This window comes from Delftia sp. K82 (assembly GCF_002193035.1).
GTDB classification, from domain to species: Bacteria; Pseudomonadota; Gammaproteobacteria; order Burkholderiales; family Burkholderiaceae_C; genus Comamonas; species Comamonas acidovorans.
Genome location: NZ_MYFL01000001.1, coordinates 3,111,734 through 3,225,830, shown reverse-complemented (window position 1 = coordinate 3,225,830; position 114,097 = coordinate 3,111,734). Strand labels below are relative to the sequence as shown.

The following is a 114,097-nucleotide window of genomic DNA, read 5'->3' as shown; positions in this document are numbered from 1 at the left end:
CCACCCCCGGCGCACTCAACGGCGTGCGCGTGGTCGAGATGGGGCAATTGATCGCAGGGCCGTTCTGCGGCAAGACGCTGGGCGAGTTCGGCGCCGACGTGGTCAAGATCGAGGCGCCGGGCGCGGGCGATCCGCTGCGCAACTGGCGCCTGATCAAGAACGGCACCTCGGTCTGGTGGCAGGTGCAGTCGCGCAACAAGCGCTCGGTGGCGCTGGACCTGCGCCAGCAGGAGGGCCAGGACATCGCGCGGCGCCTGATCGCCGAGGCCGATGTGCTGGTCGAGAACTTCCGCCCCGGCACGCTGGAAGGCTGGGGCATGTCGCCCGAAGAGCTGCATGCGCTCAACCCCGGCCTGGTCATCCTGCGCATCTCGGGCTACGGCCAGACCGGCCCCTACCGCGACCTGCCGGGCTTTGGCGTGATCGGCGAGGCCATGGGCGGCCTGCGCCACCTGACGGCCGAGCCGGGCCGCGTACCGGTGCGCGTGGGCGTCTCGATTGGCGACACGCTGGCCGCGCTGCATGGCGTGATCGGCGTGATGATGGCCCTGTACCACCGCAAGGTGAACGGCGGTGCCGGCCAGGTCATCGACGTGGCGCTGCACGAGGCCGTGTTCAACGTCATGGAAAGCCTGCTGCCCGAATACAGCGCCTTTGGTGCCGTGCGCGAGGCGGCGGGCAGCGCGCTGCCGGGCATTGCGCCGTCCAATGCCTATCCCTGCCAGGACGGGTGGGTGCTGGTGGCCGGCAATGGCGACTCCATCTTCAAGCGCCTGATGGCCACCATCGGTCGCCAGGACCTGGCCGACGATCCGCAGCTGGCCGACAACGCGGGCCGCGTGGCGCGCATCGCCGAGATCGACGCCGTCATCGGCGGCTGGACGCGCTCGCAGAGCGTGCAGGCCGTGATGGACCAGTTGGCCGCCGCGCGCGTGCCGGCCGGCAAGGTCTACACGGCCAAGGACATTGCCGAGGACCCGCACTACCGCGCCCGCGACATGATCCTCAGCCAGCACACGCGCGACGGCGACGACATCGAGGTGCCGGGCATCGTCCCCAAGCTCTCGCTCACGCCCGGCACGGTGCGCAGCAGTGCGCCCCATGTGGGCGATGACACCGATGCCGTGCTGGCCGAGGCCGGCCTCACGGCCCAACAGATTGCGCTGCTGCGCAGCAAGGGAGTGATCCAATGAATGCCGTCCACCCCACGGATGTCTGGCAGGGCGCGGGCCGCCGCGTTTTCTTCAACGAGGTCGGCACGCGCGACGGGCTGCAGATGGAGCAGGCCTTTGTCCCCACCGAGGACAAGATCGCCCTGGTCAATGCGCTGTCGCAGGCCGGCCTGTCCAAGATCGAGGTCACGGCCTTTGTCTCGCCCACCGCCATTCCCGCGCTGCGCGATGGCGAGATCGTCATGCGTGAGATAGAGCGCCGCCCCGGCACGGTCTACACGGCCCTGGTGCCCAATGCCCGCGGCGCCGAGCGCGCCATCGAGGCGCGCACGAACGAGCTCAACCTCGTCATGTCGGTCAGCGAGACGCATAACCTGTGCAACCTGCGCATGCAGCGCAGCCAGTCGTTCGCGGCGCTGGCCCAGGTCGTTGCCACGGCGCAGCAGGCGGGCGTGCCCGTCAACGTCTCGCTGTCGTGCTGCTTTGGCTGCCCCATGGAGGGCGAGGTGCCGCAGCAGGAAGTCTTCGACTGGGTGCAGCGCTTTGCCGACCTGGGCGTGCAGGGCATCACGCTGTGCGACACCACGGGCATGGCCTTCCCGACCCAGGTGCGTGACATGGTGGCCGCCTTCCGGCAGCGCTGGCCGCAGCTGGGACTGACCCTGCACTTCCACAACACACGCGGCATGGCCCTGGGCAATGTGCTGGCCTCGATCGAGGCGGGCGGCGACCGCTTCGATGCCTCCATCGGCGGCCTGGGCGGCTGCCCCTACGCGCCCGGCGCATCGGGCAATGCCTGCACCGAGGACATCGTCCACGCGCTGCAGCTCATGGGCTACGACACCGGCGTGGACCTGGCGCAGATCGTCGCGGCCGCGCGCAGCCTTCCCGCGCTGATCGGCCATGACACGGCCAGCCAGATCGCCAAGGCCGGCGCGCGGCTGGACCTGCACCAGCCACCAGCCGACTTTGCAGCCATCCGCGAACGGGCCTTGGCCAAGGGCTGAGGTCGGCGCGCATTCTCATTCACAAGAACCGAGCAAACCAAGGAGACAAAGATGAAGAAGATTCAACGCAGACAGATCGCAGCCGTGGCCATGGCCATCGCAGGACTGGGCCTGGGCGGCACAGCCGCGCTGGCCCAGGGCGGCTACCCCGCCAAGACCATCACCATGATCGTGCCGGCCGCAGCCGGTGGCACCACCGACCTGGCCGCGCGCATGGCGGCCCAGGCGCTGGCGCCGGTGATCGGCCAATCGGTGGTGGTGGACAACAAGGGCGGCGGCAACGGCTCCATCGCAGCCAGCCTGGTCAAGCGTGCCGAGGCCGATGGCTACACCCTGCTCATGCAGTACTCGGGCTACCACGTCATCTCGCCCCACCTGACCAAGGCCCGCATCTGGGAGCAGGGCGACTTCCAGCCCGTGGCCAATGTGCTGTCGGCGCCGCAGATCATCGTGGTGCGCTCCGAGCTGCCCGTGAAGACGCTGGCCGAACTCGTGGCCTATGCCAAGGCCAACCCCGGCAAGCTGAACTACGCCTCATCGGGCAATGGCTCGCTGCAGCACGTGACGGGCGCCATGCTGGAGCAGCAGGCCGGCATCAAGATGGTCCACGTCCCCTACAAGGGCACCGGCCCCGCGCTGCAGGACCTGCTGGGCGGCCAGGTGGACCTGACCTTCGGCACGGCGCCGCCCTTCATGCCCCATGTGCAAAGCGGCAAGCTGCGCGTGCTGGCCGTCACCGGCACGCAGCGCCTGCCCAGCCTGCCTGATGCGCCCACCACGGCCGAGGCCGGCTATGCGGGCGTCAACGCCACCTCCTGGTTTGCCGTGTTCGCGCCTGCCGCCACGCCCAAGCCCGTGATCGACAAGCTCACGGCCGACCTCAAGAAGGTGGTGGAGAACCCGGCCTTCAAGCAAAAGGCACAGGAGCAGGGCGCCACGGCGGACTACATGAGCCCGCAGCAGCTGGGCGCCATGGTCAAGACCGAGTGGTCCAACTGGGCCCAGGTGGTCAAGTCCTCGAAGATCGAGGCCGAGTAAGAGCCCGGGGGCCCGCAGGCCCGCTGCGGCGGGCCCGGGCAGCGGCCACAATAGGCGCATGTCCGAATCCCATTCCGATGAACTGCTGGCCCAGGTGGCAGCGCTGCCGGGTCTGCCCGGCGTCTACCGCTATTTCGACGCGGCAGGCACGCTGCTGTACGTGGGCAAGGCCATCAACCTCAAGCGCCGCGTCTCCAGCTACTTCACCAAGAACCATGGCGGCACGCGCATAGGCCACATGGTGGGCAAGATCGCCCGCATGGAGACCACGGTGGTGCGCTCCGAGGCCGAGGCCCTGCTGCTCGAAAACAACCTCATCAAGACGCAGCACCCCAAGTACAACATCCTGTTCCGGGACGACAAGAGCTATCCCTACCTGAAGATCACCGGCGTGGCCGCGCGCGACGGCCAGGCTGGCGAGCCTGCCCACCAGCGCTTCGCGCGCATGGCCTACTACCGTGGTGCCGTGGACAAGCGCCACCGCTACTTCGGTCCCTATCCCAACGCCTGGGCCGTCAAGGAAAGCATCCAGCTGCTGCAGAAGGTCTTCCGGCTGCGCACCTGCGAGGACACGGTCTTTGCCAACCGCTCGCGCCCCTGCCTGCTCTACCAGATCAAGCGCTGCAGCGGCCCTTGCGTGGATCTGATCTCGCCCGAAGCCTATGCGCTGGATGTGCGCAATGCCGAGGCCATGCTGCGCGGCGAAACCCAGGAACTGCTGCGCCAGCTGGAGGCCCGCATGATGGAGCACGCCGGGCGCATGGAATACGAGCAGGCCGCCGAGGTGCGCAACCAGATGACGGCGCTGTCGCGCGTGCTGCACCAGCAGGTCATAGAAACCGCCGACGACCGCGACGTGGACATCCTCGCCGTGAAAGTGCAGGGCGGCCGCGCCTGCGTGAACCTGGCCATGGTGCGCGGCGGCCGTCACCTGGGCGACCGGCCGTACTTTCCCGCCAACCTGGGCGATGCCGCCTCGGTCTACGCCGGCGAGGAAGAGGCCAGTCTTGCCGAGTCCGCACGCCCGGTCGAGGACATCGTGCTGGAGGCCTTCATCGCCCAGCACTACACCGGCGTGGCCGTGCCGCCCGTGCTCATCGTCAGCCATCCGGTGGACAAGAAGCTGCTGGCCCTGCTGAGCGAGCAAGGCGGCGTGCGCATTACCGCCGTGCAGCAGCCGCGCGAGCAGCGGCGCATCTGGCTGGAGATGGCGCAAAAGAACGCCGACATCCAGATGGCCCGCCTGCTGGCCGAAGAAGGCTCGCAGCAGGCGCGCACGCGCGCGCTGGTCGAGGCGCTGGACCTGGCCTGCGAGAACCTGGACGAGCTCACCATCGAATGCTTCGACATCTCGCACACGGCGGGCGAGGCCACGCAGGCCTCCTGCGTGGTCTTCCATCACCACAAGATGCAAAGCAGCGAGTACCGGCGTTTCAACATCGAAGGCATCACGGGCGGCGACGACTATGCCGCCATGCGCCAGGTGCTGACGCGCCGCTACAGCCGCGTGGCCGAAGCGCAAAGAGAGGCGGGTGGTGCCGAGCTCACGGGCAAGCAGCCGCAACTGCCGGACCTGGTGCTGGTCGACGGCGGCAAGGGCCAGGTCAGCATGGCGCGCGAAGTCTTCGAGCAGCTGGGCCTCGATGTCTCGCGCATCGTGGGCGTGGAAAAGGGCGAGGGGCGCAAGGTCGGCCTGGAAGAGCTGGTCTTTGCCGACGGGCGCGAGAAGATCTACCTGGGCTACGACTCGGCCGCGCTGATGCTGGTGGCCCAGATCCGCGACGAGGCCCACCGCTTCGCCATCACCGGCATGCGCGCGGCGCGTGCCAAGGTGCGGGTGGGCGGCGGCAAGCTCGAGGAGATTCCGGGCGTCGGCCCCAAGAAGCGCGCGCGCCTGCTGCAGCGCTTTGGCGGCGTGCGCGGCGTGTCCGAAGCCACCGTCGAGGACCTGTGCAGCGTGGACGGCATCTCTGCCGCGCTGGCTGAAGATATCTACCGTGCATTGCATTGAAATGACCGTCCCGCAGGCTGCACCGCGGGCCTTGAAACAGAACCTCAAACACCAAGGTACGTGACACAATGGCGGCCATGTTTCTCACAATCCCCACCTTGATGACCTGTACGCGGATCGTCGCGATTCCGCTGATCGTCGGGGTGTTCTACGCGCCGTTCGATGTGGCGACCCGCAACCTGGTCGCCACGGTCATGTTCATCGTCTTCGCGGCCACCGACTGGCTCGACGGCTACCTGGCGCGCAAGCTCAACCAGACATCGGCCTTCGGCGCCTTCCTCGACCCGGTGGCCGACAAGTTCCTGGTCTGCGCGTCGCTGCTGGTGCTGGTGCACCTGCAGCGCACCGATGTGTTCGTGGCCCTGATCATCATCGGCCGCGAGATCGCCATCTCGGCTCTGCGCGAGTGGATGGCGCACCTGGGCGCGGGCAAGAGCGTGGCCGTCCACATGCTCGGCAAGCTCAAGACCACGGCGCAGATGGTGGCCATCCCCTTCCTGCTGTACGACGGCCGTGTGTTCGGCATGATCGACACCGGCGTCTGGGGCCAGGTGCTGATCTGGGTGGCGGCGGTGCTCACCGTCTGGTCGATGGTGTACTACCTGCAAAAAGCCCTGCCCGAGATCCGCGCGCGGGTCACGCACTGAGGGCCTTTCCGGCCGTTCCCGGGATCCTGCGCCAGACACGTCAAACTGTCTGGCGTTGCTATTTTTTTGGAAGCATGTGAATCAGGCAGGGCAGCAGCTGCGGCGTCGTGGATGCGAAGCGGTGAGGCGCATTGCAGCACTGGCAAGGCCTGCAGCGGACAAGTCCATTGTCAACCCTTGTCAATTCGTGAAGCCGCTAGCCTGCGCCGGGCGCAAAAAACCGGCCGCAAAGCCAAAGCTGGCGCCAAAACCGCATAGAATCGTCCCCTGTCGCTGCGATGCGCAGCGTGCATTGACACCTGGAAGGTCGATGGCTTTAATTCACCGATGTCTGCCCCGAGGCAGGCGTCGAACGGCAAGCCAGATTCCGTATCCGTCGCGCCGGGTTTCTGGTCGCGCCAAGTTGGTGGCCGCAGAGACATCCCATTCACTTATTTCTCCAGAGGCATCTTGTGAATAAAACCGAACTGATTGAGCACATCGCTAACAACGCCGACATCTCCAAGGCTGCGGCTGCTCGTGCACTGGATTCCACGATTGAGGCTGTGAAGAAAACCCTCAAAAAGGGTGGTACAGTGTCGCTCGTTGGTTTTGGCACATTCGCCGTTGGTAAGCGCGCTGCTCGTACGGGCCGCAACCCCCGCACCGGCGAAACCATCAAGATCAAGGCCGCCAAGGTTCCAAAGTTCCGTCCGGGCAAGGCATTGAAAGATGCCCTGAACTGACACCAGTCAAGGTGGGGTGCTTAGCTCAGTTGGTAGAGCGGCGCCCTTACAAGGCGTAGGTCGGCGGTTCGACCCCGTCAGCACCCACCAAGAACAAAAGGCGAACGAAAGTTCGCCTTTTCTATTTCTGCCATTGAAAGACGACAGACCATGTTCGAATCCATCCGCAAGCATTCCAAGTTCGTGATGATCTTGTTGTTCTTGCTGATCATTCCCTCGTTCATCTTCGTGGGTGTGAACCAGAACTACTTCACAGAGTCCAGCGTCATCGTCGCACGTGTCGATGGTCATGAGATCAAGCAGGCCGACTGGGAGAACGCGCACCGCATGGAGAGTGATCGCCTGCGCGCCGAGAACCCCAACATCGACCCCAAGCTGCTGGACTCGCCGCAGGCGCGCTACGCCACGCTGGAGAAGATGGTGCGTGACCAGGTGCTGGCCGCTGCCGTGCAGAAGATGCATCTGGCAGCGTCCGACGCCCAATTGGTGCGTACGCTGCAGGAGATTCCCGCGATTGCCGCGCTCAAGAAGCCTGATGGCTCGATGGATGCCGAGGCCTACCGCGCCCTGGTCGGATCGCAGGGCCTGACGCCCGAAGGCTTCGAGGCCAACCTGCGCCGCGAGCTGTCCATGAACCAGGTGATGGGTGGCGTGACGGGTACGGCCTTTGCGACCGACACCCAGGTCAAGCAGGCCATCGATGCGCTGTACCAGCGCCGCGAAGTGCAGGTGGCGCGCTTTGATGCCAGCGCCTACGCCAGCAAGGTCCAGCCCACCGAGGCCGACCTCAAGGCCTACTACGACGCTCACACCAGCCAGTTCCAGCAATCGGAGCAGGCCAAGGTGGAATACCTGCTGCTGGACGTTCCCAGCATCGAGGCCGGCATCACGCTGAGCGAAGACGATGTGCGTTCCTACTACAACCAGAACGCCGAGCGCCTGGCCGGCCCCGAAGAGCGCCGTGCCAGCCACATCCTGATCAATGCAAGCAAGGATGCGCCTGCTGCCGAGCAGGAAAAAGCCAAGGCCAAGGCCGAGGAACTGCTGGCCGAGCTGCGCAAGGACCCCAAGCGCTTCGCCGAACTGGCCAAGGCAAATTCGCAGGACGGTGGCTCCGCTGCATCGGGTGGCGATCTGGGCTACTTCGGCCGCGGTGCCATGGTCAAGCCCTTCGAGGACGCAGCCTTCGGCATGAAGGTGGGCGACATCAGCGACGTGGTGCACAGCGACTTCGGCTACCACATCATCTCGCTGGTGGACATCAAGAAGCCCAAGGCGCCGAGCTTCGAGCAGATGCGTCCCAAGCTGGAAGCCGAACTCAAGCAGCAGCAGGCCCAGCGCAAGTTCGCCGAACTGGCGGAAGGCTTCTCCAACGCGGTCTACGAGCAGTCGGACAGCCTGCAGCCCGTGGCCGAGAAGTTCAAGCTCACCGTGCAAAAGGCAGACCATGTGACGCGCCAGCCCGGCCCCAACGTCAAGGGTCCCCTGGCCAATCCCCGCTTCCTGGAAGCGCTGTTCTCCAGCGATTCGCTGAACAACAAGCGCAACACCGATGCGGTGGAGCTGGGTTCCAACCAGTTGGTGGCCGGCCGCGTGGTGGAGTACACGCCTGCCCGCACGCTGCCCATGGCCGAGGTCGGCGACAAGCTGCGCACCCTGTACGTGGCGCAAAAGTCCGCCGAACTGGCCAAGGCCGATGGCGAGGCCAAGCTTGCAGCATGGAAGGCCAAGCCTGATGCGGCGCAACTGCCTGCCGCCAAGGTGATCAGCCGTGACCAGCCCGAAGGCCTGTCGCGCGAAGTGGTGGATGCCGCCCTGCGCGCACCGACCGCTCAGCTGCCTGCCTGGACGGGTGTCGACATGGGTGCCCAAGGCTATGCCGTGGTCAAGATCAACCGCATCGTCGAGCGCCCGGCCGACGATGCACAGGCTGCTGCCGCGCAGAAGCAGGACTTCCTGCGAAGCTCTGCGGTCGCAGAAGCTATGGCATACTACGAGCTTCTCAAGAAACAGCTCAAGGTGCAGATCAAGGTCCCGCGCCCCTGATGAGAGAAATTTCTAGAAAGACAGAAATTTCAAAAATCAAGCAGTTTTTTAGAATAGAATAGCGTTCTTCTACGGTGGCTGTAGCTCAGTTGGTAGAGTCCAGGATTGTGATTCCTGTTGTCGTGGGTTCGAGCCCCATCAGCCACCCCAAATAAAAAAATCCCCAGAGCAGAAATGCTCTGGGGATTTTTGCTTTGGGCGGCAGGGGGACTGGTTGTCCCCGAAAGCTCCAGGGACGCCGGACAAGGTCCCTGCCGGCTGCGGCTGCATGGAGGATGGCGGCATCCTGCCCGTTGCCCGCATCCCCCGATGCGCCTTTGTTCCGGCTGCTCCCGATGCGTTACGCAACGCCTGTTCCAAAGCATTTGTCTGCTGGTTTTTGGCATATAATCGAATGCTTCAACGGTGGCTGTAGCTCAGTTGGTAGAGTCCAGGATTGTGATTCCTGTTGTCGTGGGTTCGAGCCCCATCAGCCACCCCAAACAAGAAAATCCCCAGTGCAGAAATGCACTGGGGATTTTTGCTTTGGGCGAAAACTTTTTCTTCCTCGGGCTGCAAGCAGACGGGATATTCGCATGGCCAATCGCGCTGCGGCTGGATTGCGGCCGCTCATGCTGCCGTGGATTTTCAGGTGCTTGATGCGAGGCCTGCCTGCCTGACTTCGGGATCTGTCGTATCGCCACCGTGGCCATGCCCGTCGCGCGGGCCGTTCCGCCGAGCTTGCGTGCGCCGACGGCGGGCCGGGCTTGCTGGATGGGGTGTTGCGCTCTGCGCAGGTTTTTATAAGACAAGTCCTATATTTGTCCCATGACCTGTGTCAATAGGTGTTTTGCATTGCTATTGAATTACGATTGTAAACATCAATCAAGAGCAATGGCGCAGGGCTTTCAGGCCTGTCGCATGGTCCCCCGCCAACGAGAAGCACGCTTGCATGAAAAATCCCGGTTACACACGCAACGGCTGTCCAGGTGGCAGGTGGCAACGGCCCCGTGGCTTCACCCTCATCGAGATGATGGTCGTGGTGGCGCTGGTCGCGATTCTGGCCGCTCTGGCCGCTCCTTCCTTCATCGCCCAAATAGCCAACCAGCGCGTCAGCTCGGCTGCGCTCGAGTTGCAGTCGTTGCTGCAGCTGGCTCGCTCCGAAGCGGTCTACAAACGGGTGGAAAGCAGCTTCGTGGGCACGGGGCAGACATGGTCCGCCAAGTCGGGGGGGCAACTGGTGCGCGAGGCCCGGGTGCCTGATGCCGTGACCGTGTCGCCCTCCGGTGATTCTTCCCAGGGCGTCCTGTTCGAAACCACGGGGACCGCCAAGCAGTTCTCCGGCGCCAGCACGCTGTACACGCTGACCGTCACGGCTCGCCATGCCACGCGCATGCACTGCCTGAGAGTGACTCGCGCCGGGCTTGTGCGCCAGCAGCGGCTGCCTGCCGGCGGCAGTTGCTGATGCGCGTGCAACGGGTCTGCAACATGTCCATTCCTTTTTCTTCTCGCAGGCAACGCGGCGCAGGCCTTATCGAGGTACTCGTCGCCGTGCTGCTGGTGGCCGTGGGGCTGCTGGGCGCCGTGCGCATCCATGTGCGTGCCATTGAATACACCGTGGATACCGAGCGGCGCCAGATGGCATCCATGCTGGCTTCCGAACTGCTGGAGACCCTGCGGGGGGATACAGCCACGGTCCTGGACGCGAAAGGGGCGCCCGTGGCGGAACTGGGCGGCTACCAGAAGCTGGAGGGGGCCGCGATGCCCGCGGCCCCTGCGGCCTGCCAGCCTTTGCCGCAGCCGCGGGCGCAGCGCCTGGCCTGCTGGGGCGAGCGGGCCCGCAAGCTGATGCCCGATCTCACCGCGGACCGCATCGACAGCTCCTTCGCCGTGAGCGCCGATGCCGATGGCCTGGTGTCCGTGACGGTGGCCTGGCCGGTCAAGAAAGGCCAATGTCTGGATGGAAGCGACAATGAATTTTGCACATTCACGCTGCGGTCGCGGCTTTGAGCGCGGGCCGGGCGCACGGGCGTGCCGCATGCGCATGCCGTCCCAAGAGGGCATGTCCCTGGTGGAGATTCTGGTGGCGCTAGCCATCGGCCTGTTCCTCGTGCTGATTGCCACCACCATCTACATGCAGGGGCTGTCGAGCTTCGGTTTTCGCGTGGGGCAGAGCGAGAACCTCGGCAACAGCCGGCTGGCACTGGCCGTGCTGGACTCCGAGTTCTCCAAGGCAGGCTACAGGAGAGACCCTTCGCAGGCGATGTTCGACGCATTTCCTGCCGATTCCTCGCCCCATCCCAACGGCTGCCAGTTCGCCCAGGGACAGGCGCTCTACGCGGCTGACACGCAGAGCATCTGCCTTCGCTTCCAGCCCCGGGACGCTGCGGAAACCGATTGTGCGGGCACGCCCGCGAACCTGGGAGCCGCCGGCCCCTATGACGCTCCGGCGCCGGCGACCGGCATGTTCGCGGAGAAATACACCGTTGAAAGTGGTGTGCTGGTGTGCCGGGCAGCGCAGGAGGTTGTGCCGCTCGCCGATGGCGTGCGGGCGGTGCATTTCGAGTTCGGCATCGATCGGCAGACAGCGCCCGGAGCGATACGCCGGGTCGATGCCTTCGCGGCCACGTTGCCCGGGCAGCAGGAAGCCATCCGTTCCCTGCGCCTTGCCCTCTTGCTGGAAAGCTCCGGCAAGGTGACGCAGGGCATGGCCTCCACCGTCTGCGAGCGTTGGGCGCAACTGGGCGGCGCCGCGGCCCGATGCGATGCGAATGCCGGCCCCCTGCTGCAACTGGCCACCGGCACGCTCACCCTGAGGAATCTGATGCCATGACCGCGCTGATCGGAGCCCGGAGCCGCCGCAGCATGTCCTGTGTCCTGCACGGGCGCCAGCGCGGCAATGCCTTGCTGGTGTCCATGATCATGCTGCTGCTGGTGTTGTTGCTGGCGGTGGTCGGCATGCGCGTGGCCACGCTGGAGGCGCGCATCGCTGCCAACATGGTGGATAGCCAGCGGCTGTATGAAACCGCGGATGGCACGCTGCGAGAAGGCGAGCGCAAGCTGCTGGAGCATGCCGTCGCACTCAAGCCCTGCAATGGCGCCGGCACTCCGGTGGCCGAGGGCAGCGGCATTCCCTGCTCGGTGTCCGACGTGCGTACGGACTCCATCGGGCTCGGTACGGATTTTCGTACGACCAAGGCCAAGGCGGCCGGGTTTCAGAAGCCCGATGGGTACTGGTATCCCCGATACATCACGACCGCCTGTCCCAAGTCGGGTAGTGCGACGTCCGCGCTGGATGCACCCGCCACCGGCTGCACGGACTTCTATGAGGTCAATGCCCAGGCCACGGAAAAGTCGCAGGCCCAGGCCTGCGGAGCGGATGCGCTGTGCCTGCGGTCCAGCGTCAACATGTTCATAAAGTAAGCAGGGGGAGGGAGCTTCAATGGCTCGCATTGCAAGTTGGAAAATCATGCATGGCCCGAGGGCGCGCCAGGGCCGGGCACGCGCGTGGCCGGCCCTGGCGCTGTGGACGTGCGCACTGGCACTGACCAGTACGCCGGCGCATGCCCAGGGGCGTGCGGACACCGTGCTGTCCCAGTTGCCGCTGTTCGTGAACCAGGCGTTGGCGCCCTTGAACATGCTGGTGATGGGGCGTGACCACAAGCTGTACTACGAGGCCTACAACGATGCCTCCGACCTCAACGGCGACGGTGTGATCGATGTCGGGTACAAGCCGGACCAGATCGACTACTACGGCTACTTCAACAACAACGTCTGCTATAGCTATTCCAAGGGTGTTTTCGTGCCCTCGCAGGCAGCGACCGGAAGCAACAGGAAAAAGTGCTCGAACAACTGGAGCGGCGACTTCCTGAACTATCTGGGCACATCGCGCATGGACGCCATACGCCGCGTGCTCTATGGCGGCATGCGTGCGGAGGACACGGCTTCGCGCACCGTTTTGCAGACCGCCTACATTCCCAGGGATGCGCACAGCTGGGGCAAGGCCTATGACCCTGCGCGGGATGCCAAGGTCTACAGCATTTCGGACTATGCGCCGCTGCGCCAGCCGGCGTCCGGTACGCGCCATCTGTTTGCCGTCACCACGCTGGGGGAGGCCGCTGGCGTCATCACCCAGTTGCGCGTGCTCAATGACTCCTCGTTCCAGATCTGGGATTGGGTGTCCCAGGAGGGCTTTGCAGGGCAGAGCAACTGTGCAGGCGGCAATTCGTGCGCGCGAGGCACCAGCAGGATCACCGACTACAACCTGCTTGTGGAGGCCTGCTCCAGCAGCAATGTCCAGTTGCTCGAGGCCAGCTGCAAGGCCTATCCCAACGGCGGCAAGACCATCTACAAGCCCACGGGGCTGCTGCACGACTTCGGAGAGAACGGGAAGATGTACTTCGGCCTGCTCACAGGCTCGTACGAGAAAAACATCGCTGGCGGCGTGCTGCGCCGCAATATCAGCAATTTCGCAGAGGAAGTCGACCCTCAGACGGGCCAGTTCAGGACGGGTGTCAATGGCGTGGTCGCCAACATAGACCGCCAGCGCCTGATCGGCTACACCGGCGGCAAATACGTGGAATGCGGCTGGATCACGTCCGGCCCCATCAGTTCGCTGGACAAGCCTTCGAAGTGCGCCATGTGGGGCAACCCCATCAGCGAGATGATGTTCGAGACCATGCGCTATTTCGGCGGCGCGTCCCAGGCCCTCGGCATCTATGACTACGCCGGCAGCTCCTCCAAGGATGCGTCCCTGGGCCTGTCCAAGCCCGCCTGGGAAACGCCCTACAGGGCCAAGGCCGAAGGCGGGGGCGGCTACCAGTACTGCTCCCGTCCCGTCATGACGGTGCTCAGCGACATCAATCCCTCCTACGACGGCAAGCTGCCCGGCAGCCGCTACGCGAGCGTCGGTGCCAGCGCCCTCAATGGCTTCAATGTCTCTGACGAGGCGGCGGCCATCGGCTCGGCCGAGCGCATAGACGGGAAGAACTTCTTCATCGGCCAGTCAACGTCGGCCAATGCCGACCAGGCTCCTTCGGTCAAGACCATTGCAGACCTGTCCTGGGCGCGCGGCCTGTCTCCCGAGGAGCCCAGCAAGGAAGGCACCTACTATGCCGCCGGTGTGGCCCGTTTCGGCGCCAGGAATGCCATCTTCGGCAACAGCCAGGGCAAGAATGCGTTGAGGACCTACTCCGTGGCCATTGCGTCACCGCTGCCGGAAATACGCTTTCCGATCGGCGGCAAACGCTTTGTGACCATTGCGCCGTTTGCCAAGACCGTCTCCGGCAGTGCCGGTGGCAGCACCGTGAACAATGCGGTCTTCACGCCGACCAACCAGATCGTCGACTACTACGTGGTCAACATTGCCAACACGGGCAAGGCGGACATCGATGCCTCGGTCAATGGCGGGCGGCCCTACGCGGAGTTCCGCATCAACTACGAGGACGTGGAGCAGGGCGCCGACCATGACATGGACGCCATCGCGCGCTACACGGTCGCGCTGCAGGCCGATGGCAAGGTGAAGATCGACATGGTGTCCGAATACGCCGCTGGCGGCCTGGGACAGCACATGGGCTATGTGATCTCGGGCACCACCAAGGACGGCATGTACCTGGAGGTGCGTGACAAGGACACGGCCTCGGCCTACTACGCCTACAACACGCCACCCAATCGCGATCCGGGCTACTGCCGGGGCAGCATCTCGGCCCAGCAGCGCACGGAATGCACGAACCTGGGACTCACGGCCACCCGCAGCTTCACTCCCGGCAATGCGACCGACGCGGGCAGCTTCCTGAAGGGACCGCTGTGGTATGCCGCCAAGTACGGTGTGCCGGACCGCGACCCCTCCAAGATCACGGGAGATCCGGACAACTATTTTCTGGTGACCAATGCCGGCACGCTCAAGGACCAATTGACCAAGGCGTTCAACGACATCCTGCAGAGCATCAGTTCCGTGACGGCGGTCAGCGTGGACATGCCCACTGCGACACTGGGCGAAGGCGCCGACCTGTACCGGACCACGTTCGAGGTCCAGTACTGGAGCGGCGACGTCATCCGCGAGAAGCTCACCACCAGCGACAGAACGCTGGTCTGGAGCGCGGCGGAACTCCTGTCGGCGCGGTCCGCCGATGACCGCAAGATCTACTATCCCAGCAGGACCGGCAGTGCCGTGTCGCTGAGCCCTTTCACGTACTCCAGTCTCAGCGGGCAGCGCTCCGATGCGTCCTGGCTGGCCGTGCTCAACACGGACCCTGCCACGAACTCCGCCGATGGCCAGGCAAAAAAGCGCATCGAGTTCCTGCGTGGCGAGGTGCGCGATGACTTGCGCGTGCGCAAGCCCCTGGACAGCGGAAAGCCCAATGTGCTGGGCGATATCGTCAATTCCTCGCTGGTGCGGGTCAAGGGCGGCCTGTACCGCGCCTCCGCTGCGGACAAGCTGGAGGGCAGCGCCACCTATGCCGCCTTTGCCGCGAAACAGGCGGCCAAGGAGATGCTGTATGTGGGCGCCAACGACGGCATGCTGCACGCCTTCGACGCGGCATCGGGCAAGGAGGAGTTCGCCTTCATTCCATCGGGGGTGAAGAATTCGCTCAATGTCCTGACGTCCCGGTATGGCGCGGGCGGCGCTCCCCACCGCTACTTCGTGGACGGGACGCCCGTGGTCTCGGATGTCTACTTCGGCAACGCCTGGCACAGGGTGCTGGTCGGCAGCCTGGGCGCGGGCGGGCGGCAGGTCTTCGCGCTGGACGTCACGGACCCCACCTCCCCCCGGTTGCTGTGGGAGTTCGGGGTTGAACAGGACGAACGCATGGGTTACTCGATGCCCGCGCCTGTCGTTGCGCGGCTCAACGACGCCGGCCGGTCCAAGGGCAGGTGGGTGGTGTTCCTGTCCAATGGCTACCAGGCGTCGAACAGCGCCTCCGGCGAGTCCAGCCTGTTTGTGCTGGATGTCTCCAGTGGCGAGGTCATCCGGCGCTTTGATTTCGCGGCAGGCATGACGGCCGCGGAGCTGAGCGCGCTGCCTGCGCCGAAGAACGGCCTGTCGCGCGCCGCCGTGGTGGACAACAACGGCGATGGCAAGGTGGACCTGGCCTATGCCGGTGATCTTGCGGGCAATGTATGGCGCGTGGACCTGGCCAGCGGTGCCAGCGGCTCATGGAATGCGCAACTGTTCTTTGTGGCACGCGAGTCCGAACGCAGCGGCGGCAAGCGGCTGTCCATCACCACCGCACCCTACGTGGTGCGGCACTCCAGCGGCAAGGGCGATGTGGTGGCCTTCGGTACGGGCCGCTTCATGACGGATGACGACAAGCTGGACATGCGCCGGCAATCGGTGTTCGGTATCTGGGATCGCTACGGCACACCCGCCACGACTGCGCCGCAGCCGCTGCCTACCGCCGGCAAGGGACGCGGGGATCTGCAGGCCCAGCAGTTCACCCAGGTGAGCGGCTTTCCGGGCAAGTTCGCCCTGTCGGCCAACCCGGTCACCTGGTACAAGGACGCCACCAGCACCGCCGACTCCAATGTGCACAGCTGGGGCTGGTACGTCGATCTGCCGCGCGACGGAGAAAGACTGGTCTACGACATGAGCCTGTACGGGCGGGGACTGGTGTTCACCTCCATCCGGCCGCCGCTGGGCGACCCCTGCTCCGCGGGCCTGGCCAGCACGATCTACGCCATCGATCCCGACACTGGGGGCAAGACCGACTATGTCGCCTTCGATGTGAACGGCGACGGCATCTTCAACGCCTCCGACAACCTGGCAGGCCAGCAGGTCAACGGCCGCGAGGTGGGGCCGGGCAGGCCCACCATCAGCGGCGCGAAGATCTTCGACTCCAGCGGAAAGCCAAGCGGGGCGGGAGACCCAGTCAAGACCGGGGGCGACGATATCAACAGCGGAGTGGACCGGGGGCGACAGAGCTGGCGCCGCCAGCCAGCGAACCCGTGACCGCCATCCCATCCACTACACACCCATCCACTACACACAGGGGCCTGCCGGCCCCGGCCGTCTGGCTGGCCCTGCGGGCCCCCAAGGAGAAATGCGTGCGCAGCAAGCTACATGGATTCACGCTGATCGAGCTGATGATCACGGTGGCGGTGATCGCCATTCTTTCGGCGATCGCCTACCCCTCCTACCAGGAATACGTGCTGCGATCGCGGCGCGTGGAGGCGCAAAGCCTGCTGGGCGAGGCCGCCGCCCGGCAGGAGCGCTGGCGGGCGCAGAACGGCGGCTACACAAGCTCCGTCGCCAACCTCAGGCTGCCCTGGGGGGACAAGTCCGAGAACGGCCACTACACCCTGACGATGGCCACGGCCGCCAATGACGGCGGCTACACGCTCAAGGCCACGCGCACCGGCCGCCAGGCAACGGACAGGCGCTGTGGCGACTACACCCTGAACGCCCTGGGCGTGAAGGGCATCTCGCCCTTGGGAACGGTGGGAGACTGCTGGCGCTGAGCGCCACCGGGGCCGGGGTCTCAGTCCTGCGCCTCATCCACAAATTCCACCATGGCCACCGACACCTCGAACTGCTGCTGCACAAAGCCCAGCATGCGGTAGTAGGTGCTGTCGGTTCGGCCGTAGGCAAGCGTCCCCAGCCGGATGGCGGCCGCCGCCATGTTCCAGTGTTGAGCGAAGGCCTCGCGCTCCATGGGCCCCGCTGCGCGCAGGCGCCTGATGTGCTCCAGCGCCAGTTCCACGGCCAGCTCCACATCGGCATCGGTGCCGTCGTCGTAGTTGGTGTTGTCGTGTTCGCCTGCCACGCGCACCAGGAATTCCAGGGATCGCTGCATGAAGGCCAGCGCGGTCCGCATGGTGCAGTGGGTCCTGCGGTGCCTGCGGCACGCCTTGGCTTTTCCCGCTTGGCGAGTGGTGAGGGAAGGGGGCGGACGGGAGGAGGGTGAAGATGCGGTCATGGTTCTTGCTCCGGGCTCATTGAGCACCACACGCTGCCTTACGAAGGGCGACGGGTGGACGAGATGTTCGTAACACGTCCGGAGCCGTGCGGCCATCCTCGCGGGTAGGCCCATCTCGCCCGAAACCATGCAGGCTGGCGCGCACGGGCGCACCAGCCTCTTAAATTTGGGCATGACAAAACCCCGCTTGAAGGTGGGGGCTGCAACCTCTCCAGATAGGTGTTACGACACACCGGGCCTTTCGGCTTGGCGACAAGTGTAATGACTTCTGCCCCTGGCCTGGGAGACGCTGCAAGCCTGCAGTCCGGCTGACACACTCGCGAGGTGCCGGCGCGCCATCCGGCCCTGGACATGCGGCTTCAAGCAGGAAGGCATCTCGCCCTCGCCCTTGGGAACGGTGGAGGACTGCTGGCGCTGAGCGCCACCGGGGCCGGGATCTCAGTCCTGCGCCTCATCCACAAATTCCACCATGGCTGCCGACACCTCGAACTGCTGCTGCACAAAGCCCAGCATGCGGTAGTAGGTGCTGTCGGTGCGGCCGTAGGCAAGCGTCCCCAGCCGGATGGCGGCCGCCGCCATGCTCCAGTGTTGGGCGAAGGCCTCGCGCTCCATGGGCCCCGCTGCGCGCAGGCGCCTGATGTGCTCCAGCGCCAGTTCCACGGCCAGTTCCACATCGGTATCGGTGCCGTCGTCGTCGTAGTTGGCGTTGTCGTGTTCGCCTGCCACGCGCACCAGGAATTCCAGGGATCGCTGCATGAAGGCCAGCGCGGTCTGCATGGTGCAGTGGGTCCTGCGATGCCTGCGGCAAGCCTTGGCTTTTCCCGCTTGGCGAGTGGTGAGGGAAGGGGGTGGTCGGGAAGCGGGTGAAGATGCGGTCATCGCTTGGCTCCTACTGGATTCAAGGAAGCCACCCGCACCGCTTCGACACGAGACGGGTGGACGGGATGTTCGAAGCACGTCAGTAGCCGTGCGGGCGTCCTCACGGAGAGCCCCATCCCGCCCAAAACCGTTGGAAGGGGCGTGCACAGGCACGTCCGCCTCAGGAATTCGGGCATGACAGAACCCCGCTTGACGTTGGGGGTCGCAAACGCTACTGGTAAGGTGCTTCGACACACCGGGCCTTTCGGCTTGGCGACAAGTGTAATGACTTCTGCCCCTGGCCTGGGAGACGCCGCAAGCCTGCAGTCCGGCTGACAAACTTGCGGGGTGCCGGCGCGCCATCCTGCCCTGGGCAAGCGGCCTCGTACCCGTGCCGTGCTACCGCAGTCAGGTGCGTTGCGAATCCAGCTGCTCACCGTTTCTGGCCACTTCCTGCGCCTTGGAGTAGCTTTCGATCAGCAATTGGTACGGCGGGAAGACGGCGCTGTAGGCCTGCGCCCACTGCAACGCGTCCTCACGGTTCCAGGTCTTTTGCACCTCCGAGCACACCGCCGCCGTGTCCATCGGCACGACACCAGCCTGCACGATGCGCGCCAGCGTGATTTCCTGCGCCATTTTCGAGTAGGTCCCCGAGGCGTCGATCACCGCGAAGACCTGGTAGCCCTCGTGCACCGCGGCGATGCTGGGGAAGGCCATGCAGACGCTGGTGATCGTCCCCGCGATGATGAGCTGCCTGCGCCCAGTGGCCTTGACGGCAGCGACGAACTCCGGATTGTCCCAGGCGTTGATCTCGCCCTTGCGCGCAACGTACCGGGCATGCGGTGCGTACTGGTGGATCTCGGGGATCAAGGGGCCGTTCGGACCCTGCGGCACCGATGCGGTGGTGATGACCGGGATCTTCGCCAGTGTCGCTACCTTGGCGAGTGTGGTGGCATTGGCACGCACCTCGGTGAAGGGCATGTCCTTGATGGTCTGGAACAGGCCGCTTTGATGGTCGATCAGCAGCATCGCGACATTGTCGGGATCGATGACCGGGCGGGCGCCGTTGAAGTTGGCGATGGTTTGGGGTGTGCTCACGGTCTTCTCCTCAATTGCCCTGGGTGAGCATGGTGTGGCTCGTGATCAGGTTGCGGTAGTCGGGGATGTGGTTGGAAAACAGAGTGCCCAGCCCCTGCACGTCGTTGCGCCAGTCGCGGTGCAGTTCGCAGGCAGCGCCGAACCAGCTCATCAGTTGCACGCCGGCCTGCGACATGCGATTCCACGCCGCATCGCGGGTGATCGGGTTGAAGGTGCCGGAGGCGTCAGTGATCACGAAGACGTCGAAGCCTTCCTCGATGGCCGACAGTGCCGGGAAGGCCACGCACACCTCGGTCACCACGCCGGCGATGATGAGTTGCTTCTTGCCCGTGGCCTTCACGGCCTTGACGAAGTCCTCGTTGTCCCAGGCGTTGATGTTGCCGGGCCGGGCGATGTAGGGCGCCTGGGGAAACTGGCTCTTGAGCTCTGGCACCAGCGGTCCGTTGGGGCCGTTCTCGAAGCTGGTCGTCAGGATGGTGGGCAGCTTGAAATAGCTGGCGATGTCGGCCAGCGCCAGCACGTTGTTCTTGAACTTGTCCGGGTCGATGTCGCGTACAAGGGATAGCAGGCCGGTCTGGTGGTCTACCAGCAGCACGGCGGCGTTGTCTTTGTCCAGGCGGACGTAGGGCTTGGTCATGGTGAATCTCCTTGGGTCGCCCAGACAAAGGTCTTGGCTGACGGATAGAGAATAGGATTTGAACAATGAGCGCGGTAGTCGTTAATAATTGCCATCAGAGTCCTATCTGAGGAACGATGGAGACGGTGTGCAATGAAAGACCTGAACGACCTCTACTACTACGTGCAGGTGGTGGACCACGGCGGCTTTGCGCCCGCGGGCCGCGCGCTGGGGATGCCCAAATCCAAGCTGAGCCGGCGCATCGCGCAGCTTGAGGAGCGTCTCGGCACGCGCCTGATCCAGCGCTCCACGCGGCGATTTGCCGTCACCGAGACCGGCCAGACCTACTACGGCCACTGCAAGGCGATGCTGGTGGAGGCCGACGCCGCCGACGAGGCCATCGCGCTGACCCACGCCGAGCCGCGCGGCATCGTGCGCATGACCTGCCCGGTGGCACTGCTTGATGCGCGCATCGCCGACATGCTGGCGGCCTTCATGGCCGCGTACCCGCGCGTGGAGATCCACCTCGAGGAAACCAACCGCCGCGTGGACGTGGTGGGCGAAGGAATCGACGTTGCCATCCGCGTGCGCCCGCCGCCGCTGGAGGACAGCGACCTGGTGATGCGCATGCTCGCCGAGCGCGGGCAATGCCTGGTGGCCTGCCCGCAGCTGTTGACAGGCGGCATCCCCCAGGTGCCCGCCGACCTGGCAGGCCTGCCGAGCATGGACCTGGGCCTGCCGCAGCACGAGCATGTGTGGCACCTGATCGGCCCGGACGGCACGCAGGCGGCCATCCGCCACCGGCCGCGCCTGGTCACGCGCGGCATGCTGGCGCTGCGCGCGGCGGCCTTGGCGGGGGTGGGCGTGGTGCAACTGCCCTCGATGATGGTGCGCGAGCAGATCGCGCGCGGTGAACTGGTCCACGTCATCCCGGGCTGGGCGCCACGGCGCGAGATCATCCATGCGGTGTTCGCCTCACGGCGCGGGCTGCTGCCGGCCGTGCGGGCGCTGCTGGATTTCCTGGCAGAGCGGTTTGAGGCGCTGGACGAAGACTGAGCTGCCGGCAAGCCCCATGGTGGCGATTGCAGCAGTTCATGGCTGCATCTCGACTTGTGGGGCACGGCTCCTGCCGCATGTCCGTTCAATGCGGGTGCTGGTGTCCGGATGGCATGCGCTTGGGTTGCTGCACCCAGACCTTGACCTTGTACTCGCCAGCCTTTTCGAACTGCAGCGTCAGGTCGAAGCGATCACCCTCGCGCAGGGGCTGCGTGAGTCCGATCAGCATGAGGTGGTGTGACTGGCCATGGCGCAACTGCACCTCCTGGCCTGCGGGCAGTTCGATGAAGGGCACTTCGCGCATGCGCATGATGTCGCCCTCCATCTTCATCTCATGCAGCTCCACGCGTGCGGCCGCTGGTGTGCTGGCCCCGATGAGCCGGTCGGCGTTCTTTCCCTTGTTCCTGATCCCCCGCAAATACGCCGCCCCGTTGCTGGAGCCGGCGATGGAGGGCGTGGCGTAGGGGTGGTCTATGACCAGGGCTCCCGCCCGGAAGTCATGGGCCCGTGCCGTCAGCGGCAGTGTCAGGGCACAGCCCATGCCCAGCAGCATTCCAAGCGCATGGCGGCGAAGCATCGTGGTCATTTCCAGTTCCTTTCAAACAGGGCATCGGGGGTCCAGATCAGCCGCAGGCCTGCCACCGTATGGCCTTTGCCAGCGATGTGCTCGCGCCCGGCTTCAAGCGCGATCAGAACGCTTTTGACGGGGCGCCAGCCGGCCATGGCCGTGAAGCGGCGCGATGGGTTGTTGGGCAGCAGGTTGGCGTCCGTGGCCACCAGCAGGGCGCCCGGCCCGCTGACGCGATTGGTGCTTCTGAGCCATTCCTGGCGGGCGCCGAATTGCCAGCGTGCGCGCGGCTGCCAGAGCACCTCCAGCCAGCCGCCCAGGGTGCGGCCCTGGTAGCTGGTGTCGCCGTTCTGGGAATAGAGGTTTCCGCTTTCGCGCCGCCAGATGCCTGCTGCGGTGAGCTTGACGCCCTGCAGCGGCGTGGTCCAGGTAGCGCTGGCCCCGGCCAGGTCCACGGTGCCGTCGAAGCAGGTGATGTCGCGCAGGCTGGCGTTGCACTGTGGCGCCGTGTGGATGTGGCCGCTGTTGGAGCGCTGTACATAGGCGCCGCGGCCCTTGGGCTGCATCCGGCTGTAGAAGACGTCTGCCTCCACCGAGGTCCAGGCGGCGCTGGCATGCACGACGGGTGCCCAGGCGGCGTTGTCGCTGCCGGGAAAGCGCCGGGCGCGCCACAGCCCCAGGTCAATGCCTTGCAGCCAGGACATGGCGCCTTGCAGGTGGGGACGCCAGGCGGCGTTGACGCCATCCTCGATCCAGTCGCCGTTGAAGGCCGCCCGCTTGGCCAGCGGCATCTGGCCGTAGCGGTCGAAGTGCCCGGCACGCGTGAGCACCTGCCCCATGGGCACGCGGTTGCGGCCTGCGCCCAGGGTCAGTTCTGCGTCTGAGCCGCTGCGCGCCTCTATCCAGGCGGCCTCCACGTGGGCTGGGTCGCTGTCGTGCCAGCCCATCACGATGTTGGCCCCCAGTTGGGGAGATACGCGCAGGCCGGCGCCCAGGGTGCCATGCTCCAGCCGCCAGCCGCGCTGGTCGTCAGGCGTGTCGCCCAGGCCCAGCGTGCCGGCCAGCCTGGGCGCCGGCAAGGTGGAATCGCCATGGAGATAGGCGGCCACCGCCGCCATGTCGATGCGCAGGCCGTTGATCTGCGGTATGCCGTCATCCAGGGTGTGCGCGGCGGCGCTGCCTGCCGCCAAGGCGATGGCGATGGCCGCTGCCAGCGGTGTGCATTGCGCGAGGAAGGTGCGTTGCATGCTATTGGCCTGCCTGCCGTGCAAAGGGATCGGCGAGCCTGGGGTTGGTGAGCAGCTCATGGTCCGTGAGGGTTTTGAGAAAGGCCAGCAGGTCGGCGCGGTCGTCGGCCGTCAGGGCGATCTGGTTGATGAAGTCGTTCTTGTTGGGGTTGGCGCGCCCGTCGCCGGCATGCGGGCCGGACGTGATGTTGCGGCCCCCGGCCGCATAGAACTGCAGCACTTCCTCCAGCGTCGCGATGCTGCCGTCATGCATGTAGGGGCCGGTGACCTCCACATTGCGCAGGCTGGGGGCGCGGAACTTGCCCATGTCCTTGAAGAGCTGGGTCAGTTCGTAGACGCCCCGGTTTGGCTCGGGGAAGGCGCCGGTGCCGCCGATGTTGTAGAGACCCGTGTTGTGGAACGGGGTCTCGACGATGCGGCTGCCCGCGTGCACGATCTGGTCGTTGAAGTTGAAGCTGCTGTGGCAGTGGAAGCATTCGGCCTTTTCGCCGAAGAACAGGTTCATGCCGCGCTGCTCGGCCGGGTTCAGTGCCGTGCTGCCCTTGAGGTACTGGTCATATTTGCTGTTGCCCGAAAGAATGGTGCGCTGGAATGCCGAGATGGCGTGGATCACATTGCCCCAGGTGATGGGCGCTGCCTGGCCCGGGTAGGCCCTGGCGAAGCGCGGGCCGTAGCCGGTGTCGGCAGCCAGCCGCGCGAGGATTTCCTCCTTGTTGTTGTCGTTGACGCCCATCTCCACCGGGTCCGTGCCGAACAGCGGTGTCTCCATCTGCTTTTCAAGCGTGACCAGCGAGGGGTTGGCCCAGGTCAGCGTGGCGTTGTAGACCACGTTGGCCAGACTCTGGGCGTTGCGCGGATGTGCGTGCCCCGTGGAGCCCAGTGATGTCGTCAGGCCATCGGTGAAGGCCTTGGACTGTATGTGGCAGCTCGCGCAGGCCTGCGTGCCATTGCCCGACAGGCGCCTGTCGTAGAACAGAAAGCGGCCGAGCTCGGCCTTCTCCGCCGTCATGGGGTTGGAGTCGGGCACCTTGGGCGTGGGGAAAAAGGAGGGCAGCACCCAGGACCAGCCCGTGCTGCTGCCGGAGTCATCGTGGACGGCGGTGTCGCCGCCCCCGCAGCCCGCCAGGGCGATGGCCCCGGCAAGGCCGCACAGGGCGGCGGTCCATGCCGCCACCCGCCGAAGCGAATGGGGCTTGTGCATTACTTGGCCTCGGTACGGAACACGGTCTGGCCGCTGCCTTCATTGATGGAGCGGCCCGTGGTCAGATCGATCTTGAGCGCGCTGAAGATGGGCACGCACTCCGGATCGGTGGCCCCGGACATGCAGCCGGCGGCGCCGCCCAGGTCTTCCTTGACGTTCGAGCCCTGCAGCAGCTGCGCAATGTCCAGCACCACCTTCTGGGTACCGGCATTGAAATCGCCGAACCCGAAATCCATGCGGTCCGGACGCGCGCAGCTGACCGTCTCGCCGGTCACGGGGTTGCCCGTGCAGCCGGTGGAGCCCAGGTGCACGTAGAACGTCTTGCCGGGGGCGGCCGGCGCGGGGCGGGCCACGCCGCCCACGGGGTTGACCTCGATCTGGGCGAACTTGCGGCCGGCCTGCCACGACCAGGCCAGGGCCTGCACATCGAGCGGCTTGGGCGCGACGGCATAGTCGGTATGGTTGACCGAGGAGGGTACGCCCACGGTCATCCTGATGCCCTTGTACGTGCCTGCGGGCACCGTGCCCCGGACCTGCGTGTTCTGCGACTGCGTGCCTGCGTCGGCGCATGCGCCAGTGCCGTCCTCCAGGTCGATCAGCGTCACCTCCTTGGTCTGCCAGTCGTTGACGTCCAGGGTGACGGCCACGGCCTCGCCCTTGTCATTGATCAGCGAGACGCCGCTGACGTAAAAGCGCAGGTCATGCAGGTCCACCGTGGCCTGGGTGGTTCCCATGCCGGCGATGGGCGTGCCGCATTTGGCGGGCAGGTTGCCGGCCTTGGCGGCGAACTCGATGGCCACGGGCTGGGGGCCTGTGGGCGTGGTGGGCTGGCTGTTGTCACCGCCTCCGCCGCCACCGCAGGCGGCCAGCAGCAGCGGCAGCGCGGTGGCGATCAGGGCGAGGGGAAAGCGGGAGTTGTCAAAGTAAGTGGTACGCATGGGTAAACGGTTTCTTGGTGCCTGCGCTGGGGCCATGGCGGCGCGCAGGCGTGGGTAACCCTGCAGGCTGCGACACGGGTCGCGGCTTGGCATGGGAAAGGAGTTCGGGAATGGGCGGCGGCATGCCGCCCGTGCGGCCCTTTCGGGCGTCAGGAAAGGGGAGGTGCCCTGGGGGGAGTGCTCAGCACCACGCGCAGCACGGTGTCCCGCGGGCGCAGGGCCTGGGGCGGCAGCGGGGTGGGAGGCGGCGGCGCGGCAAAGCGCAGGTCCGCGCGGGACAAATCAGGAGGGGCATCGCCCACGACCCGGCACAGGGGGCAATGCGCCTGGCCAGCGGCCGTGGTTTGACCATCGGCTTCGGGCTCGCCTGCAGCAGACACCGGTTGCGCCTGCTGCAGTCCCAGGGGTGTGCAGACTTCCATGGCCAGCCGCGCCAGCGGGTCGCCACTGCCCTGGCCCGATGCCAGCACCATCGCCAGGGCAGGGTGCACAAAGGCGAACAGCAGCGCCGCAGCCATCCAGGCGGCAAAGCGCCGTCCCTGGTCGCGCCGCTGTCGTGCGCCCGGCAACGCCCACGGCCAGGCGGGTGGCCCGAAGGCCACCAGGCGCTTGATGCGGAGGCTGGTGCAGCGCATGGGCCCCGTGTCAGTGCTTGTGATCGTGGCCCGAGGGCGCCGCCTTGGTGGCCAGCGGGCGTACGGGCGCCTGCACCTGCACGGATTCACGCTTGCCGTCCTTGCCTTCGATGATGAGGGTCAGCGGCACGGTCTGGCCTTCCTGCACCTGCTGCTTGAGGTCCAGCAGCATCACGTGGTAGCCGCCGGGCTTGAGTTCCACGGTCTTGCCTGCCGGCAGCGCGATGGACGGCACCTGGCGCATCTTCATCACGTTGTCCTGCATGGCCATCTCATGGACTTCGACGACCGGCGTCAGGGGCGAAGTCGCTGCGACGAGTTTGCTGTCCTGTGCGGCCTGCAGTTTCAGAAAGGCGCCGGTGGCCTTTTGCTGCGGCACGGTGGCGCGCACCCATGCATCACTGACGCTGACCTGGGCATTGGCGAATCCGCTGATCATGGCGGCGGCAAGGGCAAGCAAGTGGACGTGGCGTTTCATGGGGTTCTCCTTCATTGGTAAAAAATGTCGTGTGTGTCGGGTGCGTGCGCCGTGCTCAGGCTCAGTGGGCCGCTGTACTGTGGGGCGGGAAGGCCAGCCGGTCCAGCAGGGCCATGACCAGCAGGGATACCGCGACCAGCGGAAACAGGATCGCTCCCAGCAGCAGGATGGCGGACACCCCCTGCAGCACGCGGCGGTTTGCGGGCATGGGCGGCACGCCCAGGAGCCGGGCCGGCCTGCGTTTCCACCACATCACGGCGGCCGTGACGCACAGCAAGGCGATGCCCAGACAGGCCACTACCAATACGATTTGGTTGACGACGCCATATTCCTGCCCAAGGTGCACGTTGATGCCCCATTCCAGGGTCTTGCCGAGCGGTCCATAGTCCGCATACGACATGTCCAGCAGCGCTTTGCCGCTGTACTGGTCCAGATGGATCACACGCTGGTGGGACAGGTCCTCGGGATAGACGGAGGCGGTGTAGACCCCTTGCGGCCCCTTGGGCAGCTGGATGGCATAGCCGGCTGCGATACCCAGGCGCTCGACAGCGGCCACCGCCTGGTCTAGGGACAGGGAGGCAGGCTGAGACGGGGAGGCAGGCTGAGACGGGGAGGCAGAGTGCGACGATGAAGGCGTTTGGTCCGGCATGGCGTCGTGACCTGCATGCTCCTCATGGCCCTCATGGCCCTCATGGCCCTCATGGCCCTCATGGCCCGACTGTGGCAGCTGCGCCTGCTGCAGCGACCATGCCGTGTGCCCGTCCTCGGACAGCCGAAGGCCGGACATGGGAACCTGAACGCGCAGTCCGGCCGGGTAGCCGTAGTTGTGGCCATTGGCCCACTGGTTGGCCTTGGCGCCCCACAGCACTGACCAGGGCATCCCCGTCAGCGCGAGGAACAACAGCACGCCGCCCACGACCCATCCGGTGACTGCATGCAGATCCCGCCAGAACACCCGCTTGCTAGGCGTGCCGCGCACGGAGACCACACCGCCGCTGCGGCCGCGCGGCCACCACAGGTAAACGCCCGTGGCCACCAGCAGGATGGACCAGCCCGCAGCGATCTCGATGGCGCCACGTGCCACGGAGCCGAAATACTTCAGGCTGTGCAGCTTGCGTATCGTCCAGGCCACGCTGCCGCCCTCGGGCAAGGTGCCCACGACTTCTGCCCTATAGGGGTCCACAAAGACGGACAGCCGTTGCCCATCCACCGTTGCGATCAACGCCTCGGCCGTTCGCGTCGGCCCGGGCGCGGGCAGGTACTTGAGCAGCTTGCCCGGCTGCGCCGCCAGTGCTGCAGCGGCGATCTCCTGATGGGAGTGCGCCGCCCTGGGTGTCTGCGGTTGCGCCACATGCAGCAGGCGATCGTGGAAAAAACCATCGATCTGGTTCTTGAAGACATACAGGCCTCCCGTGACCGCCAGCCAGGCGAGAAACGGCAAGACCAGCAGGCCGGCATAGAAATGCCAGCGCCAGACCGCCCTGTAGAGGTCGGACGCACGGTCGCGTGCCTGGGGGCGCGCCCGGGCCGCGCCTGATGCGTCGGAAGGCTGGGGCGTGTCCATCAGAAGCGCAGGTTCATGCTGGCATAGACGCCGCGCCCGTCGGCGGGCGAGTAGCCCGAGGAGCCGCTGTCATACCAGGCGTAGACGTACTTGCGGTTGGTGACGTTCTTGACCTGCAGGCCCAGGTCCATCGTCTCCGAGAGGCGGTAGCTGGCACCCAGGTTCAGCACGGCGAACTTGCCTGCTCGGCCCTGGGTATTGGTGCGCTCCAGGTAGTAGTCGCCCTGGGCATTGCCCCAGGCCGACAGCTTCAGCCGGTCCGTGGCCTGCCAGTCCACGCCGGCCGAGACCAGGTAGTGCGGCACGTTCTCGATTTCCTTGCCCAGGGTAGCGGGTGCGCTGGGGTCGGGCGCGGTGATGCGCGCCACCTGGTGGGAGTAGGCGATCCACGCCGTGGTGCGGGCATGGGGCTTCATGTTGAGCTGGATGTCGTAGCCCTTGCGCAGCGTCTTGCCCACGTTGCCCAGGCCGCCCGGGTCGGGCAGGCCGTCCACGCCCAGCACCCGGGCCACCTCGCCCGAGGCGCGCTGCTCCCAGTAGGCCACACGGCCGTTGAGCCAGGGCAGGGGAGAGAACTTGACGCCCGCTTCCCAGCCATCATTGATGGAGGGCCTGAGGTTGCGATCCTGCGTGCGGTAGGCGTCGATGCCCGAGCCGATCTGGAAGGTCCGGCCCCAGTTCGCGTAGACGCTGGCCTGCTGGCTCAGGGTGTAGGCGATGCTGATCTTGGGCTGCTTGATCAGGCCGTAGTCATGCACGGGGGCGCGCGTGCCGGCCAGGCGGTCGATGAAGTGGCCATCGACATTGTCGACGCGCAGCGCCGGGATGATCCGCAGGGCTTCGATGGGGCGGATCACGGCCTGCACGTAGGCGCCCTGCGTATTGAGGTCGAAGTCCCAGTCGCGGAACTGCGAGGTCCGCACGCGCTCCGTGGTGCGGTAGCGCTGGCCCAGGTTGCTTTGCCGCTGAGCGTCCAGACCGCCTTCGAGCGTGAATTCATGCGCCCAGGCCACCTTGGGGCGCCAGGTCAGGGTGGTGATGGCGCCTTGCTGCTGCTCGTCGTTGTAGCGCTCCTGCTGCGAGCCCGCTGCCGAGAAGCGCACCCAGCGCTGGTTCTCGTACTGGTTGGCGTAGACCTTGGCAGACAGCGACAGCTCGGGCGTCAGTTCGCCATCCAGGTGGGCGCTGAGCTGGCCGGTTTCCCGCTCGCCACGGTCGGCCGCCGCATAGGCCGGGGAGCTGCGCGGCGCCCTGATGGCTTCCTCGTAGCTGAGGTAGCCCGACTCCAGCGCCTTGTTGCGGTAGTAGCGCGCGATCACGCCGGTGCGCCAGCGGCCATCGTCCGAGGTGTAGAACCATTTGCCGGACAGGGACAGCTTGCGGGCATCGGCATGGTCCCGGTAGCCGTCCGAATCGCGCCAGGCCAGGAAGTAGTTCTGGCTCCAGTTGCCGCTTTCGATGCCCTTGGACACCTGCCACTCCTTGGTGCCGAAGCTGCCCACGGTCACGCTGGCACGGCCCTCGTTGCCGCCCGTGCGGGTGATCACGTTGGCATTGCCGGCGATGTTGTTGAGGCCGTAGCGCGCGTCATTGGTGCCGCGCACGATCTCGATGGCCTCGATGTCCAGCGGGAAGACCGCGTCCAGAAAGGGCATCCCCCCGGCGTTGTCATTGCTGGGGATGCCATCGATCAGCAGCTTGACCGCATTGATGCGGCCTTCGCCGTTGAAGCCCCGGAAGGAGAAGCGCCCGGCATCCGTACCCTGCTTGAACTGCGTGACCTGCACGCCGGGCGCCTTGGACAGCAGCTCCCAGCTGTAGTCCACATGCTCGTTCTCGAGGATGTCCGCGCCCACGATGTCCACGGAGCTGAACACGCTGCGCGTGGACAGCGGGCCGGAGGCCTTGGAGGTGATGCTGATGGTGCCCAGCGTCAGGGCGGAGTCGTCCTGGCTCAACGGTTGGGGGGCGACCAGGCCCTGGGCATGTGCCGCCGAGGCCAGTGCCAGGGTGATGGACAGGGCCAGGGGGCTGCGCGAGAAGGAGAGGGAGACAGACATTACGTGAGGCGGACGGTGGATGGTGTGGAGGATGCGATCGGCTCAATGGGCCGGATGTGCGGATGGGGGATGCTGGCCCTGCGCGTCCATATGGACCATGCCGTCGAACAGGGACAGCAGGGCGCGGCGCGGGGCGGGCATGGCGGACTCGGCCTGTACGACCTTGCTGGCCAGGCTGCGCGCGGCCGATGCAGACAGGCCAGCCATTGCCAGCATCTTGGGGTCCTTGAGCCCATCGCCGCCACAGACGGCCACCAGCCATTGGCCGTGCGCGTCGCGCCGCAGCAGGGCCCGGCCACCGCGATCGCCTTGTATCCATCCGGCGACCGCATGGCCGCCTTCGATGGAAATGGGCGCTACCTCCAGCCTGGCCTCGGGCTTGTCCCAGGTGGCCATCATGACGCTGCGGATGGCCGCCGCGTCAGCCGATCCGGCCGTGGCGGGGGGCGTCGCGCCCGAGGCCGCCGCCATGGCGGGCAGGCCCAGGACCAGGGCCATCGACAGGGCGATGCTGCTCAAAGAAAGATGTCTCATGTGTGCTCCTTGTGCGGGCTGTGCGGGCTGTGCGGGCTGTGCGGGCGGGGGATCAGAAGCTGGCCGCCACGCCGATCTGTGCCGAGCGGCCGGGCATGGGGTAGCCGGGGCGATAGGCGTAGTTGCGGTCGAACAGGTTCTCCACGGCCAGGAAAACCTCTCCCTTGCTGCCCAGGGCAGGCACCGGATAGGCCACTCGCAGGTTGGCCACGGCAAAGCCGGCCACGCGCTCGGTGTTGGCGGCATCGGCGCCCCGCGCGCGGCTCAGCGCCCAGACTGCCGACTGGTACTGCGCATCGAAGGCGACCCGCACCGGGCCGGCCTTGCCATTGACGCCCAGCGTCAGCGCGCGGCGCGGGCTGTAGGGCAGGTTGTCCATGCTGGGGTCCAGCAGCGTCAGGCCGGCAAAGCCCGACCAGCCGCCGCCCAGCGCCTGGCGCAGCGACAGCTCCATGCCGCGCATGGTGTAGCCGCCCAGGTTGATGAACTGCGGCGGGGGCGGGACATTGGGCGGAAAGCCGAAGACATAGCGGTTCTTGACCTTGTCGTGGAAGATGCTTGCGTCAAGCTGTGTGGCCTGCGACAGCGTCCACTTGAAGCCCAGTTCGGCGTGGTCCATCTCCTCGGCAGACAACTGCTGCCACGTGGAGCCCAGGGCCGGAATCAGCGATGCCAGCAGCGGCGTCTCCAGTCCGGGGTAGTTGATGCCGCGCGACAGGTTGGCGTAGACGGTGAACTGCTCCGAGGCCAGCGACAGGCCCGCATGGGGGGCCGCCTTGGAGCTGAACTGGCTGTGGTCGTACATGCGCAGGCCTGCGGAGGGCACCAGGCTCCATGTCGCCGACAGCGGGATCTCCTGGCTGAGTCCCGCATAGGGAGAGGTGATCCTGAAGGTGGGCGCCTGGAAAAATCCCTGCGGCGCTGGTGCGACGCGGTTGAAAGCGGCATCGCCCGAAATGCGGTCATGGTCCAGGCCGGCAGTGACGGTGGCCCCCTTCCAGGGCGAGAACTGTTCCTTCCAGCGCAGGCCGCTCATGCGGAACTTGTTGATGCTGTCGCCGTCCGGCGCGGGCTGGTCCAGCCAGTCGCCCCGGCCGTGGTTGCTGTACAGCTTGAGCTCGCCCCGCCAGTCACCATGCACGTGGGACACGGAGCTGCTGAACATGCTGGCCTTGGTGTTGTACTGGGGGGCCAGCGCCGCAGCGGCAAGCCGTGCGTCGCCAGGGTCCCTGGCCTTGTTGTCCACCTGCAGGAAGCTGGCCGCCACCGACCAGTTCGCATCCAGCCTGTAGCCAATGCGCCCCATGAGGTTGCTGAGCCGGCCATCCGCATTGGCGCGGTGGCCGTCCGAGCGCGCAAAGCCCTGGGCCAGGCTCCAATCCAGGTTGCCGCTTCTGCCCAGCAGACTGGCCTGTTCGGTGAGGGTGCCGTAGGAGCCCGCCGAGATCCTGGCATCCCCGTGCACGCCGTCCTCGGTGGCGCGGCGCGTGAGCAAGTCGATGGAGGCGAAGTTGTTGCCATTGACCTGGGGCTGCGGGCTCTTGTAGACCGTGATGGACTGCATGCCGTTGACGGGCAGCAGGTCCAGCAGGGGATGGCTCCACAGTCCCATGTAGAACGGCACGCCGTCCACATAGGTCTTGATCTCGCTGCCGGGTCGGCTCACACCCATGCCGCGGATATAGACGGCGCCGCCCTGATCGCCGCCAAAGGCACCCACGGGGTTGTAGCGCGAGATCTGGACACCGGGCGTGCGGCGCAGGGCCGAGGCCAGGTCCACCGCGTTCTGGTCGCGTAGTTGGTCCTGGGTGATCACGGCCGAGTTGGAGGAAAACGCATCCAGCTCCATCTCTTCCACCACGGGGCGGGCATTGACGGTGACGGGGGCCATCTGAGGCTCCTGGGCATGCGCGCCGGCAGCCAGTGTGAGAAGCGCCGAGGCGATGGAGGACCTGTGGAAAACGGCCGGAATGCAGGTGAAGCGTTGGGCAAGCATGGGTGTGCACGCAGTCCGTCTGAACTGCGCAAATCATTGTTGGACGATCCAGGGCAGGCCGTTGCCCGTGCGCCGCACCGCCGGCCTGGTCACAGGCGGGCGCAATGGGGGCTTGGGGCAGGCCAGGAAATGACCTCGCAACTGGCGTGGCGCAAGGCCTTGCCATGGTGTCGCGGCCAAGGCAGCCGCGCTATCGATGCGAGGGAATCAGGCCTGTGCGGGAGGCCCGCGGGGCGGAAGCGGCGCGCCGACCAGGGCTGCGATATGGGCCGCTGCAAACGGATGCAGGGCTGCCGCCAGAGGATGGGGTTGTGCCACCGCCAGGCTGACGGGAGGCAGAGGCAATGCAGGGGCCAGGCACATCGAGCAGTCGAGCGTGTGCTGACCTGGCGCCTGGGCCTGGCCCTCGTCGTCAAGAACCACCATGGTGATGGCTCCGCCGCTGGAGCAGATGAGCTCCATGGTCTTGGGGTTCACGAAGGGCGAAGCGCCCGCAACACCCAGCGTCAGCAGGAACCACGCCAGGGCGAGGCGCTTCCAGAATGACGATGTGCGAAGGGTGTGCATAGCCCGCGATTATGGCGGCGATATCGGACCGACAGCAACCTTCTTGCGCAATGGCGGATGCAGATCCGGTCCGGTTGATCTTGATCAAGGCGCTCGCCGCCGCTTGAAGGCGACGGATGGCAAGGCAGTTTTGCAGGGAACTCACAACAGCTTGCCAGGCAGTTGCCTCGCTCAACAGGCGATGGCCCTCCATAATGCGCACCCATGCAAACCTTGCGCAATTGCCTGATGCTGCCCCGCCTTGCTTTGGCGTGGTTCATGCTGGCATTGGCGATGGCCGTGGTGTCGCCCATCGTGCACCCGCGCTCCCTGGAAGTGGTTTGCACGGGCAATGGCAGCATGCAGGTCGTCGTTCTGGATGACGAAGGACAGGCGAGTGCCGGCACGCACCACTCGCTCGACTGTCCTTTGTGCCTGGTGGTCACGCCTGCCTTGCTTCATCCTTCGCCGGAGTTTGAACAGCCGCAGCCGTTGGGATTGGCGGTGCAGCCCGTGGAGTCGGCGCGCATTGCTGCGCTGGTGGGGGCACCGCTTCCGCCCAGAGGTCCCCCGGCGCGCGTGTAAGTCTTGTGCGGCGGGCCCCGATGCCTGCCTCACCTTCGCCGCCGGGCCTTGTGGGGCACGGCAGGTCTCACTTGCACGCAAATCGCTCATGACCCGTTCCATTGGCCCCGCGATGCCCGAAGGCATCGTTCACACTTCTTCGTCCACCTTTTTGCAACGTTCTCGCCAGACCCGGGCCGTGGTGTTGCTCCCCATGGCGTTCGCTTGCTCGGCAAGCTGGGGACAGGCCTCCACAACCCTGGACACCGTCACCGTGCGCTCATCCGGCGACAGCGCCCTGGAGCGCCCGCTGGCCACCGGCAGCCGACTGGATCTCAGCGCACGCGATACGCCCGCCAGTGTCGAAGTGATCACGCGCGAGCAACTGCAGGCCAGGGGAGACACTTCGCTGGTCGATGCAATCACCCGCTCCACGGGTATCACCAGCCTGGGGCATCCGGGCAACAGCGGCAGTTCGCTGTCGGCACGGGGCTTCACCGACACCACGTCGGTCATGCGCTTGTATGACGGCACTCGCCAATATGGCGGTGTGGGCGTGAGTTTTCCCTTCGACACCTGGTCCGTAGACCGCATCGAAGTGCTGCGTGGACCGGCTTCCGTGATCTATGGCGATGGCGCCATTGGCGGGGTCATCAATGTGATTCCCAAGAAGCCCACGCGCAGTCCGATACGCAACGAGGTCCAGGCCACGGTGGGCACCGACGGAAAACGCGGCCTGGCCTTTGGCAGCGGCGGCGCAATCAATGAGCACTGGTCCTACCGTCTGGATGCCAGTGGCGACCGCTCCGACGGATGGGTTGACCGGGGTGATTCCAGCAACCGCACCCTCTCCGCAGCCTTGCGATGGGATCCGGTGCAGGACTTCAGCGTGCAGCTGTCCCACGCACTGGGCCGGCAAAAGCCCATGCGCTACTTCGGCACGCCGTTGATCAATGGAGTTCAGGATCCGGCGGTGCGCGAACGCAACTACAACGTGGCCGACAGCCGCATCCAGTACAAGGACCGCTGGACCGAATTGGCGGCGCAATGGACGCCCTCCAGCAACGTGATCGTGCGCAGCAAGCTCTATCACATAGCCAGCGACCGCTACTGGCGCAACGCCGAGACCTACCTGTACAACGCCTCCACCGGCCTGATCGACCGATCCGGAAACACCGAGATCGCCCATGACCAGACGCAGACCGGCAACACCACGGATGCGACCTTCAGCGGCAGTCTCTTCGGCCGCAAGAACCAGGTGTCCCTGGGCTTCGATGTCAACCGCGCGGCATTCCAGCATTCCAACAACACCTATGCGGGCAGCTCCGGTCCGGTGGACCCCTACAACCCCGATCCCGGTCAATTCACCAGCTCCATTCCCTTCATTCCCCGCTATCGCAACAAGGCCGAGCAATATGCGCTGTTCGCCGAGGACCGCCTGGAGATGACGGACCGCTGGTCATTGGTGGCCGGTGCGCGGTTTGACCATACAAATCTCTCGCGCCAGGACCTGGTGGCTGGGACGCAGGCCTTCAAGCGCAGCTACTCCAATGCGGGGTGGCGCTTGGGATCGGTCTACCAACTCCACCCCGGCCTGTCACTGTATGCCCAGGCTTCAAAGGCGGCGGATCCGGTGAGCGGCCTGCTGATGCTGTCTGCAGCCAACGCCGCTTTCGACGTGTCCACAGGGCGGCAGTTCGAAATCGGCCTCAAGCAATCGTTCTGGGAAGGCAAGGGCGACTGGACACTGGCGATGTACTCCATCACCAAGAACAATCTGCTCACGCGTGACCCTGCCAACCCCGCGCTGCGCATCCAGGTGGGGCAGCGGTCATCCAAAGGCATGGAGAGCACCCTGTCGATGCAGGTCGCCAAGACGGTTCGGCTGGATGCCAACGTGGCCTTGCTCAAGGCGCGGTACGACGACTTCAGCGAGTCGGTTGGCGGTGTCACCGTGTCCCGCAATGGCAACGTGCCCACCGATGTGCCTGAACGTGTCGCCAATGTCTGGGTGGGCTGGAACCTCGCTTCGAACTGGACACTGTCAGGAGGGCTGCGCCATGTCGGCAAACGCTACGCCGACAACGCCAATACCTTGAAGCTGGGGGCGTACACCACCTTCGATATGGCTCTGCAATGGAAGGCCACCGCAGATACCACGCTGACGCTGCGCGGGTTCAACGTTCTGGACAAGCGCTATTTCTCCACGGCCTACTACACCACGACGCAGTGGTTGGTGGGCGAGGGCCGGCGCGCGGAGATCACGTTGCACCATCGCTTCTGAAGGCATGGCTGGCGACGCGATCCAATGGAGCCTTCCGATCGCCCAGCCAGCACATCGCACCGAGCTGAAAAAGGCCGGTCTCCTTGAATGGCGCACAGGACTTCAGGAGCCGGCCGGTTGCGACGCTTCCAGCACCATCAACGCATCGCCCTCAGCTACAGCCTTTCCCGCTTTGCAATGCACGGCAGCAATCCTGCCTGCCTGGCTGGCTACTACCTGGAACTCCATCTTCATCGCTGGCCGATGGACGAGGTCGGAAGCTGGATGTACCTGAAGCCCGAGACCAGCGCGGGCTCCTGGACTTCTTTGGACTTGTTGGGATTTCTTGGGATGCCAGGATGGCCTGCCCGGAGGGACTCGAACCCCCGACCTATTGCTTAGAAGGCAATTGCTCTATCCGGTTGAGCTACGGGCAGGTATGGCCGCTGACGGGCCAGCGCGGATCATACCCGCAATGGGTGGGCGCTCAGGGCTTGGCGGCGTGCCTCGGCGCCCTTGCCGTCATTCGGCGTCGTCTTCTTCCTCGAAAACCACCGAAGGAGGCGCCATCACGCGCGCCATGTCGGTCATCGTGGGCACCAGGCCGCGTGCAAGGTAGCTGTAGGGTGTGTCCGGCTCCAGCGCTGCAGCGGCAAGATTGGCCATGGGCTGGTTCATCGTCAGGTAGTAGCTGCCCACTGGCGCCTCGACGGCGCCGCGCGTGAGCGCATAGGCGCCGCTGGCGGGCGTGGCCGAGCGGGCTTCGTTGTACGAGTCGGCCAGCAGCTGGCCGGGCTCGGCCACCTTGAGCACCTGCAGGCCAAGCAGGCGCAGCCTGTCCACGGCGGGCTGGGCGCTGGCGGACAGCCAATAGCCGCAGGAGCGCGGGCGCGACAGCGTGGTGCGCGGCTGCAGCGAAGCGTTCCAGTCCACGCGCACCTGCTGGTCGGCGCCCGTGTCGGGCTGGATCATGGTGAGGGTGCGCTGCTCGGGGGTCTGCTCGGCCAGTACGGCCAGTTGCTGGTGGCAGGCAAGGGAGGCGGTCTCGCGCGCCACGAAGGCCTGCACCTGGGTGAGGTCCTTGGCGCGCTCGGCGCTGGAATGCAGCATGCGTGTGGACGCGGTGACCAGGGTATGCACGCGCCGCTGGATGTGGGCGCGGCCCAGGTCCGAGCCACGGCTGCTGACCAGGTAGCCCACCGAGTTCTTGAGCCCGCTGACGTTGCGCAGCGAATCGGGCGCGAGGCTGCCCATGGAGATGGACTTGTCCTGCAGATCCTGGCTGGTGGTGTAGTACCAGTCGCTGCTCAGGCCGGCCTGCGACAGCGCGGTGCGCAGCGGCGCCGTGTACCACTCGCGCGCAGCCTTGGTCACGAATTCATTCTGGTTGGCCGTGGCCGAGTACTGCAGCAGGGCGTCGTAGCGCTGTATGGCCTGGTACTTCTGCAGGAAGATGCTGGCGGCGGGGAATTCCTGCAGGTCCACCACGGCGACGGGGCGGTAGTCGCGTGCCAGGGTGGCCAGGGCCTTGGCCTCCGGCGTGTTCAGCAGCAGGTGGTCATGGGCGATGTCGGTGCCATCGGCTGCATTGCGCGTGCCGGCTTCCACGGCGTCGGGGTTGGCGCGCGGCACGAGGATCACGTTGATCTGCTGCAGCAGCGGCTCCAGCAGGCCGCCGGGCGCGAGCTCGCGGGCGATGATGAGCAAGGCCTCCGTGCCCGCAGGTTCGTCGCCGTGCTGGCCGGCCACGAGCATGACCGTGGGGCGGCGGCTGTCATAGAGCGCCGACGGCTGAATGCCGGGTGCGCGCGTGGCCACCAGGGCCTGGATGGGGCTGCCGCGTTGCGAGCTGCCGGGCTGCACGATACCCAGGCGCGTGTCGCGGCCCAGGGATTTGCTGGCCTGGCTGTTCAGCCAGGAAGACAGTTCGCTGGCCGTGGTGAACTGGTTGCGCTGCGGCGCCAGGCCCGGTGTGTCGTAGCGGGTGGCTGGATCGGGAAAGCGCGCTGCCACGGCCGCGTTGTAGGGCAGGGGGACCAGGTTGTTGGCCGGCGCGATGGGCTGCGTGGTCGCCTGGGGCACCACCGGGGTGGCAGGGGCCGGCCGGGCGGGGGCGGGCGCCTGGGGCTTGGAGGTGGTGGGCCATGGCGGCAGCGGGGTGCTGGCGCAGGCGGAAAGCAGGGCTGCGCACGCCAGGGCCGACCACCGCAACCTGTCCTGTGGCAGCTCCGAATCGGGGCGCTGGCTGGATGGGGTGGCGTGTGGGGTCTGCAGTGTCATGGCGTGGCCTTGAGGAACCAGTCGGGGGAGTCTTTGAAATCCGGGAAAAGGGCGCGGCCTTCAATCGCCGCAGGCCGCAATGCTATCGGGATGATAGCCATGCAGGCTTGCGGCGCGCTGTCGGCTGAATGCGCAATCTGCGCCATGTGAAAAGGGCTGCAGCCCCGGAGAGATGCAGCCCTTTTTTGCTGGCGGATTCCTCGGCTTGCCGCAGGGCATGCCAAGGAGCCGTGGTGCAGGTCAGCGACCGTAGCCGCCGCGCGAGGGGCCGCCGCGGCCACCGCCGCCGAAGCCGCCACCACCACCGCCGCCACCATTGCCGCCGCGGTTGAAGCCGCCACGGCGGCCACGTTCGGCCATGGTGTCCACGCTGGTGCGCATCGGATCGGGCTGGCCGCCACCTGCGCTGCCACGGGGGCCGCTGCTGCGTGCATGGCCCAGCTGCGTGCCCAGGTGGGCATCAGCGCGCGGGGGTTGGTCATCGAAGCGACGGACACCGCCGCCGCCTTCGCCGTCAGGGCGCGGGCCGCGCCTGGGGGCGTTCTGGTGGGCTGCCTTGGGACGGTGGGCGGCGCCGGAGCCATTGCCCGGACCATCGAAGCGATCGCGGCGCGGCTTGTTGTTGGCGCTTGCACCGGCGTGGTTGCGGCCACGGCCCTGGCCGCCGGCGTTGCCTTCGGAGCGGCCTTCGTCCGAGCCGGCCTTGGGAGCCTGGCCACGGCCGCCTGCGCGACCGCCACGGTCGGGCTGGGTGGCCTTGGTGGTGCGGATGCGGTCCATCATTTCCTGGCGCGCAGCCTTGGCAGCGGCCTGCATGACGTCACGGCTGGGCGGCTTGCCTGCACCGCCCCAGATGGTCTGGCGGCCCATGGCGATGGGTTCGGCCACTTCGTCCTCTTCAGGGCCGAAGCCTTCGAGCACCTGCACAGGGATTTCCTGCTTGGTGAAGCGCTCGATGTCCATCATGAAGCCTTCCTCGTCCATGCAGACCAGGCTGACGGCGTGGCCTTCGCGACCGGCACGGCCCGTGCGGCCGATGCGGTGCACGTAGTCCTCGGACACGTTGGGGATCTCGTAGTTCACGACGTGCGGCAGCTCATCGATATCGATGCCGCGTGCAGCGATGTCGGTGGCGACCAGGGCGCGCAGCTCGCCGGTCTTGAAGCCGGCCAGGGCCTGGGTGCGGGCGCTCTGGCTCTTGTTGCCGTGCAGCGCCATGGCGCTGATGTTGTTCTTGGTCAGGAATTCGGCAACGTTGTTGGCGCCGAACTTGGTGCGCGTGAACACCAGAACCTGGCTCCAGTTGTTCTCGTTGATGATGTGCAGCAGCACCTGCTTTTTCTTGCCGCGGCCCACGGGGTGGATCACCTGGGTGATGCGCTGCACGGTGGTGTTGCTGGGCGTGACCTGGATGGACTGCGGGTTGCGCAGCAGGCCGTTGGCCAGGTCGCGGATCTCGTCGCTGAAGGTGGCCGAGAACAGCAGGCTTTGCTTGTCCTTGGGCACCAGGGCCAGCACCTTCTTGACGTCATGGATGAAGCCCATGTCCAGCATGCGGTCGGCCTCGTCGAGCACCAGGACTTCGACGGTGGACAGGTCCATGAAGCCTTGTTGCTGCAGATCCAGCAGGCGGCCCGGCGTGGCGACCAGAATGTCCACGCCCTTCTTGATGCGGTCGATCTGGGGCTTCATGCCCACGCCGCCGAAGATGACGGTGGAGTTGATGTCCAGGTACTTGGCATAGCTGCGCACCGATTCCTCGACCTGTGCGGCGAGTTCACGCGTGGGCGTCAGCACCAGGGCACGGATGCCCTTGCCGCCGAACTTGTTGCGCGGCACCTGGCCTTGCGAGAGGCGTTGCAGCATGGGCAGGGTGAAGGCAGCGGTCTTGCCAGTGCCGGTCTGGGCACCTGCCAGCAGGTCGTGGCCGGCGAGCACCGCAGGGATGGCCTGTGCCTGGATGGGAGTCGGGTTCTCGTAACCCTCCTCAAGCACGGCCTTCAGAATGGCGGGAGCCAGATTCAGTTCTTCAAATGTCATGTGATCAAAGATGCGCCCGTCCGGGGCGCTGGGTATCTGCCTGTCGAGGCAACCAGGGCGGTTGCCGGACCAGTCGTAGGCGGATGTAGTTCAATGTCGGGAGCCTGGAAAACAGCGTCCATCGTCCCCAGCTGGAATGCTGATGTCACGGGCAACTGGAACCCGTGACGCAGGGTATTGTCGCATGCGCCGATAATCACGGCTGGCGTGCAACCGATTTGTTGCCCGGTTTTTGCAGAAATCAACGATTCAAGTACTCGGACCAGAATGGCTCAATACGTTTTCTCGATGAACCACCTCACCAAGACCGTGCCGCCCAAGCGGCAGATCTTGAAGGACATCTCTCTCAGCTTTTTCCCGGGCGCCAAGATCGGCGTGCTGGGTCTGAACGGCTCGGGCAAGTCCTCGCTGCTCAAGATCATGGCTGGGGTGGACAAGGAATTCGAAGGCGAGGCGCTGCCCATGCAGGGCCTGTCCATCGGCTACCTGCCGCAGGAGCCGCAGCTCAATGCGGAGCACACCGTGCGCCAGGCCGTGGAAGAGGCCATGGCCGAAGTCAACGCGGCCCGTTCGCGCCTTGATGAAATCTACGCCGCCTATGCCGAGCCCGACGCCGACTTCGACGCGCTGGCCGCCGAGCAAGGCGAGCTCGAAGCCAAGATCGCCGCTGCCGGCACCGACTCCGAGCACCAGCTGGAGATCGCTGCCGACGCCCTGCGCCTGCCGGCCTGGGATGCCGTGATCGGCAAGCTGTCCGGTGGCGAAAAGCGCCGCGTGGCCCTGTGCAAGCTGCTGCTGTCCAAGCCCGACATGCTGCTGCTGGACGAACCCACCAACCACTTGGACGCCGAGTCCGTGGAATGGCTGGAGCAGTTCCTGCACCGCTTCACCGGCACCGTGGTGGCCATCACCCACGATCGCTACTTCCTGGACAACGCTGCCGAGTGGATTCTGGAACTGGACCGTGGCCACGGCATTCCCTACAAGGGCAACTACTCCGAATGGCTGTTCCAGAAGCAAAGCCGCCTGGAGTCCGAGCAAAAGGGCGAGGAAGCCCGCGCCAAGGCCCTGAAGAAGGAACTGGAGTGGGTTCGCCAGAATGCCAAGGGCCGCCAGACCAAGTCCAAGGCCCGTATCGCGCGCTTCGAGGAACTGAGCGATTTCGAATACCAAAAGCGCAACGAAACCCAGGAAATCTTCATTCCTGTGGCCGAGCGCCTGGGCACCCAGGTCATCGAGTTCAACAACGTCACCAAGAGCTTTGGCGACCGCGTGCTCATCGACAACCTGACCATGAACATCCCCGCTGGCGCCATCGTCGGCATCATCGGCCCCAACGGTGCCGGCAAGTCCACGCTGTTCAAGCTGATCGCGGGGCGCGAGCAGGCCGACTCCGGCGAAGTCATCGTGGGCCAGACGGTCAAGATGGCCTATGTGGAGCAGACGCGTGACGCGCTGGCCAACGACAAGACGGTGTGGGAAGACATCTCGGGCGGGCTGGACATCATCAACGTCGGCAAGTTCCAGATGGCGTCGCGCGCCTACGCAGGCCGCTTCAACTTCAACGGCCAGGACCAGCAAAAGAAGGTCGGCAACCTCTCCGGCGGCGAGCGCGGCCGCCTGCACCTGGCCAAGACGCTGATCCAGGGCGGCAACGTGCTGCTGCTGGACGAGCCGTCCAACGACCTGGACGTGGAAACCCTGCGTGCGCTGGAAGACGCGCTGCTGGAGTACGCGGGCACGGTGCTGGTGATCTCCCACGATCGCTGGTTCCTCGACCGTATCGCCACGCACATCCTGGCCGCCGAAGGCGATTCGCAATGGGTGTACTTCGACGGCAACTACCAGGAGTACGAAGCCGACAAGAAGAAGCGCCTGGGCGAAGAGGGCGCCAAGCCCAAGCGCATGCGCTACAAGGCACTGAAGTAAGCATCAAAGGCAAGCCTCAAAGCGCCTCCGGCACGGGCTGGAGCCTGTATTCTTCGGGCCATGAATCCTCCACCCGTTTCTGTTGCCGCGTTGCAAGCCTGCCTGGTGCAGGCCGTGCGTGGCTCGGAGGCGCTGATCCTGCGGCTGCTGCAGCGCACGGCGCATGCCATGGAGCAGGCCGACCAGCCGGGCTCCGGCCTGCCGCGCCGCGCTGAAATCCCCGAGGCGCTGGAGCTGCTGGCCCGCCATCGGGCGCCCATGCTCAAGGGCTATGGGCGGGCGCTGCTGGAATGCTTTGGTCAATCCGGCGGCGCTGCTGCCTGGCCCCCTGTGCCTGGCATGTCCGGTGCGTCCGGTGCGTCCGGTGTGCCCGGCACCACCGATTTCGCCTCCCTCTCCCTCCTGGACGATTCCGTGCTGCAGTCCCAGCTGGCCCACCAGCGCCTGCTGCAGCATGTGGCGCCGCAGGTGGAGATCGCGCTGGCCGAGCTCGATGCCCTGGTCAGCGCCGTCCAGGGCCTGGACCGTGTCCAGCCCGAACGCAATCCGCTGCGGCCCCACAGCTATGTGCAGGCGCTGCAGCGCGTGATCGACGACACCGGGGTGGACCCCGGCTCCGCCGCCTGCTGGCTGGGCTTCATGCGCGAGCACCTGGGTGCGCTGCTGGTGTCCGAGTACGGCCATATCGCCCAATCCCTGCGTGACAAGGGGGTGCAGCCTGCGGCCTATGGCCTGGCGCCGGCACAGGCCCCATCGCCCGAGGCGGGACGCCGCCATTCCGACCTGCCGGGGCAAAGCCGCTGGCGGGCACCTTCCCACTATGGCGATGCCGTGGCACAGAGCCGCGCCTACGGCGCCTTCGGCCAGCAGGCGCAGGAAGATGAGCTGACGCGGCGCCTGGTAGCCGCCCTGCTGTCAGACCCACGCTGGATGGATTCACACCGCGAGGCGCCCGCTGCGGCGCCTTCTTCCATGCTGGCGCTGGCCCACACATCCGCCTATTCCGTGCCCGGGCAGTTTGCGCCGGCCATGGACGGCGCAAACCGCCTGCAGACCACCGCCTGGCAGGGCAGCGAGACGGCACCCACCGTGCTGGCGGCGCTGCCCGAAGGCTGGACTTCGCTGAGCTGCATGGCGCTGGAGTCCGTGCAGCACCACTCGGCCCAGCTGGAGCAACTGATGCAGGCGCTGCAGCCGCCCGAGCAGCAGGAGCCCGCACCCGGCGTGCGTGCCGACGACGGCGCCGCGCTGCACACCCTGCAGCGCATGATGCGTTTCATGGCGGCCGACACGCGTCTGCTGCCTTCCGTGCAGCGCACCGTGGGCCGTCTGGAGCCGCTGCTGCAGCAACTGGTGGTCCAGGACGCACGCTTTTTTGAAGACCGCAGCCACCCCGCGCGCCAACTGCTGGATGAGCTGACGGCACGCAGCCTGTGGTTCGACAGTGAATCCGCGCCGGGCTACGGTCAATTCCTGCAGGTGGCCGATTCCGCCGCCATGCGGCTGGCGGCCCTGCAGCGTGCCGATGCGTCGGCCTTTGCCACGGTGCTGCAGCAGCTGCGCGACGGTTGGGGCGGCAGCGGCATGCAGCCCGTGGGCCCTGGCGAAGTGCCGGAAGGCGGCACGGTGACCGGGCCTGTCTCGGCTGCGCTCAGGCATGTGGAAGGGCGGGGCGTGGACCCGCGCTGGCCCGAAACCGCCATGCCCAGGGCCGAGCAGATTGCAGCCGCCATCCGGCGCCTGCCCAGCGCCCAGGGCGTGCCCGATGACATTCTGGAATTCGCCACGGGACCCTGGGCCGAAGTGATCGCCAGCGTTCAGGAACCCGTGGACGGCAGCGAGGCCCGGGACCCCGGCGGCTATCTGGCCCTGGTGCCCAGCCTGCTGTGGAGCGTGTCGGCGCACGCGGGCCGCGATACCGACCGCCTGGTGGCGCTGGCACCCCGGCTGCAGGCCCGGCTGCGCGCCGGCCTGCGCAGCGTGGGGCGTACGGAAGAGGAAATCCAGGCCTTTGCCGCGCGCCTGGCCGGCCTGCACCAGGACGCGCTGGATGCCGGTGTGGTCCGCCAGCCCATAGAGAGCGTGGACATTTATCTGGACTCCATACCGCCGACCATCTACGGGTCGGACTCGGTGCTGGCGTCCCTGTCTTCCTCCACTGGTGCGGCAACGCTTGGCCAGACAACGCCCGGCTCCCTGGCGGCCCGTTTGCCGCAGTCGTTGTTTGGCGTGGCGGCCTCCCTGCCGGTGCCGCTCGATGTGCTGCAGCCGATGGCGGACGATATCGGCGCGCTGACCGAGCAGGACCTGGAACTGCCCGAGGCGCTGCAGGATGAGCTGCCGGCCACCCCGGCTGCACAAGCGCCGCAGGCCCCTGCTGGGCTTGCGGGGCTTGCCGCGCAGGCTGCGTTGGCCGGTGGCGAAGCCGCCCCGATGCCCACCGAGCCCGCGCTGCCCCTGGAGCCAACGCCGCCGGTGGTTCCCATGGTGTCCGAAGACTGGGCGCTGGGCACCTGGGTGGAACTGTCCAACGCCCGGCAGTGCATTCGCACCCAGCTGACCTGGGTCAGTCCGCAGCAGACGCTGTTCCTGTTCACGGCCACCGATGGCAGCACCCAGTCCATGACGCGCCGCATGCGCGACAAGCTGCTGGCGCAAGGGCAACTGCGGCGCGTGGACTGAGGCGCCTGCCGCACATGCGCCGGCGTCGATGGGGACGAATCGTGCCCAATTCGGGCCTTGCGGAGGTTGAGGCCTGAGGCCTGTCAAAAAGACAATGTCCTGCATCGGTGCGCTCCGGATCACGGGGCGCATTACCGAATAGACCCCACCAGCAGGAGACAGGAACCATGGCGCGTTTGAGGATAGGCATCGTCGGAGCAGGCATTGGCGGACTGGCGGCAGCCAATGCGCTGCACCAGGCAGGGCATGAAGTATTGGTGTTCGAGCAAAGCCGGCAGTTTCTGCGCGTGGGCGCGGACATCAACCTCACGCCCAATGCCGTGCGCGCCCTCGATGGCCTGGGCGCCGACATTGCCGCCGCCGTGCGCGCCAGCGCCGCCCGGCCCACGCACCGCATCAGCCGCAACTGGGACACGGGCGAGGAAACCTCGCGCCTGACCATGGGTGACGAGGCCGAGCGCAAGTACGGCGCCCCGCAGTTGACCATCCACCGCGCCGATCTGCTGGCCGCGCTGGCCGATGCCTTTCCGCTGGACCAGGTGCAGTTGGGCAAGCGTGCCAGCGAGATCACGCAGACGGGGCAAGGCGTGGACATCGCCTTCACCGATGGCAGCGAAGTGGCCGGGCTGGACGCACTCATTGGCGCGGACGGCATCCACTCCGTGGTGCGCGCGACCCTGTTCGGTGCCGAGAGCCCGCGCTTCACGGGTGTGGTGGCCTTCCGCGCGGTGGTGCCCACCGAGCGCGTGCGCCATGTGCCCGACATCCAGGCCTTCACCAAATGGTGGGGCGCCACGCCGCAAAGCCAGATCGTGACCTTTCCTCTGAACCAGGGGCGCGACACCTTCATCTTCGCCACCACGGCCCAGGATTCCTGGCACGAGGAATCGTGGACCACGCCCGGCAGCGTCGAGGAGTTGCGCGGCTTCTACGCCGATTTCCATCCCGACGCCCGGGCGCTGCTCGACGCCTGCGATGGCGTGCTCAAGACTGCGCTGTACGAGCGCGATCCCCTGCCGGCCTGGTCGCAGGACCGCATCACGCTGCTGGGCGATGCCTGCCACCCGATGATGCCCTTCATGGCCCAGGGCGCAGGCATGGCCATCGAAGACGCCGTGGTGCTGGCCCGCAACCTGGATGCCGCCCCGGGTCCGCAGCAGGTGCCCGAGGTCCTGGCGCGCTACCAGGCCATGCGCATGCAGCGCACCAGCGAGATCCAGATCGGCTCGCGCGGCAACAACTGGCTGCGCGCCGGTGGCAATGCCGATGGTGTCTACGGCTACGACGCCTGGGCGGTTGCGCTGCAGGCCTGAGCCCGGTCAGGGCCGGCAGGCGGCCAGTTCCCTGGCGCAGGGCAGCTCCAGCCCTTCGGCCGTGGTCAGCGACTGCGCGGCCAGCACGGCGCGCACCGTGGCCAGGGCGACGGCCTCGGCGGCCATGGCGGACAGGGTCAGCATGCCCAGCGAGTGCTCGGCCAGGCCCGTGCCCAGGGCGAACAGCGTGTCGCCATCGCTCATGGTGTGCACGGGGCGTATGGCGCGTGCCAGGCCGTCATGGGACACCACGGCCAGGCGCTGGGCCTGGACCTTGGTGATGCGTGCATCGGTGGCAATCACGCCGATGGTGGTGTTGGTGCCTGCCAGCAGCGGCCGGGGCTCTTCGCCGCGCAGCAGGGCACGGCAGGTGTCGTGCAGCTGGCGGCCATCGGGGCTGCGCGCGCCGGCCAGCAGCGCGCCGCTGTGGGGGTCGACCACATCGCCCACGGCATTGCAGGCGATCAGCGCGCCCACGGTGACGCCATGCACGGTGAGCGAGGCCGTGCCAATGCCACCCTTCATGGCGCGATCCATGCCGAAGACCTTGCCCACGCAGGCGCCCATGCCGGCGCCCACATTGCCCTCGGCAGGCCGCGCGGCGCTGGCGGCCTGGCAGGCCGCATGGCCGGCATCGGCACCCGGGCGGATGCGGCTGTCGCCCACCGCCAGGTCGAACAGCACGGCGGCCGGCACGATGGGCACGCGGCCCACGCCCACATCCAGCCCTATGCCCTGCTCATCGAGCCAGCGCATGGCGCCGCTGGCCGCGTCCAGCCCCCATGCGCTGCCGCCCGAGAGCATGACGGCATGCACCTGCTGCACCAGGTTGGAAGGATGCAGCAGGTCGGTCTCGCGCGTGCCGGGGGCGGCGCCACGCACATCGCAGCCCCCCACGGCACCGCCGCGCGCCAGCACGACGGTGCAGCCCGTGGGGCGGCGGGCATCGGTGTGGTGGCCTACCTCGATGCCCTGTACGCGGGTGATGGAGCCGGGGTCTGAGTCGGTGCTTGGCATGCGCTGCTCTGCTCGGTGATGGACAGGCCTTCACCTTAGCCGAAACGGCAGCCCTGCACCCGCTCTTCAGCGCAGCACTTCCAGCTGCGTGACCACGAAGGCGCCCTGGTCCTGCTCGGCGCGAAAGCGCACCTTGTCGCCGGCCTTGAGGGCGGGCTCGGGTGCAGCCACGCGCAGCTGGAAGACCATGGTCATGGGCGGCATGCCCAGGTTCTTGAGTTCGCCGTGGCGCAGCGTGACCTTGCTGGTGCGAGCATCCCAGCGCGTGACCTCGCCTTCGCTGAGGTCCTGGCTGGCGGCGGCAGGTTCGGTTTCGGCAGATTGCGCGCCATGCGCCGCATGGTCGTGGGCCGTGGCCTGGGCACCGGCCCAGGCCGGGATCAGTGCGGCGGCAAGGGCCAGGCGCACGGCTAGGGCGGTACGGGACGTACGGGAAACAAGGAGGGCTGTGTTGTGCATGGTGTGCTCCGGGGTTCAGCGGTAGCTGGTGAAGGTACGGGTGGAAACGTCGCTGTTCATGAGGTTCTTGGTGATCAGCAGCACCTCGTAGGGGTCCTTGCGGCCGCCGTACTCGGGGCCGTCCATGCCAGGGCTGCCCACGGGCATGCCGGGCACGGCAATGCCCAGCGCCTTGGGCTTTTGCTTGAGCAGCTTGTGCACGTCGGCCGCAGGCACATGGCCTTCGAGCGCATAGCCTTCGACCAGGGCCGTGTGGCAGGAGCCCAGGCGCGCCGGAATGCCCAGCTTGGCGCGCACGGCGCTGTTGCCGGTGTCGTGCACGGTGACGGCAAAGCCGTTTTGCTCCATGTGCACCACCCAGTCCTGGCAGCAGCCGCAGTTGGGGTCCTTCCAGACCTCGACGGGGGTGCCGGTGCTGGGTGCTTTGGGCGTCGTGGGTGCAGCCGCCCACAGCGAAGGGGCGGCGAATGCCGTGCAGGCCAGGGCCATGCGGCGCAGCGCACTGCGGCGCGGGTGGGCGGATGCCATGCGTTCATGTTTCATGGGGTGCTCCTGAAGGGGGGGGGGAAGAAGTGGCGCGCTCATTGCGTCACCGTGATGGTTCCGCGCATGCCGGCCTGGTAGTGGCCGGGGATGAGGCAGGCAAAGTCGAAGCTGCCTTCGCGGTTGAAATTCCAGACCAGGTCGCCGGATTTGCCGGGCGAGACATGGGCCATGTAGGGCTCGCCGTGCTCCATGGTGGGGAACTTGAGCATCATCTGCGCGTGCTCGTCCAGCGAGGCCGGCGTGCCCAGCACGATCTCGTGCATGACCTGGCCCTTGTTGGCCACGCGCAGGCGCACCGTCTCGCCGCGCTTGACGCTGATGCGCTCTGGCGTGAAGCGCATGTTGTCGCTCATGTGCAGGGTGATGGTGCGCCGGGCGGCCGAGGCATCGCCTGCAATGCCCCAGGGCTTTTGCTCCTTGACCGCGGCGGCCTTGGGAGCGTCATCGTGGGCTTCGCTGCCATGGGCGAAGACGGCAGCGGGGCCGGCAAGCAGTGCGGTGGCGAGGAGGAGGGCAAAGGTGTTCATGAGGTACTCCTTGGATGGCATCAGTGGTGCTCATGGCCCGCACCGGGCTTGCGCACGCTGGGTGCGCCGGGGGACTGGCCGGGCGTGGTCTGGCGCGGTGCGGAGGCTTCGGCCGCGGGCCCCTTCCACTCATAGGCCACGCTGCCCTTGGGGTGGGTGAACCAGCCCGGGTCGCCGTAGTCGTTGGCGCCCAGCTGCTCGCGCACCTTGAGGGTGGTGAACATGCCGCCCATCTCGATGGGGCCGAAGGGGCCCGTGCCGGTCATCATCGGGAAGGTGTTGTCGGGCAGGGGCATTTCCATGGAGGCCATGTCGCCCATGCCGCGCTCGCCCATGACCATGTAGTCGGGCACGATCTTCTGGATCTTGCCGACCAGGCCCCGGTGGTCCACGCCGATCATGGTCGGCGTGTCATGACCCATGGCGCCCATGGTGTGGTGGCTCTTGTGGCAGTGCAGGGCCCAGTCGCCCAGCTCGTCGGCGATGAACTCCACCTGGCGCATCTGGCCCACGGCCACGTCGGTGGTCACCTCGGGCCAGCGCGCGGACCGGGGCACGGGGCCGCCGTCGGTGCCCGTGACCTCGAATTCGTGGCCGTGCAGGTGGATGGGGTGGTTGGTCATGGTCAGGTTGCCCACGCGCAGGCGCACGCGGTCGCCACGCCTGGCCACGACGGGGCTGATGGCGGGGAACACCCGGCTGTTGAAGGTCCAGATGTTGAAGTCCGTCATCTCGGCCACGCGTGGCGTCATGGAGCCGGGCTCCACGTCGTAGGCCGACAGCAGGAAGGCGTAGTCGCGCTGGACCTCGGCGATCTGCGGATGGGCCGCCTTCGGATGCGTGATCCACAGTCCCATCATGCCCATGGCCATCTGCACCATCTCGTCGGCGTGCGGGTGGTACATGAAGGTGCCGGGGCGGCGCGCCGTGAACTCGTAGACGAAGGTCTTGCCGGGCGGGATGTGCGGCTGGGTCACGCCGCCCACGCCGTCCATGCCGTTGGGCAGGCGCTGGCCGTGCCAGTGCACGGTGGTGTGCTCGGGCAGGCGGTTGGTCACGAAGATGCGGACCTTGTCGCCTTCCACGACCTCGATGGTGGGGCCGGGGCTCTGGCCGTTGTAGCCCCACATGTTGACGAAGAAGCCCGGTGCCACCTCGCGCACCACGGGCTCTGCCACCAGGTGGAATTCCTTGACGCCTGCGTTCATGCGCCAGGGCGTGGTCCAGCCGTTGAGCGTGACCACGGGGCGGTAGGGGCGGCCGTTGGGCGGTGCCAGCGGGGCGGCGGTTTCGGCCGAGGACTGGGTCGCTGCCTCGGGCAGGGCGGCCAGAGCCACGCGGCTGACGGCGGCGCTGGAGACGGCGGCCACGGCCGCGCCGGTGAAGAAGTTGCGGCGGTTCATGTCAGTGGCTCGCTGTGTTCGTGGGAGTGGGTGCGGCGGCGCTGGATGCGGCCTCGACCGTGCCTGGCGAGGTTCCGGCCAGAGCCAGCTGCAGGTCGGTGTCGGCCAGCCAGAAGTCGCGCTGGGCGTCGGTGGCGGTGGCCACGGCCTGGGCGCTGTTGCGGGCCTCGGCCAGCAACTCCCAGACGCTGACGAACATGCCGTTGTAGCGAAGCATGGTTTCGTCCTGGATGAAGCGGCGCAGCGGTAGCACCTCGGTCTGCTGCTGGTGGGCCAGGTCCCAGGCCGTGCGGTAGCGCATCCAGCTGCTGCGCGCCTCGGCGCGTGCCTGGATGGCACCTTGCTGCAACTGGGCCGCGCTGCGCTGGACCTCGGCACGTGCGCGGCCGCTGGCGGCGCCACCCCAGTCGAACAGCGGCAGGGGCAGGTCGATCTCCCAGCCGCGTGTCACATCGCTGTGGCCGGAGGCCCGGTCCGTGGCGGTGTTGCGGTTGTAGCCCAGGCCGATGTCGCCGAACATGGCGCCCAGGCGTGCCCAGCCACGGCGCTCGGCCAACTGGTCCAGGTCGCGGCGCAGTGCGCGCAGGTCCAGGCGCTCGCGCAGCGCGGTGGCTTCGGCATCGTCCCCTGCGCGCAACTGCGTGGCGGCCTGCGGGATGGCGGGCAGCTGGTCGGGCAGCTTGAAATCGATGCGCCGTCCCCACAGGCCCATCAGACGAGCCAGTTGCTCATGCTCTGCCGTGGCGGCCAGGCGCGCACGCGCCAGCTGGGCTGCGGTGCCCTGCTGGATGCTGAGCTCGCGTGCCTGCTGCAGCCGGCTGAAGTTGCCCACGCGGGTCATGCGGCGCGCCAGCTCGGCCCCGGCCTCGGCCGCTTCGTGCATGCGCTCGCTGGACGCCAGTTGCTGGCGTGCGGCCACGGCGCGCAGCCAGGCGCGGCGCGTGTCGGCGGCCAGCCGCAGCACATCCTGCGCGGCGGTCAGGGTGGCCTGTTCCATCTGCATGCCCTGCCAGCGGCTGCGCCAGGGCAGGGTGATCAGGCTGACCAGGCCAAAGCTCAGCTGGCGCTCGATCTCGCGCTCGTCGCTGTTGACCATGCGGCCCAGAGCCAGCGTGGGGTTGGGCAGGGTCAGGGCCTGAACGCGTTCGGCATCCTGCACGCCCAGTTGCGCCAGGCGCGCCTGCAGGCCGGGGTTGTTGAGTAGTGCGATGCGCACGGACTGGTCCATGTCCAGCGGCTGGCGCAGCCACTCGTCGATGCGCTGCTGCGCCGCGTCGCGGGCCTGCAGATCGGTTGGCGGCAGTTCGGCGCCGTCCGGCAGGCGGCTGGCGGTATGGGATTGGACCGCGCCGCGCAGGCCGTCGGGCGAGATGCTGGCGCAGCCGGCCAGGGCCAGCACGGCAGCCATGGCGCCGACCAGCCGGGTGGGGGCGAAGAGGGTGCGCTTCATGGCCGGCCTCCGTGCTGCATGTGAGAGCCGTGCGGGGACGGCGCAGGCGTGGATCGACCGCCCTGGGCGGCTTCCCAGCGCAGGATGTCCATATGGCCGTTGGGAAACTCGGCCACGGCCGCATTGGCCTGGCGCCAGTCGGTCAGCTCGGTTTCCACGGCGCCACTGGCCGGCAGCGCGGCATGGCGCAGCGGCAGGCTGGCCGCTGCCGGATCGATGGCGCCGGTCAGGCCTGCGGAGGACGAGGCCGGGGGGAGGCTGCCGTCATGGGCTTGGGCCCAGGCAGCGAGGCTGGATGCGGCAAGGGCCGCCAGCCCGAAATGGATGAGGGGGATGAGGGGGGCGAGAAAATGCGCACGGCGCATGGTGTTCTCCTGAATGCGTAACGGGTGACGCATCCGCAGCCAAGTGCCCTGCCATGCCCGAAAACGGGCTGCCCATGGGCGGGCGGCAAGGCGGGCGCGGACGCACTTCGGGCGTCAGGCTTCAGGAAATGGGTGGCTTGATGGCCTGCAGCTTGGCCGCGCTGGCAAAGCGCGTGCTGCCTTGGGGGCGCAGTGCGGCGGACGGCGCTGCGCCGTCCGAACCGATCTGGCCAGGAGTGAAAAGGGCCGAATGGCAGATGCCGCACAGGGTGCAGCTGGGCCCATGTTCATGTTCGCCGCAGCTGCCGCCCGCAGGGCCGCCGGCCTGGGAGGAGCAGTCTGCACTGTGCTCGGCGTGTGACGTATGCGAGGGCTGCTCCGTGGCGTGTGCCGGATGCCGTTCATGGCTGTCCGGCGACTGCGCGATCTCCGGCGCATGGTGGTGGAGTGCCGAGTCCGACGCCGATGCAACGGCCGGAGCCGGGACGCCCATCACCGGAGCCGCCCCCATGGCCATGGCGTCGCCCAGCAGGCCACGAAGGACCAGCAGCAAGACCAGGACAATGGACAAGGGGCGGCGCATAGGTTTGGATGATGCCGGACGGCGGCGCGAAGTTCCTCAGGCGCGTGGGCTTTGCCGGGGCGTGTGGCGCGTGGCGCGCAGGGCCTCGGCGATCAGGGCCGATACGGCGGGCGGCATGTCCATGGGCAGGGTGGCCGGCACCGTGGCGCGGCCTGTGTTGCCGCGCGGCAGCCGGTCCAGCAGGTGGCCTGCAGGCACCAGGGCCAAGCGCAGCAACTGGCCTGCCACCTCCCCGCCATCGCGCAGCTGCAGCGCATGGCGCAGCATCCAGCAGTGGGATCGCCAGTGCAGGCCCAGCAGCTGCTGGCCCAGCACATGGCTGGCCTCCAGCAGCAGCCAGCGCTGTGCGGGCGCCTGGTCCTGGCTTGAACGGAAGCTGTGCAGCAGGTGGGTGAAGGCGGCGCGGCGCTGGGCGTCGGTCATGCCGCCTCCCTGTCGCTGCCCCAGCGGCGCAGCCGCAGGCCGTTGGCGACCACCAGCAGGCTCACGCCCATGTCGGCGAGCACAGCCAGCCACATGCTGGCGTTGCCGGCCAGGGCCAGTGCGAAGAACACCAGCTTGACGCCCAACGACAGGGCAATGTTCTGCCAGAGCACGGCGTGGGCGCTGCGTGACAGTTCCACCACTTCGGGCAGGCGGCGCAGGTCGTCGTTCATCAGCACCACGTCGGCGGTTTCCATGGCCATGCCCGTGCTGTGCATGCCGCCCATGGCAAAGCCGATGTCGGCCTGGGCCAGGGCCGGTGCATCGTTGATGCCGTCGCCCGTCATGGCCGTGGGGCCGTGGGTGCGCTGCAGCTCGGCCAGTGCGTCGAGCTTGTCCTGGGGCAGCAGGCCGCCGCGCGCATCCTGGATGCCGGCTTCGGCAGCGATGGAGCGCACGGTGGCCGTGTTGTCGCCGCTGAGCACCACGGGCTGCACGCCCAGGGCCTGCAGGCGCGCCACGGCCTCGCGGGCCTGGGGCCGCAGCGGGTCGGCCACGGTGAACAGGGCCCGCACGCCGCTGCTGTCGGCCAGCAGGGTCACGGTGCGGCCCTGGGCCTCATGGGTGGCCAGGCTGGCACGCAGCGCGGCGCTGTCCCAGCCTTGCTCCTGCACCCAGCGCAGGTTGGCCAGGGTCCAGAGCTGGCCGTCGATCTCGGCCTGCACGCCACGGCCGGGCAGGGCCAGCAGCTTGCTGACCGAGGCCCGTGCGGCATCGGCGGCCACGGCGGCATCGGCCTGGAGGCCGGAAGCAATGGCGCGCGAGACCGGGTGGTCCGAGCGGCCGGCCAGGGCCAGGGCATATGCGGCAGGCTGGCTGGAGTCCTGGGCCGCGTCTTCTTCGCTCCAGGATTTCCATTCGACGAGCTTGGGGCTGCCCGTGGTCAGCGTGCCGGTCTTGTCCAGGGCAATGGCGCGCAGCTTGCGGGCCGATTCCAGCGCCTGGCCGCCCTTGATCAGCAGGCCGCGGCGTGCAGCCGCCGTGAGCGCGCTGACCACGGTGACGGGGGTGGACAGCACCAGGGCGCAGGGGCAGGAGATGACCAGCAGGGCCAGCGCCTGGTAGGCCGCGTCATGCCAGCTCCAGTCCATGACCAGCGGTGCCAGCACCGCCAGCGCAATGGCCAGCACCAGCACGATGGGCGTGTAGACGGCGGCAAAGCGATCGACGAAGCGCTGGGTGGGCGCCTTGGAGGCCTGGGCCTGCTCCACGGCGTGGACGATGCGCGCAATCAGGCTGTCATTGGCCGCCGAGGTGACGCGCATCTGCAGCTCGCCATCCTGGTTGATGCTGCCGGCGTAGAGCTCGTCGCCCGGGGCCTTGTCGGCCAGGGCACTTTCTCCGGTGATGGGCGCCTGGTTGACCGAGCTTTGGCCTCGCAGGACCACGCCGTCCAGCGGCACGCGCGCGCCGGGGGCCACGCGCACGGTGGCGTCCAGCGCCACGTCGGCGGCGGCCACGCGCTGCACGCTGCCATCGGGCTGGAGCACGTCGGCCGTCTCGGGCGCCATCTGCAGCAGGCTGCGGATGGCATTGCGCGCGCGGTCCATGGCCTGGTCCTCGATGCGCTCTGCCGCGGCGTACAGGGCCATGACCATGGCGGCCTCGGGCCACTGGCCGATGGCGAAGGCACCCGTGACGGCAATGGCCATCAGCGCGTGGATGCCCAGCTTCAGGCGCAGCACGTCGCGGATGCCGGCCTTGTAGACGCCCAGGCCCGACAGGGCAATCGCCAGCACGGCCACGGCCATGCCGCCGTATTGCAGGGCCGGCACGCCGCCCTGGGAACCGCTGAACCAGTGGGCGGCTTCGGCCAGCACGGCTGCAATCAGCGCGGCCGTGATGCGCGGCCAGCCGGGCAGCACGCTGTGGTCGTGGCCGGCATGGGGATCGCTCTCGTCGTGACCGTGGTCATGGTCATGGCCATGGGCGTGATCGTGGCCATGGCCCTCGCCATGCGCATGCGAGTGGCCTTGCGCCTTCTTGCGGGCCGGCGTGGGCTGGGTGATGGTGAAGGGCGCGCAGCAATCGGTGCCGCAGGCGGAAGACGGCGAAGTCGAGGCGGGCTTGGAAAGGGCAGGGGAGGCTTTCAGGGCCTCGTTGCCCTGAGGGCTTGGCAGGCGATTGGAGTTCATGCGAGCATTGGAAACGGTGAAGTCACTTCAAGGTCAAGCATGTCACAGCATGAATCTGCGCGCTGGCGCATCGGCGAGGCGGCCAAGCGTTCCGGCGTGGCCGCCGCCAACATCCGCTACTACGAGAAGGAAAGGCTGCTCAGTGCAGGCGTGCGCGAGGACAACCAGTACCGGCTGTACAGCGACAGCGATGTGCACCGGCTGCGCTTCATCCGCCTGTGCCGCGCCATGGACATGTCGCTGGACGAGGTCCGCACCCTGCTGGCGCTGGACGGCGCCAGCAAGGCCGACTGCGTGGCTGCCAACGAAACCCTGGATGCGCATCTGGGCCATGTGCGCGAGCGCCTGGCCGAGCTGCGCGCGCTGGAGCATGAGCTGATGCAGCTGCGCAGCCAGTGCGACGGGTCGGCCAGCTACTGCCATCTGATCGAGGCCCTGCACGCCCAGGCTGACGAGCCGCTGGCGCCTGCCCTGGGCAGCTCCGGCGCCAAGCGCCATGTGTAGCGCCGTCCGCAGCTGCCTGTCTTGCGCCGGCGTCCGACGGACCGTCCCGGTACGGCTCGCTATCATCGCCCGATGAGCCTCAGCCACGCAGCCCTGTCCCTTCCCGACCGCATCTGGGCGGCGCTGCGCGACCATGCGCTGGCCTGGTGGCGCAGCGTCTACCTGGGCGCCGTGCTGCTGGTGTTGGCCATGTCCCCTTCCAGCTACCGGCGTGGTGCACGGCGTGCCATGGCGCACCAGATCTATGTGCAGACCGGGCCCATCCTGCTGGGTTTCACGGCGCTTGCGGCCCTGCTGTGCGCGGTGATCACGCGCATCGTCATCGTCACGGCGCTGAGCTATGGGCTGTCGCGCTATGCGCTGGAGATGGTGGTGCGTGTGCTGGTGATCGAGCTGATCCCGCTGACGGCCGCGCTGTTCGTGGCCATGCGCTGCACCATTCCCAACGGCACGCTGATTGCGCAGCTGCGCGCACGGGGCCAGCTCCAGGCCTGGCAGGAGCGCGGCTCCGATCCGCTGCGCATGGCCCTGGTGCCGCGCGCGGCCGGTGGCGTGTTTGCCTCGGTCACGCTGGCCGTGCTCAGCTGCGTAGTGGCCCTGGTCACCGTCTACCTGAGCGTCTATGGCTTCACGCTGGCGGGACTGCCCGGCTACACGCGCATCTTCGGCCAGATCTTCACGCCGGCCGTGACCCTGGTGTTCGTGCTCAAGACCTGGTTCTTCAGCCTCACCGTGGCCATCATGCCCATGGCCTCGGGCCTGTATGCGCCACTGCGGCGCCACCGGCTCGGCGGCGCGGCGCTGGGCGGCTTTGCGCGCATGTTTGCCGTGCTGCTGGTGATCGAGGTGATCTCGCTCATGGGCAACTATTACTGAGCACGCCCGCTGAACTCCACGAACCCCACATGCACGGCAAGGCCCGTGCCAGAACAAGGAATGCCATGACCGATACGCGGCGCACGCCGCCAGACCCCTGGGACGGCGAGGAAATCGAGGCCCTCAAGCCCGTGGCGCACCTGCGCGCCAAGGCGGCTGGACTGCTGCTGTTCACGCTGGTGCTGATTCTTGGATCGGCCCTGTACCTGCTGTACTCGCGCGGCGTGTTCGACGCCACGCAGCGCCTGGTGCTCACGGCCGACGACTCCGAGGGCGTGAGCGTGGGCATGGACATGACCTTCTCGGGCTTTCCGATCGGGCGCGTGCGCCGCATCGAGCTGGCCGAGGACGGCAATGTGCGCATCCTCATCGACGTGCCGCGCAAGGACGCGCACTGGCTGCGCGAGTCCAGCGTCTTCACCCTGGTCAAGGGGCTGGTGGGCGGCACCACCATCAAGGCCTACAGCGGCATCCTCAGCGATCCGCCGCTGCCCGACGAGGCCGTGCGTCCCGTGCTGCGTGGCGATGCCACGGCCGAGCTGCCGCAGATCATGTCCACGGCCAAGGAAGTGCTGGGCAACATCGCCCAGCTCACCGCGCCGGACTCGGCCCTGGGCGGGTCGCTGACCGAGCTGCGCGGCCTGGCCGGCCGGGCCCAGGGGCCGGGCGGCGTGCTGGGCGTGGTCATGGGCAGCGAGCAGGAGGCGCGCAAGGTGACGGCCCTGCTGGACCGCGCCAACGCCACGCTGGCCCGCATGGAGCGCATGGTGGCGCGGGCCGACAGCCAGGTGTTCGACGCCGGCGGCGTCATGCCCGAGGTGCGCTCCACCGTGGTGCAGCTCAACGGCCTGCTGGCCGATACGCGCCGCACGCTGGGCAAGGTGGACGCCGTGCTGGCCGAGGCCCAGGCCGTGGGCTCCAATGCGCGCGAGGCCACGGCAGACCTGGGCGCCCTGCGCGCCGAGGTCGAGGGCAACCTGCGCCGCCTCGAAGGCGTGCTGGCCGACCTGCAGCGCAAGTGGCCGTTTGCGCACCAACCGGAGTTGAAGCTGCCATGAGTTCTGCCGCAACCCTCCTGGCGCGTCATGCCGTCGCCAGCGCCGTGCTGACCCTGGTGCTGGCCGGCTGCAGCAGCCGCCTGCCCGCGCCGGACTGGGCGCTGAATGCCGAATCTGCGTCCCAGCGCGCATCCACCGCCTACCTGGAAGGCCGCCAGCGCGTGCAGGCCATGGAATGGGACAAGGCCCGTGCCGAGGTGGCCGCCACGGGCCGCACCGACCTGGCCGCGCGTGTGGAGCTGATGCGCTGCGCGGCCCAGGTGGCCAGTCTGGAATGGGATGACTGCCCCGGCTACCAGGCGCTGGCGCTTGACGCGGCGCCGGCGGAGGCAGCCTATGCGCGCTATTTGCAAGGCAAGCCCCGGCCCGAAGACGTTGCGCTATTGCCAGAATTACAGCGCCCCGTGGCGCAGGCGCTGCTGGGTGCACCTGCCTCCGCGCTGGCTGCCGTGGGCGCCATCAAGGAGCCGCTGCCGCAGCTGGTGGCGGCCGGCGCGGCCTTACGGGCGGGTGCGGCACAGCCGCAGTTGCTGGAGCTGGGTGCCGAAACCGCCTCGGCCCAAGGCTGGCGCCGTGCGGTGATGGCCTGGCTGCTGCTGCAGGCCAGGGCCCATGATCAGGCGGGCGAGGTGGACAAGGCCCAGGCCGTCAGGCGCAGGCTGTCGCTGCTGGAGAAGACGGCCAGCGGTGGGGGCGCATCGGCAGGTACATCAGCCGGTGCATCGGTCGGCACATCGGCCGGCAAATGAAAACAGCGCCAGTCCGAAAGGGATGGCGCTGGGCAGGCATTTGCAGGCGTTTGCAGGGCTTACATCGACGACAGCAGGGCGCCCGGGTCTTTTTGCAGCAAGGTGTCTGCAGCTGGGGCGGCGCTGTCCAGCCAGAAGGTGGCAACGCTGGCGGCTACGGCAAGCACGACCGTGGCGGTGAAGGCGATGAAGGGATGACGTCCGAAGGGGCTGGGTCTGCGCATGGTGGACCTCCTGTCTGGCAGCGCAGGCAGAGCATTGGGCTGGGCCTGGACTCCATTGCACACCGGATTGCGCAGCGCGGCTGTCGGACAATCGCTTTCTCTCTTGACGTTTGTAAAAAACTGCTGAGAGAAAATTTCTATCGACTTTCAAGAGGCCGAAAAAAAAGCGAGGCAGAGCCTCGCTGAAAGTTCGGGACGTAAGTCCCTGGCCCGTGCTGGCAGGCCAGGCGTCGCCTTAGAAACGGTGGCGGATACCCGCGATCAGGCTGGTGCCCGACTTCAGGTCCGTGATGCGGTCGTGCATCAGCACGGTGTACACATCGGTGCGCTTGGACAGGTAGTGGTCGTAGCCCAGGCTGGCCGTGGTGCGCGTGGAGTCCACGGCGCCGATTTCGGCCTTGGTGCGGGCCAGGGCTGCCTTGATGGTGCCGGCGCTGGTCACGGGCACGTCCAGGCCCAGCGAGTAGGTGCTGTTCTTGCGGTCCAGATCCTTGACCTTGGCCTGGCCGTAGGTTGCGTACAGCTTGGCCACTTCGAAGTTGTAGGTGCCGCCCAGCATCCAGTCGGTCTTGGTGGGCATCACGGCCAGGCTCACGGGGTTGCTGATCTGGGCGCGCTCGTAGAAGGCCACCAGGCTCAGGGGGCCGCCGAAGTACATGGCGTTCACGCCGATGTTCTTCTTGCCGGAATCGCCGCCCTTTTCACCGAACTGGTAGTGGACGTTGGCCTGCAGGCCGCCGAACTTGGGCGTGGTGTAGACGACCTGGTTGCTCCAGCCGGTGTCGGACGGCGTGGTCAGGTTGGCCGAGCCCCAGGCTGTCGTGCCCACGTTGGCGTGCAGCACCAGCGGGGAGATGGTGAAGGAGTCACCGAAGGGGTTGGTCAGGATGGTGGGCAGGAAGTTGGGCGCCATGCCGCGGCCCAGGCGCACCGTGCCGAAGCCGCCGGACAGGCCGACGTTGGCATCGCGCGAGAAGTACGGGTCACCATCGAAACGGCCGGGGCTGCCAGTGTCCACACGCATGAAGGCCGTCAGCTGGAAATCGACCTTCAGGCCGCCGCCCAGGTCTTCCTGGCCCTTCATGCCCCACCAGGAGGTGGTCATGCCGCCCGAACCCACGACACCCTTGCCGCTGGCATCGCCAGCCATGCGCATGGAGCCGGCATAGGCGTCCACCAGGCCAGTCAGCTGGACCGAGCTTTGGGCGTGTGCAGCGCCGGCGCAGGCCAGTGCAGCGGCCAGTGCGATGAAGGAACGTTTCATGTTGAGGAGTCTTTCATTGTTAGAGAGTGGAAACGGGTGGCCAGTGCTGTGACCGGGGCAGACGATGAACCAATCGCCGAGGCTGGGCTACGTGGCAAACCTGGGACAGTGGCGTTTTCGCATCAGGGGCGGGCTGGCGTCGGCACGTCTTTGCGGCCTGTGTGCAAGGCGGTCTTGACTGGCTAAGCCGCGTATTACAACGCATCCGAGCCATCGCGCCAGCCAGGAAGTGGTGTCTTTGACACAGTTATGACGAAACTTAATTTGTGTTTTGCACTCTCGCGGCTTGAACACTGCCGTGCACTGGGATGGGGCCGGGGCACCAGGCCTGTGCAGCAGGTCGTTGCAAGAGGGCTCAAAGGTCAATTCAGGGCTCCTTGTTCGTCGGTTGGGCGGTGGATTTGTGCCTGTTGCCAGGCCTTTGGCTGCAACTGATTGCAAACAGCGTGCCAGCTTGCAACCCGGCCATGGGCCAGGCAGGACCCCATGAGCCGGGCATGTGCTTCCAGACGTGTCAGACTCGCGCCCATGTCCGAATCCACCCTGCTCGTTGCCGATGACCACCCGCTGTTCCGCGCTGCGGTGATCCATGTGCTGCGCGAGGCCCTGCCGCAGTTCGCCGTGCTGGAGGCCGCAAGCGCTGCGACCCTGGGCGCGGCGCTGCAACAGCACCCCGAGATCGAGCTGGTGCTGCTGGACCTGGCCATGCCGGGCGCACGCGGCTTTTCGGCCCTGCTGCATGTGCGCGGCGAGTACCCCGATGTTCCGGTGGTGGTGATTTCCTCCAACGACCATCCGCGCGTGATCCGCCGTGCGCAGCAGTTTGGTGCCGCGGGCTTCATTCCGAAATCGGCGCCGGCCGAGGCCATAGGCACGGCCCTGCAGGAGGTGCTGGACGGCGGCAGCTGGTTCCCGCCCATGGCCGCCGAGCGCTCCGAGGCCGACGCCGCGCTGGCCGCGCGGCTGGCCCAGCTCACGCCCCAGCAGTTCCGCGTGCTGCTGTGCCTGGCCGACGGTCTGCTCAACAAACAGATCGCCCACGAGCTGGGGCTGGCCGAGAACACCGTCAAGGTGCATGTGACGGCCATTCTCAAGAAGCTGGAGTGCTACAGCCGCACGCAGGCGGCCGTGCTGGTCAAGAGCCTGGAGAACGACGGCACGGTCTGAACGCCAGGCCCTGCCGTGCCACGTCTATCGGTGGCGCAGCAGCATCTGGCTCATAAGCGCGCGCAGCGCGGGCGGGCGCACGGGCTTGGCCAGAAAGCCCCAGCCGCGCTCGGCCGCCTGGCGGCGCACCATGCCGTCGCGCTCGGCCGTGACCAGGATCACGGGCGGCGACTGGCCCCAGCGCTGGCACAGCTGCGCGTAGACATCGGGGCCGTGCAACTGGCCCAGGCGCACATCGAGCAGCACCAGCTGCGGCGCTTCGCCGGGCGCGGCAAGCGCCAGCGCCTCGGCCGGGCCGCCGGCCAGCGGCACGTTGCAGCCCCAGCGCTGCAGCAGGGCGCGCATGGCGGTGCAGGACTGGGCATCGTCTTCCACGTACCAGGCGCTCATGCCCTGCAGCGGTGCGTCCTGGCCTGCCTCGCCGGAGTGCGTGGCCGCGGCGATCTGCGGCACGGCTGCGGGATCGCCCAGCGGCACGCAGACCCAGAACACGCTGCCCCGGCCCAGGTGCGAGCGCAGGCCGATCTCGTGGCCCAGCAGGCGGCCCAGGCGCTCGACGATGGCCAGGCCCAGCCCGGCGCCACGGTCGTCGCCATGGCCTTCGTCCAGGCGGCGGAATTCCTCGAAGATCTCGTGCTGCAGGCTCTCGGGAATGCCCGGTCCCTGGTCGTGCACCTCGATGCGCAAGTGCTGGCCCTGGCGCCGGCAGCCGATGACGATGCGGCCCTGGCGCGTATAGCGTATGGCGTTGGACAGGAAGTTCTGCAGGATGCGGCGCAGCAGCGCCTCGTCGCTGCGCACCACGCAGCGCGTGTCCACCGCGCTCAGGCGCAGGCCCCGGCTTTCGGCCAGGATGCCGAAGTTGTGGCGCATGACCTGCAGCAGCGGCCCCAGCGCGAAGTCGCGCACGCGCACCTCCAGCTGGCCCGATTCCATGCGCGAGATGTCCAGCAGGCTGCCCAGGATGGCGTCCTGCGCGGCCAGGGCGCCGTCGATGCTGTCGGCCACATGGCGGCCCGCGTCGTCATGCAGATGGCTGCGCAGCAGGGAGCTGAACATGCGCGCGGCGTTCAGCGGCTGCAGCAGGTCGTGCACGGCGGCGGCCACGAAGCGGGTCTTGTAGCGGTTGGCCTGCTCGGCCTCGCGCTTGGCTTCGGCCAGGTCGCGCGTGCGCTCGGCAATGCGCTGCTCCAGCGCATCGGCCAGCGAGCGCAGCTCGCGCGCGGCGTTCTTGTAGCTGGTGATGTCGGCGTAGCTGGTGACGAAGCCGCCATCGGGCAGCGGGTTGCCGCGGATCTCCAGCACCGTGCCGTCGTCCTTGGTGCTTTCGCGCAGATGCGGGCTGCCGCTGCGCAGATGCTGCAGCCGCCGGTGGATGGCCTCCTCGATGGGGCCGGGCCCCAGCAGGCCGCGCCGGGCGTTGTAGCGGAACAGGTTCTCGATGGGCTGGCCCGTGCGCAGCAGCTCGGAGGGAAACCGGAACAGCTCCACGTAGCGCGAGTTCCACGCCACCAGGTTGAGGTCGGCGTCGATCACCACCACGCCCTGGGGCAGGTGCTCCAGGCTGCGGCTCAGGCCCGTGTCGGCCTGGCGCGCGGCCTGGACGATGCCGTCCTGGGCCGTGCGCAGCTCCTGGGCATGCTGTCGCAGCACGGTCTCCAGCTCCAGGCGGCTGCGCAGGCGCAGCGCGGCCAGCCGCCTGCGTTGGCGCACGAACAGCACCAGCAGGCCCAGGGCCAGCCAGCCGCCCGCAGCGGCCGCCGCCGCCCAGCGGCTGGCCACGGTGCTGGCCTGCGTGTCGTGCAGCAGGTGCAATTGCCAGTCGCTGCCGGGCAGGGGCATGGTCTGCCACAGCGTGGTGCCGGGCAGGGCGGGCTCCTGCATCTGCACCAGGCGGCTGCCTTGCTCCAGGCCCTGGCGCACCCGGTAGCGCATGGGGTGCAACTCCTGGTCGATGTACTGGCGCGTGGCGGCCAGGTCCGCCTCGTCGATGGGGCTCAGGGGGGACAGCAGGCGGTAGCGCCAGTCGGGCTGGCTGGCCAGGAAGACCACGCCGTGCTCGTCCGAGGCCATGACCACGTCGGGCGTCTGCAGCCATTCGCGCTCCAGCTCCAGCAGCGCGATCTTGATCACCACCAGGCCCGCGACGGCGTTCTGTTCGTCCAGGATGGCCTGCGACAGGAAGTAGCCCGGCAGGCCCGTGGTCAGGCCGATGCCGTAGAAGCGCCCGCTGCCGCGCGACAGCGCCTGCTGAACATAGGGCCTGAAGCTGTAGTCCACGCCCACGTTGCTGCGCGTCTCGCGCCAGTTGCTGGCGGCCAGGGCCGTGCCGTGGCGGTCGATCAGGGTCAGCGTGGACGACTGGCTGGCGCCGTTGGCCTGCTCCAGCTTGCGGTTGAGGGCATCGACCTCGGCGGGAGACAGCGGGTGGGTGAGGGCGGCGCGCAATTGCGCGTCCAGCGCCAGCACCTCGGGCAGGGTGCGGTAGCGGTCTATGCGCTGGCCCAGGGCCTGGGCGTAGAGGCTGAGCTGGCGCTGCACGCTTTCGGCCTCGCCGCGCAGGGCGCGGTGGTAGACCAGCTCACCGGCCAGCAGCATGCAGGCGAGCATGCCGCCGAACAGCAGCAGCAGGGTCCAGAAGGAACGGCGTGAAGGGCGTCGAACGGGTTGGGGCATGGTGGTCTGGACCCGATTGGGCGCCAGCTTGGTGCCTTCCAGGGGCGGGAAGGGGTTGGGGATTACCCTGATTCTGCGTGCATTCTCCCTGGGGGAGCACCTGCGCCTAATACCAATAGGTTATCGGCGCCGGAGCACGCCAGCGGTACAAACTGGACCTCGCCGCACCTTGGTGGTGCGTCCACCCCCACACAGTCCCGCCGGAGCCGCACCATGCATGCCGTCCCCACCCACGCCGCCAGCCCCGAGCGGCTGCCTTTCTACCGCCAGCTGTATTTCCAGGTGGTGGTCGCCATCGTGGCAGGCGTGCTGCTCGGCCACTTCGAGCCCCAGTACGCCGAACAGTTCAAGCCGCTGGGCGATGCCTTCATCAAGCTGGTGAAGATGATCATCGCGCCGGTGATCTTCCTGACCATCGTCACCGGCATTGCGGGCATGACGCACCTGCGCACCGTGGGCCGCGTGTTCCTCAAGGCCATGGCCTACTTCCTGTTCTTCTCCACGCTGGCCCTGGTGGTCGGCATGGTGGTGGCGCACGTGGTGCAGCCCGGCGCGGGCATGAACATCAACCCGGCCGACCTGGACCAGGCCGCCGTCAAGGGCTATGTGGCCAAGTCCCACGAGCTGACGCTCACCGGCTTTGCCATGGACATCATCCCCAAGACGCTGGTCAGCCCCTTCGTGGGCGACAACATCCTGCAGGTGCTGTTCGTGGCCGTGCTGTTCGGCATCTCGCTGGCCATGGTCGGTGATGCGGGCAAGCCCGTGCTCAACTTCCTGGAGGCGCTGACGGCCCCCGTGTTCAAGCTGGTCGGCATCCTGATGAAGGCTGCGCCGCTGGGAGCCTTTGGCGCCATCGCCTTCACCATCGGCAAGTTCGGCCTGGGTTCGCTGGTGAACCTGGCCTGGCTGGTGGGCTCGTTCTACATCACCTCGCTGCTCTTCGTGGTCGTGGTGCTGGGCTTCGTGGCGCGGCTGTGCGGCTTCTCTGTGCTCAAGCTGGCGCGCTACCTGAAGGCGGAACTGCTGCTGGTGCTGGGCACCTCGTCCTCGGAATCGGCCCTGCCTTCGCTGATGCAGAAGATGGAGCGCGCCGGCTGCGGCAAGTCCGTCGTGGGCCTGGTCGTGCCCACGGGCTACTCCTTCAACCTGGACGGCACCAACATCTACATGACGCTGGCCGCGCTGTTCATCGCCCAGGCCACCAATACCCACCTGACGCTGGGCCATGAGATCGCGCTGCTGCTGGTGGCCATGCTCAGCTCCAAGGGCGCTGCCGGCGTGACCGGCGCTGGCTTCATCACCCTGGCCGCCACGCTGGCCGTGGTGCCCGAAGTGCCCGTGGCCGGCATGGCCCTGATCCTGGGCGTGGACCGCTTCATGAGCGAGTGCCGCTCGCTGACCAACTTCATGGGCAATGCCGTGGCCACCGTGGTGGTCTCGCGCTGGGAAAACGAGCTGGACTACAGCAAGCTCAATGCGGCCCTGGACGGAGAGCCTGAGAAGGCCCTGCCTCCCGAGGCCGCCGTGGCCAAGGCCTGAGAACGCCCTGGCCAGGGCAAGGGCCGGCAAAGGCCCACCCGCCGATGCCTCGCGCCGCCCAAGGGTGGCGCGAGGCATTTCTACTCGATCTAATGGCGGCAAGTCCTTGCCTGGTTCGGGCCGGCAGGACATCTGCACGGGCGTTGTCCCCTTGGCTCCAATTCATCGTCGGTTCTGATTCAACCCTCAGCCCGGCCGGGTCAAGTCCGGGTGGGCCGGCTCTTGCGGGGCGGCTGCCGCGCCGCTTGGCTGTATTCTTGGTGCTTCGCTTCACACAGCCTTGCGGCCGTTCCCACCATGCATTTGTCCAGACGCGAATTCCTCGGCGCCGGCGCGGCCGCCGCCTGTGCCTCGCTGGTCGGTTGCGCGGCCTCGGCGCCCGTGTCGGGCAGTTTCCTGCAGCCGTGGCGCAGCCATCTGGAGATGCCGCGCGATCAATGGCGCCAGCGCCTGGCCGCCACCCAGGCGCTGGGCTGCCGGGAGCTGTTCGTGCAATGGAGCGGCCTGCTGGGCGATACCGAGGCGGACAGTTGGATGCTGGCCGACGCGCAGATCGCCGACCTGCTAGACATCTGCACCGAACTGGGCATGGGCGTGCACCTGGGCCTGCCCTATGACGAGCGTTGGTGGAAGCAGATCAGCCTTTCCAACGCCGCAGGCCCCGCGCCCTATCTGGCGCATATCGCCGAGCAGGGCGCCAGCCACATGTACACCAGCACCTGGCCGCGCCATGCGGCCTTTCGCGGCTGGTACATCCCCTACGAGCTGGAGCAATACCACTGGGCCGCGCCCGAGCGCATCGAGCTGCTGGTGAGCGCACTGCAGCCACTGGCGCAGGCGGCAGCGGCCACATCCGGCCAGGTGCCCGGCATCTCCACCTATTTCAGCCAGCTGCAGACGCTGGGCAGCCTGCCCACGCTGTGGAGCATCCTGCTGGACCGCGTATCCCTGCGCCCCATGGTGCAGGACGGCGTGGGCGTGGCGGGCCTGCGCAACTACGAGGCGCTGGCACCGCTGCAGCAGATGCTGCTGGAGCGCAGGGCGCCGTTCGACCTCATCGTGGAACTGTTCGAGCAACTGCCGCCCACGCGGCCCGATGGCTCGGACTTCCAGGCGCGCACGGCCAGCTTCGAGCGCGTGCGCCGCCAGTGGGACGTGGCCCGCGACTACGGTGCCCAGCGCGTTGTCGCCTTCGCCATCGACCCCTGGGTGCTGAACGACACGCCAGAGGCCCGGCAACTGCTGCGCGAATGGAAGGCTGCCGCCCGCTGAGCGCGGTGGCTGCCGGGTCAGAAGCGCTTGCCGATGATCTCTCGCAGGATCTCGCTGCTTCCGCCGAAGATCCGCAGCGCCCGTGCATCGGCCCAGGCGCGGCCAATGCCGTATTCGGCCATGTAGCCGTAGCCGCCGTGCAATTGCAGCAGCTCGTCCAGCACCTGGCCCTGCAGCTCGGTGGCGTTGAGCTTGGCCATGGCGGCGGTGACGGAGTCCAGTGAGCCTTCCATGTGCTGGGTCAGGCAGTCGTCCAGGAAGACGCGCAGCATGGTGGTCTTGGCCAGGGCGTCGGCGAACTTGAAGCGGGTGTTCTGGTAGTCGAGCACGCGGCGCCCGAAGACCTTGCGGTTGCGCACGAACTCGGCGGCCTCGTCCAGCATGCCTTCGGTGGAGGCCGCCGCGCGCAGCGCGATCGCCAGCCGCTCCTGCGCCAGTTCCTGGGTCACATGCTCGAAGGCTGCGTTTTCGCGGCCCAGCAGGTGGTCGGCCGGCAGGTGCAGCTCGTCGAAGAACAGCTCGCAGGTGTCCTGGCTGTGCTGGCCTATCTTGCGCAGGGCGGGACCCTTGCCCAGACCCTTCATGCCTTCCTCCACCACGAACAGCGACAGGCCGCGCGCGCCCAGGTCGGGCTCGGTGCTGGCCAGAACCACCATCAGGCCGGCGTTGACGCCGTTGGTGATGAAGGTCTTCTGGCCGTTGAGCACGTAGCCGCCGCCTTCACTCTCGCTCTTGCGGCGGGCGCGCGTGCGCACGGCCTTGAGGTCGCTGCCCGCGCCGGGCTCGGTCAGGGCGATGGCACCGATCAGCTCGCCCGTGGCCATGCGCGGCAGCCAGCGGTCCTTCTGCACCTGCGTGCCGAAGTTCCAGAGATAGGGCGCCACCATGTCGGAATGGATGGAAAAGCCGATGCCCAGGCAGTTGGCGCGCGCCAGCGCCTCGATGACCACGGCCGCGTGGCCGAAGTCGCCGCCCTGGCCGTAGGGCGGAGGCAGGTCGCAGTTCAGCAGGCCGCTGTCGCCGGCCTTGCGCCACAGGGCGCGCGGCGTGATGCCCTCGGCCTCCCAGTCATTGATGTGGGGCAGGATCTCGGTGGCCACGAATCGGTCCACCTGTTCCTTGAACAGCAGGTGGTCTTCACGCAATACGGAGCGGGTGCGCATGTCTGTGTCGGTCTCCTTGGGCTGGGTCAGGGACGATAGGTGTCGGTGGCGCTGGCCTGGCCGCGCAGCACGGGTGCGGCGGCCGTACCCGTCATGAACAGGCTGTAGTGGTCGCCCGGCTGCAACTGTGGCAGCGCCAGCGGCGCGCTGGCCGCAGTGGCGCAGGTGGCGGCGAGCTGGGCACTGACCGGGTTGATGGAGCGGCTGGCCGACCTGGCGGGCGCCACGCCCGTGAACAGCGGCGTGCCCGTCCCGGCGATCTTGAGCCCGCCTTCGGTGCAATCGTCGATCAGGTTGTAGAAGCGCAGCTCGGCCTTGAGCGCGTCCTGGCTTCCGCCGGAGTCGTCGATGGACGTGAAGCGCGCGGCCGCGTTCTTGCCCTGGCGCTGCGGCACCAAGGTGGTGAAGCTGCCCGGCGCCACCTTCATGCTGCCGGCGCTCTTGCCGTCCAGCTGGATGGCGAAGGGCGTGTCGCCCTTGACGATGGCGTAGCTGCTGGCCGGCTTGCTGCCGGACAGCGTCTGCTCGGGGCCGTCGCCGATCTTCACGCGCAGGCTGCCCGCATCGGGGTGGACCACGCGCACGAAGGACGAGCCTGCGGGCGGGCGCGCTGCATACAGCTGGGCCAGCGTGCCTTCCGCATGCGCGGCGGGCAGGCAGGAGAGCCCGGCCAGGCCGGCCAGGGCGAGCGCGACGGTACGCATCACGGGGGAAAAAGCGGAGGTCATGCCTGCGGGTCCTTGGTTTCCTTGGCGGGGCGCATGCGTGCATCAAGGTACATGCGCTCCAGTTGCTTGCGGTCGGCCTTGTCAGTCTGCGTCAGCGGGAAGCCGTGGCAGGCCAGCAGTTCCGACGGAATCATGTAGGGCGGCACGCGCTGGGCCAGCAGTTCGCGCCACCCGGCCAGGTCTTCGGGCAGGGGCTGCATGCCGGGCGGGCCGCTGCGGTCCAGGTCCACGAAGCCGATCATGCGCACGATGAAGCCATCGGGCCGCTTGAGTGCCACCGCCGCGCCTGCGCGCACGCCGGGCAGGGTGGCCAGCACGGCATCGACCTCGGCCAGCTCGATGCGGTAGCCGTGCATCTTGATCTGGTCGTCGCGCCGGCCGTGGAAGGTGACCAGGCCCTCGCCGTCGATCTCGCCCAGGTCGCCCGTGCGGTAGCCGCGCTTGCCGTTGCGCATGAACATGCGTGTGGCGTGCAGGTCGGGGCGGTTCAGGTAGCCGCGCATCACGTGGTCGCCGGCCACGCAGATCTCGCCTTCGTCCAGGAACACATCGGCATAGGGCTTGGCCCGGCCGATGGGAAAGGGCAGCGGCGCGCGCTGGCGCAGCGCGGTGTCGATCTCCACCCAGGTGGTGGAGCAGGTGGCCTCGGTGGGGCCGTAGGAATTGATGATGCGCGCCTGGGGAAAGCGGCTCCACAGCGCCTCGGCCACGGTGGGCGTGAGCGATTCGGCGCCGAAGACGAAGACGCGCAGGTCGGGAAGGTGCTGCTGGTCGAAGTCGGCATCCAGCAGCTGCTGGCGCACGAAGGAGGGCGTGGATGCCCAGACGTTCACATGGGTGCCCGCCAGGTAGGCGGCAAAGGCCTGGCGGTCGGCAATGGTCTCGCGCGCGCACAGCACGCAGGCGCCGCCCGTGACCAGGGCTCCCATCCAGTTGAACAGCGAAAAGTCGAAGCTGAACAGCATCTGGTCCATGAAGACCGGCGCCTCGCCCAGCGCCAGGCAGTCGCGTATCCAGCCGGCGAACAGGCCCAGGCTCTCCCGCCCGATCTGCACGCCCTTGGGATCGCCCGTGCTGCCCGAGGTGAACATGATGTAGGCCAGCGATTTTTCCTGCAGCGGCTGCGCGGCGATGCCGGTGTCCAGGAAGCTGCGGGCCTGCGCGTCGTAGTGCAGGCCGGCCTGCACCAGCGTGGCGATGCGCGCCATGCGCTCGGGCGGGTTGATCACGTCCACCGGCACGAAGGGCACGCCCAGGCGCAGGCAGCCGAGGATGGCCACGAGGAACGCGGTCTCCTTGTGCCCCGTGATTAGCAGCGGCTCGTCGCGCCGCGCGCCGCGCGCCAGCGCCTGCTGCTCCCATTGCGCCACGGCCTGGGCCAGTTGCTGCCAGTCCAGCGTGCCGGCGGCATCGATCACGGCGGGCCGCGCGGTGTCGGCGCCGGGCTCGGTGAAGTCGAAGCGGTCAAAACTGAATCGCATGCGGGCTCCTTGTTGCGCAGGGACAAAGGGACAGGGCGGCGGCGTGCAGGCGCTGCATCAGGCCTTGCGCTGCTCGGCCACGTACTGCGCCAGCGTGTGCACGGATTCCAGGTGCAGGTCGATCTCCGACGGCGGTATCTTGACGCCGAATTCCTTTTCGATGGCCAGTGCCACGTCCACGGCGGACAGCGAGTCCACCAGGCCCGATTCGAGCAGCAGCGTATCGGGCTCGACCGAGGTCAGGATGATGGCGCCGATGATCTGGGCAATCTTGGTTTCGATGTCATTCAGGGACATGGTTTTTCTCCAACAGGTGTTTCAGAACTGGAAATACAGGAAGCGGGTTTCCTTGTGCAGGTTGACCAGGCACAGGAAGAGCAGGAACAGGGTCACGGCCGTCCAGCCTGCGCTGGGGCGCCAGCGCATCCAGGCGCGGGGCGCTTCCTGCACCTTGAACATGGCGGGCGAGAAGCGGTCCAGGATCTGGTGGGCATTGGGCGTGAACCAGGCAATGGCCAGCAGCAGCAGCACCAGGGCCAACTGCATATGGTGGCCTATGGCCAGGCGGATGGCATCGCCCAGTGCCAGGCCCTGGACGTGGGACAGCGACTCCAGCGCCTCCACGCCGCGCAGGCCGGCCATTCCCTTGAGCAGCAGCATGGCGTCGCCCACGCCGTGGGCCCGGAAGAAGGTCTGGGCGATGAGCACGGCAATGAAGGTGATGACAACGCACAGCGCCTGCACGCCCCGGCCCGACTTGCGTGCGGCGGCCGGCTTGCGGCTGACCACGAAGATGCGCCAGGCGTGGTTGGCCGACAGGTAGAAGGCATGCAGCAGGCCGAAGATCACGTACTGCAGGCCGGCGCCGTGCCAGATGCCCGCCAGCCCCATGGTGAACAGCGTGGGCACGACGATGGTGGCCGCAAAGCCGCCCGGCGTGCGCGCGGCGCTCGATCCCACGGACAGCCCGCGCTTTTCGCGTGCGCGCGAGATGGCCATGGCCACGGGATAGTAGAGGTAGGCCGTGAGGTAGCGCGTCAGCGTCATGTGCCAGCGTGCCCAGAAGTCGATGATGCTGCCGGCCTTGTAGGGCGAGTTGAAGTTCAGCGGGAAACGGATGCCGAACATGCGCGCCAGGCCCAGCGCCATGTCCGAGTAGCCCGAGAAGTCGAAGTACAGCTGCAGCGCGTAGCTGAGGCTGGCGCCCCAGGCGGCCCAGAACTGCAGCTCGCCGGGCGCGGCGAATCCCGCGTCTGCATAGGGCGCGATCTCGTCGGCCAGCAGCACCTTCTTGGCCAGGCCGATCACGAACAGCGTGCCGCCGATGGACAGGTTGTCCGCGCGGAACCGGTAGTTATCCGGCTGCGCGAACTGCGGCATCATTTCCTTGTGGTGCAGGATGGGCCCCGCGATCAGGTGCGGGAAGAAGGTCACGAACAGCACGTAGCTGAGCAGGCTGCGTTCCTTGACGATGCCCGAGCGGCAGTCCAGCAGGTAGCCGATCTGGGTGAAGGTGAAGAACGAGATGCCCAGCGGCAGGATCAGCTCGTGCATGCCGCCCTGCGTCAGCCCCCATTCGCCCAGGAAGTTGAACAGCGTGGCGAAGTACTTGTAGTGGAACAGCGCCGCCAGGTCGGCGCCCACGCCCAGGGCGGTGACCAGCCCCTGCAGCCGCGCGCGGCCCGCAAAGCGCAGGATCAGCAGGCTCACCACGTAGTTGAAGGCGATGGACAGCGCCAGCAGGGCGACGAACTGCGGGTTCCACCAGCCGTAGAAGACAAAGGACGTCAGGCACAGCCAGAACGCGGCCAGCCGCAGGCTGATGGCCCCGGCCAGGTAGTGGCCCGCCAGCGCGATGGGCAGGAACAGCAGCAGGAAAAGATAGGAATTGAACAGCATGTAGCGGGCGGGGTCACGCAGGCGGGGAGGCGGCGTCCATCTCCTTGAGCGCCGCTTTTTCATCGTCCGTCAGGGGCAGGGACAAGGTGTTTTCCGAGAACTCCCAGATCACCAGCCGCAGGCTGGCCGGCCAGGAGGCGCGGCGCTTGAGCGCGGCCACCATGGCGCCGCTGAACTGGCCGCCGTCCATGCTGAGGTTCCAGACTTCCTGGCCCAGCGCGCGGCCGAGCTGTGGCGCGAAATTGCTGCGCAGCCCGTTGGAGCTTCCGGCCAGCAGCACCTGCACGGGCGGCGTCTCGTCCAGCAGGCCGCCGCCGCGCACGGGGGTGATGGCCTGGGGGCGTATTTCGTCGCGCTGCGGGCGCCAGCCTGCCGGTGCGTCGGCCAGGCCGGCCAGGGCCAGCAGGTCGCCGGGCAGCGGCTGCAGCGGCCCGGGCGCGGATTCCTCGAAGGCCTGGGCGCCGCGCTGCCCGCCCAGCAGTGGCAGCGCGGCCTGGGCCACGGCCAGGGCGGCGGCGCGTGCGCCCTCGGCATTCATGTGCACGTCGGTGCGAAAGAAAACGGGTTGCGCCTGCTCCTGTGTCTGCAGGGCAGGGCGCAGATCGGTAAAGGCAATGCCGTCGGCCTGCAGGCGCTGCTGCCACAGGTCCAGGCGCTGGAGCATCACGGGTGCCACAGGCAGGCCGCACAGATGGGCGGCCTCGATGCGCGACTTGTCGGGCACGGCCACCACCAGGGTGGCAATGCCTTTGTCCTGCAACTGCCGGGTCCAGTGGCGCAGCAGGCGCTGTCGCGCCTCGAAGGGCGCGGCGCCCGTGCCGGGCTGGGGCCGCAGGCCGTCGCGGTAGAACATCCATTGCGGGCAGCCCAGGGCCACCTGCGCTCCCGTGTCGCCCAGCAGGCGGTAGCGCAGCGCGGCCTGGCCGGTTTCCAGCGAGGACTGCGCAGGCAGGCGCAGGCCCTTGTTCAGCGCCGCGCCCGCGCGGCCATCCAGCCAGGCGGCCAGTTGCAGCTCGCCGGCCTTCGGTCCCCCGCTGGCCAGCGTCCAGCCGCCCCAGGCCAGGCCCGACAGCAGCAGGGCGCCCCAGATCCAGGCGTTGCGCCGGTGTCCTTTGTCGGTTTGCAGTTCTTGCGCGGTGGGGTCCACGGTGTCAGCCCTTGAGCGCGGCCCGCAGCCGCTCCAGCCAGGTGGCGTTGGGCATGAGCGAGGCGTTGTCCCACTGACCGGCCGCGTTGGGGCCGTAGCTGTAGGTGGGCTCGAACATCTGCCACACCAGCACCTGGGGCTTTTGGGACTTGAAGGCCGGCGACTCCAGATATTCCAGCAGCATGGTCCACTGGCCCACGTTGCCGGGCTTCCAGTTCAGCGAGACCGGGCGGTCCAGCAGGTTGGAGAGCTTTTGCGGAAAGCCGAAGTAGGGCTGGACCATGCTGTGGCCCGTCACGTGGACGGGCGCGGGCTCATCGTCGAGCAGGCCCTTGGCCGGAGCCTGGCGGCGCACGGTGTAGACCTCGCGGCCGATCTGCTTGCGCTCCTCGGCGGTCAGAAACAGCTCGGCCAGGTCGCCATAGCGGCGCTCGGTGACGGTGTCGCCCAGGGCCAGGCCGCTGCCGGCGCTGCCGGCCAGCTGGGGCACCTCGCCCTGGACCATGCGGGCGGTGGCCTCGGCCGTGGCGTCGGCTGCCGCCTGGGTCCAGTGCTGGTCGGTGCGGTAGAACACGTCCTTGCCGCTGTCGCGCACGGTGCGCAGCACGGCCTCGTCGTCAAAGCTGGGAATGCCGGCGGCCTGCAGCGCCTGCAGCACCTGCTTGTAGCGGCCCTGGACATCGGCGCTCATGGCCTTGCCGTCGGGCATCTTGTCGGCATAGAAGCGCACCTTGTCGGGCAGCAGCAGCACCTGCAGCTTCACGCCGCGCGCGGCCAGCAGGTTGCGCGCCTCGGTGATCAGCCGGGTGGATTCGGTGATGCCGGCGCGGTCCACCTGGGTCAGGCTGCCCCAGCCCGGAAACAGCCAGCCATCCTTGCCCCTGAGGACGATGGAGGAGCTGTCCTGTGCCTGTGCCTGGGTCTGGGCCTGGGCCGTACCCTGCGCTGCCAGCGCGCCCAGCACCAGTGCGCAGCCGGCCAGCCCGCGTGCGGCGCGCGCCATGCCCGAGCGCAGTCCGTGCAGGGCGGGGCGGGGTGCTTGCTTGGTCGAATCCATGGGAGCTTTCTCCTTTTCTCTTTTCTGTGTGGTGGTGGCGGCGGCGGGGCAGGGCTTTCAATAGGACAGCGTCAGCGTCATGAAGAGGCCCTTGGCCCGGTCGGCCTGGCCGCCACCGATGTTGAAGCGGTACTGCATGGACCAGTCCACATAGGACTGGGCCGTGCTGTAGTGGCTTTCGCGGAACCATTGGCGCAGGCTGACGCCCACGCCGGCGCTGGCCGACCAACTGCTGCCATTGCCTTGCAGGGCCAGGGTCTGTCCCTGCTGGGCGGCCAATTGGGCTGCGGTGGGCGTGGCGCCCGGGGCGGCCTGCAGGGAACGCACTTGCACACGGTTCCTCTGTTTGATCCAGTCGGCCGCGACCACGCCGAACGGGAAGATCACCAGGCCCTGGTTGATGCCGTCGGCGCGGAAGCTGCGGCCGATGCGGGCCTCGGTGGAGAAGAACCATTGCTCGCGCTTGTAGCGGCCCGAGCCGTCGCCCACCAGGGCACCATTGGTCTGGTCTGTCAGCGTGAAGCGCGAGGCCATGCTCTGGTTGGCATAGCCGGCCTGGCTGTAGCCTTCCATGGTGAACCAGCTGGAGCGGTCCGTGCGACGGCCCGTGCCCTCGTAAAAGCCATGGGTGACATAGGCCAGCCAGCCGCCCTGGCCCGCGCCCGCGCTGTACTTGGCCGATATCGGGTTGCCCAGCGCCGGGCCCGTGGGGTTGAGCGGATCGCGCCCGCTCATCAGGCAGCGCAGCTGGGGCGATTCAGGCGTGATAAAGCCCGAGCGCGTGGCGGAGCCGATGTTGAACTGGCGCTCTATGCCAAAGGTCAGCGCGTACTTGGTGGACGGCGTGAAGCGCATGCCCAGCGAGCCCGTGGTAGTGGGCAGGCCAGAGATGCCGCGGTTGTCGCCCGCCTGCACATTGATGGGCAGGCCCGTGCAGGGGTCGATGGCGCTTTGGCCCAGCGTGGTGCCGCCGCCGTCATGCAAGGTGCTGCCCAGCCGCCCGTAGACATCGAAGATGCGCGTCGATGAGTTCAGGAAGTTGGACGGGCGCCAGTAGGCCTCGGCCGTGCCGAAGACCGCATCGCCGGCCTGCGTGAGGATGCCGTCCGAGAACGCACGCCCCGCAGGCCGCGCACCCCGGTAGCCCATGGAGACGATGGCGCCCCACTCGCGCGAGTAGCCGGAGACGGCGCTGCGTGCGTTTTCGCGCTGGCCGGGCGTGAGCTTGGCGGTGCCGGCGTCGTCCAGGTCGATGGCTTCCTTGAAGGTGCGCACGGCGCCCCGGTTGTCGCCGGTGCCGGCCAGCGCATAGCCTTCGTCCAGCATGGCGCCCGCTGGCGCCTCGCCCGTGGCGCGCGCCGCGCGAAAGTCCTGCAGCGCCTTGGCCGGCTCTTCCTGGCGCGAGTACAGGTAGCCGCGCTGCATCAGCAGCTGGGGGTCGTTGGGGGTGAGGGACAGGGACTTGTCCAGCCGCAGCAGGGCTTGGCCCTGCTGGTCGCGATTGCCTGCGGCCAGCGTGGTGGTCAGCAGCTTTTGCAACTGCTCGTTGTCGGGGTCCTGCTCCACGGCCGTTTGCGCATGTTCGATGGCGGCCTTGTAGTCCTGGCGCGCGTAGGCCGCATAGGCCTGGGCGCTGGGGCCGCCCGTGCCCTGGGCATCGGAAGGCTGCAGCTCGCAGACCGTTCCGTAGGGCGTGTCGCGGCAGTCCTGCAGCGGCGGCGGGTAGTCGGCCATGGCCAGGGTCTGCGAGGCGCCGCGCGTATCGGCCACCATGGGCGTGTCGCGGCCGGGGCGCAGGTCATCGGCTTGCTTGAGGCGGCGGGCCACGGATTCATCCTGCGCCGGCATCGGTGCCAGCAGCGCGCGGGCGCGTGCCGCGTCGCCAGCGGCCAGGGCCGCGTCGGCCGCGATCAGGCGCAGGTTGGCCGATTGCTTGTCGTCCAGCCAGTCCTGCTTGAGCACGGCATCGAAGTCTTCATTGGCCTGTGCGGTCTTGCCCTGGCGCTGGCGGATGTAGCCGCGCATGCCCAGCGCCGCTGTGTCTTCGTTGTCCTGCGCCAACGCCTCGTCTGCGGCTTTTTCCGCATCGGGCAATTGCTCGGCCAGCAGCAGCGAGGTGATCAGCAGCAGGCGGTGCGATGCCGTTCCCGGCGCCAGCGCCACGGCCTCGCGCGCAAAGGGCACGGCCTGCGCCGGGTTGTTGGCGATCAGCGCCTGGTAGGCCTTTTGCGCCGGCAGCACGGCCTGGCTGCGGCGCAAGGTCTGGCGCTTGGCCACCAGGTCGCTTTTGTTGGGTGGGTCCAGGGCCAGGGCGGCATCTGCGGCCTCGATGGAGGCACCCAGTTGCTCCTGCGCCTCCAGCGCGCCTATCCACAGCAGCGCCCACTGGCCCTGGCTGGGGTCCAGGCGAAAGGCCTGCTCGGCTTTGCGCGCGCTGTCTGCGTAGTTCCTGGCGTTGTAGTCGGCGTAGGCCTCGGTGGCGATGGGGAAGGCCTTGTTGTAGGCCTCGGAGGCCGTGGCCGCGCCGCCACCTGCGGCGGCCCCGCCTGCCGCAGCCGTGCGCACATTCGTCTCGGCCTGCTGCAGCGTGGCCTCGTCCAGCCCGGCGGCGCGGGCCGAGGCGATGGCCTTGAGCGCTTCCTCGTTCTTGCCCTGCTTTTGCAGCGAGTAGATCAGCAGCATGCGCAGGCGCAGCAGGTCGGGGCGCAGCTGTACGGCCGATGCGGCGGCGCTGGCGGCACGTGCAAAGCGGCCGGCCTGATAGTGGGCATAGGCCTGGTTGGCCAGCTGCCATGCGCGGCCCCTGAGCGGCGCCTCGGCCTTGACGGCTGCTGCGGCCTGCGGCCAGGCCGGCGGCGCGTTCCAGCCGGCGCCCAGCAGCGCGGCCAGCGTGAGAGGGCGAACGAGGGGAGCGAGATGCTTCATATGCCGGCCCTTGGAGTGCTTTGAATGCCTTGTGCGGGAATGTCGGGATGCACCGTGGGGTCGGTGGGCTCCCCCTGCTGGAAGCTGATGGCCTCGCGCAGCGTGGCCTCGTCCAGCCAGCCCTGCTCCATGAGGATGGCGCCCAGCGGACGGCGTTCGCGCTGCTGTATCTCCAGCGCGGTGGCCAGCCGGGTTTCGTCGATGGCCTGCCATGACAGCAGCAGCTCGCCCAGGCGCTGGCGCTGGTGGCTCAACTGGTCGGGGGATGGGAAGTCATGCATGGTCTTGTCCCAGGCCAGCCGCTTGCCCGTGACGAGGTGGACGATGAACAGCTTCCAGGCGCGCGCCGCCGCCATGGCATTGATGAAGTTGCCGATCACCATGCGCGGGATGGACAGCATGGCGTGCTCCCAGCCGTACAGGCGCGAGACGAACCAGGCGCGCTGCACCACGCGCAGCAGCAGGGCGATGACGTTGACGCTCATCAGCGTCACCAGCCAGCCATTGGGAGCGAACAGGGACGGGTAGTACACCGTCCACCAGCCCATGTGATCGGCCAGCAGGAACAGCAGGAAGTTCAGCAGCAGCAGATAGGCCAGGATGGCCACGAAGGAGGTCACCAGCCCCTTGCGGTCGCGGAACAGCAGGTACTTGGTGGACAGCGGCCCGGCCCAGCCGACCTGGCTCCAGCCCTGCAGGCCGATGCCCAGCGTCCAGCGCGCCTTTTGCCGGTAGGCGGTCTTGAAGGTGTTGGGAAAGAACTCGCGTATGCCCAGCGGCATGGTCAGCGTGGACACCTTTTCCTTGCCCAGGCCGAACAGCGGCTTGCGCCGTATCACGTAGTCCACGGGGAACTTGCCGAAGATCTGCTTCATGCCCCGGCGTGCCAGCCGCGCGCCGATGTCGTAGTCCTCGGTCAGCGTGTCGGTGTTGAAAGGCTGGTTGTGGGTCTCGGCCGCCAGCTCCTCCATCGCCTTGCGCGAGAAGCAGGTGCCCACGCCGGCCGAGGGCACCATGTGCGACATGCTCTCGCGCACCACCAGGTCCTTGGTGTGCCATTCGGCGAATTCGTCCATGTAGGTGCCGGCCACCAGCTCGTACCACTCGCGCTCCAGGGAGGTCACGGGCAGCTGGATGAAGTCCATGCGCGGCAGCAGGTAGTTGTAGTACTTGAGCTCCAGCGGGTGCAGCACGTCCTCGCTGTCGTGCAGGATCAGGCCGGCAAAGGGCTCGGGCTGCAGCGTGTTCTGCTGGAAGATGGCCTGCACGATCCAGTTGAGGCAGTCGGCCTTGCAGGTGGGGCCGTCGTGGGGCACCTCCACGCGGACCAGCTGGCGGTAGCGCCGGCGCATGCGCTCGACCTCGTTCTTGGTGCGCTCGTCGTTGCGGTAGGTGCCCACGAAGATCATGTAGTTCTTGTAGTCCAGCGTACCCACCATGCTCTCGAGCATGGGCGCGATCACGTCGTACTCCAGCCAGGCCGGCACCATGATGGCCAGCGGCTTTTCCTCCACCTCCTGCAACTGCTGTGCCTTGAGCGGCTGGTAGCGGCGCTTGACGGTCAGCGCGCGCCAGGCCTCGCGCACCCAGTACCAGGCGTCGATGAACAGGTCGTCGATGCTGGACAGCAGGATGACGACGGCCACCACGGCGCTGACGATCTCCAGCGCATGGTAGTAGTCGGCCACCAGGTAGGGCCAGTAGAGGGAAGAGATCATGGCGATCGCCTCATGCCGTCGTCATCGTTGCCCGGGCCGGGCTCAGTGCTTGGACTGCTTGCTGCGCGCCACCGCCCAGGCCAGCACCACCAGCAGCAGCACCACGAACAGCGCGATGGCGATGCCTGGCACGCTCCAGGACAGGAAGTTGCGCCATTCGTGGAAGGCGCTTTCGTGCGGACCCGACGGAATGCCGGTTTCGGGATTGCTGCTGTCCACCCAGGCCAGCGGGCCGTCGCCACCGATCACGGCGATGTTGCCGCGATTGAGCAGGAAGGGCTCGCCCAGGCCGCCCGTCCACTCGCCGATGGCATGCCACAGCACGCCCTGCTGGCCGCCTGCAGTGACCACTTCGGCCGAGGACAGTTGCTTGAGTCCCTTGATGTCCAGCCAGTCCGCCGACTTGCCGCGGATGCGCAGCTGCTGCCGGTCCGTCACCGTCACCAGGGGCTTGGCGCCGTCCACCGGCACTTCCATGGCGACAAAGGGCATGGAGGGCTTGGCCGTTGCATCGGCCTGGGCCACGACCAGCTCGGCCTGCGAAGCCGACAGGCCACTGGCGGCCGCCAGGTTGGCCATGCGCTCCAGCGCGGCCGGCGCCGCCGACAGATAGCTGGCGGGCACCAGGAACTGCGACTTGGCGCCCAGCAGCGGCAGCAGGCCGATGAAGCTGCCGTTGGCCTCGGCCTTGCCGGGCGTCACGTAGCTGATGGCCGGCAGCACGCTGGCGGGGTAGGGCTGGGGAATCTCGTTGCAGTCGGCCGAGTAGGGCTGGCGCTGCACGGACACCCGCAAGGTGTTGTTGATGCCCAGCGCATAGCCGGGCACACGGGCGCGCAGGCGTTCGGGCTGGCCGTTGGCCTCCAGCTGGCGGGCCGACAGCAGCATGCCGTTCCAGAACAGCGTGGCCACGGGGCGCGTGGCCGAGGCGCCGGGGGCGGCGGCCACGTACAGCGTGATCTCGCCCGGCATCTGGCCCTGCGAGGCCACGGCGCTCAGCGGGAAGTTCATCGTCCAGTCGCCGCGCGACAGCACGTCGAAGCTGTCGGGACTGCCGCCCAGGCTGGACAGGCGTATGCCCTTGGCCTCGTCCCATTGCGGGGGCTGGACCGCGGCCACGGTCACGTTGTCGCTGACCAGCAGGCGCTGCAGGGCGGCCTCTTGCAGGCCGGCCACGCGCGCACCCGCGTCGGCGGCCACGGCCAGCACCATCTGGCGGCCCATGGGCAGGGCGCGCAACTGCTGCGAGGCCAGCGCCTCGTTGGCCAGCGGTGCGCGCCGGGCGCGCCATTGCTGCAGGGCCTGTCCCGCATCGGGGTCGGCCGCCAGCTGGGCCTGCAGGGCCGCGAAGGCGACGGTCAGGCGCTGCTGCAGTGCCTTGTCGGCCACCACGATGTCTCCGCTGACCTGGGCGGCCCCCAGCATGAGCAGCGCGCCCAGTTCGGCGTCACTGGCCAGCTTGTGCTGGGGCTCGGCGCCGCGCAGTGCGGCAAAGGCGGGCACGCCGGCCAGGGCGGCGGGAACCTCCAGGCCGCGCAGGTCCAGCGTCTCCCCCACGGCGGGCAATGCGTTCACCGTCATGCGCCTGTTGTTACGCTGCAGGCTGGCGCCAATGCGCCAGGCACTGTCGAACGAGGCCTGCTCCAACTGCCGGCCGGCCACCAGCACGGTGGTGCGCACGGGCAGGGTGTTCCAGACATCTTCGATGCTGCGCACATCGCGCGGGTCCACGCGGTAGCTCAGCCGTGTCTGCGGCGAGATGGTCAGGGAGTTGGCCAGGGAATGGTTGTCATCGCATCGCACCTGGCCGTTGCGGCTGCGCCAGTTCACGCCCAGCCGCACGAAATCGCTGGCGCGGGCCTGCTGGGCGACGGGCAGCGTGCGCTGCAGCATGCCGTCACCGTCGGGCACGGTCTGCGACACGGCGGGCGTGCCGTTGAGCGAGATCACCACGGTCGAAACGCCGGGCTCGCCCTTGAGGTAGCGGCTGTCGAAGGCAATGCTGGCATCGCCCAGCGGCAGGCCGCGCGGCACGGGCAGGTAGAAGTCCTGGGTGGCCGTGCCGGCCAGCACCACGGGATCGACGATGCCCAATTCCTTGAGCGTGACGCTGCGCTGCAGCCCGTCGCTGGCGCCCAGCTGGCGTATGGCGTCACCCAGCGCCGAGGCCGAGGCCGTCTGCGCGAACAGGGCGCCCAGGCCCAGCAGCGAACCCAGCGCCCAGCGGGCACCGGTGCGGGAAAGCGATTGGCGGATGGTCGGTTGCATGGGGGCCTCTTTTCTCACTTCGGTGCTCGATTCGTAATGCGCTTCGTGGACGTGGTGCGCGGGGTGGTGCGTGCGTGGTTCAGGCCGGCGCCATGCCCTTGGTCACGGCGGCCGTGATGCCCGGGACGGCCGCGCCGCCCGTGTGTCCGGCGGCAAACTCGTCGAAGGGCTGTCCCAGCAGGGCACGCACGATGCGCTGCGAGGCCTGGCCATCGCCATAGGGATTGATGCGGCGCGCAAACGAGGCGTGGTGCCCCTCATCGGCCAGCAGCCGGTTGACCTCGGCCACGATGCGCGCGCGCTGCGTGCCCACCAGCAGCACGGTGCCGGCCGATACAGCCTCGGGCCGCTCGGTCACCTCGCGCATCACCAGCACGGGCTTGCCCAGGTAGGGCGCCTCTTCCTGCACGCCGCCGGAGTCGGTCAGGATGATGTGGGCGCGCTGCATGAACCAGACGAAGTCCACATAGTCCAGCGGATCGATAAGGCGGATGTTGTCCATGCCGCCCAGCGTGCGCATGACCACTTCACGCACGGCGGGGTTGAAGTGCACGGGGTAGACGATGAGCAGGTCCGGATGGCGCTGCGCCAGCTCGGCCAGCGCAGCGCAGATGTTCTGGAAGCCTTCGCCGAAATTCTCGCGCCGGTGTCCCGTGACCAGCAGCAGCGGGCGCTGCGCATCCACCCAGGGATGGCGCTGGGCAATGGCACAGGCCAGCTCGGGCTGGGCATCGAGCCGGTCGCACAGCGTGGCCAGCGCATCGATGACGGTGTTGCCCGTCACGGCGATGCGGCCCTGCAGGTTCTCGCCCAGCAGGTTGGCGCGCGACGTGGGCGTGGGCGCAAACATCCACTGGCTGACCACATCGACCACGCGGCGGTTCATCTCTTCGGGAAAGGGCTGGGCCAGATCGCCGGTGCGCAGGCCGGCTTCCACGTGGCCCACCGGAATGCGGCGGTGAAACGCCGCCAGCGCGCAGGCGGTGGCCGTGCTGGTGTCGCCGTGCACCAGCACGTAGTCGGGCTTTTCCTGCTCCAGCACGCCATCGGCACCTGCCACCACGCGGGAGAACAGGCCGTTGAGCGTCTGGTTGGGTTGCATGACGGCGAGATCGTGCTGCGCCTGCAGGCCAAAAAGATCCATCACCTGATCCAGCATCTGCCGGTGCTGGCCGGTGACGCACAACACGCTCTCGATGCCCCGCGTCTGCGACAGGGCCGTGACCAGTGGCGCCATCTTGATGGCCTCGGGACGGGTCCCGAAAAACGAAAGAATCTTCATGCCAACCCCTTTTGCGTTTTCCTGTGCTCTTCGCTTGTGCGTTCTTGTGCTGCGCTGTACCCGGCAGGGGCAGGACCCGTCTCAGCCCGAAGACGGGCCGGGCAGGCCGCAAAGCGGTGTGGAATATACGGCGGGTTTTTGGAATTTTCGATCGATTGCTCCGATTCGATTGAAAACTATCGTCAATTGAGAGAAATTGACGGAAGTTAAGAGGACTTGAGGGAGCTTGATGACCTTGCCTTCCATTGGGGAACCTCCGTCGAATCTCAAGCGCCGCAAGCCATGCGCGCCATGGGGCTGGATGCACGTTCGCGCCAGGGGTGCTGTTGCACAAAGCTGCGCGCCTGGGGGCTTTGTTGCAGCTAGTACATCACCGAAACAAGGATGTGCTTGTCAGACGCTTGCCTATTGCTGCCAGCTGCTGCCTATTGCAAGCCCTGGGGCGCGTCTGCGCAAGGCTTGGAGGGGGTGTCCGTGCTGTCGCTTTCCCTGATGTGCGGCCGGTGCGCGGGGCCGAGGCAGGGGCGGGCGCAAACCTGGGCATGAACCTTTCCACAAGCCGGCCCGGAAACGAAAACGGGCCCCGTGTAGGGGCCCGTTTTGCTGGGTGTATGGCGGAGAGGGCGGGATTCGAACCCGCGGTGGGGATTAGCCCACACACGCTTTCCAGGCGTGCGACTTAAACCGCTCATCCACCTCTCCGAAGCCAGCGATTGTAGCAGTGATTTCGGGCGGTCACGGTAAGAAGCTGGAACCGGCGGCGATGCGGGTGTGCCCCGCTGCACCTTGCAGGTACAACCGGCAAGGCAGCCCCGGTCGTTCAGCCGCAAGCCATTTGGGAAGGTGAATGGTTGCAGTATCGTGAAATCCGGCGAACTTATGATGCGGGTCCATCTAGGGAATCCTCGGTGCGCACTATTTGCAGTTGGCAACCCATGGCGTATCCACATTGATTCAGGTTTTCCTCAGCCTGTGCATTCGATGGAGGCAGATGTTGGGAGCCGTCATGTATACAAGAAGGTATTTTCCTTGCTTTGTGAAATTGGGGTTAATTTCATGTAAGTCATTGATGTTGTTGATTTTTGTTCAAATGAAATTTATCTGGTTTGAAAGGTTCCAGAATGCATCCTGGATGAATTGCAAATGTTGAATGCAATTCTCAAGCGCCGGATGCATTTTGCAACAGACGCCGCAGGCCAGCTTGTAGACAATGCCTGCGGCGCCGGGCCTTGAAATGCCTGTTTCAAGCCCATTGCGGCAGATTTCCCCTGTATTTCGGCGTATCGACAGCCCAGGCCAATCATAGAAACCCGCTATCACCATGGCTCACCATTCAATGCGCTCCGATTTTTACTGTGGCGGGGCGCTGCCATGGCGGGCACTGGCCTTGAGCCTTGTGGCGGTGCTGGGTGCCGGGGCGGCGTTCGCTGCCGGGACGCAGCGGCAGGTGCTGGAAAGCCTGCCGTCCGGCACGGCCAAAGGGGCGCCTGCCTATGAGTTGTCGCTGCCTGCCTGCACGGCGGCGCCTTGTCCCTTTGAGTTGCGGTTGGTGCGTGCCGGTGTGCAACAGGGCCAGCCAGCGGCGCTGTCCTGGCCTGCGTCCAGGGGGCCGGCGCAATTGGCGCAGCCCGATCCGCTGTACGGCGTGGGTGATCCGCTGTCTGCGGCAGCAGGGCGCCAGCACCTCGAGCGCGTGTGGACGACTGGAGAGGAAGAAGACACCGTCACCGCTGCCGTGCGCAGCTTGCGCCTGCCCGGCGTGCAGGGCGGCTCGCGTGCGCTGCTGGTCACGCAGATGGGGGGCTTTGAGCATCCCAAGCGCCGCCATGCACTGTATGTCGCCACCGCCCAGGGCCCGCACCTGGCCTGGCAGTACGACGAGCCTCAGGGCAACTACCAAAGCTGGGTGCTGGCGCCCACGGGCCGGATTCCGGTGCTGCTGGTGCGCTATGCATCACCGCAGGACGATGCGCCCGACCAGATCGAGACCCGCAGCCTGCGCTGGAACAAGGGCCGGCAGGCGTTTGCCGAGCAGGCCTCGGCACCACCGGCCGCCGTGCAGGCCGTGGTGGCGGCGCGCTATGCCAGCGTGGCGGCAGCACGTGCCGCGCGCGCGCAGCAGGCCGAATGCCTGGGCGCCTATTCCGTCGTGCGCACACGCCCCGCAGGCGCCGCGCCCCATCACGCCCTGGTGCAGGTGGCGGCGGACATGGCGCAGGCGCATGCCGAATCGCTGCGGCTGCGTGCCTGCTCGGCCAGCCTGCAGCCGCGCACCGTGCCATTGGTGCACCTGCTGCCGGATGCCGGCCTGGATCCCGGCAAAAAACCCGGCAACAAACCCGACCGCAAACCCGAGCCCAAACCCGAGCCCGCCCGCTGAGCCGGTGCTGCGGGCCATATCGACAACCACAAAGAGGGGAAAAACATGCCTGACATCAAGGACAGCGTAGGCGAGGGCGGCAGCAACCAGGTGCATGACGTGGCCCTGCTGCAGGCCATGCTGCGCGTGGTCAAGGACGCCAAGAACGCGCCGTATCTGGGCGTGGACTACGACGGCAGCTACGGAGCGCAGACGCGCGCCGCGCTGGAGCGTTTCCAGAACGACCACAAGCTGGCCGCCGCCAAGGCCGCGCCGGGCCAGCCGCAGGCCGGGGGTGCCAAGGAGGCGCTGGGCCTGGCGGCAGCCGGAGGGGCCACGGTGGCCAAGCTCAGCGGCATGCTGCCGGCCTCGCACCAGGGCATGCGCGCCGCGCAGAACTCCAAGACGGTGTACCTGGAGGCCAAGGCCCAGGACGTGGCCACCAGCAAGGCCGCCATTGCCAACGATGCGGAGTACGAGCCCACCTTCCGCGCCAAGCTGGCCAGCCTGGTGCAGCAGATGTATGACACGCACAAGATCGCGCTGTGGATCACGCCCACGGGGCGCCGGCGCACCTTTGCCCAGCAGGCCGCCGAGACCCAGACCAAGGCCGGCCCGGGCGAGAGCAACCACAACTTCGGCCGCGCGGCCGACATCGGCTTCAAGCGCTTCCAGTGGGTCAAGGGCGACGGCAGCATCGTCACCGACGCCGACTGGCTCAACCAGCTGGAGGCCGTCAAGTCCGCCGATGCATCGCGCTGGTGGAATGAGCGCGACAGCCTGGCGGCCAAGCAGGGCCTGCTGCCGTTGAAGTTCGAGCGCGTTCACCTGCAGGCATTCGCCCAGCAGGGGGTGAGCAACCAGCGCTCGCTGGCCAAGCTGCTCAACGCCGTGTCGCAGAACAACATGGGCTGGAAATCCGCCTACCAGGCAGACCTGCAGTCCCAGGGCAAGCACTGGGTGAACGTGGGGTCCGCCAAGTCCATCTGGGCTGGAACAGCCTCCGTGACCAAGGCCGATCTTGCCAAGGCCCGCACGGCGGCCACCGGCAAGCAGGTCAAGGAAGCGCAGATCACCCAGGACGAGGTGGACGCCATGCGCCGCATGCTCAAGGCCGATTTCGAGCAGGCCGACCTGAACTGGTCCAAGTGGGCGCCCGTGCCCTGAGCCTGGCCGGACGCCTGCCGTGCAGGCAGGCGTCACTCCCATCGCATCTTCCGGAGAGAGCATCTTGAGAATCGACCCTTCGACGGGCGAGGCCGCCCTGCGCGCGCCACTGTCCCTTTCGCTGCCCCTGCCTGTGTCCCTGTCCGCGTCGCTTTCAGCGTCCCTTCCGGCGTCCCTTCCCGCCATGGACGCTGACGCAGCGCCGGGCGGGCCGCCTGCCATCCGCGCCCCGCAGGACGTTCTTTCGGGCGTGCGCGTTGCCTCGCAGCTGCTGCAGGACTTTCGCCCCATCACCGAAAGCATCGAGTGGGAGCTGGGCCACCTGCACTGGGCGCGGGCCGGCCTGCTGACCTTTGCCGAGAACGAAGTGCCCTACGTGGTCAACAACAGCGGCCGCCTCTCGGAAGATGCGGCGGCCCTGCTGTTCCACCACTGCGCGGACACCGCGCCGCAAGGCGCCATTGCCGTGCTGGAATTGGGCGCCGGCTGCGGCCTGTTTGCGCGCATGTTCCTGCAGGCCTTCCGGCACCTGTGCCAGCAGGAAGGGCGTGATTTTGACCAGCGGCTGGTCTACTACGTCACCGATGGATCTCCCCGCACGGTCGCGCAATGGCAGGAGCGCGCGCTGTTTGCCGAGTTCGGCGGCCAGGTCGTTGCCGGCTGCTGCGACGCCATGCGGCCCGAGGCCGTGCAGCTGCCGGACGGCAGCACGGTGCCCCTGCCGCCGCTGCACGCCGTGTTCTGCAACTACGTGCTGGACGTGCTGCCTGCCACCGTCGTGCGGCGGCAGGGCGACGGGCCGGTGCAGGAATTGCGCATACGCACCCGCCTTACCGATGACGCCCAGCTCGTGCGCCAGTACACCGCGCTGTCGCCGGGCGAGATCCGTACGCTGGTGGACCATGCGGATGCAGAGCAGCGTGCGCGCCTGTTGCCCCTGGTGGGCCTGTTCGAGCAGGAGGTGGGCTTCTTCGACTGCGACCAGGCAGCGCTGTCGCCCTGGGTGGATGCCGCCTTGTCCGTCAGCGAGGCGGCACCGCGCCTGCTGGTCAACCACGGCGCCTTTGGCGCGCTGCAGACGCTGCACAAGCGGCTGGCGCCCAAGGGTCTGGTGCTCATCAACGACTACGGCGCCTGCACGCCCGAGGCGGCGGCCCAAGCGGGCGCCTCCCAGCGCTTTGGCCGTACCAGCGCCATCGGCCTGAACTTTCCGCTGCTGGCGCAATTGTTCGGGCGCGAGGGCTGGCAGGTGCTGGCGCCTTCGGGCGATGCGCAAAGGGCCATCCATGCGCGGCTGCTGATCGGCGAGGGATGCGAGCGCACGGCGGCCGCCTTTCTCAACCGCTTCAGCGCCGACGCGCAGCAGTTCTTCGAGGCCCCGGCCCATGAGGCCCGCACGCACCTGGAGTCGGGCCGCCAGGACGCCGCCCTGGAAAGCTACCGCCAGGCCATCACCCGCAGCCCGCGCGACTGGCGGCTGCTGGGCGAGGTGGCCGAATTCGTGGGCCTGCAGCTGCGGGACTTTGCCGCCGGCATCGAGCTGGCGCGCAGCGCGCTGGACCTCAATCCCTGGCTCAGTACCTGGCTGTGGAATGTGCTGGGCGACTGCCTGTTCTGCCAGGAGCAGTTCGCGGCCGCGCATGAGGCCTACCTGCAGGCCGAAGGCATAGACCCGCGCGATGCGCGCACCCAGCTCAACCTGGCCTACACCTGGCAACAGCGCGGCGACCCGGCGCGCGCGCTGGCCTGCATCGCCCAGGGCCTGGCGGGGGATGCGCATGGCGTGCACACGCAGCGCCTGATGGAAAAGCAGCAGCAGATCCTGGCGCAGATCGCTGCCCTGCGCGCCTCGGAGCAGCAGCGGCTGGCCCAGCGCGCGGCACGGCTGCAGGGCGGGGCATAAGCCTGCCGGCAGCCCGTGGAAGTTCAGCGGTTGCGGCCCGCCAGCCGCACGGCCAAGGCCGCCGCCGATGCCGCGCAGGCCAGGGCCACCACCCCGCCCCAGCCCCACTGCGCCAGGGCCAGTGCGCCCAGCGCCGAGCCCGAGGCCATGCCGATGAACACGCCCGTGAACAGCAGCGCATTGAGCCGGCTGCGTGCAGCGGGGTCCAGGCCATACACCAGGGTCTGGTGCGCCACCAGCGTGGCCTGGATGCCGAAGTCGAAACCGATGGCGCTGGCCACCAGCAGCGGCAGCTGTGCGCCGGCTGGCAGCCAGGGCGACAGTGCCAGCACGGCAAACGACGCCAGGGTCAGGCCCGAACCCAGGCAGGTCACGCGCTGCGGGCCGCTGCGGTCGGCCAGCCGGCCTGCCAGGGGCGCGGCCAGCGCACCGGCGGCGCCCGCCAGACCCAGGGCGCCGGCTGCGGCGCTGCCCATGTGGAACTGCTGGTGCAGCATCACGGCCAGCGTGGACCAGAAGGCACTGAAGGCCACCGACAGCAGGCCCTGGGCCAGGGCCGCACGGCGCAGCGCGGGCTGGCCGCGCCACAGCTGCACCATGGAGCCCAGCAGCGCGCCATAGCCCAGTTGCGTGGTCGGCCTGAAACTGGGCAGGCCGCGCCACAGGGCCACCCCCAGCAGTGCCATGGCAGCGGCGGCCAGCAGGTAGACGCTGCGCCAGCCGCCATGCTCGGCCAGCAGCCCGCTGACCACGCGCGACAGCAAAATGCCCAGCAGCAGCCCCGTCATCACCGTGCCCACCACCTTGCCACGCTGGTGCTCGGGCGCCAGCGTGGCGGCGGCCGGCACCACATCCTGCGCCAGGGTGGCGGCCAGGCCCACGGCCAGGCTGGCGGCCAGCAGCGGCGCCAGGCCCGGGGCCAGGCCGCTGGCCAGCAGGGCCAGCATCAGCGCGGCAGTCTTGGCCAGGATGATGCGCCGGCGGTCCATGCGGTCGCCCAGCGGGGCCAGCAGCAAAATGCCCAGCGCATAGCCCAACTGGGTCAGCGTGGGCACAAAGCCCACGGCGCGCTCGCCCGCGCCCAGGTCGGGGCCGAGCACGCCCAGCATGGGCTGGCTGTAGTAGAGCGAGGCCACGCCCACTCCCGCCGTGGTCGCCATCAGCAGCACCAGCGACCGGGGCACGCCGGATGCCTTTTCGCTGGTGGCCGCTTGGTTATGCGTAGATTGAATGCAAGACATGTTGATCCGCCGATACGGCGTGTTTGAGAAACGATGGCCGTAGTGTGGTGCGATGCAGCAACCCACGGTAGTGGCTGCGTCCGCAGAATCGATATACGCTTGGCGTATGACCATCGCCGATCTCTCCCTGCCTTCGGGCGCAGACCGCATCGAACTGCTGCAGACCTTTGTGCGCATCGTCGAAAGCGGCAGCCTCTCGGCCGCCGCGCAGCAGATGTCCACCACCCAGCCCACGGTCAGCCGGCGCCTGCAGACGCTGGAGCGCGCGCTGGGCCTGCGCCTGCTGCGGCGCTCCACCCACGCCATGGCGCTGACCGACGACGGAGAGCGCTGCCTGGCCCATGCGCGCGAACTGCTCGATACATGGCGGGCGCTGGAGTCCGACCTGCGCGGCGCCCAGGACACGCCGCGCGGCCTGCTGCGCGTGGTAGCTCCCCACGCCTTCGGCCAGGACCAGCTCATGGCGCCGCTGCTGCAGTTCCTGGGCCGCCATCCGGCCGTCAAGGTCGAGTGGCTGCTGCATGACCGCCAGCCGGACTTCATTGCCGAGGGCATCGACTGCGCCGTGCAGGTGGGCGCCGTGGTCGATCCATCGGTGGTCGCGCTGCGCGTGGCCGAGGTGCCGCGCATTGCCGTGGCCGCGCCTGCCTTGCTGGGGCAGGGCAGCGTGCCCCAGCACCCGCGCGAGCTGCAGGGGCTGCCCTGGATTGCGCTGCGCACTTTCTACCAGCGCGAGCTGGAACTGCACCGCGTGGGCGATGAGCGGGTGTGCAAATCCTGGCGCCTGCAGTTCGAGCCCCGGCTCAGCACCGACAGCCTTTATGCGCTGCGCAACGCCGCCCTGGGCGGGCTGGGTGCGGCCCTGGCCTCGGCCTGGATCGTGCGCGACGATCTGGAGGCGGGCCGCCTGGTGCACCTGGCCCCGGACTGGCAGGCCGCGCCGCTGCCTGTGCACCTGGTGTATCCGCCGGCGCGCCACCAGCCGGCGCGGCTGCGTGCCTTCATCGCGGCCATGCGGGAGGTCATGCCAGGACTCACCGGAATGCGCGCGCCGCTGCCCTGAGCCGTTCGCCCGCCGCTGTTGCGGCGGCGCGTCACCGCCCGGTTTGCCAACGGTAAGCATGGCAACTGCATAGGATAATAAGAATCATTTGCGATCTTCTTCGCGATTGGCTTTTCCTCCATGCCGTCCCCCTCCACGCTACAACCGCCCGCCGAGCCCCTGCTGGCCCAGCTGGTGCAGCACTATGACGAACTGGTCGGTTTCCTGCGCCACCGCTTCGGCGATGAATGCCAGCCCCGCGAAATCGTCAACGAGCTGTGCCTGCGGTTGATGGAGCGGCCCGTTCCCCAGGGCATTGCCAACCCGCTGGCCTTTCTGCGGCATCTGGCGCGCGACCTGGCCATAGACCGCCACCGGGCCCAGGCGCGCCGGCCCGAAACGCCCTTCGATGGCGCCGAGCTGGAAGAGCGCCTTGCCCCCGCCGCAGCCATGCCGCTGTCCCCGCCCGAGCTGGCCGTGGCCGCCGCCCAGCGCCAGCGCGCGCTGCTGGTGGCGATAGAGCAGTTGCCCCAGGCCAGCCGCGAGGCCTTCATCCTCACCAAGCTCTACGGCATGCCGCAGGAAGAGGCCGCGCAGCGCATGGGCATCTCGCGCGGCATGGTGGCCCGCCATCTGGCGCGTGCGCTGCGCGATGTGCAGCCCGTGCTCACTGCCGACCATGCCGCCTGAGATCACGCGCAGCACAGGCGGCACGCGCAGCGCGCGCCAGGGTGCTTCTGCGCAGTCTTCGGGGCGCAGCGCCCATCTGCCCGTCGATGACGCCCTGGCCCCCTTTGCCGACATGCTGCGCCGGCACCTGCCCACGCCCGAGGAAATCGAGCAGGCCGCCGCCCAGCGCCAGAAACTGCGCCAGCGCAGGGCGCTGCGCGCAGGCACGGCCGCGGCCCTGGCGGCGCTGGCGCTGCTGCTCTGGGCCGACCCCGCGCTGCAGCGCCAGACCCTGGCGACGGCCGTGGGCCAGCGCCAGAGCTGGCAACTGGCCGATGGCAGCGAGGTGCAGCTGAACACCGGCTCGCGCGTGCAAGTGGCGCAGCACCTGCGCTCGCGCCGCCTGGTGCTGGACCAGGGGGAGGCGTCCTTCGAGGTATCCCATGCCTTCTGGCACGGCTGGGTGCCCTGGCTGCAGCGGCCCTTCACCGTGCAGGCCGGCGGCGTGGTGGTGCAGGACGTCGGCACCGTGTTCGGCGTGCACCGCCATGAGGATGGCGCCGACATCACCGTGCTGCAGGGCAGGGTGCGCGTGCATTCCATGGATGGTGGCGGCGCACCCGTGGAGCTGTCCACCGGCCAGCACCTGCGCACGCGCGCCGGCCGGCCGCTGCCGCAGCTCGTGCCACCGGAGGCGGGCGACGGCGCCGCTGCCCTGGCCGCCCTGGCCTGGCGGGAGGGCCGCCTGGTGCTGGACGGCACGCCGCTTTCCGAGGCCGTGGCGCAGATGCAGCGCTACCGCAGCGCACCTATCGTGCTGGCCGACCGGCATGCGGCGCAGCTGCGCATCTCGGGGCAGTTCGACCTGGACCGCATCGACCAGCTGCTGGACCTGCTGCCCCGCCTTGCCCCCGTGCAGGTGCGGCATGAGGACGACGGCCGCGTGCTGATCTCCACGCGCCACAGGTAGGCGCAGGTAGGCCGCCCGGCAGTTGTCCCTGCAGCCGCTGGCCTGATCCAGAAATTTTCCGTGGCCATGTGTACAAACCTGCGCGCTGCGGCGGCTTACAGGCAGACCGGCATCGCGCCCGGGGCCGAACAGGCCCTCGAGGGGCCTGCCGCCACCGCCGTATCCCGTATCCCCTATTCCGTATCCAACGCCTCAGGAGAGATGTCGCCATGAACCCTTCCCCTACCGTCACCGGCCTGCCGCGCCTTCGCATCGCGGCCCTGGCCGCCGCACTGTGCATTGCCGGCCTGGCCCATGCCCAGCCCCTGGCCGTGGACCTGCCGGCCCAGCCGCTGGCCCAGTCGCTGAACGCGCTGGCGCGCCAAAGCGGCGCCCAGATTATCTTCCTCACCGATGTGGCCCAGGGCCTGCAGGCGCCCGCGCTGCGCGGCACGCTGGAAGTGCGCGAGGCCCTGCAGCGCCTGCTGGCCGGCAGCGGCCTGCAGGTGCGTGCGCAGGATGAGCGCACCTTCACCGTCGAGCGCAGCGGCGGCCCGGCTGCCAGCTCCGGCGCGGCGGGCGCCGTCATGGCAGAAGTGCGCGTGCTGGCCTCGCGCGCGGAGGACACGGCCTACTATGCCCCCTCGGCCGCCAGCGGCACCAAGACCGAGGCGCCGCTGCGCGACGTGCCCCAGACCATCAATGTGATCCCCCAGCAGGTCATGCGCGACCAGGCCGCCACCTCGCTGCAGGACACGCTGCGCAACGTGGCCGGCATCGGCCTGTCGCACGGCGACGGCCAGCGCGACCAGGTCAGCATCCGCGGCTTCACCAGCATCGGCGACCAGTTCGTGGACGGATTCCGCGACGATGCGCTGTATTTCCGCGACCTCTCCAACATCGAGCGCGTGGAAGTCGTCAAGGGCCCGGCCGCCGTGCTCTATGGCCGGGGTTCCTCGGGCGGCCTGGTCAACCGCGTGACCAAGAAGCCGGGCGTCAATGTCTCCGACGTGGCCGTCAGCGTGGGAAGCTGGGCCGACAAGCGTGCCGAATTCGATGTGGGCCGCGCGCCCGAGGGCAGCGACTGGTCCTGGCGCGTCACCGGCGCCGCCGAAGACGCCAACAGCTACCGCAGCCAGCAGTTCCTCAAGCGCGAGACCATCGCCCCCTCCGTCATGTGGAAGCCGGACGGCAATACCTCTCTGACGCTGCAGGCCGAGCTGCTGCGCGACAAGCGCGTCACCGACTTCGGCATTCCCGCCTATCGCGGCCGCCCCGTGGATGTGGCGCCCGGCACCTACTACGGCTCGGCCAATGCGCGCGATGCGGATACCTCCGAATCCACCGTGGGCTCCTTCACCGCCACCTTCAACCACCGCTTCTCGGACACGCTGCGCGTGCGCAACGCGCTGCGCTACTACCACTACGAGCTGGACCGCCAGAACACCTTGCCGGCCGGCACCACCAACGAGGCGGCCGGCACCGTGGCGCTGACCCGCTCGGGCGTGGACCGCAACGAGCACGGCATCTTCAACCAGACCGAGCTGATCCAGAATTTCAGCACCGGCAGCGTGCAGCATGAAGTGCTCTACGGCCTGGAGCTGGGCCAGCAGAACAAGGATGCGCTGTCCTACAGCGGCGGCACCCTGACCAACGTGAACCTCTGGAACCCCGTGCTGCCCGTGGCCCCGCTCAACGGCGGCGGCACCCTGAGCGGCAGCACGCTCAACCGCTACCTCACGCGGGCCCTGTACCTGCAGGACCAGGTCACGCTGTCGCCGCAGTGGAAGCTGCTGGTGGGCCTGCGCTATGACCGCTTCGGCCAGGAAACCGACAACCGCCTGGCCGGCCAGAGCGACTTCAGCCGCACGGACTCCACCTGGAGCCCGCGCGCCGGCCTGGTGTGGCAGCCCGATGCCGTGCAGTCCTATTACCTGTCGGTCAGCCGCTCCTACCAGCCTTCGGCCGAGATGTTTGCGCTGTCGGCCACCAATGCCGCCATCAAGCCGGAAAGCACCACCAACTATGAAGTGGGCGGCAAATGGGACCTGATGGACGGCAAGGCCATGGCGACGGCATCGCTGTTCCAGCTGGAACGCACCGACATCAAGACCACCAACCCGGCCCAGCCCACCCAGCTGATCCCCATCGGCACGCAGCGCACGCTCGGCCTGGAGCTGTCGCTGTCCGGCGAACTGCGCCCCGGCACCCAGGCCACCTTCAGCTACGCCTACCTGGATGCCGTGGTCACCGAATCCACCACCGTGGACGCCGGCCAGCCCGTGCAGGGCAAGCGCGCCACCATCACGCCCAGGAACTCCCTGTCTGTCTGGCTGACCCAGCGCCTGGGCGATGCCTGGACCGTGGGCGGCGGCCTCAACTACGTGGGCGACCGCTTTGCCAACCCCGGCAACACCGTCACGCTGCCCGCCTACACGGTGGTGGATGCCATGGCCCAGTACCGCATCGGCCGTGCCACCACGGTGCAGCTGAACCTGCGCAACCTGTTCGACCGCCGCTATATCGTCTCGGCCCACGGCACCAGCCCCAACCTGAACCTGCCGGGTGCGCCGCGCAATGTGATGGTGACGCTGCGGCACAGCTTCTGAGGCCGCGCCGGCAGCGCCGGCCTCTGCAAAAGACAAAGGCCCACGCAAGTGGGCCTTTGTCCATCTGGGCAGTGCCGTTTACTCGGTCGCCTTCTTCAGCGATTCCTTGGCGTTGTCTGCCGACTGCTTGGAGCGCTTCTTGTGGTAGTCCGACTTGACGTTGTTCACGGCCTTGCCGACCGGCCCGCTGTCCTTGGCCTTGGCGTCGGCCTGCTTTTCCTTCACCTTGTGGTCTGCGGCGTCGGCGGCCTCGGAGGCGGCCTTGCCCACCTGGGCGTGGGCGGTCGACAGGCCTGCGGCGAAGGCAAGGGAAATGGCGGTGGCAAGCAGCAGTTTTTTCATGGAATAGGTGTCCTGTGATGAAGTGGCTGCATGGTGCGCCAGTGCGCTGGTGCCGCCTTGTAGGAGCAGGGCTGTGCTGTGCGCGGGCACTGCGGCCCAAGCGCAGAAGGGCTTCCGACGGTAGCTTGCTTCGGTGTCCGACATGGGGCAGCCGGCCGAGCTTCTAGCCTTGGACCAACCCCCGCCAACACCCAAGAAGGACACACCATGATCACAGCCGAACCCACCATGACCAACCTCTTCGATCAGCTGGGACTGGACTCCAGCCCGGAGGGCATCCGTCAGTTCATTCTTTCGCACCGCCTGGAGAAAAACACGCTGCTGGTGGACGCGCCGTTCTGGACCGACGCGCAACGCGCCCTGTTCTCGCAGCAGTGGCATGCCGATGCGACCTGGGCGCTGGTGGTGGACCAGCTCAGCGAAGCCTTGCATTCCGAGCCCGACCTGGACGCCGTGCCTGCCCCAGCGGCTTGCGAGCACGAGCAGGAAGCGCGTCCCTGATCCTGTGATGCAACCGCTTGCGATGAATCCGTGCTGCTTACAATTTTCGCGGCGCATTCAACCCATTTGCCTACGGAGTCGCTCACATGCTGACCTCGAATGGTCTGGCGTCGGCCTCTCCAGGCTCCGACGCTCTCTTGCCCCTTGACCCGGGCCACGCCGTTCTGGATGCGTTTCCCGACGCCGTCTTTGTCGTCGGGCTCGACGGCCGTCTGGCCCACTGCAACCGCCAGGCCCGCAGCCTGCTGGACCACTCCGGAGATGCGCTGGAGGGCAGCGTTTTCGAAGATCGTTTCGTGGCCCAGGCGGCGCGTTCAGGCTGGGCAAGCCGCCAATGGGAGCCTGCCCAGGCCGCACAGCCCCGTCAGGCCAGCTGCTGGCCGCTGCTGACCTGTTCAGGGCGCGAGCGGCCCGTGGCCTCGAGCACATCGCGCATACGGCTGCTGGACGGCAGCCCGGCGTTGCTGCTGTGCGTGCGCGAGGCCGATGCGCACTCGCCTGCAGCGTCGCCGGCCGAGCCCCCGCCCCTGTCCAGCCCGCTTTCCAGCGCCGAGCGCAGCTTTGCCTTGCTGGTGCAAAGCGTGACCGACTATGCGATCTACATGCTCGACCCCGAAGGCCGCATCGTGAGCTGGAACCTGGGCGCCAAGCGCATCAAGGGCTATGAGGAGGAGGAGGTCCTCAACACCCATTTCTCGCGCTTTTACACGCCCGAAGACCAGCAGGCCGGGCTGCCCCAGGCGGGTCTGCGCACGGCGGTCAGCACGGGCCGCATGGAGGCCGAAGGCCTGCGCGTGCGCAAGGATGGCTCGCGCTTTTGGGCCTCGGTGGTCATCGATGCCATCTACGATGACGGCCGGCTGATCGGCTTTGCCAAGGTCACCCGCGATGTGACCGAGCGCAAGGCCGCCGAATCCCAGCTGCGCCAGGCCTTGAAGATGGAGGCCATCGGCCGCTTCACGGGCGGCGTGGCCCATGACTTCAACAACCTGCTGATGGCCGTGCTCAGCAGCCTGGAGCTGCTGCGCAAGCGCATGCCGCCCGACGAGCGGCTGCGCGCGCTGGTGGAGACCGCCACGCGAGGCGCCCAGCGTGGCGCCTCGCTGACCCAGCGCATGATGGCCTTTGCGCGGCAGCAGGAATTGAAGACGCAGGCGGTGGATGTGGCGGTGCTGCTGTCGGGCCTGCAAGGTCTGCAGCAGCAGGCGGCCGGCCCGCATATCTTTCTCAAGATGGCCCTGGCCGCCAACCTGCCGCGCATCCTCACCGACCCCAGCCAGTTCGAGAGCAGCATGCTCAACCTTGTCGCCAACTCGCGCGATGCCATGCCGGGCGGCGGCGTCATCAAGATCGCGGCGGCCGTGGAAACGACGCTGCCGCGCCAGCTTGCAGGCCTTGCCGCAGGCTCGTATGTCTGCGTGCGCGTGGAGGACACTGGCGAGGGCATGGACGAGCAGACGCTGTCCCGCGTGGTCGAGCCCTTCTTCACCACCAAGGGTGTGGGCAAGGGCACCGGCCTGGGCCTGGCCATGGTGGACGGGCTGGTGGCCCAATCCGGCGGCAAGCTCGTGCTGCACAGCACACCGGGCAACGGCACCACGGTGGAGATGTGGATGCCCATCTCCAAGGACGAGAGCACGGCCTGCCACCTGAGCGCCCAGCGCACGCAGGACGTGGGACCCATGGACGTGCTGCTGGTGGACGACGACCCGCTGGTGCTGGCCAACGCCTCGGCCCTGCTGGAGGACCTGGGCCACCGTGTCACGGCCCTCGGCGCCGGGCAGGAGGCCATCGACCTGCTGGCGCGCCAGGCACGCTTTGACGTGGTCATCTCCGACTACGCCATGCCCGGCATGAACGGCGTCGAGCTGGCCGAACACATTGCGCAGCGGTATCCGGGCTTGAATTTCATCCTGGCCAGCGGCTTTGCAGACATCCCGGCGCTGCCGCCTGGAATGACGCGGCTGGCCAAGCCGTATTCGCAGGAAGATCTGAGCCAGTTGCTGCATCAGTTGGTGAGGGCGTGAGCCTTCAGCCGATATGAACCCGGTTGCGGCCCTGCGCCTTGGCGGTGTACAGAGCCGCATCCGCCTGAGATATCAGTTCATCGACCGTGGTGTCGCCGGGCTGGATGGTGGTCACTCCGATGCTGACGGTGCAATGCGGCAAATCTGCGGACGCGGGCGATGCGTCCAGCGCGGCCCGCATGCGTTCTGCCAGGGTACGGGCGCCCTCGGCATCGGTCTCGGGAAGCAGCACGATGAATTCCTCCCCGCCGTAACGCCCGAGCCGGTCCGCCGATCGCAGTTGCGATTGCATGAGTCTGACGAAATGGGACAGAACGCGGTCTCCCGTCAAATGCCCATGTCCGTCGTTGATGCGCTTGAAGTGGTCGATGTCGAGCATCAACAGCGAAAACGGCTTGCCATAGCGGTTCCATCGGGCCAGTTCGTCGGAGCAGGCCGCCAGTGTTGATCGACGCGTCTGCGCACCTGTCAGTGCGTCGTGAGTGGCCAGGTACTCGAACTCGGCGCGCACCCGTTCACCGGCCATCAGCAAGGCGCCGATGCTCACCAGCAGGACCGAGAAGCTGAAAGTGGCAATGTAGAGGGTCTGGACCGTGGACTGCGCAAACCTGTGGGTATCCGCCTGATCCAGCCAAAGCGTGGAAACGGCCCGGCCGATCAGCACCAGCGCCTGCGCCCACAGCACTGCGGCGGTGAAGCGGCTGGCGAATCCCTTGCCATGCTGCCCCAGCAGGCGTGCATGCTCGATGACGATGGTGGCCAGGCAACCGCTGAAAATCAGCACGCGCATGCGGTAGTCCGGGTAGACATGGGTGAGCAGGGCCAGCAGCATCAGGACCCCGGCAATCACCGCAGTCCATTTGCGTGCCGAAGAGGGGCGGCCCAGCGAACGCTCGCTTCCAAGCAAGAAGAGGGTGACGCCCGCCAGCAGCAGCCCATTGCCGACAGAAGCCACCAGGGCGGTCGGAAGCACGCCGTCCAGGCCGTAGAAGAGGGTGGAGGCCGCGCACAGCAAGGGTGCCGCACCCCAGAGGCCCATGCCTCTTATCGATGGCGGGTAGGTACGGCGCAGACCCAGGAGTACAACACCCATGACCATGCCGATCATTCCCGCCATGACGGCCAGGGAGCGAAGGTCAAGATGGGGCATTCAGCTCCTCTGGCTTGTGTGTGCGCCTGCGTGGGGGGCCTGGGGTCTTGGGGCGCGCGGGCTGGGTAATCGGCGCCCCGCCCACGCTGGTCTGTTGCGATTCTAGTGTCGTGCGAACTGCCGTGATGCCGTGCACGGGTCAAGGCAACGGTGCCGCGCATGCCCGGCGCGGCGATCTGTCTGGCTCAGACACCTGCCTTCTCGAACAGCCGGCGCAATACCTGCATGGGCAGGAACCTGACCTTTCGCCGTTTCAGTTCCCGCCGGAACAGGCGCTCGCGTTCAATGAAGTTGATCTTGGGTTTCATCTTTTTTTGGGGCTGCAATGGACGAAACGCGCCAATCTACTGGTGAACGCCGCAGCTGCTGTAACACCGTGTCAGCGATGCTTCGGGATTGCCGGTTGCCGGTTGCCGCTTGGCCCTATGGCCCGCGCCATTGGGCATGCCGCACGCCAAGCTGCAGCTGCTGGATGCGGCGGTGGATGGTGGAGCGGCTGACGCCGAGCTGGCGCGCCGCCTCGGAGACGTTGCCCTGGCATTGGGCAAGCAGTTGCTCCAGCGCCTGTGCGGCGGGCTCGCTGGTGTTGCTGGCCAGGGCGGCGGTGCAGGGCGGGTTGCCGTGCACCGCGTCGGGCAGGTGGTCGGGCTCGATGCTGCCGTCGCCATCGTTCCCGCACAGGGCTGCGGCGTAGCGCAGCGCGTTGTGCAGCTCGCGCAGGTTGCCGGGCCAGGCGTGCGCGGTGAGCAGCGCGCGGGCCGCGTCGCCCAGGTGCAGATGGCTGCCCAGCGTGGCCAGCATCTGGTCGGCAATCGCCTGCAGGTCGCTGCGCTGGCGCAGCGCGGGCAGTTGCAGCTCGGCGGCATTGAGGCGGTAAAGCAGGTCTTCGCGGAAGCTGCCGCGCCGCACCAATTCGGCCAGCGGCCGGTGTGAGGCCGAGATGACGCGAACGGACACCGCCCGTGGCGCGCGGGCGCCCAGCGGGGTGATTTCGGATTCGGACAGGACACGCAGCAGCTTGGCTTGCAGGGCCAGTGGCATATCGCCGATCTCGTCGAGGAACAGCGTGCCTTCGTGCGCCGCGGCGATCAGGCCCTCGCGGCCCTTGCTGGCGCCGCCGGTCCAGGTGCCGGGCAGGTAGCCGAACAGCTCGCTTTCCAGCAGCGCCTCGGGAATGGCCGCGCAGTTGATGGCGACGAAGGCGCCGCTGCGGCCGCTGCTGGCATGCAGCGCGCGGGCCAGGTATTCCTTGCCTGCGCCGGTCTCCCCCTGCACCAGGATGGGCAGCGTTTGGGGCGCGAGCCGTGCGGCCTTGCGCAGCAGCGTCTGCAGCTTGGCATCGCCCGTGTCCAGCGCCTGCAGCGCTGCCGGCAGCGGGGGCTGCGCCGGCGTTGCCTGCGCGCGCAGGCGCCGTGTCGGGCGCTGTGGCTCCATGGCATGGGCGAAGAGGATGCTGCCGTCGCGGGCGCGGATGATGCGCTCCTGCGCCGGGCGATGGCGGCGCAGCTCGGGCAGGTGGCGCAGGTCCACGTCGAAGAAGCGCTCCAGCGGCTGGCCGATGAGCTTGTGGCGCTGGCGCCAGTCCAGCTGCGCGGCGGCCACCAGCAGGCGGGCGCCCGCGTGGGTCATGGCGCGGATGCGGCCCCGTGCGTCCACGCTGATGGAGGCGTCAGGATCGACGTCCAGGAAATCGGGCGACTGTGCCAGGCGCACCACCCAGTCCTGGCCGGACTGCGCCATCAGGTTGGCCTGCTCCACGCGCCGCGCGGCGGCCACGACGAGGTTGAGCGCCAGGTTCTGGCTGGCCCGCTCGGCGGGCGAGCGCAGCAGCGACAGGTCCAGCACCGCTGCGAGTTCGCCGTGCATGTCGTAGATGGGCGCGGCCGTGCAGGACAGGCCGGTGTGGGTGAAGTCGAAATGGTCGCTCTGGTGCACGGTCAGCGCCTCGCCCGTTTCCAGGCAGGCGCCCACGGCCGAGGTGCCCGAGTGGTCCTCACGCCACTGCGCGCCCAGGTACAGGCCTGCGCGGCGCAGGTCGCCAGCGTCGGCCTCGTGCCCGAGGAAGTCCACGGCCACGCCGTGCCGGTCTGCCAGCAGCAGCACGTAGTCCAGGCCCTTGAGCTGCTGGTACAGCCGCTCCAGCGCATGGCGGGCGATGTGGATCAGCGGCTCGGACTCCTCGCGGTGCGCGCGCAGCTGGCCGTCGGTCACGATGTGGGCTTCGCTGGTATGCGCCGGGTCAAGCCGGTGGGAATCGATGCAGCGGCGCCAGCTGCGCAGCACGGCGCGGTCGCGCTCTTGGCCGCGGTTGGAGTAGCCCAGGCCGAAGGCTTCGATTTCCTGGATGTGCGAGGCGTAGGACTGCAGGGGCATGGCGTGGAGTCGATGCGGGCTTTGAACGTGCCGCAGACGATTCTGTGCCCTGCACGGTGCAGCGCCAATCAAGACTTACCCACTGCCCCTGCTGCGCTGCAGCACGTCTGGTGCGACAGGTGTCGCAGGGCTGCCCCACCTGTCGCGGGCGGCAACGCCGGGCAGCGGGGTGCAAGGCGCAGGGTTTGTACCGGAGGCGCGCAGGCAACCCCTTGATTTGCCTGGCGCATCCTGCCGCCGGGCCATGCCTGGCATGTTGATTGCGTAAGAGCGCCTGCCCGAAGAAAAACCAGCGGGCATGACCGCATCAAGGAGACAACCATGACCGATACGACGCCCAACGCCCGCGCCAAGGCGCTGCTTGACCAACTCAACCATGCCCTGGGAGACCGCGACTTCGCGGCCGCCAGCCGCCTGTTCGCCGATGAATGCTACTGGCGCGACCTGGTGCTGCTGACCTGGAACATCAAGACCATGGAAGGGCGCAGCCAGATCGCCGACATGCTGGCTGCGCAGCTGGACGCCGCGGCGCCCGTGCGCTTTTCGCTGGACGAGCGTGAGACGGTGGAGGAGGCCGATGGCGTGGTGTCCGCCTGGATCGTGATCGACACGCGCCATGCGCGCGGCGGCGGCCATGTCCGCATCAGGGACGGGCGCATCTGGACGCTGCTGACGGCCGCCCAGGAGCTCAAGGGCCATGAGGAACCCATGGGCACGCGCCGCCCGATGGGGGCCGAGCACGGCATCCGGCGTGGCCGCCAGACCTGGCTGGAGCGCCGCCAGCAGGAGGCCCAGGAGCTGGGCCGTGACAAGCAGCCTTTCGTGCTCGTCATCGGCGGCGGCCAGGGCGGCATTGCGCTGGGCGCGCGGCTGCGCCAGCTGGGGGTATCGCACATCGTCATCGACCGCCAGGCGCGCCCCGGCGACCAGTGGCGCAACCGCTATAAATCGCTGTGCCTGCACGACCCGGTCTGGTACGACCACCTGCCGTACATGCCTTTCCCGGACAACTGGCCCGTGTTCGCGCCCAAGGACAAGATCGGCGACTGGCTGGAGATGTACACCAAGGTGATGGAGGTCAACTACTGGCCGTCCACCGATTGCCTGAACGCCCGCTTCGATGAGGACCGGCAGGAATGGGAAGTCACCGTGGAGCGCAATGGCGAGACGCAGGTGCTGCGCCCCAGGCATGTGGTGTTCGCCACCGGCATGTCGGGCAAGGCGAATGTGCCCAAGATCAAGGGCCAGGACGTCTTCAAGGGCGAGCAGCAGCACTCGTCCCAGCACCATGGCCCGGATGCCTATGCGGGCAAGAAGGTGGTGGTGATCGGCGCCAACAATTCAGCGCACGACATCTGCGCGGCCCTGTGGGAGCACGGCGCCGATGTGACCATGGTGCAGCGCTCGTCCACGCACATCGTGCGCTCCGATTCGCTGATGGACATCGGCCTGGGCGACCTGTATTCGGAGCGCGCCGTGGCCAGCGGCGTGACGACCAGGAAGGCGGACCTGATCTTCGCCTCGCTGCCCTATCGCATCATGGCCGACTTCCAGGTGCCGGTGTACGACCGCATCCGCGAGCGCGACGCTCAGTTCTACCGCCAGCTGGAGGCGACCGGCTTCATGCTGGACTTCGGTGATGACGACTCCGGCCTTTTCATGAAGTACCTGCGCCGCGCCTCGGGCTACTACATCGACGTGGGGGCCTGCGATCTGGTGATCGACGGCAGCATCAAGCTGCAGGCGGGCAAGCAGATCAGCCACCTGTCGGAAAACGCGGTGGTGCTGGCCGATGGCACCGAGCTGCCGGCGGACCTGGTGGTCTACGCGACCGGCTATGGCTCCATGAACGGCTGGGTGGCCGACCTGATCAGCCAGGAGGTGGCAGACAAGGTGGGCAAGGTCTGGGGCCTGGGCTCGGACACCACCAAGGACCCGGGGCCGTGGGAGGGCGAGCAGCGCAACATGTGGAAGCCCACGCAGCAAGAGGCGCTGTGGTTCCACGGCGGCAACCTGCACCAGTCGCGCCACTATTCGCTGTACCTGGCGCTGCAGCTCAAGGCGCGGCAGGAAGGCCTGCCAGTGCGTGTCTATGACCTGCAGCAAGTTCATCACCTGCGGTAAGGCCGAATAATCGCCATGGGGCGGCTGTGCCGCCCGCCAACCCAGCCTTGCAAAACAGAAAGTTCAATCATGAAAGCAGCACGTTTCTACGACCGGGGCGACATCCGCATCGAAGACATACCCGAACCCGTGGTGGAGCCCGGCACCGTGGGCATCGAGGTGGCCTGGTGCGGCATCTGCGGCACGGATTTGCATGAGTTCATGGAAGGGCCGATCTTCATTCCGCCCTGCGGCCATCCGCACCCCATCTCGGGCGAGTCCGCACCCATCACCATGGGGCACGAGTTCTCCGGCGTGGTGTACGCCGTGGGCGCGGGCGTCGACGATATCAAGGTCGGTCAGCACGTCGTGGTGGAGCCCTACATCGTGGCCGACGACGTGCCCACGGGGCCGGGCGACCACTACCACCTGTCCAAGGACATGAATTTCATCGGCCTGGGCGGGCGCGGCGGCGGGCTGTCCGAACGGATTGCGGTCAAGCGCCGCTGGGTGCACCCGATCTCCAATGCCATTCCACTGGACCAGGCCGCGCTGATCGAGCCGCTGTCCGTGGGCCACCATGCCTACACCCGCAGCGGAGCGAAGGCGGGTGATGTGGCGCTGGTCGGCGGCGCAGGCCCCATCGGCCTGCTGCTGTCCGCCATCCTGAAGGCCAAGGGCCTGACGGTGGTCATCACCGAACTGAGCGCCAAGCGCAAGCAGAAGGCGCGTGAATCGGGCGTGGCCGATCACATCCTGGACCCCTCCGAAGTGGACGTGGTGGCCGAGGTGATGAAGCTCACCGGCGGCAAGGGCGTGGATGTGTCGTTTGAGTGCTCCAGCGTGAACAAGGTGCTGGACACGCTGGTGGCCGTGACGAAGGCCACGGGCGTGGTGGTGATCGTGTCCATCTGGAGCCATCCGGCCACCATCAACGTGCACAGCGTGGTCATGAAGGAGCTGGACGTGCGCGGCACCATTGCCTACTGCAACGACCACCAGGAAACCATCAAGCTGGTCGAGGAGGGCAAGATCAACCTCGAGCCCTTCATCACCCAGCGCATCCAGCTCGATGACCTGGTGGCGCAGGGCTTTGACACGCTGATTCACAACAACGAATCGGCGGTGAAGATCATCGTGCAGCCACGGCTCAGGTAGGCCGGGCGGCAGGCCTGAATCGAACCCGCTGCGATCAGGAGCGGGTTCGCCTGATGCCTGCCGTGTGGTCACGCTGCGCAAAGAAAAAAGCCCTTGATTGAATCAATCAAGGGCTTAGATCATTTTGGCGGAGAGGGCGGGATTCGAACCCGCGGTGGGGATTAGCCCACACACGCTTTCCAGGCGTGCGACTTAAACCGCTCATCCACCTCTCCGAAGACCGCGATTCTAGCACTGGTTTTTCACGTCCTGGACAAACTCCATGGTGTGCCATCAATTCGCCACGGTGAGCCAAGGCCAGCGCTCTTGGTAGTTTCGCGCTTTGGCCTCGAACATGGCCGGTTGTGCGAACCTGGGGTTGATGCGCAGCCGGCCTGCCGCGAGGTCTGCCAGTCCATCGGGCGCATACAGCTCCCCGCTGGTCACATCGATGCCAACGCAGGTGCAGGCGATCAGGTAACGGTCCATGCCATCGCGGGCGCTACGCAGTTGGGGATAGGGCGCGTTGAAGCGCTGTGGATACCACAGGTGCACGCGCGCCTGGTTGCGTATTTCGATGCGGGCGCCCAGGTCGGCCAGCAACTGCTCGGCCTTGCGGATTACGGCGTCTTCGGCTTCCCACGACAGGTCGTTGTCGTCGAAGTAGAAGATGTCGTAGTCCTTCACGCCCCAGCCTGCAGGGCGGCCTGAGTGTCGATTCCACCAGGCCTGGAACAGGCAGCCTGCCGTCAGGTGGCATTGATTCAGGCCCAGGGCCGGCAGGCGCTGCAGCAGTGCAGCGTTGATGGGGTTCTGCCTGGCGATGGTCACAAACTCCTCGGAATTTGGCGTGGTTGGCATAGTTCAAATCTTGCGGGGAGTCGTTGTGTTCTGCTGGAAGTTCTGCACTTGCGGCATGGCCCGCACCTGCGCCTGCAGCCACGTGCACAGGGTGTCGAGCCGGGCAGGCGCGGCGGTGCTGCGGCGCAGTGCCAGGTAGCGGTAGCCGGAGGCCGTGAAGCCGAAGGGTGCCAGCAGGCGGCCGGCCTGCACGTCGTCCATCACCAGGTGCCAGGGAGCAACGGCTGCACCCAGGCCGCGCAGCGCCGCTTCCAGCGTGAAGTAGTAGTGCTCGTAGACGGGGCCTGCCGCTGCGGGCGGGGCCATGCCCATGGAGGCAGCCCAGAGGTCCCAGGCGTTGCGCCGGCCGCGCGTGTGCAGCAAGGGGAGGCTGGCCAGGTCCTGGGGCCGCGCGACAGGCCCGGCCATTGCGGGGGACATCACGGGGCCCAGGTATTCGTCGAAAAGCGGCAGGGCCATCTCGTCGTCTGCAATGGCCTGGCCGCTGTTGCCGCTGCTGTCGGTGGGGATGGCCGTGATGAGCAGGTCGCAGCCTTCGCGTGCAGCGTCGGTGCCGGTGTCCGTGGTGCGCAGGCGCACCTCGATGCCGGGGTGGTGCGCGTGGAAGTCGAACAGCCGGGGGATCAGCCATTTGACGGTGAAGGTGCTGAAGCAGGCCACGTCCAGCGGGCCTTCGTGGGCGTCGCCCAGGCTGCGCACCGCCTCCTGGATCTGCTGGAAGGCCTGGGTGAGCGCGGGCTGCAGGGTGCGCGCCGCTGCGGTGAGCGTGGGGCGGGCCTTGGTGCCCGCGAACAGCGCCAGGCCCAGGTGCTGCTCCAGCTGCCGTACCTGGCGGCTGACGGCGCCGGGCGAGACGCACAGCTCGTCTGCCGCCGCCGTCATGCGGCCCAGGCGTGCGGCGGCTTCAAAGGCGCGCAGTGCGGCCAGCGGGGGCAGGCGTTGGGTCATTTGTCGGGTCATGAGTCGGGTCACGGGGCGGGTGGAGGCTATGTGAGTTCCAGGTACATAGAACCGGCCGAATCATCGCTTTTCAGGCAATGGGCCGGTGGATAGATTTGCCGCTTCGGCCGGCAATCCTGGGTGGATTCTGGCCGGACTCCCCCTCTCCATTCGATCCCAAAGCACATAGCACCATGCCCTTCGTCCACACCTATCTGCCCCAGTCCACCTCCACTTCCCAGCGCGATGCCGTCGTGCAGGGCATCCACCAGGCGCTGGTGCAAGGCATTGGCATGCCCGAGGACGAGCTGTTCAACATGGTGCACCCGTACGCTCCCGGGCAGTTCGCGTTCAGCCGCAGTTTCAACGGGGTGGCGCGTTCGGATGCGGTGGTGGTGGTCGAGATCACCATGCGGCGCGGACGCAGCGACGCGATGAAGAAGGCCTTGTATGCGGCCATTGCGCGCAACCTGCACGAGGGGGCCGGGGTTGCGCCGGCCGATGTGTTCATCTTCATGCATGAGAACGACTACTCGGACTGGTCCGTGGGCCATGGGCGCTTCGCCATGGCACTGGTGCAGCAGACCGGCGCGCAATGAAAAACGGGCCGCGATGGCCCGTTCTTCGTGGGATTCCGGCGGATCTCAGCTGGTGCGCTGTCCGGTCTGGATCATCTTCATGGCCGAGGTGATCAGGCTCGATACCTCGGTCATGTTGCTGGGAACGATCAAGGTGGTGGTGGCGTCCGATGCCACCTGGCTGTAGGCCTCGACGGCCTTTTCGGCCACCTTGAGCTGCACGGCCTGTTCGCCGCCGGGCTGGCGGATGGCGGTGGCCACGCGTTCGATGGCCTGGGCGGTGGCGTCAGCCACGGCCTTGATGGATTCGGCCTCGCCCTGGGCCTTGTTGATGACGGCCTGCTTCTCGCCTTCGGAGCGTGCGATGAAGGCTTCGCGCTCGCCGGTGGCGATGTTGATCTGTTCCTGGCGGCGGCCTTCGGAGGCAGCGATCAGGGCGCGCTTTTCGCGCTCGGCCGTGATCTGGGCCTGCATGGAGCGCAGGATTTCGGCCGGCGGCGTCAGGTCCTTGATTTCATAGCGCAGCACCTTCACGCCCCAGTTGAGCGCGGCCTCGTCGATGGCCGAGACGATCTGGGCGTTGATCATGTCGCGCTCCTCGAAGGTCTTGTCCAGTTCGAGCTTGCCGATCACGCTGCGCAGCGAGGTCTGGGCCAGCTGGGTGACGGCCATGATGTAGTTGGACGAGCCGTAGCTGGCGCGCATGGGATCGGTGACCTGGAAGTAGAGGATGCCGTCCACCTGCAGCTGGGTGTTGTCGCGCGTGATGCAGACCTGGCTGGGCACATCCAGCGGGATTTCCTTGAGGCTGTGCTTGTAGGCCACGCGGTCCACGAAGGGCACGAGGAAGTTCAGGCCCGGCGTGAGCGTGCCCGCGTACTTGCCAAGGCGTTCCTTGACCCATGCGTGCTGCTGGGGCACGACCTTGACGGATCGTGCGATGAAGATGGCCGCGATGACGGCGATGACGATAGCGATTTCCATGGTGTCTCCAAGCCCGGAGGGCATTCAGTGAAACAAGAGAGTGAGGCGAAGGGGCGCGAGGACTGCATCCCCAGGTGTGCGCAAGAGGTACAGCGGTGGCTCAGAGCTTGTCCACGAGCAGCCGGTTGCCGACGACCTCGGCCACGCGGTGCATGCCGGCCGAGGGCAGGTTGCCCGGGCGGCCGATCACGGTCCATTGGGCGCCACGGTAGCGGACCTGGGCCGTGCCGTCGGAATTCCATTGCTCGACCATGACGGACTCGCCTATGTCGAGGTTGACATCGCGGTTGCTCGATGCCGGCTGGCGGCTGGGCTGGCGGCGGCGCACCAGATAGCAGGCCAGCACGAAGGCGCTGCCCAGCGCGGCGGCGATGATGATCTGTGCAATGGGCGCCAGGCCCGCATGCGCGCACAGCGCGCCGATGATGGCGCCCAGCGCCAGCATCAGCAGATAGAAGCTGCCGGTCAGCAGCTCGGCGATGACCAAGGCGCCGGCGACTAGCCACCAGATGGTGGAATATTCCATGCGTGAGACTCCCTTTGTGACAGTTGCTTGTGTTTAGTGCAGCACATTCTGGGTGAAAATCCGCACGCTTCAAAGGCGCAATAAGGATATTCCTTACACTTCGCGCCTGTTTCGTTTTTTGGCCCGCTCAGGTTACGGAGGCTGCCCCCATGAAGTTTCGCTTTCCCATCGTCATCATCGACGAGGACTACCGCTCCGAGAACACCTCGGGCCTGGGCATCCGCGCCCTGGCCCAGGCCATCGAGGAAGAAGGTTTCGAGGTGCTGGGCGTGACCAGCTACGGCGACCTGTCGCAATTCGCGCAGCAGCAAAGCCGGGCCAGTGCCTTCATTCTGTCCATCGATGACGAGGAGTTCTCGCTGGGCGATGGCGGAACCGATCCGGTGATCCACAGCCTGCGCAGCTTCATCGGCGAAGTGCGCCGCAAGAACGCCGATGTGCCGATCTACATCTACGGCGAGACCAAGACCAGCCGCCACCTGCCCAACGACATCCTGCGCGAGCTGCACGGCTTCATCCACATGTTCGAGGACACGCCAGAGTTCGTGGCCAAGCACATCATCCGCGAAGCCAAGAGCTACCTGGAAGGCGTACAGCCGCCGTTCTTCAAGGCGCTGCTGGACTATGCGGAAGACGGCTCCTACAGCTGGCACTGCCCCGGACACTCGGGCGGCGTGGCCTTCCTGAAAAGCCCCGTGGGCCAGATGTACCACCAGTTCTACGGCGAGAACATGCTGCGCGCCGACGTGTGCAACGCGGTGGAGGAGCTGGGCCAGCTGCTGGACCACAACGGCGCCATCGGCGAGAGCGAGCGCAATGCCGCCCGCATCTTCAATGCCGACCATTGCTACTTCGTGACCAACGGCACGTCCACGTCGAACAAGATCGTGTGGCACCACGCCGTGGCGCCCGGCGACGTGGTGGTGGTGGACCGCAACTGCCACAAGTCCATCCTGCACTCCATCATCATGACGGGTGCGATTCCGGTGTTCCTCAAGCCCACGCGCAACCACTTCGGCATCATCGGCCCGATCCCGCAAAGCGAGTTCTCGGTGGAGTCCATCCAGGCCAAGATCGCGGCCAATCCGCTGCTCAAGGGCGTGGATGCCAAGACGGTCAAGCCGCGCGTGCTGACGCTGACGCAGTCCACCTACGACGGCGTGCTCTACAACACCGAGACCATCAAGAGCATGCTGGACGGCTATGTGGCCAACCTGCACTTCGATGAGGCCTGGCTGCCGCACGCTGCCTTCCACCCGTTCTATGGCAGCTACCACGCCATGGGCAAGAAGCGCGCGCGCCCCAAGCACTCGGTGGTGTATGCCACGCAGTCCATCCACAAGCTGCTGGCCGGCATCAGCCAGGCCTCGCATGTGCTGGTGCAGGACAGCCAGACCGAAAAGCTGGACCACCACCTGTTCAACGAGGCGTACCTGATGCACACCTCGACCAGCCCGCAGTACAGCATCATCGCCAGTTGCGACGTGGCCGCCGCGATGATGGAGCCGCCCGGCGGCACGGCCCTGGTGGAGGAGTCCATTCTGGAAGCGCTGGACTTCCGCCGCGCCATGCGCAAGGTGGAGGACGAGTTCGGCGACGACGACTGGTGGTTCGAGGTCTGGGGTCCCGAGAAGCTGGCCGATGAAGGCGTGGGCTCGGCCCAGGACTGGATCATCCGCGGCCATGACGCGGCGCCCAAGCGCTCCAAGGCCAAGAACGGCAAGGAGTTCGACAACTGGCACGGCTTCGGCGAGCTGGCCGACGGCTTCAACATGCTGGACCCGATCAAGTCCACCATCGTGACGCCGGGCCTGGACCTGGACGGCGATTTCTCGGACACGGGCATCCCCGCCTCCATCGTGACCAAGTACCTGGCCGAGCACGGCGTGGTGGTGGAGAAGACGGGCCTGTACTCGTTCTTCATCATGTTCACCATCGGCATCACCAAGGGCCGCTGGAACACCATGCTGACGGCGCTGCAGCAGTTCAAGGACGACTACGACCGCAACCAGCCGCTGGCGCGCATCCTGCCCGAGTTCTGCCAGCAGCACCGCCGCTACGAGCGCATGGGCCTGCGCGACCTGTGCCAGCACGTGCACCAGCTGTACGCCAAGTACGACATCGCCCGCCTGACGACCGAGATGTACCTGTCGGACCTGCAGCCCGCCATGAAGCCCACCGATGCCTACGCCCACATCGCGCAGCGCAAGACCGAGCGCGTGGAGATCGACCACCTGGAAGGCCGCATCACCGTGGGCCTGGTCACGCCGTACCCGCCCGGCATTCCGCTGCTGATTCCCGGCGAAGTGTTCAACCGCAAGATCGTGGACTACCTGCTGTTTGCGCGCGAGTTCGCCAAGGAGTGCCCAGGCTTCGAGACCGACATCCACGGCCTGGTGGAACTGCAAAGCGAAGATGGCGAAGTGCGCTACTACGCCGACTGCGTGGCCGGGACCGCGCCGGCCCGCAAGACGCCGGCAGGTGGCAAGCCTGCTGCGAAGAAGGCCGTGAAGACTGCAGCCAAGCCTGCGGCCAAGACAGCCGCCAAGGCAGCCGCCAAGACAGTTGCCAAGGCAGCCGCGAAACCGGCAGCCAAGCCGGCCGCCAAGGTTGCCAAGGCCGCCGCGGTCAAGGCGCCTGCCAAGCGCCCCGCAGCGCGCAAGGCGCAGCCCGCCGCGCCTGAAGTCGGCACCGCAGCCAAGCCTGCGCGCGGCCGCAAGATGGTGCAGGTGGGGGACGATGGTCCCTTCGGCCGCACGATCTGATCGCCGGGCCGGCTGACGGCCCATCAAAAAGGCGCGGGTCCCGAAAGGGGCTCCGCGCCTTTTTCATTGCGCCGCTGCGGCGTTGTTATTCCGTGGTCACTCCAGGCGTATCTTTGCGTCGCGGATCAGCGCGGCCCAGTCCGTCTGTTCCTTGAGCAGGTATTGGGCCGCGTCCTGGATGCTGCCGCCCAGGGCCGTGCTGCCCTCGGCCTGCAGTTGCTGCTGCACGGCGGGCTGCTGCAGGGCCGCGTTCACGGCGGTGTTCATCTTCTGCACGATGGCAGCCGGCGTGCCCTTGGGAGCGACGATGAGCTTCCAGTCCACGGCCTCGAAGCCTGCATAGCCCGACTCGGCCACGGTGGGCACCTCGGGCAGGATGGGCAGGCGCTTGGCCGAGGTCACGGCCAGGGCGCGCAGCTTGCCGCCCTTGAGCAGCGGATAGACGGCCTGGGGCGTGCCGAACATGTAGTGCGTCTGCTTGCCCAGCAGGTCGGTCACGGCCGGCGCTGCGCCCTTGTAGGGCACGTTGAGCACCTGGATGCCGGCCTTGAAGGCCAGCATCTCGCCGGCCAGGTGGCCTACCGTGCCCGTCGATGCCAGGCCCTGGCGGATGCCGCCCGGGTCGGCCTTGGCGGCCTTGACCAGGTCCTGCACCGACTTCCATGGCGAGTCCTGCGGCACGACCAGCACCGTGGGCTGGGCAGCGACCAGGGCCACGGGGATCAGGTCGGTGCGCGGGTTGAAGGGCATGCTGGGCAGCAGGGCGGGGTTGATGGCGAGGTTGGCGGTCTGGCCCATGCCGAAGGTATAGCCATCCGGCGCGGACTTGGCCACTGCATCCAGGCCGATGTTGCCGCCCGCGCCGGGCTTGTTGTCCACGACCACGGTCCATTTGTTCAGCGTGCCCACGCGCTCGCTGATCTGGCGCGCGACCGCGTCCGTGCCGCCGCCCGGCGTGTAGGGCACGACCATGCGCACGGCGCGTGAGGGCCAGTGCTCAGGCTGGGCCTGGGCCGCCAGCGGGAGCAGGGCGGCAGCCAATGCGGGCAGGGCGCACAGCAGCAACTGGCGGCGCGGGGCGGAACAAGGGCGGGCCTGGGTCTGTGTCTGTGTCTGTTTTTGGGCGGCCGGGTTGCGGTGGATGGCGGGCATGGTGTTGTCTCCGGGAATTTTTGGGAAAAGGCCTCCCCGCCGGGCGCGCGGCAAGCGTCGTCCGGTGTGGGGTGGATGGGGTGCAAGGTTGCAGGGGCGCCGCGCGCCGGGTGGACGGCGGCGCCTTCAGTGGCTCAGCCTGGCTTCAGTGGGAAGCCTTGGCGTGGCTGTCGGTGGCGTCGCCCCGGGCCAGGGCCAGGGCCTGCTCGCTGCTGTAGCCCAGGGCGGTGAGGATCTCCAGGCTGTGCTCGCCCAGGCGCGGCGGCGACAGGCGCACATCCAGGCGCTTGCCGTCCAGCGTGAAGGGCAGCAGCACGGTCTTGGTCTCGCGGCCATCGGGCAGGGTGATGGGGGCCAGCGCGCCCGTGGCGTTCAGGTGCGGGTCTTCCAGCAGGTCCTGCGGGCGTGCGATGGGCGCGAAGGGCAGGCCATTCTTCTCGAAGATCTCCGCAATGTGGGCTGCGCTGTGCGGGGCCATCTTCTCGCGCAGCAGCGGCATCAGCCAGCTGCGCGCCAGCACGCGGTCGTTGTTGCTGCCAAGGCGCGGATCGTCGCGCAGCTCGCCCAGGCCGAAGGCGTCGCAGAACAGGCGCCAGGCGCCATCGCTGACCACGGCCAGGAAGATCTGCTCGCCGTCCCGGACTTCGAACACGTCATAGATGGCCCAGGCCGAGATGCGTGCCGGCATGGGCGCGGCCGGCTTGCCGGTGACGGCGAACTGCATCATGTGCTGGGCGACCAGGAAGATGTTGTTCTCGAACAGCGCGCTTTGCACTTCCTGGCCGCGCCCGGTCTTCTCGCGCTGGGCCAGGGCGGCCATCGCGCCCATGGCGCCGAACATGCCGCCCATGATGTCGTTGACGCTGGCGCCCGCGCGCAGCGGGTCGCCGGGGCGGCCCGTCATGTAGGCCAGGCCGCCCATCATCTGCACCACTTCGTCCAGCGCCGTGCGGTGCTCGTAGGGGCCAGGCAGAAAGCCCTTGTGGCTTACGTAGATGAGGCGCTCGAAGCGGTCCTTGAGGCTGTCGTAGTCCAGGCCCAGCTTGCGCATGGTGCCGGGCTTGAAGTTCTCGCAGACCACGTCGGCCGTGGCGATCAGGCGCAGCGCGGCCTGCTTGCCTTCCTCGGTCTGCAGGTCCAGCGTCAGGCTTTTCTTGTTGCGGTTGAACAGCGGGAAAAAGCCCGAGCCCGAGCCCAGCAGCTTGCGCGTGGCATCGCCGTCGCGGCCGTGGCCCACGGGCTCGATCTTGATGACTTCGGCGCCCAGGTCGGCCAGCATCATGCCGCAGGACGGGCCCATGACCATGTGGGTGAACTCGACCACGCGGATGCCTGCGTAGGGCAGTGGCGTGGCCTGGCCTGCGGCCGTGTCGGGGGAGTTGGGTTGGCTCATGGAAAAACGGTGAATGAATATGTGGGTTGTCGCTGCGGCTCAGGCCGGTGCGTAGATGAGGGGCACAAAGCCCTTGGGCAGTCCGGCCAGCGGCGTCATGCCGTGCAGCTCCTCGCCGGGCAGGCCTGCGGCCAGCGGCTGGCGGGCGGCGATCAGGCGTTCGATGTCCACGCCGGTGCGGATGCCCATGGCCTCGAACATGAAGACCAGGTCTTCGGTGACCACGTTGCCCGAGGCGCCGGGTGCATAGGGGCAGCCGCCCAGGCCGGCCAGCGAGGCATCGAAGGTGCGCACGCCGGCCTCGTAGGCGGCCAGGCAGTTGGCCAGGCCCAGGCCGCGCGTATTGTGCATGTGGGCCGCGCCTGCATGTTCGCCCAGCTCGGCGCGCAGCCTTGTGAACAGGCGCCGCACCTGGGCCGGGTTGGCCATGCCCGTGGTGTCGGACAGGCCCGATTCATCGGCGCCCGCCGCCACGCAGGCCAGGGCCAGTGCAATCACTTCGTCCTCGGGCACCAGCCCCTGCAGCGTGCAGCCGAAGGCCGTGGAGATGCCCGCCTCGATCAGGGCCTGCGGTGCGATCTCGTCGCGCAGCGCGGCAATGGCCCGCACCTCGTCCACCATCTGCATGGGCGTCTTGCGCACATTGGCCATGGAGTGCGCGGGGCTGGCCGAGACGGGCAGCGTGACCTTGTGGGCGCCGGCGCGCAGCGCAGCCTCGGCGCCGCGCAGATTGGGGGCCAGGGCCATCACGGTGACACCGGGCAGGGTGATGGCCTGGGCGACCACCTCGGCCGCGTCGGCCATCTGCGGCAGCAACTTGGGCGAGACGAAGGAGCCGACCTCGATCTCCTGCAGGCCTGCATGGGCCAGCGCGGCGATCCAGGCATGCTTGTGCGCCGTGGACATGGTGGAGGCCACGGACTGCAGGCCATCGCGCGGGCCGACTTCACTGATGAGTACGTCAAAACGGTGGGAGGACATGGGCAGTTGCATCCGGTGGTGGGTGTCGATGGTGGCGGATTCACCTGTTGACATCGGGGTTCTGTGTGGTTCTAATAGATAGAACTATATTCTCTCTATTGAAATATTCCCTGCTGCACGCGCCATCGTCAAGCCTGCGTGCCTGGGGTTTTCCCTTGGGTGCCTTTTTATGCCTCGCAAATCAGTGACGGAATCGGTGGCCGACGAGAACGCCGCGCCGGGCGGCGTGGCGGCCGTGGACAGGGCCTTGAGCCTGCTGGCAGCGTTTCGCGACGGCGACGACGGGCTGACGCTGGCCCAGTTGTCGGAGCGCACGCGCCTGTACAAGAGCACCGTGCTGCGGCTGCTGGCCTCGCTGGAGCATGGCGGCTG

At 67.5% G+C, this 114,097-nt stretch carries 95 protein-coding genes and 6 tRNA genes (2 of these 101 cut by a window edge); 43 read left to right on the top strand and 58 right to left on the bottom strand.

All coding sequences use genetic code 11. The features are described 5' to 3' along the window. The 16 genes from KDK82_RS14145 to KDK82_RS14070 all read left to right on the top strand — a co-directional run. A protein-coding gene (locus tag KDK82_RS14145) for a CaiB/BaiF CoA-transferase family protein (protein WP_043823498.1) crosses the window boundary here: on the top strand, positions 1-1,193 show its 3' portion. It extends 25 nt beyond the left edge of the window; only the last 1,193 of its 1,218 coding nucleotides appear in the window; its start codon lies off the left edge, out of view; its stop codon occupies positions 1,191-1,193. Next, a complete protein-coding gene (locus KDK82_RS14140; protein ID WP_088165251.1) occupies positions 1,190-2,179 on the top strand; it encodes a hydroxymethylglutaryl-CoA lyase in 990 nt (329 codons plus the stop codon). Before KDK82_RS14145 ends, KDK82_RS14140 begins: the two co-directional genes overlap by 4 nt. A 51-nt stretch (positions 2,180-2,230) precedes the next feature. Further along, a complete protein-coding gene (locus KDK82_RS14135; protein ID WP_043823497.1) occupies positions 2,231-3,217 on the top strand; it encodes a tripartite tricarboxylate transporter substrate binding protein in 987 nt (328 codons plus the stop codon). Positions 3,218-3,275: 58 nt separating this feature from the next. After that, entirely contained in the window at positions 3,276-5,228 is a 1,953-nt protein-coding gene (gene uvrC / locus KDK82_RS14130; RefSeq protein ID WP_043823496.1) for an excinuclease ABC subunit UvrC, read from the top strand. A gap of 77 nt (positions 5,229-5,305) precedes the next feature. Beyond that, the gene (pgsA, locus tag KDK82_RS14125; protein ID WP_026062576.1) at positions 5,306-5,875 is read left to right on the top strand and encodes a CDP-diacylglycerol--glycerol-3-phosphate 3-phosphatidyltransferase; all 570 of its coding nucleotides are present in this window, start codon (positions 5,306-5,308) and stop codon (positions 5,873-5,875) included. Between the two features lie 452 nt (positions 5,876-6,327). Continuing rightward, positions 6,328-6,600, top strand: coding sequence for an HU family DNA-binding protein (locus tag KDK82_RS14120; RefSeq protein WP_012204727.1), 273 nt, complete (start codon positions 6,328-6,330; stop codon positions 6,598-6,600). Positions 6,601-6,614: 14 nt separating this feature from the next. Continuing rightward, positions 6,615-6,690 (top strand) — tRNA-Val (locus tag KDK82_RS14115). A 60-nt stretch (positions 6,691-6,750) separates the two neighbouring features. Continuing rightward, positions 6,751-8,646: a SurA N-terminal domain-containing protein gene (locus KDK82_RS14110; RefSeq protein WP_088165250.1), complete on the top strand. Its 1,896-nt coding sequence runs from the start codon at positions 6,751-6,753 to the stop codon at positions 8,644-8,646. Positions 8,647-8,720: 74 nt separating this feature from the next. Continuing rightward, a tRNA-His gene (locus KDK82_RS14105) sits at positions 8,721-8,796 on the top strand. A gap of 255 nt (positions 8,797-9,051) precedes the next feature. Then, positions 9,052-9,127 (top strand) — tRNA-His (locus tag KDK82_RS14100). A 450-nt stretch (positions 9,128-9,577) separates the two neighbouring features. Then, positions 9,578-10,090: a GspH/FimT family pseudopilin gene (locus tag KDK82_RS14095; RefSeq protein WP_088165249.1), complete on the top strand. Its 513-nt coding sequence runs from the start codon at positions 9,578-9,580 to the stop codon at positions 10,088-10,090. 23 nt (positions 10,091-10,113) lie between these two features. Further along, on the top strand, positions 10,114-10,635 hold the full coding sequence (pilV, locus tag KDK82_RS14090) for a type IV pilus modification protein PilV (RefSeq protein ID WP_256974484.1): 522 nt from the start codon (positions 10,114-10,116) through the stop codon (positions 10,633-10,635). Between the two features lie 28 nt (positions 10,636-10,663). Then, positions 10,664-11,458, top strand: coding sequence for a prepilin-type N-terminal cleavage/methylation domain-containing protein (locus KDK82_RS14085; protein WP_088165248.1), 795 nt, complete (start codon positions 10,664-10,666; stop codon positions 11,456-11,458). Continuing rightward, on the top strand, positions 11,455-12,048 hold the full coding sequence (locus KDK82_RS14080; protein ID WP_088165247.1) for a PilX N-terminal domain-containing pilus assembly protein: 594 nt from the start codon (positions 11,455-11,457) through the stop codon (positions 12,046-12,048). Before KDK82_RS14085 ends, KDK82_RS14080 begins: the two co-directional genes overlap by 4 nt. 46 nt (positions 12,049-12,094) lie before the next feature. Beyond that, positions 12,095-16,573 (top strand): pilus assembly protein, encoded by a 4,479-nt coding sequence (locus KDK82_RS14075; protein ID WP_256974483.1) that lies wholly within the window; start codon positions 12,095-12,097, stop codon positions 16,571-16,573. 95 nt (positions 16,574-16,668) lie between these two features. Next, complete coding sequence (locus KDK82_RS14070) at positions 16,669-17,082, top strand: type IV pilin protein (RefSeq protein ID WP_179217905.1); 414 nt, start codon at positions 16,669-16,671, stop codon at positions 17,080-17,082. A gap of 20 nt (positions 17,083-17,102) precedes the next feature. Here KDK82_RS14070 and KDK82_RS14065 read toward each other — a convergent pair whose 3' ends face one another. The 4 genes from KDK82_RS14065 to ycaC form a co-directional block, all read right to left on the bottom strand. Further along, positions 17,103-17,438, bottom strand: a complete 336-nt coding sequence (locus KDK82_RS14065; protein ID WP_088165245.1) for a hypothetical protein — start codon at positions 17,436-17,438, stop codon at positions 17,103-17,105. Between the two features lie 540 nt (positions 17,439-17,978). Then, entirely contained in the window at positions 17,979-18,317 is a 339-nt protein-coding gene (locus tag KDK82_RS14060) for a hypothetical protein (RefSeq protein ID WP_088165244.1), read from the bottom strand. Between the two features lie 489 nt (positions 18,318-18,806). Next, positions 18,807-19,496, bottom strand: coding sequence for a hydrolase (locus KDK82_RS14055; RefSeq protein WP_013803115.1), 690 nt, complete (start codon positions 19,494-19,496; stop codon positions 18,807-18,809). A gap of 10 nt (positions 19,497-19,506) precedes the next feature. Further along, the gene (ycaC, locus tag KDK82_RS14050) at positions 19,507-20,133 is read right to left on the bottom strand and encodes an isochorismate family cysteine hydrolase YcaC (RefSeq protein WP_034392043.1); all 627 of its coding nucleotides are present in this window, start codon (positions 20,131-20,133) and stop codon (positions 19,507-19,509) included. A 132-nt stretch (positions 20,134-20,265) separates the two neighbouring features. Between ycaC and KDK82_RS14045 the strand changes: the two genes are divergently transcribed. Continuing rightward, a complete protein-coding gene (locus tag KDK82_RS14045; RefSeq protein ID WP_016445413.1) occupies positions 20,266-21,168 on the top strand; it encodes a LysR family transcriptional regulator in 903 nt (300 codons plus the stop codon). 85 nt (positions 21,169-21,253) lie between these two features. Here KDK82_RS14045 and KDK82_RS14040 read toward each other — a convergent pair whose 3' ends face one another. The 11 genes from KDK82_RS14040 to KDK82_RS13990 all read right to left on the bottom strand — a co-directional run bounded on the left by KDK82_RS14040 (position 21,254) and on the right by KDK82_RS13990 (position 32,956). Further along, entirely contained in the window at positions 21,254-21,754 is a 501-nt protein-coding gene (locus tag KDK82_RS14040) for a copper chaperone PCu(A)C (protein WP_088165243.1), read from the bottom strand. Beyond that, positions 21,751-22,983: a hypothetical protein gene (locus KDK82_RS14035; protein ID WP_088165242.1), complete on the bottom strand. Its 1,233-nt coding sequence runs from the start codon at positions 22,981-22,983 to the stop codon at positions 21,751-21,753. The genes KDK82_RS14040 and KDK82_RS14035 overlap by 4 nt, the downstream gene beginning before the upstream one ends. A 1-nt stretch (position 22,984) precedes the next feature. After that, positions 22,985-24,184, bottom strand: coding sequence for a methanobactin export MATE transporter MbnM (locus KDK82_RS14030; protein WP_012204740.1), 1,200 nt, complete (start codon positions 24,182-24,184; stop codon positions 22,985-22,987). Next, positions 24,184-25,122 carry an MbnP family copper-binding protein gene (locus tag KDK82_RS14025; RefSeq protein WP_088165241.1) on the bottom strand — a complete coding sequence of 313 codons (939 nt, stop codon included), beginning with the start codon at positions 25,120-25,122 and terminating at the stop codon, positions 24,184-24,186. Before KDK82_RS14025 ends, KDK82_RS14030 begins: the two co-directional genes overlap by 1 nt. Positions 25,123-25,271: 149 nt before the next feature. Then, positions 25,272-25,757 carry a DUF2946 family protein gene (locus KDK82_RS14020; protein ID WP_088165240.1) on the bottom strand — a complete coding sequence of 162 codons (486 nt, stop codon included), beginning with the start codon at positions 25,755-25,757 and terminating at the stop codon, positions 25,272-25,274. 10 nt (positions 25,758-25,767) lie between these two features. After that, a complete protein-coding gene (locus tag KDK82_RS14015) occupies positions 25,768-26,235 on the bottom strand; it encodes a copper chaperone PCu(A)C (RefSeq protein ID WP_088165535.1) in 468 nt (155 codons plus the stop codon). Between the two features lie 61 nt (positions 26,236-26,296). Further along, positions 26,297-27,799 carry a PepSY domain-containing protein gene (locus KDK82_RS14010; protein WP_088165239.1) on the bottom strand — a complete coding sequence of 501 codons (1,503 nt, stop codon included), beginning with the start codon at positions 27,797-27,799 and terminating at the stop codon, positions 26,297-26,299. Next, positions 27,799-29,859: a TonB-dependent receptor gene (locus KDK82_RS14005; RefSeq protein WP_088165238.1), complete on the bottom strand. Its 2,061-nt coding sequence runs from the start codon at positions 29,857-29,859 to the stop codon at positions 27,799-27,801. The genes KDK82_RS14010 and KDK82_RS14005 overlap by 1 nt, the downstream gene beginning before the upstream one ends. Before the next feature lie 42 nt (positions 29,860-29,901). Next, a complete protein-coding gene (locus tag KDK82_RS14000; protein WP_016445420.1) occupies positions 29,902-30,393 on the bottom strand; it encodes a copper uptake system-associated protein in 492 nt (163 codons plus the stop codon). 52 nt (positions 30,394-30,445) lie between these two features. Then, positions 30,446-32,284 (bottom strand): TonB-dependent receptor, encoded by a 1,839-nt coding sequence (locus tag KDK82_RS13995; protein ID WP_047327275.1) that lies wholly within the window; start codon positions 32,282-32,284, stop codon positions 30,446-30,448. A 312-nt stretch (positions 32,285-32,596) separates the two neighbouring features. Beyond that, positions 32,597-32,956 carry a DUF2946 domain-containing protein gene (locus tag KDK82_RS13990; protein WP_088165237.1) on the bottom strand — a complete coding sequence of 120 codons (360 nt, stop codon included), beginning with the start codon at positions 32,954-32,956 and terminating at the stop codon, positions 32,597-32,599. A gap of 204 nt (positions 32,957-33,160) precedes the next feature. Here KDK82_RS13990 and KDK82_RS13985 point away from each other — a divergent pair, with 204 nt between their 5' ends. Further along, positions 33,161-33,520, top strand: coding sequence for a DUF2946 family protein (locus tag KDK82_RS13985; protein WP_088165236.1), 360 nt, complete (start codon positions 33,161-33,163; stop codon positions 33,518-33,520). Positions 33,521-33,608: 88 nt separating this feature from the next. Further along, positions 33,609-35,783 carry a TonB-dependent siderophore receptor gene (locus KDK82_RS13980; protein WP_088165235.1) on the top strand — a complete coding sequence of 725 codons (2,175 nt, stop codon included), beginning with the start codon at positions 33,609-33,611 and terminating at the stop codon, positions 35,781-35,783. 102 nt (positions 35,784-35,885) lie between these two features. On the opposite strand, the gene KDK82_RS33445 is transcribed toward KDK82_RS13980, so the two are convergent. From KDK82_RS33445 to KDK82_RS13960, 5 genes are all read right to left on the bottom strand, one after another. Then, positions 35,886-36,011, bottom strand: coding sequence for a biotin/lipoyl-binding protein (locus tag KDK82_RS33445; RefSeq protein ID WP_368731464.1), 126 nt, complete (start codon positions 36,009-36,011; stop codon positions 35,886-35,888). Positions 36,012-36,122: 111 nt separating this feature from the next. Then, positions 36,123-36,199 (bottom strand) — tRNA-Arg (locus KDK82_RS13970). 85 nt (positions 36,200-36,284) lie between these two features. Beyond that, the gene (locus KDK82_RS13965) at positions 36,285-38,042 is read right to left on the bottom strand and encodes a M14 family metallocarboxypeptidase (protein ID WP_088165233.1); all 1,758 of its coding nucleotides are present in this window, start codon (positions 38,040-38,042) and stop codon (positions 36,285-36,287) included. Next, positions 38,039-38,188 carry a hypothetical protein gene (locus KDK82_RS32800; RefSeq protein WP_156517002.1) on the bottom strand — a complete coding sequence of 50 codons (150 nt, stop codon included), beginning with the start codon at positions 38,186-38,188 and terminating at the stop codon, positions 38,039-38,041. Before KDK82_RS32800 ends, KDK82_RS13965 begins: the two co-directional genes overlap by 4 nt. A 94-nt stretch (positions 38,189-38,282) precedes the next feature. Further along, complete coding sequence (locus KDK82_RS13960; protein ID WP_088165232.1) at positions 38,283-40,082, bottom strand: DEAD/DEAH box helicase; 1,800 nt, start codon at positions 40,080-40,082, stop codon at positions 38,283-38,285. Positions 40,083-40,349: 267 nt separating this feature from the next. Between KDK82_RS13960 and ettA the strand changes: the two genes are divergently transcribed. The 3 genes from ettA to KDK82_RS13945 all read left to right on the top strand — a co-directional run bounded on the left by ettA (position 40,350) and on the right by KDK82_RS13945 (position 46,006). Next, positions 40,350-42,011: an energy-dependent translational throttle protein EttA gene (gene ettA / locus KDK82_RS13955; RefSeq protein WP_013803101.1), complete on the top strand. Its 1,662-nt coding sequence runs from the start codon at positions 40,350-40,352 to the stop codon at positions 42,009-42,011. Positions 42,012-42,071: 60 nt separating this feature from the next. Beyond that, positions 42,072-44,693, top strand: coding sequence for a DUF1631 family protein (locus KDK82_RS13950; RefSeq protein ID WP_088165231.1), 2,622 nt, complete (start codon positions 42,072-42,074; stop codon positions 44,691-44,693). 167 nt (positions 44,694-44,860) lie between these two features. Continuing rightward, on the top strand, positions 44,861-46,006 hold the full coding sequence (locus KDK82_RS13945; protein ID WP_088165230.1) for an FAD-dependent monooxygenase: 1,146 nt from the start codon (positions 44,861-44,863) through the stop codon (positions 46,004-46,006). A gap of 6 nt (positions 46,007-46,012) precedes the next feature. Here KDK82_RS13945 and KDK82_RS13940 read toward each other — a convergent pair whose 3' ends face one another. The 10 genes from KDK82_RS13940 to KDK82_RS13895 form a co-directional block, all read right to left on the bottom strand. Beyond that, positions 46,013-47,023 carry a P1 family peptidase gene (locus tag KDK82_RS13940; RefSeq protein ID WP_034392050.1) on the bottom strand — a complete coding sequence of 337 codons (1,011 nt, stop codon included), beginning with the start codon at positions 47,021-47,023 and terminating at the stop codon, positions 46,013-46,015. Between the two features lie 66 nt (positions 47,024-47,089). Further along, positions 47,090-47,482: a copper-binding protein gene (locus tag KDK82_RS13935; RefSeq protein ID WP_047474281.1), complete on the bottom strand. Its 393-nt coding sequence runs from the start codon at positions 47,480-47,482 to the stop codon at positions 47,090-47,092. Between the two features lie 15 nt (positions 47,483-47,497). Next, positions 47,498-48,025 carry a DUF411 domain-containing protein gene (locus KDK82_RS13930; protein WP_088165229.1) on the bottom strand — a complete coding sequence of 176 codons (528 nt, stop codon included), beginning with the start codon at positions 48,023-48,025 and terminating at the stop codon, positions 47,498-47,500. 38 nt (positions 48,026-48,063) lie between these two features. After that, complete coding sequence (locus KDK82_RS13925; RefSeq protein ID WP_088165534.1) at positions 48,064-48,555, bottom strand: plastocyanin/azurin family copper-binding protein; 492 nt, start codon at positions 48,553-48,555, stop codon at positions 48,064-48,066. Between the two features lie 20 nt (positions 48,556-48,575). Beyond that, positions 48,576-49,958 carry a multicopper oxidase family protein gene (locus KDK82_RS13920; RefSeq protein WP_088165228.1) on the bottom strand — a complete coding sequence of 461 codons (1,383 nt, stop codon included), beginning with the start codon at positions 49,956-49,958 and terminating at the stop codon, positions 48,576-48,578. Between the two features lies 1 nt (position 49,959). Beyond that, positions 49,960-51,408, bottom strand: a complete 1,449-nt coding sequence (locus KDK82_RS13915) for a TolC family protein (RefSeq protein ID WP_088165227.1) — start codon at positions 51,406-51,408, stop codon at positions 49,960-49,962. Continuing rightward, positions 51,405-51,773 carry a hypothetical protein gene (locus KDK82_RS13910; RefSeq protein ID WP_088165226.1) on the bottom strand — a complete coding sequence of 123 codons (369 nt, stop codon included), beginning with the start codon at positions 51,771-51,773 and terminating at the stop codon, positions 51,405-51,407. The genes KDK82_RS13915 and KDK82_RS13910 overlap by 4 nt, the downstream gene beginning before the upstream one ends. Positions 51,774-51,894: 121 nt before the next feature. Beyond that, on the bottom strand, positions 51,895-52,356 hold the full coding sequence (locus KDK82_RS13905) for a hypothetical protein (RefSeq protein WP_088165225.1): 462 nt from the start codon (positions 52,354-52,356) through the stop codon (positions 51,895-51,897). Positions 52,357-52,392: 36 nt separating this feature from the next. Continuing rightward, complete coding sequence (locus tag KDK82_RS13900) at positions 52,393-52,779, bottom strand: DUF3703 domain-containing protein (protein ID WP_012204762.1); 387 nt, start codon at positions 52,777-52,779, stop codon at positions 52,393-52,395. Further along, positions 52,776-54,974, bottom strand: a complete 2,199-nt coding sequence (locus KDK82_RS13895) for a cation-translocating P-type ATPase (protein ID WP_088165224.1) — start codon at positions 54,972-54,974, stop codon at positions 52,776-52,778. Before KDK82_RS13895 ends, KDK82_RS13900 begins: the two co-directional genes overlap by 4 nt. A gap of 39 nt (positions 54,975-55,013) precedes the next feature. Here KDK82_RS13895 and KDK82_RS13890 point away from each other — a divergent pair, with 39 nt between their 5' ends. The 4 genes from KDK82_RS13890 (at position 55,014) to KDK82_RS13875 (ending at position 58,161) form a co-directional block, all read left to right on the top strand. Further along, positions 55,014-55,478 (top strand): Cd(II)/Pb(II)-responsive transcriptional regulator, encoded by a 465-nt coding sequence (locus tag KDK82_RS13890; protein WP_012204764.1) that lies wholly within the window; start codon positions 55,014-55,016, stop codon positions 55,476-55,478. Positions 55,479-55,550: 72 nt separating this feature from the next. Further along, positions 55,551-56,354, top strand: coding sequence for an ABC transporter permease (locus KDK82_RS13885; protein ID WP_012204765.1), 804 nt, complete (start codon positions 55,551-55,553; stop codon positions 56,352-56,354). A 65-nt stretch (positions 56,355-56,419) separates the two neighbouring features. Further along, entirely contained in the window at positions 56,420-57,412 is a 993-nt protein-coding gene (locus KDK82_RS13880; RefSeq protein ID WP_013803088.1) for an MlaD family protein, read from the top strand. Further along, positions 57,409-58,161, top strand: coding sequence for a hypothetical protein (locus KDK82_RS13875; protein WP_088165223.1), 753 nt, complete (start codon positions 57,409-57,411; stop codon positions 58,159-58,161). The genes KDK82_RS13880 and KDK82_RS13875 overlap by 4 nt, the downstream gene beginning before the upstream one ends. A 59-nt stretch (positions 58,162-58,220) precedes the next feature. On the opposite strand, the gene KDK82_RS32795 is transcribed toward KDK82_RS13875, so the two are convergent. Both KDK82_RS32795 and KDK82_RS13870 read right to left on the bottom strand, forming a co-directional pair. Further along, entirely contained in the window at positions 58,221-58,385 is a 165-nt protein-coding gene (locus KDK82_RS32795) for a hypothetical protein (RefSeq protein WP_013803086.1), read from the bottom strand. A 235-nt stretch (positions 58,386-58,620) separates the two neighbouring features. Continuing rightward, on the bottom strand, positions 58,621-59,649 hold the full coding sequence (locus KDK82_RS13870) for a porin (RefSeq protein ID WP_013803085.1): 1,029 nt from the start codon (positions 59,647-59,649) through the stop codon (positions 58,621-58,623). A gap of 528 nt (positions 59,650-60,177) precedes the next feature. Here KDK82_RS13870 and KDK82_RS13865 point away from each other — a divergent pair. Continuing rightward, complete coding sequence (locus KDK82_RS13865) at positions 60,178-60,816, top strand: response regulator transcription factor (RefSeq protein WP_034392075.1); 639 nt, start codon at positions 60,178-60,180, stop codon at positions 60,814-60,816. Between the two features lie 24 nt (positions 60,817-60,840). Here KDK82_RS13865 and KDK82_RS13860 read toward each other — a convergent pair whose 3' ends face one another. After that, on the bottom strand, positions 60,841-63,492 hold the full coding sequence (locus KDK82_RS13860) for a PAS-domain containing protein (protein ID WP_088165222.1): 2,652 nt from the start codon (positions 63,490-63,492) through the stop codon (positions 60,841-60,843). Between the two features lie 213 nt (positions 63,493-63,705). Here KDK82_RS13860 and KDK82_RS13855 point away from each other — a divergent pair, with 213 nt between their 5' ends. Both KDK82_RS13855 and KDK82_RS13850 read left to right on the top strand, forming a co-directional pair. After that, positions 63,706-65,034 carry a dicarboxylate/amino acid:cation symporter gene (locus KDK82_RS13855; RefSeq protein ID WP_088165221.1) on the top strand — a complete coding sequence of 443 codons (1,329 nt, stop codon included), beginning with the start codon at positions 63,706-63,708 and terminating at the stop codon, positions 65,032-65,034. Positions 65,035-65,331: 297 nt separating this feature from the next. After that, positions 65,332-66,306 carry a DUF4434 domain-containing protein gene (locus KDK82_RS13850; protein WP_088165220.1) on the top strand — a complete coding sequence of 325 codons (975 nt, stop codon included), beginning with the start codon at positions 65,332-65,334 and terminating at the stop codon, positions 66,304-66,306. Positions 66,307-66,323: 17 nt separating this feature from the next. On the opposite strand, the gene KDK82_RS13845 is transcribed toward KDK82_RS13850, so the two are convergent. From KDK82_RS13845 to KDK82_RS13790, 12 genes are all read right to left on the bottom strand, one after another. Next, the gene (locus KDK82_RS13845; protein ID WP_034392081.1) at positions 66,324-67,469 is read right to left on the bottom strand and encodes an acyl-CoA dehydrogenase family protein; all 1,146 of its coding nucleotides are present in this window, start codon (positions 67,467-67,469) and stop codon (positions 66,324-66,326) included. A 26-nt stretch (positions 67,470-67,495) separates the two neighbouring features. Next, positions 67,496-68,197 carry an alginate O-acetyltransferase AlgF gene (locus KDK82_RS13840; protein WP_063326553.1) on the bottom strand — a complete coding sequence of 234 codons (702 nt, stop codon included), beginning with the start codon at positions 68,195-68,197 and terminating at the stop codon, positions 67,496-67,498. Then, positions 68,194-69,678, bottom strand: a complete 1,485-nt coding sequence (locus KDK82_RS13835; RefSeq protein ID WP_088165219.1) for an AMP-binding protein — start codon at positions 69,676-69,678, stop codon at positions 68,194-68,196. The genes KDK82_RS13840 and KDK82_RS13835 overlap by 4 nt, the downstream gene beginning before the upstream one ends. 57 nt (positions 69,679-69,735) lie before the next feature. Further along, entirely contained in the window at positions 69,736-69,975 is a 240-nt protein-coding gene (locus KDK82_RS13830) for an acyl carrier protein (RefSeq protein WP_012204786.1), read from the bottom strand. 21 nt (positions 69,976-69,996) lie between these two features. Next, positions 69,997-71,577, bottom strand: coding sequence for an MBOAT family protein (locus KDK82_RS13825; protein WP_088165218.1), 1,581 nt, complete (start codon positions 71,575-71,577; stop codon positions 69,997-69,999). A gap of 13 nt (positions 71,578-71,590) precedes the next feature. Further along, the gene (locus KDK82_RS13820) at positions 71,591-72,724 is read right to left on the bottom strand and encodes a cell division protein FtsQ (RefSeq protein ID WP_088165217.1); all 1,134 of its coding nucleotides are present in this window, start codon (positions 72,722-72,724) and stop codon (positions 71,591-71,593) included. A gap of 4 nt (positions 72,725-72,728) precedes the next feature. Next, a complete protein-coding gene (locus KDK82_RS13815) occupies positions 72,729-73,781 on the bottom strand; it encodes a twin-arginine translocation pathway signal (RefSeq protein ID WP_088165216.1) in 1,053 nt (350 codons plus the stop codon). A 57-nt stretch (positions 73,782-73,838) separates the two neighbouring features. After that, positions 73,839-76,706 (bottom strand): tetratricopeptide repeat protein, encoded by a 2,868-nt coding sequence (locus KDK82_RS13810; protein ID WP_088165215.1) that lies wholly within the window; start codon positions 76,704-76,706, stop codon positions 73,839-73,841. Further along, positions 76,703-78,424, bottom strand: coding sequence for a glycosyl transferase family protein (locus tag KDK82_RS13805; RefSeq protein WP_088165214.1), 1,722 nt, complete (start codon positions 78,422-78,424; stop codon positions 76,703-76,705). The genes KDK82_RS13810 and KDK82_RS13805 overlap by 4 nt, the downstream gene beginning before the upstream one ends. Positions 78,425-78,466: 42 nt before the next feature. Beyond that, positions 78,467-80,692, bottom strand: a complete 2,226-nt coding sequence (locus tag KDK82_RS13800; protein ID WP_088165213.1) for a hypothetical protein — start codon at positions 80,690-80,692, stop codon at positions 78,467-78,469. A 79-nt stretch (positions 80,693-80,771) separates the two neighbouring features. Next, positions 80,772-81,974 (bottom strand): non-hydrolyzing UDP-N-acetylglucosamine 2-epimerase, encoded by a 1,203-nt coding sequence (wecB, locus tag KDK82_RS13795; RefSeq protein WP_088165212.1) that lies wholly within the window; start codon positions 81,972-81,974, stop codon positions 80,772-80,774. 612 nt (positions 81,975-82,586) lie between these two features. Further along, a tRNA-Ser gene (locus KDK82_RS13790) sits at positions 82,587-82,676 on the bottom strand. A gap of 694 nt (positions 82,677-83,370) precedes the next feature. Here KDK82_RS13790 and KDK82_RS13785 point away from each other — a divergent pair. The 3 genes from KDK82_RS13785 (at position 83,371) to KDK82_RS13775 (ending at position 87,403) form a co-directional block, all read left to right on the top strand. Next, complete coding sequence (locus KDK82_RS13785) at positions 83,371-84,354, top strand: hypothetical protein (protein ID WP_256974499.1); 984 nt, start codon at positions 83,371-83,373, stop codon at positions 84,352-84,354. 45 nt (positions 84,355-84,399) lie between these two features. Next, a complete protein-coding gene (locus tag KDK82_RS13780; protein ID WP_063326544.1) occupies positions 84,400-85,500 on the top strand; it encodes a peptidoglycan-binding protein in 1,101 nt (366 codons plus the stop codon). A 184-nt stretch (positions 85,501-85,684) separates the two neighbouring features. Continuing rightward, entirely contained in the window at positions 85,685-87,403 is a 1,719-nt protein-coding gene (locus KDK82_RS13775; protein WP_256974481.1) for a tetratricopeptide repeat protein, read from the top strand. Positions 87,404-87,426: 23 nt separating this feature from the next. Here the strand turns inward: KDK82_RS13775 and KDK82_RS13770 are convergent, their stop codons facing one another. Beyond that, positions 87,427-88,644: an MFS transporter gene (locus tag KDK82_RS13770; protein ID WP_088165209.1), complete on the bottom strand. Its 1,218-nt coding sequence runs from the start codon at positions 88,642-88,644 to the stop codon at positions 87,427-87,429. Between the two features lie 106 nt (positions 88,645-88,750). Between KDK82_RS13770 and KDK82_RS13765 the strand changes: the two genes are divergently transcribed. From KDK82_RS13765 to KDK82_RS13750, 4 genes are all read left to right on the top strand, one after another. Continuing rightward, the gene (locus tag KDK82_RS13765; RefSeq protein WP_013803067.1) at positions 88,751-89,707 is read left to right on the top strand and encodes a LysR family transcriptional regulator; all 957 of its coding nucleotides are present in this window, start codon (positions 88,751-88,753) and stop codon (positions 89,705-89,707) included. A gap of 120 nt (positions 89,708-89,827) precedes the next feature. After that, positions 89,828-90,376 (top strand): RNA polymerase sigma factor, encoded by a 549-nt coding sequence (locus tag KDK82_RS13760; protein WP_013803066.1) that lies wholly within the window; start codon positions 89,828-89,830, stop codon positions 90,374-90,376. Then, a complete protein-coding gene (locus tag KDK82_RS13755; protein WP_088165208.1) occupies positions 90,366-91,325 on the top strand; it encodes a FecR family protein in 960 nt (319 codons plus the stop codon). Before KDK82_RS13760 ends, KDK82_RS13755 begins: the two co-directional genes overlap by 11 nt. A 209-nt stretch (positions 91,326-91,534) precedes the next feature. Continuing rightward, the gene (locus tag KDK82_RS13750) at positions 91,535-93,913 is read left to right on the top strand and encodes a TonB-dependent siderophore receptor (protein WP_088165207.1); all 2,379 of its coding nucleotides are present in this window, start codon (positions 91,535-91,537) and stop codon (positions 93,911-93,913) included. Positions 93,914-93,991: 78 nt separating this feature from the next. Here KDK82_RS13750 and KDK82_RS13745 read toward each other — a convergent pair whose 3' ends face one another. Beyond that, positions 93,992-94,255, bottom strand: coding sequence for a hypothetical protein (locus KDK82_RS13745; RefSeq protein WP_034398349.1), 264 nt, complete (start codon positions 94,253-94,255; stop codon positions 93,992-93,994). A gap of 207 nt (positions 94,256-94,462) precedes the next feature. On the opposite strand from KDK82_RS13745, the gene KDK82_RS13740 reads away from it, so the two are divergent. Together KDK82_RS13740 and KDK82_RS13735 are read left to right on the top strand one after the other, a co-directional pair. Then, positions 94,463-94,756 carry a DUF2789 domain-containing protein gene (locus KDK82_RS13740; protein WP_088165206.1) on the top strand — a complete coding sequence of 98 codons (294 nt, stop codon included), beginning with the start codon at positions 94,463-94,465 and terminating at the stop codon, positions 94,754-94,756. An 86-nt stretch (positions 94,757-94,842) separates the two neighbouring features. Continuing rightward, positions 94,843-96,783 (top strand): PAS domain-containing sensor histidine kinase, encoded by a 1,941-nt coding sequence (locus KDK82_RS13735; RefSeq protein ID WP_088165205.1) that lies wholly within the window; start codon positions 94,843-94,845, stop codon positions 96,781-96,783. 4 nt (positions 96,784-96,787) lie between these two features. Here the strand turns inward: KDK82_RS13735 and KDK82_RS13730 are convergent, their stop codons facing one another. From KDK82_RS13730 to KDK82_RS13725, 3 genes are all read right to left on the bottom strand, one after another. After that, positions 96,788-97,891, bottom strand: a complete 1,104-nt coding sequence (locus KDK82_RS13730; RefSeq protein WP_256974480.1) for a GGDEF domain-containing protein — start codon at positions 97,889-97,891, stop codon at positions 96,788-96,790. A 227-nt stretch (positions 97,892-98,118) separates the two neighbouring features. Beyond that, positions 98,119-98,241, bottom strand: a complete 123-nt coding sequence (locus KDK82_RS33195; protein ID WP_013803059.1) for a hypothetical protein — start codon at positions 98,239-98,241, stop codon at positions 98,119-98,121. Positions 98,242-98,356: 115 nt separating this feature from the next. Continuing rightward, positions 98,357-100,306, bottom strand: coding sequence for a sigma-54-dependent Fis family transcriptional regulator (locus tag KDK82_RS13725; RefSeq protein ID WP_088165203.1), 1,950 nt, complete (start codon positions 100,304-100,306; stop codon positions 98,357-98,359). Positions 100,307-100,627: 321 nt separating this feature from the next. Here KDK82_RS13725 and KDK82_RS13720 point away from each other — a divergent pair, with 321 nt between their 5' ends. Both KDK82_RS13720 and KDK82_RS13715 read left to right on the top strand, forming a co-directional pair. Next, positions 100,628-102,430 (top strand): NAD(P)/FAD-dependent oxidoreductase, encoded by a 1,803-nt coding sequence (locus tag KDK82_RS13720; RefSeq protein ID WP_088165202.1) that lies wholly within the window; start codon positions 100,628-100,630, stop codon positions 102,428-102,430. A gap of 69 nt (positions 102,431-102,499) precedes the next feature. Next, a complete protein-coding gene (locus KDK82_RS13715) occupies positions 102,500-103,567 on the top strand; it encodes a 2,3-butanediol dehydrogenase (RefSeq protein ID WP_013803056.1) in 1,068 nt (355 codons plus the stop codon). A 125-nt stretch (positions 103,568-103,692) separates the two neighbouring features. Here KDK82_RS13715 and KDK82_RS13710 read toward each other — a convergent pair. The 3 genes from KDK82_RS13710 to KDK82_RS13700 form a co-directional block, all read right to left on the bottom strand. Next, positions 103,693-103,782 (bottom strand) — tRNA-Ser (locus KDK82_RS13710). A gap of 58 nt (positions 103,783-103,840) precedes the next feature. Further along, positions 103,841-104,407, bottom strand: coding sequence for a nucleotidyltransferase family protein (locus KDK82_RS13705; RefSeq protein WP_088165201.1), 567 nt, complete (start codon positions 104,405-104,407; stop codon positions 103,841-103,843). A gap of 3 nt (positions 104,408-104,410) precedes the next feature. Beyond that, positions 104,411-105,355, bottom strand: coding sequence for a LysR substrate-binding domain-containing protein (locus KDK82_RS13700; protein WP_088165200.1), 945 nt, complete (start codon positions 105,353-105,355; stop codon positions 104,411-104,413). A gap of 185 nt (positions 105,356-105,540) precedes the next feature. Here KDK82_RS13700 and KDK82_RS13695 point away from each other — a divergent pair, with 185 nt between their 5' ends. Further along, on the top strand, positions 105,541-105,945 hold the full coding sequence (locus tag KDK82_RS13695; protein WP_012204809.1) for a tautomerase family protein: 405 nt from the start codon (positions 105,541-105,543) through the stop codon (positions 105,943-105,945). A gap of 45 nt (positions 105,946-105,990) precedes the next feature. Here the strand turns inward: KDK82_RS13695 and KDK82_RS13690 are convergent, their stop codons facing one another. Next, a complete protein-coding gene (locus KDK82_RS13690; RefSeq protein ID WP_013803054.1) occupies positions 105,991-106,908 on the bottom strand; it encodes an SPFH domain-containing protein in 918 nt (305 codons plus the stop codon). 100 nt (positions 106,909-107,008) lie between these two features. Then, on the bottom strand, positions 107,009-107,434 hold the full coding sequence (locus tag KDK82_RS13685; protein ID WP_013803053.1) for an NfeD family protein: 426 nt from the start codon (positions 107,432-107,434) through the stop codon (positions 107,009-107,011). 149 nt (positions 107,435-107,583) lie between these two features. On the opposite strand from KDK82_RS13685, the gene KDK82_RS13680 reads away from it, so the two are divergent. Further along, positions 107,584-110,199: an arginine/lysine/ornithine decarboxylase gene (locus tag KDK82_RS13680; RefSeq protein WP_088165199.1), complete on the top strand. Its 2,616-nt coding sequence runs from the start codon at positions 107,584-107,586 to the stop codon at positions 110,197-110,199. A 96-nt stretch (positions 110,200-110,295) separates the two neighbouring features. Here the strand turns inward: KDK82_RS13680 and KDK82_RS13675 are convergent, their stop codons facing one another. From KDK82_RS13675 to KDK82_RS13665, 3 genes are all read right to left on the bottom strand, one after another. Next, on the bottom strand, positions 110,296-111,351 hold the full coding sequence (locus KDK82_RS13675; RefSeq protein ID WP_088165198.1) for a tripartite tricarboxylate transporter substrate binding protein: 1,056 nt from the start codon (positions 111,349-111,351) through the stop codon (positions 110,296-110,298). Between the two features lie 145 nt (positions 111,352-111,496). After that, the gene (locus tag KDK82_RS13670) at positions 111,497-112,744 is read right to left on the bottom strand and encodes a CaiB/BaiF CoA-transferase family protein (protein WP_013803050.1); all 1,248 of its coding nucleotides are present in this window, start codon (positions 112,742-112,744) and stop codon (positions 111,497-111,499) included. A gap of 39 nt (positions 112,745-112,783) precedes the next feature. Further along, complete coding sequence (locus KDK82_RS13665; protein WP_088165197.1) at positions 112,784-113,737, bottom strand: hydroxymethylglutaryl-CoA lyase; 954 nt, start codon at positions 113,735-113,737, stop codon at positions 112,784-112,786. Between the two features lie 157 nt (positions 113,738-113,894). Between KDK82_RS13665 and KDK82_RS13660 the strand changes: the two genes are divergently transcribed. Continuing rightward, on the top strand, positions 113,895-114,097 hold the 5' end (the start) of the coding sequence (locus KDK82_RS13660) for an IclR family transcriptional regulator (protein WP_012204816.1). It continues 529 nt past the right edge of the window; the window shows 203 of its 732 coding nt (coding positions 1-203); its start codon is at positions 113,895-113,897; its stop codon lies off the right edge, out of view.

Coding starts and splice junctions, on each gene's coding strand:
- KDK82_RS14095 (WP_088165249.1), top strand. CDS start 9,578: ATGAAAAATCCCGGTTACACACGCAACGGCTGTCCAGGTGGCAGGTGG.
- KDK82_RS13685 (WP_013803053.1), bottom strand. CDS start 107,434: ATGGAATATTCCACCATCTGGTGGCTAGTCGCCGGCGCCTTGGTCATC.
- KDK82_RS13885 (WP_012204765.1), top strand. CDS start 55,551: ATGAGCCTCAGCCACGCAGCCCTGTCCCTTCCCGACCGCATCTGGGCG.
- KDK82_RS13890 (WP_012204764.1), top strand. CDS start 55,014: ATGTCACAGCATGAATCTGCGCGCTGGCGCATCGGCGAGGCGGCCAAG.
- KDK82_RS14010 (WP_088165239.1), bottom strand. CDS start 27,799: ATGGACACGCCCCAGCCTTCCGACGCATCAGGCGCGGCCCGGGCGCGC.
- KDK82_RS13730 (WP_256974480.1), bottom strand. CDS start 97,891: ATGATCGGCATGGTCATGGGTGTTGTACTCCTGGGTCTGCGCCGTACC.
- KDK82_RS13935 (WP_047474281.1), bottom strand. CDS start 47,482: ATGCACAACACAGCCCTCCTTGTTTCCCGTACGTCCCGTACCGCCCTA.
- KDK82_RS14140 (WP_088165251.1), top strand. CDS start 1,190: ATGAATGCCGTCCACCCCACGGATGTCTGGCAGGGCGCGGGCCGCCGC.
- KDK82_RS13725 (WP_088165203.1), bottom strand. CDS start 100,306: ATGCCCCTGCAGTCCTACGCCTCGCACATCCAGGAAATCGAAGCCTTC.
- wecB (WP_088165212.1), bottom strand. CDS start 81,974: ATGAAGATTCTTTCGTTTTTCGGGACCCGTCCCGAGGCCATCAAGATG.
- KDK82_RS13735 (WP_088165205.1), top strand. CDS start 94,843: ATGCTGACCTCGAATGGTCTGGCGTCGGCCTCTCCAGGCTCCGACGCT.
- KDK82_RS13990 (WP_088165237.1), bottom strand. CDS start 32,956: ATGCACACCCTTCGCACATCGTCATTCTGGAAGCGCCTCGCCCTGGCG.
- KDK82_RS13670 (WP_013803050.1), bottom strand. CDS start 112,744: ATGAGCCAACCCAACTCCCCCGACACGGCCGCAGGCCAGGCCACGCCA.
- pgsA (WP_026062576.1), top strand. CDS start 5,306: ATGTTTCTCACAATCCCCACCTTGATGACCTGTACGCGGATCGTCGCG.
- KDK82_RS14025 (WP_088165241.1), bottom strand. CDS start 25,122: ATGCGTACCACTTACTTTGACAACTCCCGCTTTCCCCTCGCCCTGATC.
- KDK82_RS13930 (WP_088165229.1), bottom strand. CDS start 48,025: ATGAAACATGAACGCATGGCATCCGCCCACCCGCGCCGCAGTGCGCTG.
- KDK82_RS13965 (WP_088165233.1), bottom strand. CDS start 38,042: ATGACACTGCAGACCCCACACGCCACCCCATCCAGCCAGCGCCCCGAT.
- ycaC (WP_034392043.1), bottom strand. CDS start 20,133: ATGACCAAGCCCTACGTCCGCCTGGACAAAGACAACGCCGCCGTGCTG.
- KDK82_RS13985 (WP_088165236.1), top strand. CDS start 33,161: ATGCAAACCTTGCGCAATTGCCTGATGCTGCCCCGCCTTGCTTTGGCG.
- KDK82_RS13870 (WP_013803085.1), bottom strand. CDS start 59,649: ATGAAACGTTCCTTCATCGCACTGGCCGCTGCACTGGCCTGCGCCGGC.
- KDK82_RS14030 (WP_012204740.1), bottom strand. CDS start 24,184: ATGCACAAGCCCCATTCGCTTCGGCGGGTGGCGGCATGGACCGCCGCC.
- KDK82_RS13745 (WP_034398349.1), bottom strand. CDS start 94,255: ATGAAAAAACTGCTGCTTGCCACCGCCATTTCCCTTGCCTTCGCCGCA.
- KDK82_RS13705 (WP_088165201.1), bottom strand. CDS start 104,407: ATGCCAACCACGCCAAATTCCGAGGAGTTTGTGACCATCGCCAGGCAG.
- KDK82_RS14040 (WP_088165243.1), bottom strand. CDS start 21,754: ATGACCACGATGCTTCGCCGCCATGCGCTTGGAATGCTGCTGGGCATG.
- KDK82_RS14005 (WP_088165238.1), bottom strand. CDS start 29,859: ATGTCTGTCTCCCTCTCCTTCTCGCGCAGCCCCCTGGCCCTGTCCATC.
- KDK82_RS32800 (WP_156517002.1), bottom strand. CDS start 38,188: ATGGCGCAGATTGCGCATTCAGCCGACAGCGCGCCGCAAGCCTGCATG.
- KDK82_RS13780 (WP_063326544.1), top strand. CDS start 84,400: ATGCCTGACATCAAGGACAGCGTAGGCGAGGGCGGCAGCAACCAGGTG.
- KDK82_RS13855 (WP_088165221.1), top strand. CDS start 63,706: ATGCATGCCGTCCCCACCCACGCCGCCAGCCCCGAGCGGCTGCCTTTC.
- KDK82_RS13715 (WP_013803056.1), top strand. CDS start 102,500: ATGAAAGCAGCACGTTTCTACGACCGGGGCGACATCCGCATCGAAGAC.
- KDK82_RS13915 (WP_088165227.1), bottom strand. CDS start 51,408: ATGAAGCGCACCCTCTTCGCCCCCACCCGGCTGGTCGGCGCCATGGCT.
- KDK82_RS13770 (WP_088165209.1), bottom strand. CDS start 88,644: ATGTCTTGCATTCAATCTACGCATAACCAAGCGGCCACCAGCGAAAAG.
- KDK82_RS14035 (WP_088165242.1), bottom strand. CDS start 22,983: ATGCAACGCACCTTCCTCGCGCAATGCACACCGCTGGCAGCGGCCATC.
- KDK82_RS14000 (WP_016445420.1), bottom strand. CDS start 30,393: ATGAGACATCTTTCTTTGAGCAGCATCGCCCTGTCGATGGCCCTGGTC.
- KDK82_RS13720 (WP_088165202.1), top strand. CDS start 100,628: ATGACCGATACGACGCCCAACGCCCGCGCCAAGGCGCTGCTTGACCAA.
- uvrC (WP_043823496.1), top strand. CDS start 3,276: ATGTCCGAATCCCATTCCGATGAACTGCTGGCCCAGGTGGCAGCGCTG.
- KDK82_RS13920 (WP_088165228.1), bottom strand. CDS start 49,958: ATGAACCGCCGCAACTTCTTCACCGGCGCGGCCGTGGCCGCCGTCTCC.
- KDK82_RS14075 (WP_256974483.1), top strand. CDS start 12,095: ATGCATGGCCCGAGGGCGCGCCAGGGCCGGGCACGCGCGTGGCCGGCC.
- KDK82_RS14045 (WP_016445413.1), top strand. CDS start 20,266: ATGAAAGACCTGAACGACCTCTACTACTACGTGCAGGTGGTGGACCAC.
- KDK82_RS13805 (WP_088165214.1), bottom strand. CDS start 78,424: ATGATCTCTTCCCTCTACTGGCCCTACCTGGTGGCCGACTACTACCAT.
- KDK82_RS14135 (WP_043823497.1), top strand. CDS start 2,231: ATGAAGAAGATTCAACGCAGACAGATCGCAGCCGTGGCCATGGCCATC.
- KDK82_RS13665 (WP_088165197.1), bottom strand. CDS start 113,737: ATGCAACTGCCCATGTCCTCCCACCGTTTTGACGTACTCATCAGTGAA.
- KDK82_RS13815 (WP_088165216.1), bottom strand. CDS start 73,781: ATGGATTCGACCAAGCAAGCACCCCGCCCCGCCCTGCACGGACTGCGC.
- KDK82_RS13980 (WP_088165235.1), top strand. CDS start 33,609: ATGACCCGTTCCATTGGCCCCGCGATGCCCGAAGGCATCGTTCACACT.
- KDK82_RS33195 (WP_013803059.1), bottom strand. CDS start 98,241: ATGAAACCCAAGATCAACTTCATTGAACGCGAGCGCCTGTTCCGGCGG.
- KDK82_RS13845 (WP_034392081.1), bottom strand. CDS start 67,469: ATGCGCACCCGCTCCGTATTGCGTGAAGACCACCTGCTGTTCAAGGAA.
- KDK82_RS13850 (WP_088165220.1), top strand. CDS start 65,332: ATGCATTTGTCCAGACGCGAATTCCTCGGCGCCGGCGCGGCCGCCGCC.
- pilV (WP_256974484.1), top strand. CDS start 10,114: ATGTCCATTCCTTTTTCTTCTCGCAGGCAACGCGGCGCAGGCCTTATC.
- KDK82_RS13895 (WP_088165224.1), bottom strand. CDS start 54,974: ATGAACTCCAATCGCCTGCCAAGCCCTCAGGGCAACGAGGCCCTGAAA.
- KDK82_RS13825 (WP_088165218.1), bottom strand. CDS start 71,577: ATGCTGTTCAATTCCTATCTTTTCCTGCTGCTGTTCCTGCCCATCGCG.
- KDK82_RS13675 (WP_088165198.1), bottom strand. CDS start 111,351: ATGCCCGCCATCCACCGCAACCCGGCCGCCCAAAAACAGACACAGACA.
- KDK82_RS13830 (WP_012204786.1), bottom strand. CDS start 69,975: ATGTCCCTGAATGACATCGAAACCAAGATTGCCCAGATCATCGGCGCC.
- KDK82_RS13945 (WP_088165230.1), top strand. CDS start 44,861: ATGGCGCGTTTGAGGATAGGCATCGTCGGAGCAGGCATTGGCGGACTG.
- KDK82_RS13940 (WP_034392050.1), bottom strand. CDS start 47,023: ATGCCAAGCACCGACTCAGACCCCGGCTCCATCACCCGCGTACAGGGC.
- KDK82_RS13810 (WP_088165215.1), bottom strand. CDS start 76,706: ATGAAGCATCTCGCTCCCCTCGTTCGCCCTCTCACGCTGGCCGCGCTG.
- KDK82_RS13760 (WP_013803066.1), top strand. CDS start 89,828: ATGCCGTCCCCCTCCACGCTACAACCGCCCGCCGAGCCCCTGCTGGCC.
- KDK82_RS14080 (WP_088165247.1), top strand. CDS start 11,455: ATGACCGCGCTGATCGGAGCCCGGAGCCGCCGCAGCATGTCCTGTGTC.
- KDK82_RS14085 (WP_088165248.1), top strand. CDS start 10,664: ATGCGCATGCCGTCCCAAGAGGGCATGTCCCTGGTGGAGATTCTGGTG.
- KDK82_RS13910 (WP_088165226.1), bottom strand. CDS start 51,773: ATGCGCCGTGCGCATTTTCTCGCCCCCCTCATCCCCCTCATCCATTTC.
- KDK82_RS14060 (WP_088165244.1), bottom strand. CDS start 18,317: ATGCAGACCGCGCTGGCCTTCATGCAGCGATCCCTGGAATTCCTGGTG.
- KDK82_RS13875 (WP_088165223.1), top strand. CDS start 57,409: ATGAGTTCTGCCGCAACCCTCCTGGCGCGTCATGCCGTCGCCAGCGCC.
- KDK82_RS14110 (WP_088165250.1), top strand. CDS start 6,751: ATGTTCGAATCCATCCGCAAGCATTCCAAGTTCGTGATGATCTTGTTG.
- KDK82_RS13775 (WP_256974481.1), top strand. CDS start 85,685: ATGGACGCTGACGCAGCGCCGGGCGGGCCGCCTGCCATCCGCGCCCCG.
- KDK82_RS32795 (WP_013803086.1), bottom strand. CDS start 58,385: ATGCGCAGACCCAGCCCCTTCGGACGTCATCCCTTCATCGCCTTCACC.
- ettA (WP_013803101.1), top strand. CDS start 40,350: ATGGCTCAATACGTTTTCTCGATGAACCACCTCACCAAGACCGTGCCG.
- KDK82_RS13995 (WP_047327275.1), bottom strand. CDS start 32,284: ATGGCCCCCGTCACCGTCAATGCCCGCCCCGTGGTGGAAGAGATGGAG.
- KDK82_RS14020 (WP_088165240.1), bottom strand. CDS start 25,757: ATGCGCTGCACCAGCCTCCGCATCAAGCGCCTGGTGGCCTTCGGGCCA.
- KDK82_RS13755 (WP_088165208.1), top strand. CDS start 90,366: ATGCCGCCTGAGATCACGCGCAGCACAGGCGGCACGCGCAGCGCGCGC.
- KDK82_RS13960 (WP_088165232.1), bottom strand. CDS start 40,082: ATGACATTTGAAGAACTGAATCTGGCTCCCGCCATTCTGAAGGCCGTG.
- KDK82_RS13835 (WP_088165219.1), bottom strand. CDS start 69,678: ATGCGATTCAGTTTTGACCGCTTCGACTTCACCGAGCCCGGCGCCGAC.
- KDK82_RS13765 (WP_013803067.1), top strand. CDS start 88,751: ATGACCATCGCCGATCTCTCCCTGCCTTCGGGCGCAGACCGCATCGAA.
- KDK82_RS13880 (WP_013803088.1), top strand. CDS start 56,420: ATGACCGATACGCGGCGCACGCCGCCAGACCCCTGGGACGGCGAGGAA.
- KDK82_RS13950 (WP_088165231.1), top strand. CDS start 42,072: ATGAATCCTCCACCCGTTTCTGTTGCCGCGTTGCAAGCCTGCCTGGTG.
- KDK82_RS13740 (WP_088165206.1), top strand. CDS start 94,463: ATGATCACAGCCGAACCCACCATGACCAACCTCTTCGATCAGCTGGGA.
- KDK82_RS13925 (WP_088165534.1), bottom strand. CDS start 48,555: ATGAACACCTTTGCCCTCCTCCTCGCCACCGCACTGCTTGCCGGCCCC.
- KDK82_RS13750 (WP_088165207.1), top strand. CDS start 91,535: ATGAACCCTTCCCCTACCGTCACCGGCCTGCCGCGCCTTCGCATCGCG.
- KDK82_RS13800 (WP_088165213.1), bottom strand. CDS start 80,692: ATGCAACCGACCATCCGCCAATCGCTTTCCCGCACCGGTGCCCGCTGG.
- KDK82_RS14065 (WP_088165245.1), bottom strand. CDS start 17,438: ATGCGGACCGCGCTGGCCTTCATGCAGCGATCCCTGGAATTCCTGGTG.
- KDK82_RS13700 (WP_088165200.1), bottom strand. CDS start 105,355: ATGACCCAACGCCTGCCCCCGCTGGCCGCACTGCGCGCCTTTGAAGCC.
- KDK82_RS13680 (WP_088165199.1), top strand. CDS start 107,584: ATGAAGTTTCGCTTTCCCATCGTCATCATCGACGAGGACTACCGCTCC.
- KDK82_RS33445 (WP_368731464.1), bottom strand. CDS start 36,011: ATGGAGTTCCAGGTAGTAGCCAGCCAGGCAGGCAGGATTGCTGCCGTG.
- KDK82_RS13695 (WP_012204809.1), top strand. CDS start 105,541: ATGCCCTTCGTCCACACCTATCTGCCCCAGTCCACCTCCACTTCCCAG.
- KDK82_RS13900 (WP_012204762.1), bottom strand. CDS start 52,779: ATGACCGACGCCCAGCGCCGCGCCGCCTTCACCCACCTGCTGCACAGC.
- KDK82_RS13905 (WP_088165225.1), bottom strand. CDS start 52,356: ATGCGCCGCCCCTTGTCCATTGTCCTGGTCTTGCTGCTGGTCCTTCGT.
- KDK82_RS13690 (WP_013803054.1), bottom strand. CDS start 106,908: ATGGAAATCGCTATCGTCATCGCCGTCATCGCGGCCATCTTCATCGCA.
- KDK82_RS14015 (WP_088165535.1), bottom strand. CDS start 26,235: ATGAAACGCCACGTCCACTTGCTTGCCCTTGCCGCCGCCATGATCAGC.
- KDK82_RS13860 (WP_088165222.1), bottom strand. CDS start 63,492: ATGCCCCAACCCGTTCGACGCCCTTCACGCCGTTCCTTCTGGACCCTG.
- KDK82_RS13840 (WP_063326553.1), bottom strand. CDS start 68,197: ATGACCTCCGCTTTTTCCCCCGTGATGCGTACCGTCGCGCTCGCCCTG.
- KDK82_RS13865 (WP_034392075.1), top strand. CDS start 60,178: ATGTCCGAATCCACCCTGCTCGTTGCCGATGACCACCCGCTGTTCCGC.